The sequence below is a fragment of the Herbaspirillum sp. AP02 genome (assembly GCF_015767275.1).
Classification (GTDB): domain Bacteria; phylum Pseudomonadota; class Gammaproteobacteria; order Burkholderiales; family Burkholderiaceae_D; genus Herbaspirillum.
In genome coordinates this window covers 1-115,343 of the sequence record NZ_JADWMY010000001.1, presented here as the reverse complement: position 1 = coordinate 115,343, position 115,343 = coordinate 1, and the positions used below count along the sequence as shown (strand labels likewise).

At 63.4% G+C, this 115,343-nt stretch carries 94 protein-coding genes and 3 tRNA genes; 41 read left to right on the top strand and 56 right to left on the bottom strand.

The window, feature by feature from the left end; genetic code table 11:
- The first annotated feature begins 243 nt into the window (after positions 1-243).
- From I5R65_RS00485 to I5R65_RS00470, 4 genes are read left to right on the top strand one after another with little or no spacing between them, the layout of a single operon-like run.
- Positions 244-852 carry a hypothetical protein gene (locus I5R65_RS00485; RefSeq protein WP_180670941.1) on the top strand — a complete coding sequence of 203 codons (609 nt, stop codon included), beginning with the start codon at positions 244-246 and terminating at the stop codon, positions 850-852.
- A complete protein-coding gene (locus I5R65_RS00480) occupies positions 849-1,079 on the top strand; it encodes a hypothetical protein (RefSeq protein ID WP_196871802.1) in 231 nt (76 codons plus the stop codon). Before I5R65_RS00485 ends, I5R65_RS00480 begins: the two co-directional genes overlap by 4 nt.
- Positions 1,076-1,681, top strand: coding sequence for a hypothetical protein (locus I5R65_RS00475; RefSeq protein WP_180670940.1), 606 nt, complete (start codon positions 1,076-1,078; stop codon positions 1,679-1,681). The genes I5R65_RS00480 and I5R65_RS00475 overlap by 4 nt, the downstream gene beginning before the upstream one ends.
- Positions 1,678-6,198 carry a calcium-binding protein gene (locus tag I5R65_RS00470; RefSeq protein ID WP_180670939.1) on the top strand — a complete coding sequence of 1,507 codons (4,521 nt, stop codon included), beginning with the start codon at positions 1,678-1,680 and terminating at the stop codon, positions 6,196-6,198. Before I5R65_RS00475 ends, I5R65_RS00470 begins: the two co-directional genes overlap by 4 nt.
- A gap of 105 nt (positions 6,199-6,303) precedes the next feature.
- Here I5R65_RS00470 and treY read toward each other — a convergent pair whose 3' ends face one another.
- From treY to glgA, 6 genes are all read right to left on the bottom strand, one after another.
- Positions 6,304-9,267, bottom strand: coding sequence for a malto-oligosyltrehalose synthase (treY, locus tag I5R65_RS00465; RefSeq protein ID WP_180670938.1), 2,964 nt, complete (start codon positions 9,265-9,267; stop codon positions 6,304-6,306).
- Complete coding sequence (gene malQ, locus I5R65_RS00460) at positions 9,267-11,543, bottom strand: 4-alpha-glucanotransferase (protein WP_180670937.1); 2,277 nt, start codon at positions 11,541-11,543, stop codon at positions 9,267-9,269. Before malQ ends, treY begins: the two co-directional genes overlap by 1 nt.
- The gene (treZ, locus tag I5R65_RS00455; RefSeq protein ID WP_180670936.1) at positions 11,540-13,444 is read right to left on the bottom strand and encodes a malto-oligosyltrehalose trehalohydrolase; all 1,905 of its coding nucleotides are present in this window, start codon (positions 13,442-13,444) and stop codon (positions 11,540-11,542) included. Before treZ ends, malQ begins: the two co-directional genes overlap by 4 nt.
- Positions 13,441-15,702 carry a glycogen debranching protein GlgX gene (gene glgX / locus I5R65_RS00450; protein WP_180670935.1) on the bottom strand — a complete coding sequence of 754 codons (2,262 nt, stop codon included), beginning with the start codon at positions 15,700-15,702 and terminating at the stop codon, positions 13,441-13,443. Before glgX ends, treZ begins: the two co-directional genes overlap by 4 nt.
- 1 nt (position 15,703) lies before the next feature.
- Positions 15,704-18,127: a 1,4-alpha-glucan branching protein GlgB gene (gene glgB / locus I5R65_RS00445; RefSeq protein ID WP_180670934.1), complete on the bottom strand. Its 2,424-nt coding sequence runs from the start codon at positions 18,125-18,127 to the stop codon at positions 15,704-15,706.
- A 155-nt stretch (positions 18,128-18,282) separates the two neighbouring features.
- Positions 18,283-19,902 carry a glycogen synthase GlgA gene (gene glgA / locus I5R65_RS00440; RefSeq protein WP_180670933.1) on the bottom strand — a complete coding sequence of 540 codons (1,620 nt, stop codon included), beginning with the start codon at positions 19,900-19,902 and terminating at the stop codon, positions 18,283-18,285.
- A 278-nt stretch (positions 19,903-20,180) separates the two neighbouring features.
- On the opposite strand from glgA, the gene I5R65_RS00435 reads away from it, so the two are divergent.
- Positions 20,181-20,393 (top strand): hypothetical protein, encoded by a 213-nt coding sequence (locus tag I5R65_RS00435; protein ID WP_180670932.1) that lies wholly within the window; start codon positions 20,181-20,183, stop codon positions 20,391-20,393.
- 101 nt (positions 20,394-20,494) lie between these two features.
- Here the strand turns inward: I5R65_RS00435 and I5R65_RS00430 are convergent, their stop codons facing one another.
- On the bottom strand, positions 20,495-20,722 hold the full coding sequence (locus I5R65_RS00430; RefSeq protein WP_180670931.1) for a dodecin: 228 nt from the start codon (positions 20,720-20,722) through the stop codon (positions 20,495-20,497).
- Positions 20,723-21,157: 435 nt separating this feature from the next.
- On the opposite strand from I5R65_RS00430, the gene I5R65_RS00425 reads away from it, so the two are divergent.
- Complete coding sequence (locus tag I5R65_RS00425; protein WP_039875641.1) at positions 21,158-21,340, top strand: hypothetical protein; 183 nt, start codon at positions 21,158-21,160, stop codon at positions 21,338-21,340.
- Between the two features lie 150 nt (positions 21,341-21,490).
- On the opposite strand, the gene norR is transcribed toward I5R65_RS00425, so the two are convergent.
- Positions 21,491-23,092 (bottom strand): nitric oxide reductase transcriptional regulator NorR, encoded by a 1,602-nt coding sequence (norR, locus tag I5R65_RS00420; protein ID WP_180670930.1) that lies wholly within the window; start codon positions 23,090-23,092, stop codon positions 21,491-21,493.
- Between the two features lie 167 nt (positions 23,093-23,259).
- On the opposite strand from norR, the gene hmpA reads away from it, so the two are divergent.
- The 3 genes from hmpA to I5R65_RS00405 all read left to right on the top strand — a co-directional run bounded on the left by hmpA (position 23,260) and on the right by I5R65_RS00405 (position 25,481).
- On the top strand, positions 23,260-24,453 hold the full coding sequence (gene hmpA / locus I5R65_RS00415; protein WP_180670929.1) for an NO-inducible flavohemoprotein: 1,194 nt from the start codon (positions 23,260-23,262) through the stop codon (positions 24,451-24,453).
- A 52-nt stretch (positions 24,454-24,505) separates the two neighbouring features.
- Complete coding sequence (locus I5R65_RS00410; RefSeq protein ID WP_180670928.1) at positions 24,506-24,913, top strand: hemerythrin domain-containing protein; 408 nt, start codon at positions 24,506-24,508, stop codon at positions 24,911-24,913.
- A 211-nt stretch (positions 24,914-25,124) separates the two neighbouring features.
- Positions 25,125-25,481, top strand: a complete 357-nt coding sequence (locus I5R65_RS00405; RefSeq protein WP_180670927.1) for a hypothetical protein — start codon at positions 25,125-25,127, stop codon at positions 25,479-25,481.
- Here I5R65_RS00405 and I5R65_RS00400 read toward each other — a convergent pair whose 3' ends face one another.
- Positions 25,482-26,480, bottom strand: coding sequence for a 2-hydroxyacid dehydrogenase (locus I5R65_RS00400; protein WP_180670926.1), 999 nt, complete (start codon positions 26,478-26,480; stop codon positions 25,482-25,484).
- A 363-nt stretch (positions 26,481-26,843) separates the two neighbouring features.
- Between I5R65_RS00400 and I5R65_RS00395 the strand changes: the two genes are divergently transcribed.
- A complete protein-coding gene (locus I5R65_RS00395) occupies positions 26,844-28,130 on the top strand; it encodes an MFS transporter (protein WP_180670925.1) in 1,287 nt (428 codons plus the stop codon).
- An 87-nt stretch (positions 28,131-28,217) separates the two neighbouring features.
- On the opposite strand, the gene I5R65_RS00390 is transcribed toward I5R65_RS00395, so the two are convergent.
- Positions 28,218-28,712 carry a GNAT family N-acetyltransferase gene (locus I5R65_RS00390; protein ID WP_180670924.1) on the bottom strand — a complete coding sequence of 165 codons (495 nt, stop codon included), beginning with the start codon at positions 28,710-28,712 and terminating at the stop codon, positions 28,218-28,220.
- Entirely contained in the window at positions 28,709-28,990 is a 282-nt protein-coding gene (locus I5R65_RS00385) for a DUF1778 domain-containing protein (protein ID WP_180670923.1), read from the bottom strand. The genes I5R65_RS00390 and I5R65_RS00385 overlap by 4 nt, the downstream gene beginning before the upstream one ends.
- Before the next feature lie 366 nt (positions 28,991-29,356).
- Between I5R65_RS00385 and I5R65_RS00380 the strand changes: the two genes are divergently transcribed.
- On the top strand, positions 29,357-31,585 hold the full coding sequence (locus I5R65_RS00380; protein WP_180670922.1) for an NADP-dependent isocitrate dehydrogenase: 2,229 nt from the start codon (positions 29,357-29,359) through the stop codon (positions 31,583-31,585).
- Positions 31,586-31,661: 76 nt separating this feature from the next.
- Here the strand turns inward: I5R65_RS00380 and eutC are convergent, their stop codons facing one another.
- The 4 genes from eutC to eat form a co-directional block, all read right to left on the bottom strand.
- Positions 31,662-32,531 (bottom strand): ethanolamine ammonia-lyase subunit EutC, encoded by an 870-nt coding sequence (gene eutC, locus I5R65_RS00375; protein ID WP_180670921.1) that lies wholly within the window; start codon positions 32,529-32,531, stop codon positions 31,662-31,664.
- On the bottom strand, positions 32,528-33,934 hold the full coding sequence (locus I5R65_RS00370) for an ethanolamine ammonia-lyase subunit EutB (protein ID WP_180670920.1): 1,407 nt from the start codon (positions 33,932-33,934) through the stop codon (positions 32,528-32,530). The genes eutC and I5R65_RS00370 overlap by 4 nt, the downstream gene beginning before the upstream one ends.
- Positions 33,935-34,016: 82 nt before the next feature.
- Complete coding sequence (locus tag I5R65_RS00365; RefSeq protein WP_180670919.1) at positions 34,017-35,339, bottom strand: HAD family hydrolase; 1,323 nt, start codon at positions 35,337-35,339, stop codon at positions 34,017-34,019.
- A gap of 49 nt (positions 35,340-35,388) precedes the next feature.
- Positions 35,389-36,771 (bottom strand): ethanolamine permease, encoded by a 1,383-nt coding sequence (eat, locus tag I5R65_RS00360; RefSeq protein ID WP_180670918.1) that lies wholly within the window; start codon positions 36,769-36,771, stop codon positions 35,389-35,391.
- Between the two features lie 219 nt (positions 36,772-36,990).
- Between eat and I5R65_RS00355 the strand changes: the two genes are divergently transcribed.
- From I5R65_RS00355 to I5R65_RS00345, 3 genes are all read left to right on the top strand, one after another.
- Positions 36,991-37,986 (top strand): helix-turn-helix domain-containing protein, encoded by a 996-nt coding sequence (locus I5R65_RS00355; protein WP_180670917.1) that lies wholly within the window; start codon positions 36,991-36,993, stop codon positions 37,984-37,986.
- Positions 37,987-38,053: 67 nt separating this feature from the next.
- Positions 38,054-38,425, top strand: a complete 372-nt coding sequence (locus I5R65_RS00350; protein WP_231395014.1) for a hypothetical protein — start codon at positions 38,054-38,056, stop codon at positions 38,423-38,425.
- A 44-nt stretch (positions 38,426-38,469) separates the two neighbouring features.
- Complete coding sequence (locus I5R65_RS00345) at positions 38,470-40,359, top strand: peptide transporter (RefSeq protein WP_180670916.1); 1,890 nt, start codon at positions 38,470-38,472, stop codon at positions 40,357-40,359.
- 81 nt (positions 40,360-40,440) lie between these two features.
- Here I5R65_RS00345 and I5R65_RS00340 read toward each other — a convergent pair whose 3' ends face one another.
- The 3 genes from I5R65_RS00340 to I5R65_RS00330 form a co-directional block, all read right to left on the bottom strand.
- Positions 40,441-41,457 (bottom strand): ABC transporter substrate-binding protein, encoded by a 1,017-nt coding sequence (locus tag I5R65_RS00340; protein WP_180670915.1) that lies wholly within the window; start codon positions 41,455-41,457, stop codon positions 40,441-40,443.
- A gap of 79 nt (positions 41,458-41,536) precedes the next feature.
- A complete protein-coding gene (locus I5R65_RS00335; RefSeq protein ID WP_180670914.1) occupies positions 41,537-42,406 on the bottom strand; it encodes an ABC transporter permease in 870 nt (289 codons plus the stop codon).
- A gap of 22 nt (positions 42,407-42,428) precedes the next feature.
- Complete coding sequence (locus I5R65_RS00330) at positions 42,429-43,220, bottom strand: ABC transporter ATP-binding protein (RefSeq protein WP_180670913.1); 792 nt, start codon at positions 43,218-43,220, stop codon at positions 42,429-42,431.
- A 181-nt stretch (positions 43,221-43,401) separates the two neighbouring features.
- On the opposite strand from I5R65_RS00330, the gene I5R65_RS00325 reads away from it, so the two are divergent.
- Together I5R65_RS00325 and I5R65_RS00320 are read left to right on the top strand one after the other, a co-directional pair.
- Positions 43,402-44,085 carry a response regulator transcription factor gene (locus tag I5R65_RS00325; RefSeq protein ID WP_180670912.1) on the top strand — a complete coding sequence of 228 codons (684 nt, stop codon included), beginning with the start codon at positions 43,402-43,404 and terminating at the stop codon, positions 44,083-44,085.
- On the top strand, positions 44,085-45,482 hold the full coding sequence (locus tag I5R65_RS00320; protein ID WP_180670911.1) for a sensor histidine kinase: 1,398 nt from the start codon (positions 44,085-44,087) through the stop codon (positions 45,480-45,482). The genes I5R65_RS00325 and I5R65_RS00320 overlap by 1 nt, the downstream gene beginning before the upstream one ends.
- Positions 45,483-45,506: 24 nt before the next feature.
- On the opposite strand, the gene I5R65_RS00315 is transcribed toward I5R65_RS00320, so the two are convergent.
- Positions 45,507-45,944, bottom strand: a complete 438-nt coding sequence (locus I5R65_RS00315; RefSeq protein WP_180670910.1) for a hypothetical protein — start codon at positions 45,942-45,944, stop codon at positions 45,507-45,509.
- Between the two features lie 35 nt (positions 45,945-45,979).
- Positions 45,980-47,152: a class I SAM-dependent methyltransferase gene (locus I5R65_RS00310; protein ID WP_180670909.1), complete on the bottom strand. Its 1,173-nt coding sequence runs from the start codon at positions 47,150-47,152 to the stop codon at positions 45,980-45,982.
- Positions 47,153-47,365: 213 nt separating this feature from the next.
- Between I5R65_RS00310 and I5R65_RS00305 the strand changes: the two genes are divergently transcribed.
- Entirely contained in the window at positions 47,366-47,653 is a 288-nt protein-coding gene (locus I5R65_RS00305; protein ID WP_180670908.1) for a hypothetical protein, read from the top strand.
- 105 nt (positions 47,654-47,758) lie between these two features.
- On the opposite strand, the gene I5R65_RS00300 is transcribed toward I5R65_RS00305, so the two are convergent.
- The 3 genes from I5R65_RS00300 to I5R65_RS00290 all read right to left on the bottom strand — a co-directional run bounded on the left by I5R65_RS00300 (position 47,759) and on the right by I5R65_RS00290 (position 50,081).
- Positions 47,759-48,637, bottom strand: coding sequence for a pirin family protein (locus tag I5R65_RS00300; RefSeq protein WP_180670907.1), 879 nt, complete (start codon positions 48,635-48,637; stop codon positions 47,759-47,761).
- A gap of 95 nt (positions 48,638-48,732) precedes the next feature.
- Complete coding sequence (locus I5R65_RS00295) at positions 48,733-49,593, bottom strand: pirin family protein (protein ID WP_180670906.1); 861 nt, start codon at positions 49,591-49,593, stop codon at positions 48,733-48,735.
- A 92-nt stretch (positions 49,594-49,685) separates the two neighbouring features.
- Entirely contained in the window at positions 49,686-50,081 is a 396-nt protein-coding gene (locus I5R65_RS00290; protein WP_180670905.1) for a DoxX family protein, read from the bottom strand.
- A 260-nt stretch (positions 50,082-50,341) separates the two neighbouring features.
- Between I5R65_RS00290 and I5R65_RS00285 the strand changes: the two genes are divergently transcribed.
- Positions 50,342-51,274 (top strand): LysR family transcriptional regulator, encoded by a 933-nt coding sequence (locus I5R65_RS00285; RefSeq protein WP_180670904.1) that lies wholly within the window; start codon positions 50,342-50,344, stop codon positions 51,272-51,274.
- Here the strand turns inward: I5R65_RS00285 and I5R65_RS00280 are convergent.
- Complete coding sequence (locus tag I5R65_RS00280; RefSeq protein WP_180670903.1) at positions 51,271-52,278, bottom strand: GlxA family transcriptional regulator; 1,008 nt, start codon at positions 52,276-52,278, stop codon at positions 51,271-51,273. The genes I5R65_RS00285 and I5R65_RS00280 overlap by 4 nt on opposite strands.
- Positions 52,279-52,315: 37 nt before the next feature.
- A complete protein-coding gene (locus tag I5R65_RS00275) occupies positions 52,316-53,554 on the bottom strand; it encodes an MFS transporter (protein WP_180670902.1) in 1,239 nt (412 codons plus the stop codon).
- 126 nt (positions 53,555-53,680) lie between these two features.
- Here I5R65_RS00275 and I5R65_RS00270 point away from each other — a divergent pair, with 126 nt between their 5' ends.
- The 5 genes from I5R65_RS00270 (at position 53,681) to I5R65_RS00250 (ending at position 57,922) form a co-directional block, all read left to right on the top strand.
- Entirely contained in the window at positions 53,681-54,211 is a 531-nt protein-coding gene (locus I5R65_RS00270) for an isochorismatase family protein (protein WP_180670901.1), read from the top strand.
- A 263-nt stretch (positions 54,212-54,474) separates the two neighbouring features.
- Positions 54,475-55,242 (top strand): fumarate/nitrate reduction transcriptional regulator Fnr, encoded by a 768-nt coding sequence (gene fnr / locus I5R65_RS00265; protein WP_180670900.1) that lies wholly within the window; start codon positions 54,475-54,477, stop codon positions 55,240-55,242.
- A 38-nt stretch (positions 55,243-55,280) separates the two neighbouring features.
- Positions 55,281-56,051 carry a phosphatase PAP2 family protein gene (locus I5R65_RS00260; RefSeq protein WP_180670899.1) on the top strand — a complete coding sequence of 257 codons (771 nt, stop codon included), beginning with the start codon at positions 55,281-55,283 and terminating at the stop codon, positions 56,049-56,051.
- A gap of 24 nt (positions 56,052-56,075) precedes the next feature.
- On the top strand, positions 56,076-57,089 hold the full coding sequence (locus tag I5R65_RS00255) for a diacylglycerol kinase family protein (protein ID WP_180670898.1): 1,014 nt from the start codon (positions 56,076-56,078) through the stop codon (positions 57,087-57,089).
- Positions 57,089-57,922, top strand: a complete 834-nt coding sequence (locus tag I5R65_RS00250; RefSeq protein WP_180670897.1) for a metallophosphoesterase — start codon at positions 57,089-57,091, stop codon at positions 57,920-57,922. The genes I5R65_RS00255 and I5R65_RS00250 overlap by 1 nt, the downstream gene beginning before the upstream one ends.
- A 163-nt stretch (positions 57,923-58,085) precedes the next feature.
- Here I5R65_RS00250 and I5R65_RS00245 read toward each other — a convergent pair whose 3' ends face one another.
- Positions 58,086-58,310 carry a hypothetical protein gene (locus I5R65_RS00245; RefSeq protein WP_180670896.1) on the bottom strand — a complete coding sequence of 75 codons (225 nt, stop codon included), beginning with the start codon at positions 58,308-58,310 and terminating at the stop codon, positions 58,086-58,088.
- Between the two features lie 210 nt (positions 58,311-58,520).
- Between I5R65_RS00245 and zigA the strand changes: the two genes are divergently transcribed.
- The 3 genes from zigA to I5R65_RS00230 all read left to right on the top strand — a co-directional run bounded on the left by zigA (position 58,521) and on the right by I5R65_RS00230 (position 61,744).
- Positions 58,521-59,735, top strand: a complete 1,215-nt coding sequence (gene zigA / locus I5R65_RS00240) for a zinc metallochaperone GTPase ZigA (protein WP_180670895.1) — start codon at positions 58,521-58,523, stop codon at positions 59,733-59,735.
- 13 nt (positions 59,736-59,748) lie between these two features.
- Positions 59,749-60,669, top strand: coding sequence for a GTP cyclohydrolase FolE2 (gene folE2, locus I5R65_RS00235; RefSeq protein WP_180670894.1), 921 nt, complete (start codon positions 59,749-59,751; stop codon positions 60,667-60,669).
- A gap of 109 nt (positions 60,670-60,778) precedes the next feature.
- Positions 60,779-61,744, top strand: coding sequence for a succinylglutamate desuccinylase/aspartoacylase family protein (locus I5R65_RS00230; protein WP_180670957.1), 966 nt, complete (start codon positions 60,779-60,781; stop codon positions 61,742-61,744).
- 4 nt (positions 61,745-61,748) lie between these two features.
- On the opposite strand, the gene I5R65_RS00225 is transcribed toward I5R65_RS00230, so the two are convergent.
- The 5 genes from I5R65_RS00225 to I5R65_RS00205 form a co-directional block, all read right to left on the bottom strand.
- Positions 61,749-62,237 carry a GNAT family N-acetyltransferase gene (locus I5R65_RS00225; protein WP_180670893.1) on the bottom strand — a complete coding sequence of 163 codons (489 nt, stop codon included), beginning with the start codon at positions 62,235-62,237 and terminating at the stop codon, positions 61,749-61,751.
- A gap of 54 nt (positions 62,238-62,291) precedes the next feature.
- Positions 62,292-62,705, bottom strand: coding sequence for a GNAT family N-acetyltransferase (locus I5R65_RS00220; protein ID WP_180670892.1), 414 nt, complete (start codon positions 62,703-62,705; stop codon positions 62,292-62,294).
- Positions 62,706-62,877: 172 nt separating this feature from the next.
- A complete protein-coding gene (locus I5R65_RS00215) occupies positions 62,878-63,660 on the bottom strand; it encodes an enoyl-CoA hydratase (protein WP_180670891.1) in 783 nt (260 codons plus the stop codon).
- 18 nt (positions 63,661-63,678) lie between these two features.
- Entirely contained in the window at positions 63,679-64,839 is a 1,161-nt protein-coding gene (locus I5R65_RS00210; RefSeq protein WP_180670890.1) for an acyl-CoA dehydrogenase family protein, read from the bottom strand.
- Positions 64,840-64,968: 129 nt separating this feature from the next.
- On the bottom strand, positions 64,969-68,511 hold the full coding sequence (locus tag I5R65_RS00205; RefSeq protein ID WP_180670889.1) for an indolepyruvate ferredoxin oxidoreductase family protein: 3,543 nt from the start codon (positions 68,509-68,511) through the stop codon (positions 64,969-64,971).
- A 636-nt stretch (positions 68,512-69,147) separates the two neighbouring features.
- Between I5R65_RS00205 and I5R65_RS00200 the strand changes: the two genes are divergently transcribed.
- On the top strand, positions 69,148-70,068 hold the full coding sequence (locus I5R65_RS00200; RefSeq protein WP_006463890.1) for a sensor domain-containing diguanylate cyclase: 921 nt from the start codon (positions 69,148-69,150) through the stop codon (positions 70,066-70,068).
- 69 nt (positions 70,069-70,137) lie between these two features.
- Positions 70,138-71,028: a PhzF family phenazine biosynthesis protein gene (locus tag I5R65_RS00195; RefSeq protein WP_180670888.1), complete on the top strand. Its 891-nt coding sequence runs from the start codon at positions 70,138-70,140 to the stop codon at positions 71,026-71,028.
- Positions 71,029-71,064: 36 nt separating this feature from the next.
- On the opposite strand, the gene I5R65_RS00190 is transcribed toward I5R65_RS00195, so the two are convergent.
- Entirely contained in the window at positions 71,065-71,988 is a 924-nt protein-coding gene (locus I5R65_RS00190) for a LysR family transcriptional regulator (protein WP_180670887.1), read from the bottom strand.
- Between the two features lie 131 nt (positions 71,989-72,119).
- Here I5R65_RS00190 and I5R65_RS00185 point away from each other — a divergent pair, with 131 nt between their 5' ends.
- The 6 genes from I5R65_RS00185 (at position 72,120) to I5R65_RS00160 (ending at position 79,368) form a co-directional block, all read left to right on the top strand.
- Entirely contained in the window at positions 72,120-72,902 is a 783-nt protein-coding gene (locus tag I5R65_RS00185) for an SDR family NAD(P)-dependent oxidoreductase (RefSeq protein ID WP_180670886.1), read from the top strand.
- A 412-nt stretch (positions 72,903-73,314) separates the two neighbouring features.
- Complete coding sequence (locus I5R65_RS00180) at positions 73,315-74,094, top strand: ABC transporter substrate-binding protein (protein WP_180670885.1); 780 nt, start codon at positions 73,315-73,317, stop codon at positions 74,092-74,094.
- A complete protein-coding gene (locus I5R65_RS00175; protein WP_180670884.1) occupies positions 74,091-77,192 on the top strand; it encodes an EAL domain-containing protein in 3,102 nt (1,033 codons plus the stop codon). The genes I5R65_RS00180 and I5R65_RS00175 overlap by 4 nt, the downstream gene beginning before the upstream one ends.
- Before the next feature lie 10 nt (positions 77,193-77,202).
- Positions 77,203-77,910, top strand: coding sequence for a glutathione S-transferase N-terminal domain-containing protein (locus tag I5R65_RS00170; RefSeq protein WP_180670883.1), 708 nt, complete (start codon positions 77,203-77,205; stop codon positions 77,908-77,910).
- A gap of 144 nt (positions 77,911-78,054) precedes the next feature.
- Positions 78,055-79,149: a PHB depolymerase family esterase gene (locus I5R65_RS00165; RefSeq protein ID WP_231395012.1), complete on the top strand. Its 1,095-nt coding sequence runs from the start codon at positions 78,055-78,057 to the stop codon at positions 79,147-79,149.
- 63 nt (positions 79,150-79,212) lie between these two features.
- Positions 79,213-79,368, top strand: a complete 156-nt coding sequence (locus tag I5R65_RS00160; protein ID WP_166757930.1) for a hypothetical protein — start codon at positions 79,213-79,215, stop codon at positions 79,366-79,368.
- Positions 79,369-79,464: 96 nt separating this feature from the next.
- Here the strand turns inward: I5R65_RS00160 and I5R65_RS00155 are convergent, their stop codons facing one another.
- From I5R65_RS00155 to I5R65_RS00115, 9 genes are all read right to left on the bottom strand, one after another.
- Positions 79,465-79,896, bottom strand: coding sequence for a YXWGXW repeat-containing protein (locus I5R65_RS00155; RefSeq protein WP_370461016.1), 432 nt, complete (start codon positions 79,894-79,896; stop codon positions 79,465-79,467).
- Positions 79,897-79,982: 86 nt separating this feature from the next.
- A complete protein-coding gene (gene alaC / locus I5R65_RS00150) occupies positions 79,983-81,257 on the bottom strand; it encodes an alanine transaminase (protein ID WP_180670881.1) in 1,275 nt (424 codons plus the stop codon).
- Positions 81,258-81,389: 132 nt separating this feature from the next.
- Positions 81,390-82,661 (bottom strand): phenylacetate--CoA ligase family protein, encoded by a 1,272-nt coding sequence (locus I5R65_RS00145; protein WP_180670880.1) that lies wholly within the window; start codon positions 82,659-82,661, stop codon positions 81,390-81,392.
- A gap of 11 nt (positions 82,662-82,672) precedes the next feature.
- Positions 82,673-83,536 (bottom strand): ABC transporter ATP-binding protein, encoded by an 864-nt coding sequence (locus I5R65_RS00140; RefSeq protein WP_180670879.1) that lies wholly within the window; start codon positions 83,534-83,536, stop codon positions 82,673-82,675.
- A 67-nt stretch (positions 83,537-83,603) separates the two neighbouring features.
- A complete protein-coding gene (locus I5R65_RS00135; RefSeq protein WP_180670878.1) occupies positions 83,604-84,935 on the bottom strand; it encodes an ABC transporter substrate-binding protein in 1,332 nt (443 codons plus the stop codon).
- A 99-nt stretch (positions 84,936-85,034) separates the two neighbouring features.
- Positions 85,035-86,111, bottom strand: coding sequence for a branched-chain amino acid ABC transporter permease (locus I5R65_RS00130; protein WP_180670877.1), 1,077 nt, complete (start codon positions 86,109-86,111; stop codon positions 85,035-85,037).
- Between the two features lie 58 nt (positions 86,112-86,169).
- Positions 86,170-87,084, bottom strand: a complete 915-nt coding sequence (locus tag I5R65_RS00125; protein WP_006463904.1) for a branched-chain amino acid ABC transporter permease — start codon at positions 87,082-87,084, stop codon at positions 86,170-86,172.
- Positions 87,085-87,159: 75 nt separating this feature from the next.
- Positions 87,160-88,041: an ABC transporter ATP-binding protein gene (locus I5R65_RS00120; RefSeq protein WP_077238110.1), complete on the bottom strand. Its 882-nt coding sequence runs from the start codon at positions 88,039-88,041 to the stop codon at positions 87,160-87,162.
- A gap of 75 nt (positions 88,042-88,116) precedes the next feature.
- Positions 88,117-90,078, bottom strand: a complete 1,962-nt coding sequence (locus I5R65_RS00115; RefSeq protein ID WP_180670876.1) for a long-chain fatty acid--CoA ligase — start codon at positions 90,076-90,078, stop codon at positions 88,117-88,119.
- Between the two features lie 265 nt (positions 90,079-90,343).
- Between I5R65_RS00115 and I5R65_RS00110 the strand changes: the two genes are divergently transcribed.
- Positions 90,344-91,021, top strand: coding sequence for a Crp/Fnr family transcriptional regulator (locus I5R65_RS00110; RefSeq protein ID WP_180670875.1), 678 nt, complete (start codon positions 90,344-90,346; stop codon positions 91,019-91,021).
- A gap of 123 nt (positions 91,022-91,144) precedes the next feature.
- On the opposite strand, the gene I5R65_RS00105 is transcribed toward I5R65_RS00110, so the two are convergent.
- The 4 genes from I5R65_RS00105 to I5R65_RS00090 form a co-directional block, all read right to left on the bottom strand.
- Entirely contained in the window at positions 91,145-91,618 is a 474-nt protein-coding gene (locus I5R65_RS00105; protein WP_180670955.1) for a response regulator, read from the bottom strand.
- 231 nt (positions 91,619-91,849) lie between these two features.
- A complete protein-coding gene (locus I5R65_RS00100) occupies positions 91,850-92,500 on the bottom strand; it encodes a response regulator transcription factor (protein WP_039875663.1) in 651 nt (216 codons plus the stop codon).
- Entirely contained in the window at positions 92,500-93,963 is a 1,464-nt protein-coding gene (locus I5R65_RS00095; protein WP_180670874.1) for an ATP-binding protein, read from the bottom strand. Before I5R65_RS00095 ends, I5R65_RS00100 begins: the two co-directional genes overlap by 1 nt.
- A gap of 97 nt (positions 93,964-94,060) precedes the next feature.
- On the bottom strand, positions 94,061-95,845 hold the full coding sequence (locus tag I5R65_RS00090; protein ID WP_180670873.1) for a CHASE3 domain-containing protein: 1,785 nt from the start codon (positions 95,843-95,845) through the stop codon (positions 94,061-94,063).
- A gap of 418 nt (positions 95,846-96,263) precedes the next feature.
- Here I5R65_RS00090 and I5R65_RS00085 point away from each other — a divergent pair, with 418 nt between their 5' ends.
- The 5 genes from I5R65_RS00085 to I5R65_RS00065 all read left to right on the top strand — a co-directional run bounded on the left by I5R65_RS00085 (position 96,264) and on the right by I5R65_RS00065 (position 101,290).
- Positions 96,264-96,752 (top strand): spore coat U domain-containing protein, encoded by a 489-nt coding sequence (locus I5R65_RS00085; RefSeq protein WP_231395011.1) that lies wholly within the window; start codon positions 96,264-96,266, stop codon positions 96,750-96,752.
- A 307-nt stretch (positions 96,753-97,059) separates the two neighbouring features.
- Positions 97,060-97,776: a molecular chaperone gene (locus I5R65_RS00080; RefSeq protein WP_231395010.1), complete on the top strand. Its 717-nt coding sequence runs from the start codon at positions 97,060-97,062 to the stop codon at positions 97,774-97,776.
- Complete coding sequence (locus I5R65_RS00075; RefSeq protein ID WP_180670871.1) at positions 97,773-100,073, top strand: fimbria/pilus outer membrane usher protein; 2,301 nt, start codon at positions 97,773-97,775, stop codon at positions 100,071-100,073. The genes I5R65_RS00080 and I5R65_RS00075 overlap by 4 nt, the downstream gene beginning before the upstream one ends.
- A 26-nt stretch (positions 100,074-100,099) precedes the next feature.
- The gene (locus I5R65_RS00070) at positions 100,100-100,582 is read left to right on the top strand and encodes a spore coat U domain-containing protein (RefSeq protein ID WP_180670870.1); all 483 of its coding nucleotides are present in this window, start codon (positions 100,100-100,102) and stop codon (positions 100,580-100,582) included.
- Positions 100,583-100,789: 207 nt separating this feature from the next.
- Positions 100,790-101,290: a spore coat U domain-containing protein gene (locus I5R65_RS00065; RefSeq protein WP_180670869.1), complete on the top strand. Its 501-nt coding sequence runs from the start codon at positions 100,790-100,792 to the stop codon at positions 101,288-101,290.
- A gap of 242 nt (positions 101,291-101,532) precedes the next feature.
- Here I5R65_RS00065 and I5R65_RS00060 read toward each other — a convergent pair whose 3' ends face one another.
- From I5R65_RS00060 to I5R65_RS00010, 11 genes are all read right to left on the bottom strand, one after another.
- Positions 101,533-104,136: a 2-oxoglutarate dehydrogenase E1 component gene (locus I5R65_RS00060; RefSeq protein WP_180670868.1), complete on the bottom strand. Its 2,604-nt coding sequence runs from the start codon at positions 104,134-104,136 to the stop codon at positions 101,533-101,535.
- Between the two features lie 246 nt (positions 104,137-104,382).
- Positions 104,383-106,017, bottom strand: coding sequence for a methyl-accepting chemotaxis protein (locus tag I5R65_RS00055; RefSeq protein ID WP_180670867.1), 1,635 nt, complete (start codon positions 106,015-106,017; stop codon positions 104,383-104,385).
- 445 nt (positions 106,018-106,462) lie between these two features.
- Positions 106,463-106,539: transfer RNA gene (locus I5R65_RS00050), tRNA-Asp, on the bottom strand.
- Positions 106,540-106,564: 25 nt separating this feature from the next.
- Positions 106,565-106,640 (bottom strand) — tRNA-Val (locus I5R65_RS00045).
- A 49-nt stretch (positions 106,641-106,689) separates the two neighbouring features.
- Positions 106,690-106,962, bottom strand: coding sequence for an HU family DNA-binding protein (locus tag I5R65_RS00040; RefSeq protein ID WP_102663817.1), 273 nt, complete (start codon positions 106,960-106,962; stop codon positions 106,690-106,692).
- A gap of 309 nt (positions 106,963-107,271) precedes the next feature.
- Positions 107,272-109,680: an endopeptidase La gene (lon, locus tag I5R65_RS00035; protein WP_180670866.1), complete on the bottom strand. Its 2,409-nt coding sequence runs from the start codon at positions 109,678-109,680 to the stop codon at positions 107,272-107,274.
- A gap of 291 nt (positions 109,681-109,971) precedes the next feature.
- The gene (gene clpX / locus I5R65_RS00030) at positions 109,972-111,237 is read right to left on the bottom strand and encodes an ATP-dependent Clp protease ATP-binding subunit ClpX (protein ID WP_180670865.1); all 1,266 of its coding nucleotides are present in this window, start codon (positions 111,235-111,237) and stop codon (positions 109,972-109,974) included.
- 260 nt (positions 111,238-111,497) lie between these two features.
- Positions 111,498-112,124, bottom strand: coding sequence for an ATP-dependent Clp endopeptidase proteolytic subunit ClpP (gene clpP, locus I5R65_RS00025; protein WP_006463922.1), 627 nt, complete (start codon positions 112,122-112,124; stop codon positions 111,498-111,500).
- A 51-nt stretch (positions 112,125-112,175) separates the two neighbouring features.
- Positions 112,176-113,525 (bottom strand): trigger factor, encoded by a 1,350-nt coding sequence (tig, locus tag I5R65_RS00020; protein ID WP_180670864.1) that lies wholly within the window; start codon positions 113,523-113,525, stop codon positions 112,176-112,178.
- Positions 113,526-113,800: 275 nt separating this feature from the next.
- Positions 113,801-114,304, bottom strand: coding sequence for a CreA family protein (locus tag I5R65_RS00015; protein ID WP_102663815.1), 504 nt, complete (start codon positions 114,302-114,304; stop codon positions 113,801-113,803).
- A gap of 132 nt (positions 114,305-114,436) precedes the next feature.
- The gene (locus tag I5R65_RS00010) at positions 114,437-114,631 is read right to left on the bottom strand and encodes a DUF1653 domain-containing protein (protein ID WP_006463925.1); all 195 of its coding nucleotides are present in this window, start codon (positions 114,629-114,631) and stop codon (positions 114,437-114,439) included.
- 204 nt (positions 114,632-114,835) lie between these two features.
- On the opposite strand from I5R65_RS00010, the gene I5R65_RS00005 reads away from it, so the two are divergent.
- Positions 114,836-114,922, top strand: a tRNA-Leu gene (locus tag I5R65_RS00005).
- Positions 114,923-115,343: the final 421 nt, after the last annotated feature.

Here is a 115,343-nt window from a genome sequence, read left to right as displayed (position 1 = left end):
AATTCTTCTGTTTCTCCAACACCTAACGGAGAAAAAATCAGGCGCTATGCGGGATCGATACCTCCGATGGATCTGCTTTCTGGCAATGACCACTAGAAAATTTTCAATCGGACTTTCACCCCATAGATAGGTCAACCTGATGAATACTGAAAGAACTCTTCATGTCTCTCCTCCTGCCCCATCGGCCCCTTCCTTCCAGTCTCTGGATATCCAGCTGACATCCGTGTTGGGAGGGTCGTTCGCATGAACATGAATCCTCCTCCAGGCCGGTGGCAAGCACTCATCGATAAACTCTCCGGCCCACCGCCCAATGAAGCGGTACTGGCCACACGGAAGGGCAAGCCATTCTGGCGCCGTCATCGCATTTTTCTGGTGGGGATGCTCACTTCCCTGACCTTGGTGATCGCGCCGGAAGTGGTCAATCAACTCAATCGTGTCCCTGATCCCTCCACACTGCAAACGCTGGAGGTCCGCATTGTGCGCACCGAGCTGACCGGACCACACCTCTTTGTCGAGCTACCCGATGGACAGCGACGGAGTATGGAGTGGCCGGCTGAGCTCGGCTTGAGCAGACCCCTGCCATCCCGCGCCTGGACCGATGCCCAGCGCGAGAGCCTGCCAGGATGCCTGGCCACCGTACAAGGTGCGCCATTGATGCTGACTCCCACGGATCGGTTCCGGATATGGACACTTGATTGCGCTGAAAAAAATATCAGCATCAATTTCGACGCCACCAGCAAGCGCTACGCCCAAGACCTGAATGAAAGACTGTTGATTTCGCTGGGTGTCTTGTTCGCGTGCAGCCTGATGAATGTGCTCGTTTTTCTTCGTGAGAAAAGAGGTCATCTATGAACACTAAAAATTTCGCACTATTGATTCTTGCAAGTAGCTTTGACGGGCCTCCGAATGCGGTAGATCTAGGCGTAGGCGAGAAAGAAGCTGATCTTAGCTCAATGCATCCGGCCAGCTTGATGCATGACGGCACAACTTATCCTTCGCGCCTCACCGGAACATCTGACTTCCTATTCTGGCTCGCGAATATGGAATTGAAATCCGTCCTGCGAGGGACTTTCGCGTGACCACGAATCGTCCTCCCGGTCGATGGCGGCGACTGATAGAAACACTGTCCGGGCCGCCCAATGAAGCGGTACTGGCCACGCGCAGGGGTAAGCCATTCTGGCGTCGATACCCTCAGTTTTCCTGGGGGATGATTATTTCCTTAGTGTTGTTCATCGCCCCCGAGTTCGTCAATCAATGGAACCGCGTGCCCGATCCGTCCACGCTGCAAACACTTCAGGTACGCATTCTGCACACCCAGCTAACGGAACCCCACCTCTTCGTCGAGCTGCCAAACGGAGAGCGACGTCAGATGGAGTGGCCGGTCGATATCAGCGCAGGTGGCAGATTTCGGACTCACGTCTGGACCGACGCTCAGCGAAAGAGCCTGCCTGGATGCATGGCCACGGTACAAGGTGCGCCGTTAAAGCTGACGCTCACTGATCGCTTCCGGATATGGGCACTCGATTGTCCCGAACAACATATCAGTATCACTTTCCACGCCACAAGCAAGAGCCAACCCAACCGGCTGACCGCCAGTCTGGTGATATGGCTAATTTTTTTGATCCCGTATTACCTGTTTTATGTATTCATTTTTCTTCGTGAGAAAAGAGGTCAACTATGAGCACTAACAATATCGCGCTACTGATTCTGACCGGTGGCTTTGGGAAAGCCCTCAATGCTATGAATGTTGCAGTCGGCACAAAAAACCCCGACGACAGCTTCAACACGTCCGGTACGATAATTGGCATTGGACAGACCGCACATTCGATGGTGGAATTTGCCACTATCGGCAGCAGCGTGGCGAAATACATGCCGAAAGCTGGACTAGGATTAGGCGTGCTGGCCGCAGTGGACAGCGGCCGCAAGATTTATCTGGCCAAAGAACTGGGCACTCCCGTCCAACAATCTGACATCGCAGGCGTAATTGGCGGCGTGGCATCGGTGATCGGCGCAGGCGCAGCACTCATCACCATGAGTGGAGCGGTCATTCCCCTAGTTGTGACCGTTGGCAGCATTGCAACGGTGGTCGGCGTAGGCGCAAGCGCCTATCAGTTGGTCGCCGGTGCGGCTGGTTGGAAAATCGATGCCGACCGCAATGTCATCTCGCTGCCGGTCACGGATGACGGTGGACGGAGCATCGTAAAGAGTGGAGACCCCGCCACTGACCAGGTCATCAAGAGCGTGGCCAAGGCCATCGACACCCTGACCAAAGCGGGGATGGAAAACGACACCATTGCAGAGATCATTGGTCAAGCCATCGCCCAACACACGAGTGAACTCGGCATACCCCTGGAACTGGGCAAGCACCTCGATGACACGATGAACCAGACCTATGATCGCTGGGCCACCAGCAGCAATATTATTCCCAGACGCGACCCGCTTATTCTCGATCTCGACGGCGATGGGATCGAAACCATCGCACGCAGTGCCAACGTCCATTTCGACCATGATCTGAGCGGCTTTGCCGAACAGAGCGGCTGGGTTGGACGCGACGACGCCCTGCTGGTCCGGGACCTCGACGGCGACGGCAAGATCACCAGCGGTGCCGAACTCTTTGGCGACCATACCCGGCTTGGCAGTGGCGCATTCGCGGCCAATGGATTCGCCGCACTCGCAGATCTGGACGCCAACCAAGACGGCGTGCTTGACGTCAATGACGAGGCATTTGCCAGTCTCAGGCTCTGGCAGGACCGCAATGGCAACGGCATCACGGACGCCGGCGAGCTGCTTGAGCTGAACGCCGCTGGTGTCAAGACGCTCAATGTGCGTTTTTCCGATGTCAACAAGACCGATGCCGCTGGCAACGCCTTGCGCCAACTGGGCAGTTATGTCGCGGCCGATGGCAGCACCCGCAGTCTGGGCGATGTCTGGTTTTCCAGCAACACCATGCGCAGCGTGGCGCTGACCGAGGTAACGCTAAGCGCAGCCATTGCGAAGCTGCCCGAACTCCCCGGCATGGGCAATACCCTGGGCCTGCGACAAGCCATTGCGCAAGATGCCAGCGGCCTCTTGCAACGCCGGGTGGAATCGATCATGAGCATGACCGATCCGACTGCCCGGCGCGCTGCCTTCGACGACCTGCTATTGAGCTGGAGCGGCGCCGATCGGCGGGCCACCAACAGTCGCGGTAACTTTATCAACGGGCGCATCCTCTACGCGCTCGAAGGCTTGACAGGCTTGGCCTGGCCGGGCGGAGGCAATCCTGTCAATGAAGCCACGGCGCTAAGTATCCTGGCGATCTGGCGTGACCTGGGTGATCGGCTCTTCCTGCACTGGGAAGTTGAGGCGACCTACAAGGAAGATATCAGCCAGTTTGGTCTGGCATGGAACATGTCGAGCAAAAGCTTCGTGCCGGATGCCACGCCTCTGGTCGCATCGTTGAAAGAGGCCATGCAGAGCGGGCCGGACATGACCAGCATGCGTCTGCTTGGCCTGGGCGAAACCTTACGTCAACTGGGAGATAGTGGACTGCGCTATCTAGACGCATTGCATCGCGCAGGCCAACACGATGAAACTGAATTAGGCAAGCTGTTGGCTGCTACAGGCAAGGCGGGTGCACTTCTGCGCGGCACTAGCGGGGACGACACACTCAATGGAGATGGAAACAACAATTACATGATGGGCGGCGACGGTAGCGACACGCTTTCCGGCCATGCCGGCAACGACACCATTGTCGGGGGCAAGGGCAATGACTACCTGAACGGTGGTCTCGGCGATGATATTTATGTCTTCAATCAAGGTGATGGCATCGACACCATCAACGACTATGACTACACTGCCGGCAACATCGATACCCTGCGGCTCGGCAAAGGCATCAATGCGGCCGACACGGCCGTAGCGCGATCCGGTAACCATATGACCCTGACTTGGGGTGCCGACGCCATCACCATCGAAAATTATTTCCTGGGAGAGTATTACCGCATCGAGAAGATCGCCTTCGATGATGGCACGACCTGGGCCTATTCCGATCTAGCCTCAAGGCTGACCCAAACCGGCACTTCCGAAAATGAATACTGGACCGGACTCGGTGGCGCAAGCAATCGAATGGTCGGCATGGCGGGAAATGACTCGCTGTCAGGTGGCCAATTCGCCGACACCATCGACGGCGGTGATGGCAATGACAACCTGTTGGGCTATGGTGGCAACGATACCCTCATCGGCGGCAATGGCGATGACGGACTCGATGGCGGCTACGGCAACGACACCTATGTCTTCAATCAGGGCGATGGAGTCGATACCATCAGCGACTATGACTACAATACCAGCAACATCGACACCCTGCGGCTCGGCAAAGGCATCAATGCGGTGGACACGGTCGTAGCGCGATCCCGCAGTCATCTCACTCTGACTTGGGGTACCGATGCCATCACCATCGAGAATTATTTCTCAGACAGCAGCTACTACATCGAGAAGATCGCCTTCGATGATGGCACGACCTGGGCCTATTCCGATCTAGCCTCAAGGCTGACCCAAACCGGCACTTCCGAAAATGAATACTGGACCGGACTCGGTGACCGGAGTAATCGCATGGTCGGTATGGGCGGAAATGATTCGCTCAACGGTGGCCAATTCGCCGACACCATCGACGGCGGTGATGGCAATGACAACCTGTTGGGCTATGGCGGTAACGACACCCTCATCGGCGGCAATGGCGATGACGGACTCGATGGCGGCGGTGGTGACGATACCCTGTCCGGTGGCAAAGGCATTGACAGGCTCAATGGCGGTTACGGCAACGACACCTATGTCTTCAATCAAGGCGATGGCACCGATACCATCAGCGACTATGACTACAATACCAGCAACATCGACACTCTGCGGTTCGGCAAAGGCATCAATGCGGCCGACACGGCCGTAGCGCGATCCGGTAACCATATGACCCTGACTTGGGGTGCCGACGCCATCACCATCGAAAATTATTTCCTGGGAGAGTATTACCGCATCGAGAAGATCGCCTTCGATGATGGCACGACCTGGGGCTATTCCGATCTAGCCTCAAGGCTGACCCAAACCGGCACTTCCGAAAATGAATACTGGACCGGACTCGGTGGCGCAAGCAATCGTATGACCGGCATGGCAGGAAATGACTTGCTGTCAGGTGGCCAATTCGCCGACACCATCGACGGCGGTGATGGCAATGACAACCTGTTGGGCTATGGCGGTAACGACACCCTCATCGGCGGTAACGGCGATGACGGGCTCGATGGCGGCAGTGGTGACGATACCCTGTCCGGTGGCAAAGGCATTGACAGGCTCAATGGCGGTTACGGCAACGACACCTATGTCTTCAATCAGGGCGATGGAGTCGATACCATCAGCGACTATGACTATACTGGCGGCAACATCGACACTCTACGGCTTGGCAAAGGCATCAATGCGGTGGACACGGTCGTAGCGCGATCTGGCAATCATCTGACCCTGACTTGGGGTACCGACGCCATCACCATCGAGAATTATTTCTCAGACAGCAGCTACTACATCGAGAAGTTCGCCTTCGATGATGGCACGACCTGGGCCTATTCCGATCTAGCCTCGAGGCTGACCCAAACCGGCACTTCCGAAAATGAATACTGGACCGGATTCGGTGGCGCAAGCAATCGCATGGCCGGCATGGCAGGAAATGACTTGCTGTCAGGTGGCCAATTCGCCGACACCATCGATGGCGGTGATGGTAATGACAACCTGTCGGGCTATGGCGGCAACGACATTCTCATCGGCGGCAATGGTAATGACAACCTCTATGGCAGCGACGGTGACGATGCGCTGTCCGGCGATAAAGGTAATGATTACCTGATCGGTGGCACAGGCAACGACATCTATGCCTTCAATCAAGGCGATGGAATCGACACCATCAGCGATTACGCTAGCAGCGCCAACACCGACACGCTCAAGTTCGGCACCGGCATCACCAGTGATCGCTTAAGGTTCAGTCACATCGGCAACAATCTAGAGATCTCTGTGAGCGGAACCGATGACAAGGCGATCATCGAGAACTGGTATCTCGGTAGTGCCTACCAGATCGAACGGATCAGTACCGCCGACAGCGTCACTGTCATCAATACGACTCTGGAACGACTGATTCATCCCATGACCAGTTTCGCTGCCCTCCCCTTGAGCACGACAGTGATGCTAGCGTAGTGCGCTGCGCCGCCTGCCATGCGAGGCTAAGGCGCTTAGCATGGCGGCACGCCCGAAGCGGTTGACCCTGGCGTACTTTCAGGCAGGGCGTGCCACCAGCTTCCCTCAACCGAGATGCAACTCCAGCATCTCCACCGGCAAACTCCCCAGAATCTCCGCCACGGCGATGCTGCCACCGCGTTCGCCGTCGGGCATGGCGCATTCCTCCAGCGGGCCCTGGCCGCTGGTGAGCACGCTGCGCCAGAGTCGCATGCCTTGCCCCGCCACATGCGACAGCGACTGCGGGAGGGCCACGCTAGTATCGCCCCAGGCCTGGGCCGAGATCAACGGCAATGCTTCTTCACGACGACCTTCGAAGGACAGCAGATGGCCCGCCAGGCGGGTACAGATGACCACCACCGCCTGCAGGCCTTGTGCTTCATCGCCCGGCTCCACCGGCAACAATCTGGCGAAGGCGATGACATGGCGCGCCAGCTTGCCATGCGTGCTCAAGGGGAGGTATCCACCTTCGGCAAAGAGCGGTGCATGCCGGCGCCGATACTGCAGCACCGCATGGATCAACTGCTGCTTGGCGGCGCCGCTCTGCCATTCGCGCAAGGAGACCGGGCGGCTGGTCGCCTCATCCAGGCGACGTGCGCGCAGGGCGAAGTCGACCGGCCGGCGGTTGTCGGGGTCGACCATGCTCAGGTCCCAGAGCTCGCTGCCCTGGTAGAAGTCCGGCACCCCTGGGCTGGCCAGCTTGAGCATGATCTGAGACAGGCTGTTGATGGCGCCCAGCGGCCCCAGCCGACGTACGAAGTCTTCCAGTTCGGTAAGGAAGGGATGATGACGCGGGTCCAGTCCGGGGTCGCACAGCAAGGCGCGAGTGAAGCGCTCGCAGGCGGCTTCATAGTCCTGCTGGGGCGCCACCCAGTCGCTGCGCCGCTTGGCTTCGCGCAGGGCCTTGCGCTGCCATTCGATGACGCGTTCGGCCAGTTGACCCAGGGCACTCAAGTCATCGTCGCCGGCACGCATGCCATCGGGCCAGGCACCCACCAGGGTCTGGTAGAGCATGCTTTCATCGACGGCGTCGATACCGCCCTGCGGGCCGGCTGTAGCCGCCACGATGGGCGCATTGAGTTGATGCCAGTGGCGCAGCACGGTGGCCCATTCCTCGGCGATCTCGGAGAGCGCGGCCAGGCGCATGCGGGCGTCCTCGCCGCGCTTGTGGTCGTGCGTACCGGTGGCCAGCAGGCTGTGGGGCATCTGCGCGGCGCGGCGCGCAGCGAGTTGGTGGAAGTGCGCCACGGAGAGCGAGAGGTGCGCCGGTTCGGCGCCTACTTCATTGCGCGACAGCAGTCGGCCATAGCGATAGAAGGCGGTGTCTTCCATGGACTTGGCCGTCAGCGGCGGCGTCAGTTGCTGGAAGCGGGCAATGGCGCGCAGCTGCAATGCGCGCCGGCGGGCGTCGCTGGTATTGAGCAGCAGGTCGCCACCCAGCCAGCCTTCCACCACATGCAGGGTCGGATGATCGGCGGCGTGCAGGGTCGCGGCTGCCGTGCGGGCGGTGCGCGCCAGCAGTTCACGGTCCAGCGCCGGCATGCCTTCGGCATTGGCGTAGGTGCGATAGACCGGGAAATGCTCCAGCAACTCGGCCACGCAGCGCCGGATCGACATCAGTGTCAGGTCGCGGGTCTGGGTCGCACTGCGGGCGAGCCGATGCAGGCAGTTCGTGAGCGCATTGAATTCTGCAGCGAAATTGCGGACCAGAAAACTGCGGCGCGCCTGCTGCACGATGGTCGGAAAATGGCTGAGCTCGCCCGCCGCATGCCCCTGCATATGATCCACCACCGGGGCGACTTCGCCGATGATGTCGCGCCACAGTTCGTCCAGCACCGGTTCGCCTTCGCCGTCATGCAAGACAGCGGCGCACTGGTCCATGAACTCATAGCCGGTAGTGCCATCGAGCGTCCAGCCGGCCGGCAACATCTCGTCGCCGGCCAGGATTTTTTCGGCGATCAGATAGGGTTGGTGGTCCGCTCGCAGGCTGCACAGGCGCGCCCGCAGGCGCTGGCAATAGGCGGCCGGGTCGGTCAGGCCGTCGATGTGGTCCAGGCGCAGGCCGTCGATGAGGCCTTCGCCATAGAGGCGGAAGATGTCGGCGTGCATGGCCTCGAATACGTCATCGCGTTCGACCCGCATGCCGACCAGCTCGCTGACTTCGAAGAAGCGGCGCCAGTTGATTTCGTCAGCCGCATTGCGCCAGTAGGCCAGGCGGTAATGCTGGCGTTCCAGCAGTTCGTGCATGGCGCTGCGGCCATGCGGCTGGAGCGCGGAGAAGGCGGCCAGGGCGGCGTCGATGTCGGCCAGCGCATCGGGGTCGGCGGCCAGACTGCGCATCCGGCTGCAGGCATCGGCCGCCTGGCGATATTGCTCGGGGTGACCGGGCTCGATTGCCTGGAAGGCGCTGATGAGCTCCGCCAGGCGCGGGCTGCCGGCTGTTTCCAGCACCACGGCATGGTCCTGCAAGGCCAGGGGGAAGACGTTGTCGTGGTGCGCCACGTAGAACTCGCCCTGTTCGGTATCGAAGCGCAGCACCAGCTCGCCGGCCTCCAGCGCCTCGGCATAGGGCTGGCCGAGGAACGGCAGCAGGAGCTTGCCGTCCAGGGCCGGGTCGGCGCTGTCCCACTCGATGTCGAACCAGTCGGCGTGGCGGCTGTGGCGGCCCCAGCGCAGCACATCCTGCCACCATGCATTGTGCCGGCCAACGGCCATGTGGTTGGGGACGATGTCGACGATTACGCCCATCTCCTGTGCATGCAGCCGTTGGCACAGCTGGCGCAGGCCTTCCTCGCCGCCAAGTTCGGGGTTGATGCGGGTGGCGTCCACCACGTCGTAACCATGGGTGGAACCGGGACGGGCCACCAGGATGGGCGACAGGTAGTAATGGCTCACGCCCAGGCGCTGGTAATAATCCACCACCTCGGCGGCATGCTCGAAGCGAAAATCGCGGTGCAGTTGCAGACGTGCCGTGGCGCGTGGGATACCACTGCGGCTACCGTGCAGATGGGGTGCTGTCAGGGCGGGCATCAGGTCTCCTTGGGGCCGCAGCCGCGCACGCGGCGCAGGCGTTCCAGCCTGGCCCGGGCGGCATAGGCGGCAAACAGCTGTGGCGTATCGACCGGCAGGCGGCGGCGCCAGTTGGGGTGGGGGTCGGTCAGACCCGGCAGGTTGGGCTGCTGGGCCAGGCCGAGAATGTCTTCCACCGGCACCACGGCCAGCGGCGCAGGGGTGGAGGCCACCATGTCCAGCGCGGCGTCCACGGCGATGGCGCAGTCTTCGAGCGTGGTGGGGTGCTGCTCTTCCGACACCGCCTCGACCACCGCCTGTGCCACTTCAGGCAAGGGGCCGCTGGCCCGTCCCTGCACTACCAGGCTGTCCCACAGTTGGCGGCGGTCCTGGCTGCGCTGATCCTGCGCAGCGGCCACGCCTTCATCGAGATGGCCCAGGCGGTCGCGCCAGGCGAGGTCGGCGCCGGACCACCATCCGGCCACGGTGGGCAGGTCGTGCGTGGTCGTCACGGCAATGGCCTGATCCGACCAGTCGGCCGGCGGCAGAAAGCCTTTCTTGTCACGCTGGAACCACAGCACGCGGATGCCGGCGACGCCGGCCTTGTCCAATGCCTGGTCGAAGCCGGGCGGCACGGTGCCCAGGTCTTCGCCAATGACCACGGCGCGGTGGCGCCAGGATTCCAGCGCGATCAGGCGCAGCAGGTCCTGCTGCGGATAGCTGACGTAGGCGCCGGCATCGGCATCCAGCCCCTGCGGTACCAGCCAGAGGCGGTTCAGTCCCAGCACGTGATCGATGCGCACCCCACCACCCTGGGCGAAAGAAGCGCGCAACATCGCCAGGTAGCCTTGATAGCCGGTACGGCGCAGGGCCAGTGGCGAGAACGCGCCCAGCCCCCAGTTCTGGCCTTGCGGCGCCAGGCGGTCCGGCGGCGCGCCCACGGTCAGGCCGGCGGCGATCTCGGCCTGATGGCTCCAGGCCTGGCTGCCGCCATTGTCGGCACCAACAGCGAGGTCGGCGATCAGGCCGATGGGCATGCCGGCATCGCGGGCGGCCTGCTGGGCCTGGCCCAGCTGATGCGCGGCCTGCCATTGCAGGAACAGGTGGAAGTCGATCTCGCCGGCATGCTGCTCGGCGAAGGCGCGCATCTCGGGGGTCTCCGGATGCAAGCCGGCCTGGCCCCATTGGCGCCAGTCGCAACTGCCGGCCACGCCTTGTACGGCCAGGTGGTGGCTATAGGCCTCATACAGGGCATGCGCATGCAGGGCCGCACCCCCGGCACTCTGGAAAGCCTTGAAGGCGGCCTGATGGTGTGCGTGCTGTCCCTGCCCCGCCTGTTCGGTACGGAACAAGGCGTACAGGCGGCGCAGCAACGTCAGGCGATGCGCACCAGCGCGCTGCCAGTCGATCAGGCTGGCCTGCTGCAGGCGTTCATGGGCGGCGATCATTTCCGAGCCGCCCTCGGCCAGCACCTGGGCCTGGGCCTCTTCGCCGAGGATGCCGGCGGGGTCGATCAGGAAGGGATTGAGGAACAGCCGGCTGGAAGGTGAATAGGGGCTGCTGCGACCGGGGTCGGCGGCAAACATGGCGTGCAGCGGCGACATCGCCAGCGCTGCCGCGCCGTACTCGGCTGCCATCGGTGCCAGCGCCTTGAGCGCGCCGAAATGCCCGATGCCGCCGTCGCCGTAGATCGTGCGGGCCGGGTTCAGGCTTTCGCTGCGCAGACCATAGACCTGGGCCGCCAGTGCCCAGCCGCGCTCGCTGCCGCGCTCGGCCAGGGCATCGGCAATGGTGTAGCAGCGCGCCGGGGCGATGGCCAGCGTCAGGATATGGCCGGCCACCAGCAGGCGGTGATAACCGGGGACCTCGATGGGGGGCAGCATCGGCGGGCGGTTCAGGTCGGATGAAATCAGCAGCATCAGGCGCGCGCCGTTTTCCAGCTCCACGCGGCAGGACAGGCCGTGCAGGCGCGAATACATGGGCAGGGCCACCGGCTGGTGCAGCACCCCGGTCAGCAGCGGCGGCAGGTAGCCGACCGCCTGCTGACGATCCAGTTCGGCCAGGCTGTCGCGACAGTCGTCGGGGGTGGCGCAGGGCAATCCGAGTGCCGCCAGGATGGCACGCAGCGCGTCTTCCTGCACCACCTGCGGCTGGTCGTAGGCGTCGGTCCATTGCACGGCGATGCCGGCCTGGCGCGCCAGGCGATAGAGGTCGCTTTCCTGGGTGGCCGGTGCCGGGCGTGGCGCGGGGGCTGACATTCGGGATGGCGCGGCTTCGCGCAGGAGAGTGCTGCTCATGTCGGTCTCCCGATCGGCTGGGTCGACATCGTGTCCGAGGTCGGCTCGCGCAGGGCCAGGATGGCGTGCGGCGGGAAGCTACCCTCGGCCAGGGTTTCCAGCACGGCACCACTGTCGAAGAGCACATCGGCGCCGGCCGGATGGGCCAGTTGTTCCAGCGATTCCTGCAGCGGCTGCTCATCCAGGTTGACCGTGATGTTGAGCACGCTGCCGTCGGACAGGCGCCAGCGCGCCTGCACCGCCTTGGGACCGATGGCACGGGCCTCCAGCGCGCGCGCGCCGCGCAGGTAGGGCGCGATATGCAGCTTGCGGATATGCAGCAGCTCGGCCACGCGGCGCAGGCATGCCGCCGAACCCGGTGCCGGACCCGGCTCGGGAATGGAGGAGACGAAGCTGGCGAAGCTGTTGGGATCGGGAATCTGTTCCAGCAATTGCGGATCGGCGAACTGCGGGAAGCGGGAAAACTCGCGTCGCCGCCCTTCCCGCACGGCCGTGGCCAGGGCCTCGTCCTGATGGCTGGTGAAGTAGAGGAAGGGCTGCACGGCGCAGAATTCCTCGCCCATGAACAGCATCGGCACTTGCGGCGCCAGCAGGATCAGGGCCTGCGCGGCATGCAGGGCCAGCGGATGGGCCAGTACGGTGAGCCGTTCACCGAAGGCGCGGTTGCCGATCTGGTCGTGGTTCTGCAGGAAGTTGACGAAGGCCGTAGGCGGGAGCTCGGCGCTGGGTTCGCCGCGGGGCTCACCGGAGTACGGTGAGACCTCGCCCTGGTAGACGAAGCCCTGCTGCAGGCAGCGCGCCAGTTTCTCGGCCGGCTGTTCGGCGTAGGCGCTGTAGTAGCCGCCGTCTTCGCCGGTCAACAGCACATGCAGGACATGGTGTGCGTCGTCGTTCCATTGTGCATCGTAGACATGGCTGGTGCGCGGCCGCACTTCGCCCTGATCGGGATCGGCGACCTGTTCGCCCTGGCCACCATAGCCCAGCAGATGGGCGGCATTACCGTCGTGTTCCAGCACCAGGTGGACATGACGTTCGGTGCCGATCTCCTGGCGGATACGGTGACCCAGGCTGACCAGCCAGTCCGGCTCGCAGATGGCATGCACGGCATCCAGGCGCAGGCCGTCGAAGCGGTATTCCTGCAGCCAGTAGAGGGCATTGAGAGTGAAGAAATCGGCCACCTCGGGGCGGCGGAAGTCGATGGTCGCGCCCCACAGGGTGTTGCTGTCGTGCCGGAAGAATTCCGGCGCATAGCTGTTGAGGTAGTTGCCGGCCGGGCCGAAGTGGTTGTACACCACATCCAGGAACACCATCATCCCCAGGCCATGCGCGGTATCGATCAGGGCCTTGAGTTGTTCGGGCGTGCCATAGCTGGCGTCCGGGGCGAAGGGCAGCACGCCGTCATACCCCCAGTTGTGGGCGCCGGGGAATTCGGCCACCGGCATGAGCTCGATGGCGGTGATGCCCAGCTCGGCCAGTTCCACCAGGCGCTGCTGGATGCCGGCAAAGCCGCCCATGGCGCCGGGGTGGAGCTCGTAGAGCACCGTTTCTTCCCAGGGTCGGCCTTGCCAGTGCGGGTATTGCCACTGGTAGGCATGGGCATCCACCACCACGCTGGGATCGAAGACATCCCCGGCCTGCCCGCGCGAGGCCGGATCGGGGACGGTGACTTCGCCCTCCACCTTTGAATGCAGGACGTAGCGATAGAGGGTGCCGGGTTCGCAGGCGGTGTCCAGCAGGTACCAACCCGGCGCTGCGGAATCGGGTGACATCGGCAGGCGGCCGCGTCCGGTGATCTCCACCGCAGCCGCATCGGCGCCGGGTGCCCAGATGCGAAAACGCACCTGGCCAGGTGCCGTGACCTGGGCGCCAAAAGGCAGCGGCAGCGAAAAGCGGGCCGTCATGCGCGTTCTCCCCATTCGTTGCGGGCAATCCATTCATTGGCCGCCAGTGGATAGATGGCCGATGACAGGTGCAGCGGCCGGTTGGCGAAGACCTGCAGGCTGTGGGCCTGCACCTGCACCGTGGCGCTGCCCTGCACCCTGGCAGCTGCGCCCGCGCCTTCCGGCATGCCGGTGGGCTGGGCGCTGTCCAGCAGCAGGCAGTATTCGCCTTCGGTGCGCGGAAAGTGGAACGCGATCGGCTCATGGCCGGCATTGACGAAGATCATCAGCATGTCCGGTATGGCTTCCGGGAGGTCGCCGGGGGTGTCGGTGTTGGCGGCATCCTGGATGCGCGAACTCAGTTGCTTGTGCGCTTCCTGGCGCTTGCCGGCCAGTTGCAGGGTGATGGCGCGGGCCACCGGGTTGTTCCAGTCTTCGCTGGAGACCGGGCGCGCCGCCTCGTCGAACCAGGCCACGTCCGGCAAGCCATCGGCCACCCTCTGGGCGCCGTGCAGGAAGTAGCTGGCGCGCAGCACCTCGAAATCGCGGCGGATGGCGGTGACGCGACCCACGAAGGCGGTCAGCGCGGCGCCCTCGGGCGAACGCGCCTGCTCCCAGTTGATCCAGGAGATCTGGTTGTCCTGGCAGTAGGCGTTGTTGTTGCCGCCCTGGCTGCGGTTGAATTCGTCGCCGGCCAGCAGCATCGGCGTGCCTTGCGCCAGCAGGGTTGAGGCCAGCATGGAGCGTTGTACATTGGCGCGGGTGGCCTGGATGGCGGCATCGTCGGTCTCGCCTTCGGCACCCCAGTTGTAGCTGGCGTTGTCGTTGTGGCCGTCGTTGTTGTTCTCGCCATTGGCCTCGTTGTGCTTGCCGTTGTAGCTGACCAGGTCGCGCAGGGTGAAGCCGTCATGCGAGGCGATGAAGTTGATGCTGGCCCAGGGCTTGCGGCGATGGTGCTCGAACAGCTCGGCCGAACCCAACATGCGCTGGGCGAAGCCGCCACGCATGGCCTCGTCGCCCTTCCAGAACTTGCGCATGTCGTCGCGGAACTTGTCGTTCCATTCGCCGAAACGGGCCGGATGGTTGCCCAGCTGGTAGCCACCGGGGCCAATGTCCCAGGGCTCGGAAATGAGCTTCAGACGTGACAGCACGGGGTCCTGCAGCAGCGCGTCGAAGAAGCCCGAACCGGGGTCGAAGCCATGGGGCTCGCGCCCCAGGGTGGAACCGAGGTCGAAGCGGAAACCGTCGATATGGAAGGATTGCGCCCAGTAGCGCAGCGAATCCAGCACCATCTGCAGTACGCGGGGATGCGACAGGTTCAGGGTGTTGCCGCAGCCGGTGTCGTTGATGTGATACCGCTCCTGACCGGGCATCAGACGGAAGTAGCTGGCATTGTCCAGGCCCCGGAAGGACAGCGTGGGGCCCAGTTCGCTACCGCAGCTGGTGTGGTTGTAGACCACGTCGAGGATGACCTCGATGCCAGCGCTGTGCAGGCGCCGCACGGCCATGCGCAGCTCGTTGGGGTCGCCCATGGACATGTAGGACGGCTCGGGCGCGAAATACGAGAGTGTGCTGTAGCCCCAGTAGTTACTGAGGCCGCGTTCGACCAGGAAGCTGTCCTGCAGGAAGGCATGCACTGGCATCAGTTCCAGCGTGGTCACGCCCAGCCGCAGCAGGTGGTCGATGAAGGCCGGATCGGACAGCGCGGCGAAGGTGCCGCGTTCGTGCGGCAGCAGATCTTCGCGCATCCTGGAGATGCCCCTGACATGGGCCTCGTAGATCACCGTCTTGTTCCACGGCACCTGCGGCAGGCGGTCATGCTCCCAGACGAAGGCGTCTTCGGTGACCATGGCCTTGGGCATGGCGGCGGCGCTGTCGCGGCGGTCGAAGGAGAGGTCGGCGCGGGCCGAATGCAGGCGGTAGCCATAGAGCGCATCGGTCCAGCGCACCTGCCCCACGAGGCGTTTGGCATAGGGGTCCAGCAGCAGCTTGTTGGGGTTGAAGCGATGGCCCTTGCTGGGTTCGTACGGACCGTGGGCGCGGAAGCCATAGACCAGGCCGGGGGCGGCACCCGGCAGGTAGCCGTGCCACACCTCGTCGGTGCATTCGGGGAGCTGGATGCGCTTGAGTTCACGCTTGCCGGAAGGGTCGAACAGACAGAGGTCCATGCGGGTTGCGTTGGCCGAGAAGACGGCGAAATTCACCCCCAGGCCATCGGAGCTCGCGCCCAGGGGGTAAGGCAGGCCTGGCATCAGGCGATCAGGAAAGGCGACGCTCATTTCAGGACTCTCTACGCAGGATCAGGGTGGACAGCGGCGGCAGGTTCAGTTCGATGGAGTTGGGGTGGCCATGCCAGCCCATCTCCTGCACCTCGACCCGGCCCAGGTTGCCGCTGTTGCTGCCGCCATAGACGGCGGCATCGGTGTTGAGCACTTCGCGCCAGACACCGGGCTGGCCCGGTGCGATGGGTGGCACGCCGAGGCGGTAGTGGGTGCGCGGCACCGGGGTCAGATTGACCACGATGAGCACCGGCGGCCCCTCGTCGGCATAGCGGAAATAGGCCAGCACGCTGTTGACGCTGTCGTCGCCGACTGCCCAGGAGAAGCCGTCGGCACGGCAATCGCGCTGGTGCAATGCCGGTTCGCTGCGATAGAGATGGTTCAGGTCGCTGACCAGCTGGCGCAATTGGCGATGGCCGGCCGGGTGGCCGTCATGCTCGTCCAGCAGGTGCCAGTAAGGCGACTTGTCATGATCGAATTCATCGGGCTGGCCGAATTCGCTGCCCATGAAGAGCAGCTTCTTGCCCGGGTGCGTCCACATGAAACCATAGTAGGCGCGCACGTTGGCGAAGCGGCGCCATTGGTCGCCCGGCATCTTGTTGAGCAAGGCGCGCTTGCCGTGTACCACTTCGTCATGCGAGATCGGCAGGATGAAGTTTTCCGAGAAGCCGTAGAGCAGACCGAAGGTCATGTCGTGGTGGTGATAGCGCCGGAACAGCGGGTCATGCTGCATGTAGCGCAGGGTATCGTTCATCCAGCCCATGTTCCACTTGTAGTGGAAGCCCAGGCCGTGATGGTCGGTCTCGTCCTTGACCTCGGCGGTCACGCCAGGCCAGGAGGTGGATTCCTCGGCGATCATCAGCGCGCCCGGGCAACGCTGCGTCACCACGGTATTGAGTTCGCGCAGGAAGGCCACGGCTTCCAGGTTTTCGCGGCCGCCATGGACGTTGGGCACCCACTCGCCGGACTTGCGGCTGTAGTCGCGGTAGAGCATGGAGGCCACGGCATCCACGCGCAGGCCATCGACGTGGAAGTGTTCCAGCCACTCCAGGGCACTGGCGATCAGGAAGCCGCGCACCTCGTTGCGGCCGAGGTTGAAGATCAGGGTGTTCCAGTCCTGGTGGAAGCCTTCGCGGGGGTCAGCGTGTTCATACAGCGCGGTGCCGTCGAACTGCGCCAGGCCATGCTGGTCGCTGGGGAAATGCGCCGGCACCCAGTCCAGCAAGACGCCGATGCCGGCCTGGTGGCAACGGTCGACGAAGGCGGCGAAGCGCTCCGGTTTGCCGAAGCGGGCGCTGGGCGCGAACATGCTGATCGGCTGGTAGCCCCAGGAGCCGCCGAAGGGGTGTTCCATCACCGGCATGAGTTCGATATGGGTAAAGCCCATGCCGACCACGTAGGGGATCAGTTCGTCGGCCAGCTCGTCCCAGGTGAGATTGCGATGCGCCTGCTCGGGGATGCGACGCCAGGAGGCTGGATGGACCTCGTAGATGGACATGGGTGCCGAGCGCGACTGGCGCTGGGCACGTTCGGCCATCCACTGCTGGTCTTGCCAGACATAGGGCCGGGGATCGGCCACGACCGAGGCAGTGGCCGGCGGCGCTTCGGTGGCGCGGGCGACCGGATCGGCCTTGAGCGGCAGCAGCACGCCATCACGCCCGAGGATTTCATATTTGTAGACGTCGCCGGGGCCGATGCGGGGGATGAACAGTTCCCAGACGCCGGACTCATGACGCAGGCGCATCACGTGGCGGCGACCATCCCACTGATTGAAGTCACCCACCACCGAGACCCGCTCGGCATTGGGCGCCCAGACCGCAAAGCGGGTACCGGGGACGCCGTCGATTTCCATCGGCCGCGCACCCAGACAGTCGGCCAGTTGGCGATGACGCCCTTCCTGCAGCAGGTGCAAGTCGAGTTCGCCCAGCAGCAGACCGAAGGCGTACGGGTCTTCGGTGGTCTGCACGCTGCGGTTGCCGTCGGGAATATGCCAATCCACTTCCAGCACGTAGGGGACCTGATGGCGACGCTGGTCCAGGCCGGTGACGACACCGCTGAAAAAGCCGCTGGGCAAGCCATCGATCGGATATTGCTGCAATTCCCCCAACAGGGCGCCGCTATGCCGGCAGCGCACGCGCACCACCTCCGCACCAGGGTGGAAGCAGCGGATGGCGCTCACGCCGCTGACCTGGCTGGCATAGCGTGGACCGAGCAGGCAGAAAGGCTGGTTCAGGCGCCCGGCCAGCAGGGCCTGCAGCAGGCCCTGCTCTTCCAGGGTCAAGGACAGCGCGGTTTCTTCAGAGGGAGATACGGACCGCCCCGGGCCGGAGCCGGAGGCGTGGGTGGGGGGCGCCGAGCTGGCGTCGGAAGAAGCGTCGGCGGAGTCCGCAGATTCCCTATACGCCATGACAGACATGCCGGACATGCACACTCCTGTTGTTGTTATCTGGGTTGATCGAAACATCGATAATCAGGCGCCGGCTTACCGCGTGGCGGCGCGCCGGCAAACACCGCCCCTGCCGCGTCCATGCCGGACGCGGTCGGGCCAGAAAGGAAAGACCGCTACCGCCGGCTGCGGGATCAGGCAGCGGCCACGGCCGACGGCCCGGCGACCACACCCGCCAGCGCCGCCGCGATCGCCGCCGCGGGGCTGACGATGCCGGCGACCCGCTCATGGGCAGCAGCGACGTGGGCAACCTGTGCGGCCGGCCGCTCCACGGGCAAGGGACGCGGGGCAAACAGCGGCCGCACGGCCATGTCCGCCACGTGGGCATAGGCGTCGATGTAGGCACGCGTGGGGCCGGCCCAGTCGCAATCGATGCTCATGGCGTTGCGCTGGATGGTCTGCCAGCGCTCGTTGTCGCTGTAGAGCGCAAAGGCGCGTGCGACGGCATGCTGCATGTCTTCGACGGTCTCGCCTTCGAACAGCACACCGGTGGCGCGTTGCGGATCGAGATCGGCATCGCAGACGGTATCGACCAGACCACCCACGCGAGAGCCGATGGGGATGGCGCCATAGCGCATGGCGTACAACGGGGTCAGGCCGAAGGGTTCGAAGCGGGTCGGGTGCAACAGCATGTCGCTGCCGGCATGCAGCGCGTGGGCGCGGCGTTCGTCGTAACCGATATGCACGGCGATGCGGCCCGGATATTGGCGGGTCAGTGCCAGGAAGGCGTCTTCGTAGTCATGGTCGCCGCAGCCCAGGACCACCACCTGCAGGCGTGGATGACGTTGCAGGATGCCCGGCAGTGCCTCGATGACGACATCGGCCATCTTCTGGTGCGAAATGCGGCTACCCAGGCCCATCACGGGCGCAAAGGGATCCACCGGCAGGCCGAACAGCTTTTGCAGGTCGCGCTTGCAGGCGGACTTGCCCTTCATGTTGCCGATGCTGAAATGGCGGGCGATCAGCGGATCGTTGGCCGGATTCCACAGTTCGGCGTCGATGGCATTGGGGATGGCACGCAGGTCCAGCTTGCGGAAGGACAGGATGCCGTCCATGCCGCAGCCGAAGCGCGGGGTCATGATTTCTTCAGCGTAGTTGCGGCTGACGGTGGAGACGCAGTCGGAGAAGCGGATACCGGCCTTGAGGAAGGACAGCTTGCCCCAGTATTCGACGCCATCGCCGGTCAGCAGGTGTTGCGGGATGCCGATCTGCTCGGCCGAGGCCAGCGCGAAATTGCCCTGGAAGGCCAGGTTGTGGATGGTCAGCATGGTGCCGATATGATCCAGCCCGCGCAGCTTCAGCAGGCAGGGAATCAGGCCGGCGTGCCAGTCATTGGCGTGCACCACGTGCGGTGCCGGCAGGCTGGTCTCGCCGGCGCAGATGGCCACGGCGGCGTGCGACAGATCGGCGAAGCACAGCGCGTTGTCGCTGAACTCCAGGCCATCGGCATCGAGATAGGGATTGGCACCGCGCTGGCGGAAACGCGCCGTATCCAGCAGCAGCGCCGGCACGTCGGTGCCGGGGACGGTACCGCGCAGCAGCCGCCCAGCGCCGCCGGGCAAACCGTGCTTGAGACCGATCTGTACTGTCTCACCGAGGTTGCGCACCGCCTCCGGATAGGCGGGCATGAGGATGCTGGCGTCGATGCCGACTTTGCGCAGCGCTACCGCCAGGGCGGTGATGACGTCGGCCAGGCCACCGGTCTTGGCGAGCGGCACGGCCTCCGAGCTGACTAACAGAACTCGAGCTTGCAAGATGGACCCCTAATGTGTGAAAGCACCTGAGATGGAAAGCACCCTTGGCTCGTCGCATCGCATTACCTCTGCGCCGCGGCCGGGCTTGATCCGGTGGCCGGGCGAAGACATGTCCTTGTTGTTGTGTTGGCCTGGACAAACTTTTGAGCGCCGATGATTACGTTATACGGATCAGGATCAGCGCTCACTATCGGACAGCGGCGTGAGATGGCGTAGGATGAATCCTACTGTTGCAGCGCGGCGAAAAAACCGGAGCGGCACGCAGGGCGCAAATCCGTATGGTGGACGAGGCCTGCTACCGCACTGCACGAAAACGCAACAACCGGGCGGGTCACGAAGCTCAGGCCGCAGGAAGACGAAATGACGATGAAGGTGGCGCAGTTCCAGCGATTCAGGTGGCGGTGCTGGCGCGGATGCCGTGGCGCCTTTCGCCGCTGCGCAAGATGTTGAACCATCACTTTAGCCAAAGGCGGTCGAACGCCGCCAATTGAACCTCGCTATAGGGGGACCAGCCCGATGGCAGCCCTGTATCCCTCATCCGTGGGAAGGGCCGCCCAAGCTCTGCCGTGCAGTCCACGGCGCGCTGGCTGGATCAGGCCTCGACCCGGAAGCCGACCTTCAGACCGACCTGGAAATGGCCGATGCTGCCATTCTCGACATGGCCACGGCATTGGGTGACCTCGAACCAGTCCACGTGCTTGACGGTCTTGACCACGTCGGCCAGGGCGTTGCGGATGGCCTCGTCGCTGCTGTTGGGCGAACTGCCCACGACTTCGATGATCTTGTAGGTGTTGGAATTGTCGTGCTTGCGCTCGTTCATTGGGACTCCTTGCATGAGGGGGTGGACGATTCAGCAAGGCTAGCCGCTCGTACCGGCAACCGACATCGGCCAATGCCAGCAGTTGGCGTAGGAATCGATGCGCAAGGATGGGCGGACTCGAGTACCAAAGGGGGCCGATGCATCGACGCCCCGCAATCCGCCTTGCATTGCTGCGCAGCAAATTTGAAGGGAATGACAGGTGGTTATCCTTGCCTCACCCCAACATTTCTCGACTTCCTACAAAAATTTAGGTCCCCGAACACCTGTTGCAGCGCAGCTAAACCGGCTAATATGCATTCATCTGGCTTGCCAAAACGTTCACCTATCCGCCGCGATGTTTCCTCGCTGGCCCCATGCGGACAGGATTTGGCAGCCCTGCCCGCCGGCCTTGCCGGCCGCGGGTCTGCACAAGATTTTCATCCCTTGGAGAACATCATGTCGCAACTCAACCCTGGCATTCCAGGCAGCCCGCAGCAAGGGGCTCCTGTCAAAGCGATCAGCGCACCGCCGGAAGACCTGCAACACGTCAACGACGATGCCGCCGCCGCCCGCCACCTGACCGCCCTCCGCATTCGCGGGCAACTGGCGGAACTGGACAGCGAACGGCCACAAGCCTGAACTTCCCGGCGTAGTTGGTAAGATGCCGCGGCCAGTGCTCACGGGTGTTTACCCGGCGAGCACTGGCCGATTTTTTTGGGGCTTGCCGACTGCTGTGCCTGCGCTGTCAGGCGCCCTGCACCAGGGCCTGTTCCTCTATTGCTGAACCCATCAACGCAGACCCAGTCTCCGGGCCAGTCGGCTCAGGTTGGCCCGGTCCAGTCCCAGCTCGCGTGCCGCAGCGGCCAGGTTGCCCTGGTGTCGCTCCAGGCTCGCACCGACCAGCTCGCGCTCGTAGCGCTCCACCGCGTCGCGCAGTGGCAAAGAAAGCAGCTCCGACGTGGCGCCGGTCGGATTGACTCCGGTGACAGCATTCCCCATTGCCGCGCTTGCATCGGTTGCGAGCGCCAGCGGCGTGCGCAGGTCCAGCGATTCGGCGTCCAGCGTGAGGATGGACGGACGCTGCGGCTGTGCTGCCAGGGCGCGCAAGGCGCTGCGGCCGACCAGATGTTCCAGCTCCCGGATGTTGCCCGGCCAGGGATAGTCCAGCAGGGCGCGCTGGGCATCGGGTGACAGTCGCAGGCTGGTCAAGCCCAGCCGCGCCCGGTTCTGCTCCAGAAAATAACCCGCCAGCAGCAGCACATCGCGCCCGCGCTCGCGCAGCGGCGGCACGCGGATCGGGAAAACCGACAGGCGGTGATAGAAATCGGCCCGGAAATTACCGCGCTTGACCTCCTCGGCCAGATCGCGATTGGTGGCGGCGATCAGGCGCACATCCACCCGATGTTCACGGTCCGACCCCACCCGCTGCAACTGCCCGCTCTGCAGGACCCGCAGCAGCTTGGCCTGTACCAGCAGCGGCAATTCGCCGACCTCGTCGAGGAACAGGGTGCCACCATCGGCCATCTCGAACTTGCCGCGCCGGTCGGCCACTGCACCCGAGAAGGCGCCACGCACGTGGCCGAACAGTTCGCTCTCCACCAGGGTATCGGGCAAGGCGGCGCAGTTCAGGCTGATCATGGGCTTGTGGGCGCGAGGCGAGGCGGCATGCAGGGCATGTGCCACCAGCTCCTTGCCGGTACCGGTTTCGCCGCTGACCAGCACCGTCATGTCACTGGGCGCGGCCATGCGTATCTCTTCCATCAGCTGGCGCTGGGCCGGACTCTGGCCGATCAGCTCGCGCTTGCCCTGGCTTTCCTCCAGCCCCAGTCGATAGGCTTCCGCCCGCTGGCGCGCCTGCTCCCCGGCTTGCGACAGGTCATTGATACGCTCGGCCACGTTCACGGTGGCCGCCGCCAGCGCAGCAAACGCCTGCAGCGAGGCCATGTCGACCCTGTCAAAGCGCCCTGCTCCCAACGCATCCAGCGTCACCAGTCCCCACGGACGGCCGTTGACGGTCAGCGCGCAGCCCATGCAATCGTGCACTTCCAGTTGGCCGGAATGGGCGTCGTTGAGTCCGTCGACCAGACCATCATAGGGGTCGGGCAAGCTGGAATCGGCCGGGAAGCGCGTGGGCGCCACATTGGCCAGCAGCACGCCGAAGCGCGGGTGATCCGCCACCCGGAAGCGCCGCCCGAGGGTGTCGCCAGAAAGACCGTCGATGGCCAGCGGCACCAGCACCTCGCCCTCCAGCCGCAGCAGCGCGGCCGCGTCGCAGGGAAAGAGCGTGCGCAAGGTCTGCAGCAGGCGCCGGTAGCGCTCCCTGTCATCGATCTCACGGGAGAGGTCGGCCACCAGCGGCAACAGGGCATCCAGCAAGGCCTTAGAAGTCATATTGACTACCAATAAAGTGAATTAAAGTCATTATGACACAGGTAAAAATCACACGAATATTTCCTAAGTCATTGATTTTATTAGGACAGGATGGTGGCACGGCTTTTGTAATACATCAGGGCAGACCGGTGATCCGGCTCCTCCACTCCACCACTGAAAGGCCCAACATGCTGACCGAAGCCCAACTCGCCATCGTCAAATCGACCGTTCCCCTGCTCGAATCCGGCGGCGAGGCCTTGACCACCCATTTCTACCAGATGCTCATGCGTGACTATCCGCAAGTGCGCCCCCTGTTCAACCGGACCCACCAGGCCAGCGGCGACCAGCCGCGGGCGCTGGCCAATGGCGTGCTGATGTATGCCCGCCACATCGACCGCCTGGAAGAACTGGGGCCCCTGGCCGCGCAGATCATCAACAAGCACGTGGCCGTGCAGGTCATGCCCGAGCACTACCCCATGGTGGGCGATTGCCTGCTGCGCGCCATTGGCGAGGTGCTGGGGGCCGAGATTGCGACCGACGCCGTCATCGACGCCTGGGGCGCGGCCTACGGCCAGTTGGCCGACATCCTCATCGGTGCCGAGCGCCAGCAGTACGACAGCAAGGCCGAGGCACCAGGCGGCTGGCGCGGTGGCCGCAATTTCGTGGTGACACGCAAGGTGGCCGAGAGCGAGGAAATCACTTCCTTCTACTTGGTGCCGCAGGATGGCGGCAGCCTGCTGGACTTCGAGCCGGGCCAGTACATCGGCCTGCGCATGATGGTCGATGGCGAGGAGCAACGTCGCCAGTATTCGCTATCGGCCCCGCTGCGCCAGGACGGGCAACCGGCGCAATATCGCATCAGCGTCAAGCGCGAAGCCAACGGCAAGGTCTCGCTCCAGTTGCATGACCAGATCCATGTGGGGTCGGTAGTGGAACTGTTCCCGCCGGCTGGCGAGTTCACCTTGACGGCCAGCGCCAGGCCACTGGTGCTCATCAGTGGCGGTGTCGGCATCACGCCGATGATGAGCATGCTGAGCGCCGCCCTGCCCAGCGGCCGGCCGGTGCATTTCATCCATGCCGCCCGTCACGCGGGAGTGCACGCCTTCCGTGGCGCGCTGGAAGAACTGGCCGCCCGCCATCCCCAGCTGCACGTGCGCTTCTGCTACGAGAACCAGCGTGCCGGCGATGTGGCGCCGCATGCGCACGGATTCATCGATGCCGCGCTGTTGCAGCAGTGGCTGCCGACCGAGCGCGACGTCGATGCCTACTTTGTCGGCCCCAAGCCCTTCATGAAGGCCATCAGGCAGGCGCTGGGCGAACTGGGCGTACCGGCGACGCAGGCGCGTTACGAATTCTTCGGTCCGGCGGCCGCGCTGCAATAAAGCCCAGGGCCTGCACAGGTGCAGGCCCCCCATCAACAATGAGCAAAACACTATGAATCTGGACAAATACCGCCGCGAACACGCCGACATCATCGGTCACGTACAACAACTCAAGGCACTGTGCACGCAAGGCATCGCCGAGCAGGCCGCCGCCATCGCCCGCGAAGTGATCGCGATGAGCTCGGTCATCAAGCTGCACCTGTCGGTGGAAGACCGCTATCTCTACCCCGCCCTGCAGCAGGCGTCGGCGACGCTGGCCGCCAAGGCGAAGCAGTATCAGGAGGAAATGCAGGAGATCTCGGCCCAGTACGGCCAGTTCTCGCGCCAGTGGAACGACGCCCAGCGCATCGCGGAACAACCCGAACTGTTCCGTGCCGACGCCAACCGGGTATTGAAGCTGCTGTTCGACCGCATCGGCCGCGAGAACCGCGACTTCTATCCCATGGTGGAAGCGGCGTAAGCCGCATTGCCCGCAGCGGGGCGGCACGGGAGGCGATCCTGCGCCTTGGCAGGCCGCGCTGCCCCGCAACAAAAATACCCGCATTACAGGGTAAATTTGTACAACATGCCACTGACGAGACTTGTCCATCAAGACCGGATTGATCTTCGACAATTTTTCGCGGCGCAACAAATGCTAAGCTGGAGGCTCCCTCCTCCTCCGAAAGATCGTCATGTCCGAAAAACTCAGCGCCCAGCGCCACACCCCTGATGAGCTGACCCAGGAGCTGGAAGCCCTGGACCTGGAAATCGTGCGCTTTGCCGTGATCTGCCAGGTGCGCCTGTTCGACCCCGGCGTGCTCAACCAGGTCATGGACAACAATGAACAGATCTGCGGACAGTCGCACCCGACTGCTTTCCAGAGCCTGCGCGGCCTGCTCTACCTGCACTTCGACATGCATCGACAACTGGCCCAGACCTATGGCACGGCGGACGCCGAGGAAATCATCCATCGCGTGCGCGAGCACCTGCGTCCGCGCATCGGCGAGCAGTTGGGTTCGCTGTTCAATACCCGCAGCGCGGCGGGCTGATCAGGCTACCAGGCGCTCCCCCAGGCTGGCGCCGGCGGCGAAATCACTCAGGTTATCGATGGTGGTCTGCATGATCTGGCCGATGGCTTCCTCGGTGAAGAAGGCCTGATGACCGGTCACGATCACGTTGGGAAACGACACCAGGCGCTGGATTACATCGTCGGTGATGATGGTCGAGGACAGGTCCTGGAAGAACAGGCTGGCCTCCTGCTCGTAGACATCGATGGCCAGGCCGCGCAATTGGCCGCTCTTGAGGGCGGCGATGGCGGCCTCGGTGTCCACCAGCGCGCCGCGGCTGGTATTGACCAGGATGCAGCCGGGCTTGGTGGCCGCCAGCGTCTGCGCATTGACCAGGTAGCGTGTGGCCTCGGTGAGCGGGCAATGCAACGAGATCACGTCACTGGCGGCGAACAGGGCCTCGCGTTCCACGTAACGACCTCCCAACGCTTCGAAATCCGGATTGCGATGCACGTCGCTGCCCAGCACGGTACAACCGAAGCCCGCCATGATGCGGGCAAACAGCGCACCGATCTTGCCGGTGCCGATCACGCCCACGGTCTTGCCATGCAGGTCGAAGCCCATCAAGCCATCCAGTTCGAAATTGCCCTCGCGCGTGCGCATGCTGGCGCGGGCGATCTTGCGGTTGACCGCCAGCAGCAAGCCGACCGCAAACTCGGCCACCGAATACGGTGAATAGTCCGCCACCCGCGCCACCGTGATGCCGAGCCGGCCAGCCGCCTGGATATCGATGTGGTTGAAGCCAGTGGAACGAGTGGTCACGAAGCGCACGCCCTGTGCCGCCAGGCGCTCCAGCACGGGCGCGCCGAGATCGTCGTTGACGAAGGCTGCCACCGCCTCGCAGCCGGCGCATAGTTGTGCCGTATCGCTGTCGAGCCGATCCTGCAGGAAGACCAGTTCGTGGCCGGCACCGGACTGGGCATTGGCGCGCAGGAGCAGGGTCTGGTCATAGCGGCGGGCGCTGTAGACGGCGGTTTTCATGAAGACCTTTCGAGACGGGTGGAAATCGGAGGCGGCTAGACCGTTGCGGGGTGCCGCACAAGCACGATGCGGCATTGCACCATATTTATGACCAGCTTGCCTTGACGCAGTGCAGGATGACGCCGGAAAGCCCTGTTTTTGACCAGATTGGCTGCCTAAGCTTTCATCCAGCTATCGAAAAAACCGATATTTGCTTCCACCAGGGTTGGGCGTGGTCCATCGCCGGGATTTCGGGCATAGAATCGGCGGCGCAATAGCTGTCCCCACAAAAAAGATCCTGACACAACCTGCCGCATGGCGGGACGAGACAGGCGCAAGACCGGAAGCAACACGGTCCGCCCAACAGATAACGAGGCACATATCATGACGACATCCACTTCTTCGCCGTCGAAGTTTTCCACGGTGCTGCGCGTAACCAGCGGCAATTTCATGGAAATGTTCGATTTCTTCCTGTTCGGTTTCTACGCGACGCACATCTCCAAGGCCTTCTTCCCGGGCGACAACGAGTTCGCGTCCCTGATGCTGACCTTCATGACCTTTGGCGCCGGTTTCCTGATGCGTCCGCTGGGCGCCATCATCCTCGGCGCCTACGTCGACCGCGTCGGCCGTCGCCAGGGCCTGATCGTGACCCTGGCCCTGATGGCCCTGGGCACCATGCTGATCGCCTTCGTCCCCTCCTACGCCACCATCGGCGCGCTGGCACCGTTGCTGGTGCTGGTCGGCCGCCTGCTGCAAGGCTTCTCGGCCGGCGTGGAACTGGGCGGCGTGTCGGTCTACCTGTCTGAAATGGCCACGCCCGGCAAGAAGGGCTTCTATGTGAGCTGGCAGTCGGCCAGCCAGCAGGTGGCCATCATCGTGGCAGCCGCCATCGGCTACGCACTCTCGACCACCCTCACCCCGGCCCAGGTCGGCGACTGGGGCTGGCGCATTCCCTTCTTCATCGGCTGCCTGATCGTGCCGGTGCTGTTCGTGATCCGCCGCTCGCTGCAGGAAACCGAAGAGTTCATGCGCCGCAAGCATCGTCCGAGCACCGGCCAGATCTTCCGCTCCATGATCGAGAACTGGAAGCTGGTGATTGCCGGCATGATGCTGGTGTCGATGACGACGGTGTCGTTCTACCTCATCACGGTCTACACCCCGACCTTCGGCAAGAACGTCCTGAAGCTGTCCACCGAGGCCAGCCTGATCGTCACCTTCTGCGTGGGCCTGTCCAACTTCATCTGGCTGCCCATCATGGGCGCGCTGTCGGACCGCATCGGCCGTCGCCCCATCCTGGTGGCCTTTACCGTGCTGACCATCCTGACCGCCTACCCGGCCGTGAACTGGCTGGTGCATGACGCCACCTTCAGCAAGATGCTGATCGTCGAACTGTGGCTGTCCTTCCTCTACGCCAGCTACAACGGCGCCATGGTGGTGGCACTGACCGAAGTGATGCCGGCCGACGTGCGTACCGCAGGTTTCTCGCTGGCCTACAGCCTGGCCACCGCAGTCTTCGGCGGCTTCACTCCGGCCATCGCCACCGGCCTGATCCAGGCCACCGGCGACAAGGCAGCGCCAGGCATCTGGATGAGCGCAGCTGCGGTGTGCGGCCTGATCGCTACCCTGATCCTCTACCGCAACAAGACGGCACAGCAGGTGGCTGCGGCCTGATAAGCGTTTTTGCAATAGCTATTGGAATGGGCCGCTGAAGCTAAGCGGCCCTTTTTTTATGCGCGCAAGCAACGGCGCGCCATAGGTTCAGCGCAGGCTGGACAGGGGCAGGAACAGGGTGAGCGGTGCATCCCGCAGATCGATGAACCCGTGATGACGGTAAAAAGCGGCTGCCTGCGGGTCCTTCGCCTCGACCACCATGACCGCGCCGGGAATCTCGGCTGCCACCGCCCGGCGCATGGCATTGACCAGCAGCGCGCCACCGAGGCCGCGCCCCTTGAACTCCCTGTCCACGGCAAGGCGGCCCATGCGGATGGCCGGGATGGAGCCATAACGCGGCAGCTTGCGTCGCAGATCATCCGGCAGTCCGGTCAGCGGCACGCTGGCACTGGCCAGGGTGTAATAGGCGGCGATGCGCTGGCTGTCATCGAGGGCGACAAAGCAGGCGGCCACGCGACGACGGATGTCCTGCGAGACCTGCTCCCGCAGGTAGCGGTTTAGTGCAGGTACGCCGCAGTCGAAGCGGCTACGATCATGCGTCCCGGTCTCCAGCGCCGTCACCAGGAACGGCGGGCGCGTCATTCTTCAGTGCGCAGGAGCTTGTCATGACGCGCCATGGCGCGCTTGAGGGCGGGCGATGGCGACGGGGGCGCCAGCAAGGCGTCCGCGAAACGCTGCTGGTCCTGAAGTGAAAGGCGGATCACATCGGCCTGCTCGATGGTCTTTTGCGCAGCCTCCTGCACGGCGCTCACGACGAAATCGGTCAGCGTACGACCTTCGATCTCGGCGGCACGCTTGAGCAATTGCTGCAATTCAGGACTGATCCGGGCTTCGAGCCGGGCGGTTGAGACGGCGGGCATGATGTTTTCCTCCGGAAGTCATTGTACGGCAAATTGCCGGACATATTCAAAAGTTCAGGCTGAGACACTAACCCGGTTTGGCGAAGAACACCGCAAGCGGGAAAGCAATCCAGGGAAATACAAAAATTTCTTCAACTCTTATATAAGAGTTGAAGCATTTCCGCCCGCTTAGGAGTAAACTACCGCTGTTTTTTGCCGCGGCCGTCCGGTAGCAGGACGCCCGAACGCCGCCCCGGGAGACGAGTTTCCACGCAGCAAGCCGACAAGGAGATGGCACCAGTCCAGGCCGACAGAGCAAGGACGGTCCATCCGGCGCTGCGGGGATCGCACCAACGCACATCAACACACCAACGCAAGGACATCATCGTGACTACTGGCAACCCGACCATCATCTATACGCTGACCGACGAGGCACCCTATCTGGCGACCCATTCGCTCTTGCCCATCGTCAAGAAGTTCACCGCTCCGGCTGGCATCGACGTCGTCGAAAGCGATATTTCGGTGGCTGCGCGTCTCCTGGCTGAATTCCCCGAGTACCTCACCGATGAGCAGAAAGTCCCCGACAACCTGGCCACGCTGGGCGCACTGACCCAAAGCCCGGACGCCAACATCATCAAGCTGCCCAACATCAGCGCCTCCATCCTGCAACTGCAAGCGGCCATCCGCGAACTGCAGGCACGCGGCTACAAGCTGCCCGACTATCCGGAAAACCCGTCCACCGACGAAGAGAAGGCCCTGCAAAAGCGCTACGCCAAGATCACCGGCAGCGCCGTGAACCCGGTCCTGCGCGAAGGCAACTCCGACCGTCGCGCACCCAACGCGGTCAAGAACTACGCCCGCAAGCACCCGCACTCGATGTCCAAGTGGTCCATGGCTTCGCGTACCCACGTGGCGCACATGCACGGCGGCGACTTCTACGCCGGTGAAAAGAGCCTGACCCTGGACAAGGCTGTCGACGTCAAGATGGATCTGGTCACCAAGTCCGGCGAAACCATCGTCCTGAAGTCCAAGGTCTCGCTGCAGGCCGGCGAAATCATCGACAGCATGTTCATGAGCAAGAAGGCCCTGTGCGCCTACTACGAAGAACAGATGCAGGATGCCTTCGATACCGACCTGCTGCTGTCGGTCCACGTCAAGGCCACCATGATGAAGGTCTCGCACCCCATCGTCTTCGGCCACGCCGTGCGTACCTACTACAAGGACACTTTCGCCAAGCATGCTGCCCTGTTCGCCGAGATCGGCGTGAACCCGAACAACGGCATGTCGGGCGTCTACGAAAAGATCAACACCCTGCCTGAAGCCAAGAAGGCCGAAGTGCTGGCCGACCTGAAGGCCGACGAAGCCAAGCGTCCGCGCCTGGCCATGGTGGACTCCGCCAAGGGCATCACCAACCTGCACGCGCCCAACGACGTGATCGTCGATGCTTCCATGCCGGCCATGATCCGCGCGGGTGGCAAGATGTGGAACGCCGCCGGCAAGACCGAAGACACCAAGGCCCTGCTGCCGGAATCGACCTTCGCCCGTATCTACCAGGAGATGATCAACTTCTGCAAGACCAACGGTGCCTTCGACCCGACCACCATGGGTACCGTCCCCAACGTCGGCCTGATGGCCCAGAAGGCCGAGGAATACGGTTCGCACGACAAGACCTTCGAAATCGCCCAGGCCGGCGTGGCCCGCATCGTCACCCTGGATGGCCAGGTGCTGCTGGAGCAGAACGTGGAAGAAGGCGACATCTGGCGCATGTGCCAGGTCAAGGACCCGGCCGTGCGTGACTGGGTCAAGCTGGCCGTCACCCGCGCCCGCCTGTCGGGCATGCCGGCCGTCTTCTGGCTGGACCCGTACCGTCCGCACGAAGCCGAACTGATCAAGAAGGTCAACACCTACCTGAAGGATCACGACCTGACCGGCGCCGACATCCAGATCATGTCGCAAGTGCGCGCCATGCGTTACACCCTGGAGCGCGTCATCCGCGGCCAGGACACCATCTCGGTGACCGGCAACATCCTGCGCGACTACCTGACCGACCTGTTCCCCATCATGGAACTGGGCACCTCGGCCAAGATGCTGTCGATCGTCCCGCTGATGGCCGGCGGCGGCATGTTCGAAACCGGCGCTGGTGGCTCGGCCCCCAAGCACGTGCAACAGCTGGTCGGTGAGAACCACCTGCGCTGGGATTCGCTGGGTGAATTCCTGGCCCTGGCCGTGTCGATCGAAGACGTGGGCATCAAGACCGGCAACAACCGCGCCAAGATCCTGGCCAAGACCCTGGACGCCGCCACCGGCAAGCTGCTGGACAACAACAAGTCGCCCTCGCCCAAGACCGGTGAACTGGACAACCGTGGCAGCCACTTCTACCTGGCCATGTACTGGGCCCAGGAACTGGCCGCGCAGAAGGACGACGCCGAGCTGGCCAAGCAGTTCGCGCCGCTGGCCAAGGCACTGACCGAGAACGAGCAGAAGATCGTGGAAGAGCTCAATGCGGTACAGGGCAAGGAAGTGGACATCGGTGGCTACTACCTGCCGGATCGCGAAAAGACCTTCGCCGTGATGCGTCCGAGCGCCACGCTGAACAAGGCGCTGGAATCGCTGTAATCGCCCTCCCGGTAGCAAGATGAAAAGGCCGCGAACGCAAGTTCGCGGCCTTTCTCATTGGCGCCTTCGCTGGATGCTAATCACCATCCAGCAGGAAATTGCGGCGCACCTCCAGCGCCGGCCCCTCGCCGGCCGTCTCATCCTTCAAGGCCACGCCCGACAGGCTGCGCTGGTGTGCCTGGGCCATCAGGTAGTGCAGCTTGTAGGCCGCTTCCGGATAGGGCAGACCTTCCGGGCGTACATTGGAAATGCAGTTGCGGCTGGCATCGGTCAGTCCGCGTGCCGGCATCCAGGTGAGATACAAGCCCATGCTGTCGGGCGAACTGAGGCCCGGGCGCTCGCCGATCAGGATCACCACCAGCTTCACGCCCAGCAATTCCCCGATCTCGTCGGCCACCGCCACCCGGCCCTGCTGCACGATCACCGGCGGTGCCATGGTCCAGCCTTGCGGCGCGATGCGCCGCATCACCTCGCCCAGGAAAGGCGCGGCATTGCGCACGATGGCCAGGGCCGAGAGGCCATCGGCGATGACGAAACCGACATCGTAGGTGCGTTGCGCCTGGCTGCCGAAACGCGCCAGCAACTGCTGGCGCGATGTCTCCGAGAGCTTGCGTCCGAAATCTGGGCGCTGCAGATAGACCAGGCGATCCGCCGCCGCGCTCTGTACCTGCAGTACCTCTTCGGCAGCGCAGATGCCCTGCGCCTGCAACTGTGCCGTCAAGCCAGCCACATCCAGTGGCAGATGCACGGCATCCCGCGCCTGTGCATGCGCCAGCTGGAACGCCAGTTGCGGCGCGGTCGGCAGACTGACGCCGCTGCGCCCCAGGGCGATGCGCGCCGCGGTGAAACGGCGCAAGGCCTCCCATGGATTTGGCGTGACCGATTCCGCACCGGGGCTGGTGTTTTCTGCACCTGAAGGAGCAATGGGCTGGTCGTCCATGGTCATGGCAGCCGCAGCAAGGTATCGCGAAAACCCGGTGCCATGTCGGCATGCAGGCGGAAGGCCGCTTCGTCGCTGCCCTGGTTGAAGATCTGCATCCGGTGCAGCCAGGCCTCGAACTCGGGCGCAGGGCGCGAACCCAGCACCCGACGTGCATACAGGGCATCGTGGAAGGACGTGGTCTGGTAGTTCAGCATGATGTCGTCCGAGCCGGGGATGCCCATCACGAAGGTACAGCCGGCCACGCCCAGCAGGGTCAGCAGCACGTCCATGTCGTTCTGGTCGGCCTCGGCGTGGTTGGTGTAGCAGACATCGCAGCCCATGGGCAAGCCCAGCAGCTTGGCGCAGAAGTGGTCTTCCAGGCCAGCGCGGATGATCTGCTTGCCGTCGTAGAGATATTCGGGACCGATGAAGCCGACCACGGTGTTCACCAGCAGCGGCTTGAACGCCCGCGCCACCGCATAGGCGCGGGCCTCACAGGTCTGCTGGTCGATGCCATGATGGGCATTGGCCGAGAGCGCACTGCCCTGCCCGGTCTCGAAATACATGACGTTGTCGCCCACGGTACCGCGCTTGAGCGACAAGGCGGCTTCGCGGGCCTCGCCCAGGAGAGAGAGGTCGATGCCGAAGCTGCGATTGGCGGCCTCGGTGCCGGCAATCGACTGGAATACCAGGTCCACCGGCGCACCGCGCTCGATGGCGGCAATCGTGTTGGTGACGTGGGTCAGCACGCAGGATTGCGTAGGGATGTCATAGCGCGCGATGACGTCGGCCATCATGCCGACCAGCTTGACCACCTGCGGCACGTTGTCGGTGGCAGGGTTGATGCCGATGACGGCATCGCCGTTGCCGTACATCAGGCCATCGAGCATGCTGGCGGCGATGCCGCTGGCGTCGTCGGTCGGATGATTGGGCTGCAGGCGGGTCGAGAGCCGACCCGGCAGGCCGAGGGTATTGCGAAAGGCCGTCACGACGCTGCACTTCTTGGCGACCAGGATCAGGTCCTGATTGCGCATGATCTTGCTGACGGCCGCGGCCATCTCCGGGGTGATGCCAGGTGCCACCGCCGCCAGCACGGCGCTGTCGGTCTCGTCGGCCAGCAACCAGTTGCGCAGGTCGCCCACGGTGAGATGGGCGATGGGCGCAAAGGCAGCGCGGTCATGACTGTCGAGGATGAGGCGGGTGATCTCGTCCTCTTCATAGGGGACCAAGGGCTCTTCCAGGAAGAGCTTCAGCGGCAGGTCGGCCAGCGCCATCTGCGCAATCGCCCGTTCTTCGGCGCTGGCCGCCGCCACCCCGGCCAGCAGGTCGCCCGAGCGCGCCGGACTGGCCTTGGCCATCAGGTCCTTGAGATCGCGAAACACGTAGCTGGCGCTACCTGCGCTATGCCGGAAACGGTGTTCGGCCATGATGCTGCTCCTCCTTGATCGCCGGAACCGGGGTCAGGGCCGCCACGGATGACGGCACCGGCCCGGTCTGGCACCCTGCCGCTCAGCTGGTGAGCAGTTGCGGTGCGGTCTTGCCGTATTTGATGCTGGTTTCGGCCGGCACCCAGTTGCCGGTCGATTCCTGGCGGCCCTGCAACAGGAAGCGCGGCTTGTCGGTGCTGATCTGGTCGGCCGCCAGCTTGGACAGCTCGCCGATCTTGCCGTTCTTCATGCGGTTGACGATGAGCCCGAAGCGGGTCTCGGGGAAGTCCCGCAGCATATCGTAATCGCCATCGCTGTCGCCTGCCACGAACAGCGGCCCATAGCCCTTCTGCGCCACCAGCACCTGCTTGATGGCCACCGTCTTGCCCGGCCCCCAGGTCAGCGGCCAGTCCTTCAGGTAGGCATTGCGGAAGGCCTGGCCATTGCGCTCCAGGCGCAGGCCGATGACGTTTTCCCGCGTGACGTGGTAACCGTACTTGGCGTGGGTCGCGAACACGGCCACCACATCCTCCAGCGAAGCGGTACAGACATAGACGTCGATGCCGTTGCGACGCAGGCTGTCCATCAGGGTGGCGATCTCGGTACACAGGCGGATGCCATGGAAGTGCGACACGCTCACCACCCCGGCCTTGCCGGGACGGTCGGCCGGGCTGGTGTACTTGACCTTGGCGAGCGCCGCGCCCAGGGCGGCATCGTTGGAGGCCTCGGCCAGGGCACTGACCTCGGCCACGCTCATGTTGGCGAAGAAATAGATCACCCAGGGATAACCGACGTTCACGCCATGGGTGTCGTTGACCGCTTCATAGAGGTAGTACAGCTTGGCACGGAAGTCCTGAAACTCGGTGGTGGCGGTCACTTCTTCCAGCGACTTGCTGCCGGCCATGCCCTTGTAGTTGGCATGCAGGAAGGCATAGTCGGCATCCAGGTCGGCGCAGATGGAGTCGAGGTCGACGATCTGGCCGGCGGCATTCTTGAAGTCCTTGCTGAAGGGACCCGGCGGCACGTTCTGGCGCGTGATGGCGGCGAACTCGGCCGGGTTCATCTTGAAGGACAGCGTATTGATCTGGTACATCAGCAGCGCTTCCTCGCAGTCATTCATGATGCTGGTGTTGTCCCAGTCGAAGACCGCGTAGGGGCGCTTGGTGGACTGGTAGCCCGGCGCCAGCTTGCCGTGTTCGGCGATCATCTGCGCCACCATGTCGTGATTGCGCATGGCCCATTTGGCGCGGTCCAGCGCCACCTCGGCGCGGCTGGCTGCACTGGCCGGGCTGGCGAGGGTCGCCAGCGTGCCGCCGGCGGCAGCGGCCAGCAGGCCGCCCAGGAAACCGCGGCGCTGCAGCGCGGGCGGATGGGAGTCGGTCGTCGGTTTGTGCTTGTTGTTCATGATGGCCTTGAGGAAGTAAAAAGTGTAGATCGATTGAAAATCATGCCGCTCAGGATTTCGCCATCGTCGCCGCGCCCTCCGCCCGGTGCCGTGCCGTCGCCAGGAACCAGGCATAGCCCAGGGCCAGCAGGCCGACGAAGATGCCGAAGATCAGCGGGTTGTAATAGATCATGGTGGCCATGCACACCAGCGCGCCGAACAGCGCGAAGGCCGGGAAGTACGGGTACAGCGGCGCCCGGAAGGGACGCTCCAGGCCGGCCTCGTCGCGGCGCAGACGGAACAGCGAGAGCATCGACAGGATGTACATCAGGATCGCGCCGAACACCGACATGGTGACGATGTTGGCGGTCAGGGTCTGGCCGCCGATCTTGATCAGTTCATCGCTGTAGATGGCGGCAATGCCTACCACGCCGCCGGCCAGGATGGCCCGGTGCGGTGTCTTGAAACGCGGATGGACACGGGCGAAATAGGTCGGCAGGTAACCCTCCCGGGCCAGGGCGAAGATCTGCCGCGAATAGCCCAGGATGATGCCGTGGAAGGACGCCACCAGCCCAAACAGGCCCAGCCACACCAGCATGTGCAGCCAGTTGCTGTTATCGCCCACGATCAGCTTCATGGCCTGCGGCAACGGGTCGTTGATGTTGGCCAGCTTGGTCCAGTCACCCACGCCACCGGCGAAGAGCATCACGCCGATGGCCAGCACCACCAGCGTCAGGATGCCGGTGATGTAGGCGATGGGGATGGAGCGACGCGGGTCCTTGGCTTCCTCGGCGGCCATGGCCACGCCCTCGATGGCCAGGAAGAACCAGATCGCAAACGGGATCGCCGCAAACATCCCCGGCACCGCCGCCAGGCTGAAGCCATCGCTGCCCGACCAGCCACCCTTGGTGAAGTTGGCCATCGAGAAGCCCGGTGCCACCACGCCCATGAAGACCAGCAGTTCGAAGATCGCCAGCAGGGTCACGCACAGCTCGAAGGTGGCCGCGATCTGCACCCCCACGATATTGAGCGTCATGAAGACCAGATAGGCGCCCAGCGCCGCCAGCTTGGGATCGAGCCCGGGAAACTGCACATTCAGATAGGCCCCGATAGCCAACGCGATGGCCGGTGGCGCAAAGACGAACTCGATCAGCGTGGCCGCGCCCGCCAGATAGCCGCCCACTGGCCCGAAAGCGCGCTTGCTGTAGGCAAACGGCCCGCCGGCATGGGGGATGGACGTGGTCAATTCGGTGAAGCTGAAGATGAAGGTGGCGTACATGGCTGCGATGAACAGCGCCGTCACCGTGAAGCCCAGCGTGCCGGCGCTGGCCCAGCCGTAGCTCCAGCCGAAATATTCGCCGGAGATCACCAGCCCGACCGCAATGGCCCAGAGCTGCAGGGTGGACAGGACGGGCTTGAGCGTATGCCCCTGCCCTGAAGAGCTTGCATTCATCGGATTCTCCTGTTGGCGCGAGAGGTGGGCCTCATCGTGGCGGCCGCCGTGGGTGGCGAAAGTGCCTTCTTGCGGGCATGCGGCTTGCTTGATTTTGATCAAGACGCTGCCCTAGCGACGCAATATAGCAACGGCCAAACGGGCGGCGTTATCGAAATTCGGCAAAGCTGCGCCGCCTGCGGGTGCGCTGTCGATGCCACTCATCTATGGAGTCGTCCCATGTCCTCTCTTGCACTGTCCCAGCCTGACACAGTGGCAACGCACAGCCGCCGGGCATTGCGCACCGCCGTTGCGCGTGACGTGGACGAACATGCCCATAACCTCACCGACTGGGAGCAGCGCTACGACCAGTTGGCCTGCGGCAGTTTCGAGGGCATACTGCAGGAGTGGCAGAGCGAGGGCCTGCAGATCTTCCGCGAGGCCGGCAGCCGGGCCGTGCGCCAGTCCTGTCAGGTCTGGCCGGAGGCCTACTGGTTCGGCATCGAGGTGCGCACCATGGGCATGCGCATCAATGGCCGCCAGGTGCCGCAGGACGTGGTGATGACCCGCCCCGGCGGCTGCGAATTCGAACTGGTCACGCCGGACCAGCATGAGATATTCGGTATCGTGGTCCAGCGCGACGCCCTGCAGACCAGTGCCGCCCGGCTCGGCTGCCGGCCCGACTGGCGCCGGCTGGGTCAGGCCGAACTGCTCAAGGTGGACGCCAGCGGCCTGGACGATTGCCGCCACCAGATCGGCGCCCTGCTCGCGCTGGCCGGCCAGGCCGGCGGCGAGGCTGCCCATGGCGCCCTGCAACTGCGCCAGGAAGCCGTGCTGGTCTCGCTGCTGGCCCTGCTGGACGCAGGCGATATCGAAGCCGAAGCCGGCGCCAGCCTGCTGCGCCGGCGCCGCATCGTCAACGACGCCCGCGATCTGGCCCTGGCCCATCAGGAAAGCCCGGTCACCGTACCCATGCTGTGCGAGGCCCTGCATGTGAGCCGACGTACGCTGCAATACTGTTTCGAGGATGTGCTGGGTCTGAGCCCGATGAGCTACCTGCGCCTGCTGCGCCTGAACGGCGTGCGCCGCGCCCTGGCCCAGGGCGATGGCAGGCAGGCCATCGGTGACATCGCCGCCGCCTGGGGCTTCAGCAATTTCAGCCAGTTCTCGTGCGACTACAAGAAGCTGTTCGGACAGTCGCCCTCGGCCATGCTGCAGGCTCGCACGCGGCACTGAGCGGGCAGCGCATTTGCCGGCTATCGTGGCAGGCCAATGCACCCACAGGCTCGCCGCACCTGAGACCATGGCCCGACCACCCGCCTACCTGCCGCCACCGCAGCTGGACGGACGCCAGCTGTTTGCCCGCTATGCCGCCCGGGACGTGCGCTACATGGTGGGTGCTCGCGACACTGATCCGCAGCACCGCTACCTCGACCATGCCTGCGGCGCGGCGATGCAAGGCCAGACCCGGGTGGCGCGACAACTGGCCTATGTCGGCAGCGAACACGACCTGTCGCAGCGCTGGCAGATTCCGGTCGATCATCCGCAACGGCAGATCCCCGGCGCCGCCCATGGCGCGGTGCAGCTGTTCGGGGCGCCGGAGGCGGTGCAGTGGATCTTCCCCACGCCGTCCGGCACGGCACGACATGAAAGCGCTGGCAGTCGTCTGCCATAGACGGCACAATGCCGGCTGCCTCCATTTGATGACGAGATCCCGCCATGACGGCCAGCCCCGACGAGATTTTCTCCCTGGAAAAATTCGAGTACCTGTGCTACTCGCGTCAGCATGAGCCAGCCGCCCGCGAACTGGTGCGCCTGCTGTTGCTGATCGATCGCCAGTACGGGCAGCTGGCCGACAAGTTTTCGCTGCAGGTGTCGGCCGCTGTCACCGCCGGCGAGCTGGAGCAGCACATGCTGACCCGCGTCACCAGTGCCATTTCAGCCTTGTTCTCGGACCCCGCCTTTCACATCAGCCCGGACGGCTTCGGCCAGTTGATCAATTTCCAGCGCTGGCTGGCGGCGCTGTTCAGCGCCAGCCATTTCATCAATGCCGACCACATCCTGGCCTCGCTCAAGCTGGGCGGCCCGCAGGCCGAGGTGTTCGAAATCAAGCCGCTGGACCTGGTGAAATTCTGCATCCTCTATTCGCCCGAATCGGAACTGCCGCTGGACGTGGAGATGCTGTGGGCGCAGAACAAGCCGCTGGCGGCCGCCCTGTTCCTGGCCTTGATGTCGCCACGCTTTCTCGGTACGCCGGCGGCGCACTCCAAGCGCGAGGCCTTGCTGGGCTGGCTGCCGGACCGGCTGCAGCAGCTGGATTCGCTGGACGGCCTGCCGGTGGCGGTGCTGCATGACGTCTACATGCACTGCAGCTATGCCGACCTGCCGCAGCGCCACCGCATCAAGGGCGCCATCAACCAGTTGATCGTCAAGAAGCTGCGCGCCGAGGGTCTGGTCGACCTGGATCACGACGGCGCTGGCCGGGTCGATGGCAAACCGGTCATGCTGGTGCTGCTGGAATGGTTTTCCGGTGGTCACTCCATCTACCGCACCCACTCCAAGACGCTGGAGGCGGCGCGGCGCCACTTCCATGTCGTAGCCATGGGCTACGAGGCCAATACCGACGATCTGGGACGGGCGGTCTTCGACGAATTCGTCATCCTGAAGCAACCTTCGGACCTGATGGGTTGCATGCGCCAGATCGCTGAACAGGCCCGCACCCGGCAGCCGCAGGTGTTCTACATGCCCAGCGTAGGCATGTTCCCGATCACCATGTTTGCCGCCAACCTGCGCGTGGCACCGCTGCAGGTGGCGGCACTGGGCCACCCGGCCACCACGCATTCACCGCGCATCGACTACATCAGCGTGGAAGATGACTTCGTCGGCGACCCGGACTGCTTCAGCGAAAAGCTGCTGCGCCTGCCGGCCGACGGCCAGCCCTATCGTCCTTCCGCCATCCCCTTTGCCGTGCCGCGTCTGGAGCGACGCGACCAAGCTCACGTCAACATCGCCATCGCTGCCACCACGATGAAGCTCAATCCGCGCTTCCTGATGGCCTGCCAGAAGATCGTGGAATTGTCCGCCCAGCCGCCCGCCGGTGGTAGCGGCAAGCAGGTGCAACTGCACTTCCTGGTGGGGCAGGCGCAGGGCCTGCTGTATCCGCAACTGCAGCGCCTGATCCTGCGCTACGTGCCGGGCGCACAGGTCTATCCGCATCAGCCTTACCAGCAGTACCTGTCCATCTTCAACCAGTGCGACATGTTCCTGTCGCCCCTGCCCTTCGGCAATACCAACGGCATCATCGATGCCTTCACGGTCGGCCTGCCGGGGGTCTGCAAGACCGGGCCGGAAGTCTTCGAGCACATCGACGAGGGCCTGTTCCGCCGGGTCGGCCTGCCCGACTGGACCATTGCGGCCACCCTGGACGACTACATCCTGGCGGCCGTGCGCATGGCGACCGATTACCCGGCGCGCCAGGCGCTGTATGCGCATCTGGCCGATCCGCAGGCCTTGCAGCGCCTGTTCGAAGGGCGGCCGGAATCGCTGGGAGATGCACTGGTGGAGCTGGTGGCACAGCGTTGCGACCGGATCAACGCGCAAGAAAAATGACACAGCCGGGGGCAGCGTCTGCCGCCCCCGGCTGTGTCATGTCATGGCAAGACAGCGCCACGCAACTTCCCTGCACTTCCCTCAACTCCCCTTGCGGTCCTTGAAGGCCGGCACGAACATCTCGTTCCACACCGCCGGCTTGGTCTTGATGGTGCCGGCTTTGCTCATGAAGAGCACGTATTGCATGATGTCCACCGGCGTGGTCGAGAACTCGGTACCGGGGTCGGCCAGCATCTGTTCCACTTCGTCCTGCGGCAGCTTGAGCTTGGAGACACGCAGGAAGGTTTCAGCCGCGCCCTTGCGGTTCTTGACGATATAGGCGTTCGCTTCTTCCTGCGCCGCCATAAAGGCTTGCGTCAGCTTGGGGTTCTTGTCGGTGAAGGACTTCAGGGCGAACACCACGTCGATGGTGAGGTGGCCCAGCACGTCGGTGGAGTTCAGCACGCGGGTGATGCCGGGGGCCTTGGATTCCTGGTAGGAGAACGGCGGCGAGGTGAAGTGGGCGGTGATCTCGGTCTTGCCGGAGACCAGCGAGGCCATCGCCTCCGGGTGCGACAGGCTCACCGTCAGCGGGTCCAGCTTGGCGTAATTCTCGGCACCGAAGGTCTTGGCGGCGGCCATCTGCAACAGCACCGCCGACAGCGAGGTCTTGATGCCAGGGATGGCGATCTTGTCCTTGGGCGTGAAGTCCTTCAGGGACTTGACGTTGGGGTTGTTGGTGTTGAGCCAGAGCGGCGAGGTCGACAGTGCGCCCAGGCCCACCACTTCCGAACGCGGGATGCCGTGGGCCTTGGACCACAGGGTCACGAAGCCCGGGGCGCCGGTACCGGCGATGTCAAGGTTACCGGCCAGCATGGCGTCGTTGATGACGTTGCCGCCGTCCAGCAGCACCCACTTGGCCTTCACATCGCCCAGGCCCATGGCCTTGGCATGTTTTTCCAGCAGGCCCTGGTCGCGGATCACCATCAGCGGCAGGTACAGCAGGCCGTAGCCGTGGGAGATGCGCACTTCCGGCGCTTCGGCGCGGGCGGCACCGGCGGCGCCGGACAGCGCCAGGGTCGCGGCGATCATCATGCTGCTAAAGGTACGACGTTTCATGGGTTGTCTCCTGTAGGTTCTCAGTTTATCGGTCTTGTCACGGACGGTCTTGTCGTGGTGGGTCTTGTTGCGGTCAGTCTCAGTGCTGCATGCCCCAGCGGCGGATGGTGCGCTTCTCGATCTGGGCGAAGATCAGGTTCTCGACCACCAGGCCGATGATGATCACGAAGAACAGGCCCGAGAAGACGTTGGCGGTTTCCAGCTGGTTGCGGTTTTCGAAGATGTACCAGCCCAGGCCGCCGGCGCCGGAGGAGACGCCGAACACCAGTTCAGCCGCGATCAGGGTGCGCCAGGCGAAGGCCCAGCCCACCTTCAGGCCCGTGAGGATGCTCGGGAAGGCGGCCGGAATCAGGATCGATTTCACCAGCGAGAAGCGGCGCAGGCCATAGTTCTGGCCCACCATGCGCAGGGTGTTGGACACCGCCCGGAAACCGCCGTGGGTATTCAGAGCCACCGCCCACAGCACCGAATGCACCAGTACGAAGATGATGCTGCCGGTGCCCAGGCCGAACCAGATCAGCGCCAGCGGCAAGAGCGCGATGGCCGGCAGCGGGTTGAACATGGAGGTCAGGGTTTCCAGCAGGTCATTGCCGATGCGCGAGCTGATGGCCACCGTGGTCAACAGCCCGGCCAGCAGGATGCCCAGGCCGTAACCCACCAGCAGGGTCTGCATGGACACGGCGGCACGCTCCAGCAGCACGCCGCTGCCGATGCCGGAGAGGAAGGCCTGCAGCGTCTCGCTGAAGCTGGGGAAGAGCAGCGCATTGTCCAGCCAGCGGCCATAGACTTCCCAGATCAGCGCCAGAACCAGCAGGATCACGGTCTTGCGCAGCCAGCCCATGCGGTACAGCGATTCGAAGGCCGACAACGGGCGCTGGACCTCGGCGGCGGCATTGGGGTTCGGTTCCACCACGATTTCGGGGCGGACGTAGGGCAGATTGGTTTGCATGATTCTTGTCTCCTGGCGCGGCTCAGTGATGCGCGAACAGCATGTCGTTGATGCGGGTTTCCAGCTCGGCCTGGGCGGCGGTTCCCAGCTGGCTGGGGTCGATGCTGTTGAGTTCGGCGCGCACCTGGCCCGGGTGCGGGGTCAGCAGGAGGATGCGGGTGCCGACGCGGATGGCTTCCTCGATGGAGTGGGTCACGAAGAGCACCGTGAACTGGGTGTCGTCCCACAGGCGCAGCAGCTCGTCCTGCATCTTGCGGCGGGTCAGCGCGTCCAGTGCGGCGAAGGGTTCGTCCATCAGCAGCACGTCCGGCTCCATGGCCATGCCACGGGCGATCGAGACGCGCTGCTTCATGCCCCCCGAGAGCATGTGCGGATAGCAGTCGATGAACTTGGCCAGACCCACCTTGCTGATGTAGTACTCGGCGCGCTCGGCGGCGGCGCGGCCCTGCAGGCGACCACTGGCGTGCAACGCGAATTCGACGTTCTGGCGCACCGTCTTCCAGGGCAGCAGCTGGTCGAATTCCTGGAACACCATCATGCGGTCCGGCCCCGGCTCATGCACCTCGCGACCCTTGAGACGGATCGCGCCGGAGGTCGGTTGCAGGTAGCCGCCGATGGCCTTCAACAGGGTGGACTTGCCGCAACCGGAGGGACCCAGCAGGATGTAGCGATCGCCCGGATGGACGTTGAAGCTCACGCTCTGGGTAGCCGTCACCAGCGAATCGGTGGTCTTGTATTGCAGGGTGACGCGGTCGATCTCCAGCAGCGGACGCGATGGATCGATGGCAGATGCGCCATGGGCATTGTCGCTCATGCAAGTCTCCAAATGATTTATAGGATTTATGTTGGAACGGATGCTAGGCCGTGAAGCTGTAACGAATCTGACTAAAAGCTGACGGCTGTTTTTCCCTACGCGTTCGGGCATACAATGGCGCCCTGCAACACGCCCAAGCAGCGCCCACAGCTGCGGCACCGCCATCACACTGGAGATCCCCATGCGCATCCTGCTGGTCGAAGACACCGCCGACGTGGCCGAGGCCATCGTCTCCCACCTCACCCGCATCGGCCATACCGTGGAATGGGAGAGCCAGGGCCTGGCCGCCAGCCGCCGCCTGGGCGAGGCCTTCGACCTCTTGATCCTGGATGTGATGCTGCCGCAGCTGGACGGCTTCACCCTGCTGGAACAATTGCGCACGCGCGGCCAGCACACCCCGGTGCTGATGCTGACCGCCTGCGGCGAGATCGAGGAACGGGTGCGCGCCCTGGACCTGGGCGCGGATGACTACCTGGTCAAGCCCTTCGATTTCCGCGAACTGGAGGCCCGCATCCGCGTCCTGCTGCGCCGTAGCGGTGGTGAATCCACCAACCTGCTGCACTGCGCCAACCTGTGCATCGACCGCAAGAGCCGCAGCGCCACGCTGGACGGCCAGCCCATCGACCTGACCCGGCGCGAGGTGACCCTGCTGGAAATCATCGCCGCCCGTCCGGGCCGCATCTTCAACAAGGATGAGCTGATGGATCGGCTCTTCACTGTCGATGACACGCCCAACGCCAACACGGTGGAGCAATACGTGGCGCGCCTGCGCAAGAAGCTGGCCGGTGCCGCCTTCGAGATCCGTACCCTGCGCGGTCTGGGCTACCAGCTGGTGCTGCAGGCCCCGGTCGAGGCACTGCCCTGATGCAGGGCCGCACGCAAGATGTGGTAGCCGGGCGCTCGCTCTATACCCGGCTGGTGGTGCGGGTGGGGGCGGTACTGCTGGTCAGCGCGGCGGTACTGTTGATCGCCATCTGGATTTCCACCCAGCTGGCCGCCAAGGACGCCTACGACCGCATCCTCGCCGGCAGCGCCCTGCAGATCGCCGAAAACACCTGGTACGACCATGGCGAGGTCAGTGTCGATGTGCCCCTGGCGGCGCTGTCGATGCTGGGCACCGGCGACCATGCCATCTATGCCGTCTTCGATCCGCGTGGCCGGGTGATCGCCGGCGACGCCGAATTCCGCCCAGAGATTCCCTGGAACGAACTGGAACAGGGCCCGCTGCTGCGCGACGGCCAATACCTGGGCACGCCGGTGCGCATGGCCATCATCGGTCGCCGCATGCCGGTCGACAGCCCGCATCCCTGGGCGGTCATCGTGCTGGCGCAGACCAACAATGCCCGCATGTCCTTCGCCCACAGCCTGGGCAGCAAGGCGCTGGTGGTGATCGTGGTGATGAGCGTGCTGACGCTGGTGGCCGCCATGTTCACGCTGTACCAGGCACTGGCGCCGTTAAAACGCATCGAGGCGGCCATCCGCGAACGTGATCTGAATGACCTGTCGCCCCTGGCCCTGACGGTGCCGGCGGAAACCCACGCCCTGGTCTCGGCCATCAATGCCTTCATGCAGCGCCTGTCAGTGCACCGGGCCACCATGCGGCGCGTGATCGGCGACGCCGCGCACCAGCTGCGCACACCGGTGACTGCGCTGGTGGCGCAGATGGAACTACTCGCCAGCGAGAACAACGAGGAGAAACGCCAACGCCACCTGAGCCTGCTGCGCGAACGCACGCGCAGCCTGGGCGCGCTGGTGAACCAGCTGATCAACCATGCGATGGTGCAGCATCGCAACGACAGCCGCCTGCAGGAACCCATCGACCTGGCCGCGCTGGTGCGCTCACAGATGACCGAGGTGCTGTCCAACCGGGCGCGCACGCCGCATGACCTGGCGCTGGATGTGCCGCCCCTGCCCTGCCTGATCCTGGGCGATGCCATTGCGCTGGGCGAGGCGATCAAGAACATCCTCGACAACGCTCTGCAATATGGGGCGCCAGGATTGCTGCATGTGCGGGTGGATAGCGATGCTCAATACCATCAGTTGCGCTTCATCGATGACGGACCGGGCATCCCGGCCGGGGACTGGGAGCGCCTGCGCAAGCCCTTTGCGCCGCGTGGCGCTGATCGCATGGGCGCCAGCCTGGGCTTGTCCATCGTCGAAGAGGTGATGCGTGCCCACGGCGGCGAGATGCAGTTTGCCTATCTGGCGGACGGCCATTTTGCAGTCATCCTGCAGTTCCCGGCCTGGCAGGCGCCAGGCTGAGCCACCGGCGCTATCTCTACCCGATCATTTCCACTCGATGATGGCGTTGCGGCGGTCCAGCCAGTGCACCTTCACGCCCGCCGGGGCCACCTTGCGCCCGGCGCAGGCACTGGCGGCCAGGGCGAACGGCGCATCGTAGTAACGGCCGCTGGCAGAGGAACGCAGCGGCGTCTGGGCGGCATGACTGGCGATCCAGTCGGCCGCATTGGTGCGCAGGAAGATCATGCAGGCGCTACCACTGGTGGGCGCCACCTGGCAGCTGCAACTGTTGCCAGAGGTGGTGATGGGCTCGGCCAGCACGCCATTGCCGTTCAGGTTGTCCGGCACGGGGACCGGCACCGGGATCGGCACCGCCTGCTGGTGTGGGCCATAGTGGCCGCCCAGGTCGCGCGTGGTGACCTGGGCCAGGGCGGGCATGGTCGCTGCGCACAGCAGCCAGGCCAGGATGCGTGGAAATGTCATGATCAAGGCTCTCCCAGGATGGCTATCGCGATGGACTAGCCCCGGGCGCGCAGGCGCCACAGGGTGGTGGTTTCCTTGCTGCGGGCGGCGAACAGCGGGTCATCACGGTCGACGGCCTTGCCGTGGCGCGGCTTGATGTCGTGCCGTGCCACCACCTCCAGGCCCGCTTGCGCAATGGCTTGCGCCAGCATGCCCGGTGCGCGCAGGCCGAGATGCTCGGCGAAATCGGAGAGGATCAGCCAACCCTCGCCCTGGGCACTCAGGTGCGCCGCCAGCCCATTGAGGAAACCCAGCAGCATGCGGCTGTCGGGGTCATAGACGGCATGTTCGATGGCGGAGCTGGGTCGTGCCGGCAGCCACGGTGGATTGCACACCACCAGTGGCGCCCGGCCGGGCGGGAACAGGTCGGCCTGCTGCAGTTCGACCTGCTTGCGCAGCCCCAGGGTCCGCAGGTTTTCATCTGCGCAGGCCAGGGCGCGCGGGTCCATGTCGGTGCCGACGATCTTGCGAACGCCGCGTTTGGCCAGCACCGCCGAGAGCACGCCGCTGCCCACGCCGATGTCGAAGGCCAGCTCGGTGGACGGCAGTGGCGCCTGCGCCACCAGGTCCACATACTCGCCCCGCACCGGCGAAAACACCCCGTAGTAGGGATGGATGCGCCCATCCAGTGCGGCAATCTCGACGCCCTTCTTGCGCCATTCATGGGCACCGATCAGGCCCTGCAGTTCGCGCAACGAGACCGCAAAGGGCTCGGCCGCCAGCGCCGCATCGTAGGCCTCGCTGCAGGCCTTCTGCACATCCGGTGCGCGCCGCAGCGGCACCACGAAACCGGGTTCCACGGGGATGAGCAGCATGCCCAGGATGCGGGCCCGCTGGGCCTGCATCTGGCGATGCTGGTGGAAGGCCTGGGCCGGGCTCTCGCCGGTGGCGGGCTTGTCGCGGCTCTTGGCCAGGGCACGCTCGCGCCCCTTGTCGACCCGGCGCCCCAATGCCTGCAGCAGCTGCCGCGCATTCTGGAAGTCGCCCCGCCAGAGCAGGCCGGTCCCTTCGCAGGCCAGCCGGTAGGCGGTATCGGCGGCGAGCTGGTCGTCCGCCTCCTGTACCCGTTTGGGAGGCGGATTACCGGCCTCGGAATGCCAGCGCAGCTGATGTTGGAGCGCGCCGGACTGCCAGATGAGCTGCGGCGGGAAATCGTCTTGTGAAGTCATGAATCAGGATAGGCAATGGCGGCGCAGGACGCGCCGCACGCAAAAACAGCCGCCAGTGTAGCAAAGCATGCGGGTGACGCCTTACCGGAACTTCGTCTGGCCATTGACGACCAAACAGCAGAACTTGACGCCGGGCAAACCCCGGCGGCTTTTTTCGCCGGCCCTGCGGCAATGCGCCTATCATGGAGCCGGTCAATCACCGAAGGAGAATTCATGAGCGAGCAAATGCAAACCCCGGGTTTCGATCACCAGCGCCTGCTGGACATGGTCGGCCAGTTCGAGGCGGAACTGCAGAAACTGCCCGCCGGCAGTACCGAAGCCGACCAGCTGCGCGACGATATCGCCCGCCTGCGGCAACACCTGAGCGCGCCGCAACCCCATGCCGGCGAGGTCAGCGATACCTGGCAATCGCTGCGCCGCGCCGCCGACAGCCTGGAAAACCAGGTCTTGAAGGACAGCCCCTACATCACCGAGATGGGCCGCATCATCGGACTGCTCTGAGGTCCGCCCCACCGGCCGACGCCGGTAAAAAAACCGCCAGTCGCAATGCATGCAATGCATACGACTGGCGGTTTTCTTTTCAGCACCGTGGATCCGGGATGCGGCTCAATGGGCTGGCAGCGGAATCCACTCGGTTTCGCCCGGGATGTCCGGGAACACCTGCTTGTCACGGCCATTCCAGGCCTCCTTGGCGGCGTCGATCTTGTCACGCGAGGTGGACACGAAATTCCACCACACGAAACGCGGACCATCCAGCGGCGCGCCGCCCAGGATCATGAAGACCGCCTCGCCCAGCGCCTTGAGGGCCACCACCGCGCCCGGCGCCAGGATGGCCAGGGTACCGGCCGGCATGCTTTCGCCATCCAGCGTCACATCACCACGGACCACATAGACGGCACGCTCCTGCACCTCGGCGCTGATCTCCAGCTCGGCGCCCTCGGTGGTACTGCCGGCCACGTACAGGGTGGGGCTGGCGGTCTGCACCGGCGAGGTCACGCCGAAGGCCGAACCGGCCAGCACGTGCAGCCTGGCACCGCCCACCTCGGTCTGCGGCATGTCTTCCGACGCATAGTGATGGAAGCTCGGCGCACCGTCTTCCTGGTCGGCCGGCAACGCTACCCACATCTGCAGACCGTGCACCGGCACCTTCTGCTCGCGGATGTCATCGGGAATGCGCTCGGAGTGCACGATGCCGCGGCCCGAGGCCATCCAGTTGACCGCGCCCGGGGTGATGCGCTGGACCACGCCCAGGCTGTCGCGGTGCATCATCGCGCCGGAGAACAGGTAGGTGACGGTGGCCAGACCGATATGCGGGTGTGGACGGACATCGCCTTCGGTAGTGCCGGCGTCGAATTCCACCGGACCCATGTGATCGAAGAAGACGAAGGGGCCGACGGTACGGGCGGCAGCAGCGGGCAGCAGACGGCGCACGGGGAAACCGATGTCGCGGGTCAGGCCCTGGATCTTGTGAAGGATGTTGCTCATGGTGCTCTCCTGTTAGGGTGCGGACGTCCCGGACGCCCGTTTTTTTCGTTCAGTTTGCTGGCGATGAAGTGCAATCAGTTTCGGTGCAGACGTACTCAAAAACGTCCGGCGCGGAAATCATCGATGGCGGTCTCGACCTGCTCGCGGGTGTTCATCACGAACGGTCCCCATTGGGCAATAGGCTCATTCAGTGGCTTGCCCGCGATCAGCAGGAAACGGCTACCCTGCTCGGCCCGCACCTTCACCCCGGTGGCACCGACCGGATTGGTCAGCACGGCCATGCGACCGGCTTCGGCCGGACGGGTCTCGGCGCCTTCGCCACCTACCGCCAAGCGGCCCTGATAGACGTAGAGGAAGGCATTGTGGGTAGCCGGAATCGGCAGTTCCACGGTCACGCCAGCTTCCAGGTCCAGATCCAGGTACAGCGGCTCGGTGGTCTCGCGGCGGATGGCGCCATCGGTACCGAAGGCGCTACCGGCCAGCACGCGTACCTTCACGCCGGGTTGCGGGGAGCTTTCGGGAATGCCGGCCGAGGGGATGTCCTGGTAGCCGGGATCGGTCATCTTGTCCTTGCCGGCCAGGTTGACCCACAGCTGGAAGCCGCTCATGAGGCCGTTTTCCTGCTCCGGCAATTCGGAATGCACCAGGCCACGACCGGCGGTCATCCATTGCATGCCACCCGGTTCCAGCAGACCTTCGTTGCCGGCATTGTCGCGGTGGCGCATGCGGCCGGCCAGCATATAGGTCACGGTCTCGAAACCGCGGTGCGGATGGTCGGGGAAACCGGCCAGGTAATCGCTGGGTTCGTCGGAGTGGAAGGCGTCCAGCATCAGGAACGGGTCCAGGCGGCGTTGCAGGTCATGGGTCAGCACGCGGGTGAGGCTGACGCCGGCGCCATCCTGGGTAGGGATGCCGTTGACCAGGCGTTCGATCTGGCGGGTATAGGGGGTAGTCATGGTCGATCTCCTTGAATGCGCCCGCACCTCTTGGGTGCGGGCCGGTATGGCGTTGACGGTACGGGTGCAGTGCAGATCAGTCGATCATTAGATCAACGGGCTTCTTCGGGCTGGGCGTTGGTATCGATGGACGACACCAGCAGCAAGGCGCCGATCAGGGCCACGTTCTTCAGGAAGTGAATCATCTGACCCTGGGCGGCGGCACCTTCCATGGTCCAGAAATGGTGGGCCGACAGGGTGGCGCCGACGGTGAAGAGTGCAATCACCAGCGACACCGGACGCACGCCGCGACCGCTCATGAGCAGCAGGCCGCCGCCGACTTCGACCAGGATGGTGACCAGCACGGCCAGGGTCGGGACCGGCAGGCCCAGGCTGGTGAAGTAGCCGACGGTACCGGCGAAGCCGACGATCTTGAAGATCCCGGAGATGACGAACAGCGACGCCAGCAGGACGCGGCCGATACGGAAGGTGGTGAAGTTGGTGATCATGGTAAGCCTCTCTGATATTGGGTATGGGTGAACTACGGGTTGTTTGAATTGTGATGCCGTGTTGCCTGATTGCATTTTTCTACGTGATCTTCTTGCTACTGCTGACAAAGCCCGGCTTTGCGCTGTTCGCTCTCGGCGTTCGCTGCAGCCAGTGATGACAGAATAGGCAAGTTCGTCTCCCGAAAAAACTGATTATCTTTTTATAATCAATATCGAAATACTAGATATAGTTGGCTTTTTGCTTTTTCCCGGGGAATCGCATGAACATCGAACGTCTGTCGCTGGATCAACTGCGTGTATTTGTCCAGGTTGCCGACAGTGGCAGTTTCCTGGCAGCCGCACGCAAGCTGGCGCGGGCGCAATCGGCGGTGAGCTATGCCATCGCCACGCTGGAAGATCAGCTGGGGGTGCTGCTGTTCGACCGTAGCGGCTATCGGCCACAGCTGACCCGTCCCGGCGTGGCGCTGCTGGCCGATGCGCGGCAGGTGCTGGACCATGTGGATTCGTTGCAGGTGCGCGCCAATTCCTATGCGCGCGGGCAGGAACTGGAGATGTCGCTGGCGGTGGACGTGTTCTTCCCCACCGATTGTCTGGTGGACCTGCTGCGGCGCTTTCGTGACGCCTTCCCCGCCGTGACAGTGCGGCTGGAGGTGGAAGCGCTGGGGGCGGTGGCCGAGCGGGTCATCGATGGCCGCTCCATGCTGGGCATCCTGGGCACGCTGCCCACCACGCCGCCCAACCTGCTGCGCATTACCTTACCCAGCGTGCAACTTGTGGCGGTGGTGGCGCCCGGGCACCCGCTGGCCCAGGTCAAGGGACGGGTGACGGAAAAGATGCTGCAGCAGCAGACCCAGCTGGTGCTGAGCGACCGCAGCGAGCTCACCGCACGGCAGGACTTTTCGGTGCACTCGCGCCTGACCTGGCGCATGAGCGACCTGGGTACCAAGCACGCCTTGCTGCGTGCCGGCATGGGCTGGGGCAATATGCCCCTGCACGTGGTCAAGGATGACCTGGCAGCGGGACGGCTGATCAGCATCAGCACCATCCACCACTCGCCCCAGGGCGAGGAGCTGCCGATCCAGTGCGTCTACAAGCCCGACCACCCGGCCGGACCGGCGCTGTCATGGTGGCTGGATTCCCTGGCCGGGTTGAAGTCGCTGGAGCCCTTGCCGGACACCAGTGCCGCGAGCTAGGCGCTGACCTGCGCCACCGCCGGCGTTGCGAAACGCTCGCGGTACTGCCCCGGACTGACCCCGAGCTGGCGCAGGAATACGCGCCGCAGGTTCTGCTCTTCCCCGTAGCCGGCCTGACTGGCAATGCGCTTGAGCGGCAGGCGGGTCTCTTCCAGCGCACGGCGCGCCGCTTCCAGCCGCATCAGTTCGACGGCACGGGCCGGCGTGCGTCCGGTTTCGGCCACGTAGAGCCGGGCAAAGGTGCGCGGGCTCATATTGGCCTGGCGCGCCAGGTTTTCCACCCGCAGGTCGGCTTCCAGATGGGCGGCGATCCAGGCGTGCAGTTCGGCAAAACGCCCTGCCCCGGTCGCCTGGGACGCCAGCGGGGTGCTGAACTGCGACTGCCCGCCCGGGCGCTTGACGAATACCACCAACTGGCGCGCCGTGGCGATGGCGCAGGCGTGGCCCAGGTCCTGCTCCACCAGTGCCAGTGCCAGGTCGATGCCGGCGGTGACGCCTGCGGACGTCCAGATGCGGCCCTGGCGGATATAGATCGGGTCGCCATCGACCTCCAGTGCCGGATAGCGGCGCTGCAACTGCTCGGCCGAGTCCCAGTGCGTGGTCACCCGCAGGCCGTCCAGCACGCCAGCCTCGGCCAGGTGGAAGGCGCCAGTACAGACCGAACAGACGCGCTGTGCACGCGGCGCCATCCTGCGTATCCATGCCACCAGTGCCAGGTCCAGACTGAAGGGCTCGCCCAGGCTGCCGCCGGGCGAGATCAGCGTGTGCAACTCCTGCCCGGCCAGCAACGCATCCAAGGCCGCCAGTGACTGCGTCATCACCGGCAGGCCAGCGCTGGTGACGATGGCGCCACCCTGCGCCGACGCCACATGCAGGCGATACGCTTCACGCCCTTGTAGGCGGTTGGTGGTGGCCAGCACCTGCAGGGGACCGGACAGGTCGAGCAGGTTCATGCCCTCATAAGCCAGGATGACGACCTGGCGCGGCGCGTGCTTGGATTCCATGCGATATCTGAGTCTTGGGGTGAAGGTCCGTGCGATCTTAGCGCAGCCCGGCTGCCAGCGTCGCCCGTCCGGCGCGCTGGGCCAGCATCCAGCGCCCGGTGACCAATGCCGACAGCAGCAGCACCGGCAGGATGGCGGCGTTGAGGGTTTCCCAGCCGAAACGCGCCAGCAAAGGACCGGCCCCAAGTGTCGCCAAGGCGGTGGCGCCGTAACGCATCAGCTCGGCCAGGCCCTGGGTCTTGGCGCGTTCGGACGGGGTATAGGACTGTGCCAGCAAGGTGGTGCCGCCGACGAACATGAAGTTCCAGCCCACGCCCAGCAGCAGCAAGGCCACATAGAAAGCCGGCAAGGTGGTCGAGAGCATGGCGATGAGCGCGCAGCCCAGGTTCATGGCCAGCCCGGCCAGCAGCACGCTGCCCAGGCCGAAGCGCTGGATCAGGCGCCCGGCGAAGAAGGATGGCGCATACATGCCCATCAGGTGCCACTGGATGATGGCCGCACCGTCGTCGATACCGTGGTGACAGGCCACGGCCGCCAGCGGGGCTGCGGTCATGATGAACATCATCACCATCGACCCGGCCACGTTGTTGGCCACCGAGGCCATGAACACCGGGGTGCGGGCAATGACCGACAACGGACGCGCCGGCTCCAGTTCCGCGCCCGTGACCGCGGTGGCAGAAAGGTGATCGGTCTGGTCGCGATAGAACAGCACCAGCACCAGCACCGACAGCAGGCCCATGGCGGCCACCACCAGATAGGCCCCGGCAAAGAGCGCGGTCGGGAACCAGTCCTTGCTCCACGCCGCCAGTGCCGGACCCACCAGCGCCGCGATCACGCCGCCGGCCAGCACAGTGGAGATGGCACGGCTCTTGGCCGCTTCACTGACGGCATCGGCTGCCGCCAGACGGTAATACTGGGCAAAGGCCTGGAACACCCCGACCAGGGCGGTGCCGGCGCAGAAAGTCCAGAACTGGGCATGGAACACCGACCACACCGACACCAGGCCACCCACGCAGCAACTGGCGGCACCCAGCACGAAGGACCAGCGCCGCCCGAGGCGCTGGATCAGGAAGGCCGCGAACCAGGTCACCACCGCTCCGGCCACCGTGATGAGGGCAAACGGCAGCGTCGCCAGGGCCTTGTCCGGCGCCAGTTGCCAGCCGGTCAGCGCGGTCAGGGTCAGGTCGATCGAGATGGCGCAGGTAAACAGGCCCTGGCACAGGGCCAGCACGGCGGCGTTGCGGCCACCGGCAGGGGCGGCGGAAGGTAGGCTCATAGGATTTGCTCAGTTGGGTCATTGATGGAAAAATTGTCGGATCGACGGCACTTTGGCGTCAATGACACAAAACCTTCAATTTCTGCCAACCATCCCTCAAGGAGAACGCGATATGGACATCGCCCCATGCTGATCCAGGCCCATGAATCCGCCCTGCTGGTCGTCGACCCGCAGGAAAGGCTGTTGCCCGCCATCCATGACGGCCAGGCCGTGCTGGCGCAAACGGTGCGCATGGCCACCATCGCCGGTCTGCTGGGGGTGCCCGTGATCGGGACCGAACAGATGCCCGACAAGCTCGGCCCCAACCACCCCGATATCCGCCGTCTGTGCGACAAGACCCTCTCCAAGCAGCACTTCGATGCCTGTGCCGAGGGTTTGCCGGCAGCACTGCCGAGTTCGGTGCGGCAGATCGTCGTCGCCGGCTGCGAGGCGCATATCTGCGTGCTGCAGACGGCGTTGTCCCTGCTGCAACGGGGCTATCACGTCCTGCCGCTGCTGGAGGCCTGCGGTTCGCGCCGCGCCCTGGACCGCGACGCCGCCTTTGAGCGCATGCGCCAGGCCGGCGCCATTCCGGTGACCCTGGAAATGGTGGCCTATGAATGGCTGCGGGAGAGCGCGCATCCGCAGTTCCGCACGGTCTTGAAGCTGATCAAGTAGGACCGGCGGCGCATTCCCGTTGCGCGGGGCCACTCCGCCCATAGTCGAGAAACGTGGCTTGACTTAACTGGAATGCACGTTATGGATTGAAGTGATGAAAGTTTCAGTTATCACCTACCCAGATGCATTCGGCAGGCAATAACTGTGGTAAAAGTATCGAAAAAATAGCTGCGTAGCCGCATGACAATGTGCCGCATCACATATCATCCCGCCAAGCCCTGGCCAGCCGACGCCGCCACAACATAGAGGAACTCCACACGCTTATGTCCAGCCTACCCGCCCCCATGTCCGCCCATTCGCCGCCACCGCTCACATTGCATACCCTGCGCGCCAGTTGCTCGGCCTGCAGCATGCACCAGCTATGCCTGCCGATGGGGCTGGACCAGGGCGACATGCAGCGGCTGGAACAGGTCATCAACCGCCGCCGCAAGGTCAAGCGCGACGAAACCCTGTACCGCCTCAACGACAAGTTCGACATGCTCTATGCCATCCGGCTGGGGCATTTCAAGACCTTCCAGAGCAATACCAACGGCGGCCAGCAGATCACCGGCTTCCAGATGGCCGGCGAACTGCTGGGCATGGATGCCATCGGCGCCGGCCACCACCTGTGCGAAGCGGTGGCACTGGAAGACAGCGAAGTCTGTGAAATCCCCTTCTCGCGGCTGGAAGACCTGTTCCGCGACATGCCGACCCTGCTGCGCCAGTTCCATCGCATGATGAGCCTGGAGATTTCCCGCGAACAGCGCGTCATGCTGACCCTGGGCAGCATGACCGCCCAGCAGAAGATGGCGGCCTTCCTGCTGAACCTGTCGTCGCGTTACGCCAGCCGTGGCTACTCGACCACCCGCTTCCAGTTGCGCATGACGCGCGAGGAAATCGGCAACTACCTGGGCCTGGCGGTGGAAAGCGTGAGCCGCCTGCTGACCAACTTCAAGAAGACCGGTGTCATCGAGGTCAACCACCGCGACGTCGAACTGAGCGACCTGCCGACCCTGCGTGCCATTGCCCTGGGCAACGACCCCTGCGCCTGAGCTGCCGGCACCCGCCTGCGAGAGGTTAGAATGGCCGGATGACAACACCCCGGCTCCCTCCCTCTTCCCCGTCCTCCCTGAAAAACTTCCTGCGCGCCCGTCTGGCGCGCGATCACCACCTCGGCCTGCCGCTGACCACCGGCCTCATGGCGGTGCTGTCCACTGCACTGCTGTTTGCCCTGATCGCCTATGAAGTCGCCACCAAGGGCGCGCTTACGCGCCTGGATCAGCAACTGGCGGACTGGTTCAACCAGCGCGCCTTCTCACCCCTGACCGAGCTGGTGCTGGGCTACACCCACCTGCACGGCACCCTCGGCGTGCTGGTGATGGGCGCACTGCTGCTGCGGCACATGGTGCGGGCGCGACAATGGGCCTGGGCGGCCGACCTGGCACTGGCATTGCCGGGCGGCATGCTCTTCAACTACACGCTCAAGCATGTCTTCGCCCGCATGCGGCCCAGCTTCGAGGATCCCATCCTGGTGCTGCACAGCTACAGCTTCCCCAGCGGACACACCATCGGCGCCACCTTGCTCTACGCCGTGCTGGCGGCCTACCTGCTGAACCAGCCGGCCCTGCTCGCGACCCTCGGCGCACGCTTGCGCTTGGGCCCTGCCGGCGTACAGCGGGTCGTGGTGGGCGCGGCACTGCTGCTGGTCGGACTGACCGCGTTCAGCCGCGTCTATCTCGGCGCCCACTTCCTGAGCGATGTGCTGGGGGCGATGCTGGTGGGAACGGCCTGGTTCGCACTGTGGACCACGGCGGTTTTCACGATACAACGGCACTATTGGGCGATGTCGCGTTCCAACTGACTTTCCAACATCCCCTCGTTGCGAATGCCAGAACAACAAGCCCTCCAGAATTTACCCGACAGCAAGTCCGGAACCGGCCGCCCCGACGTGGTCGCCACCATCAATGCCAAGGCCGGTGGCGGTCACGCCGAAGCGCTGGCCGCCCATATCACCGACGAATTCGCCCGCCACGGCCTGCACGCCGTGGTGCACCTGGCGCACAGCGGCGAAGACATGCTGCAGGCTGCACGCCAGGCGGTGCGCGACCAGGTCCCGGTGGTGGCCGTGGGCGGCGGCGACGGCAGCGTCAATGCCGTGGCATCCACCCTGCTGGCCGACGGCCAGTGCCGCAGTGCGCTGGGCGTGCTGCCGCTGGGCACGCTGAACCACTTCGCCAAGGACCTCGGCATCCCGTTGGCCTTGGAAGAGGCCATCGCCAACATCGCCACCGGGCGCCGCCTGCGGGTCGACAGTGGCGAGGTCAATGGCCAGCCCTTCATCAATAATTCCAGCCTGGGCCTGTATCCGGACATCGTGCGCGAGCGCGAGAAACAGCAGGCCCGCCTGGGGCGCGGCAAGTGGCTGGCCTTCACCTGGGCAGCCATGGGCGCGCTGCGGCGCTACCCTTTCCTGCGCGTGCGCCTCTCCATCGATGGCCAGGAACACTGGCGCCGCACGCCCTTCGTCTTCATCGGCAACAACGAATATCTGATGAGCGGCCTGGACATCGGCAAGCGTTCCACCCTTACCGATGGCCGCCTGAGCCTGTACGTCTGTCATCGCACCGGACGCTGGGGCCTGCTGCGGCTGGCCTTGCATGCGCTGTTCGGGCGCCTGCAGGCAGCGCAGGACTTCGACGTGCTGACCGCCACCGAGATCCACATCGAAACCCACAAGAAGCGCATGCGTGTGGCCACCGATGGTGAGGTCAACCTGATGCAGACGCCGCTGCACTACCGCATCCGCCCCGCCTCGCTGGAGGTGATCGTGCCGCAGGAAGCGAGCGAGGATGCCGGCAAGGAAGCCGGCGTGCTGGACACACTGTGGGGGGACCGCTGATGCGCACCCTGATCCATCTGTCGGACCTGCATTTCGGCCGCATCGACGCCGCCATCATCGAACCGCTGATCGCCCAGATCCACGAGCTGCGCCCCGATCTGGTGGTGGTCTCGGGCGACCTCACCCAGCGCGCGCGCAGCAGCCAGTTCAAAGAGGCGCGCCAGTTCCTGGACGCCCTGCCCAAGCCGCAACTGGTTGTACCGGGCAACCACGACGTGCCGCTCTTCAATGTCGCCGCGCGCCTGCTGCAGCCGCTGCGCAAGTACAAGCGCCACATCACCCAGGATCTGCAGCCCTCCTACGTGGACGATGAGATTGCCGTCGTCGGCATCAACACCGCCCGCTCGCTGACCATCCAGGACGGGCGCGTCAACGACCGCCAGATCGAACTGGCGCGGCGCGAACTGGCGGCGGTGGACGACCATCTGGTCAAGATCATCGTCACCCACCACCCCTTCGACCTGCCACCGGGGCCGCAGCATCATGGCCTGGTCGGCCAGGCGGTGCCCGCCATGCGCGCCTTTGCCCTGTGCGGCGCCGACCTGCTGCTGGCTGGCCATGTGCATACCAGCTCCGCCGTCAGCAGCGCCGGACGCTATCACATCCCCGGCTATTCGGCGCTGGTGGTACAGGCCGGCACAGCCACCTCCACCCGGGGCCGTGGCGAGAGCAATTCATTCAACGTGCTGCAGGTACAGCCGCACGAGATCGTGGTACACCGCCTGGCCTGGCAACCCGAGGCGCGCTCCTTCGCGCTGGAGGCCACGCAGACTTTCGTACAGCGTGGCAGTGAATGGTTCGAGCAGACGGCCGGCGGCCAGTTGGGCAACTAGCCAGGATCGAATCAAACAGTCCGGATCAACAGCGTACAGACGAAAAAAGAGCCGCAGGGAAAAAACCATGCGGCTCTTTTTTCATGTGATCGTGACCGGCGCTGCCTGAGTATCCTGGGGACCTTGATGCCCCGCTACCTCTGCTGACCGCACCTGCGCGGACTCACATCGGGTTTTCGTCGATCCAGTCGCCCGAGAAATCGAGGATGTAGGCAATCGCCTCGTCTTCGGAGTCGAATTCATTGGTGGGCGCCTTGCGCTGGTAGCGCAGCTTGCCGCTGCCATCCTTGCCCTCGTGAATCACGAAGCAAGCCATGAATTTACCGTTATCAAGCTTCTTGACCTCTGGAATGACGGCATTTCCCCTGTACGGGAAGATCTGGGACATGTGATGAAACCTCCTTGTTGCGAGGCGCCATGCTAGCACAAGCGGCCTGTCTCCACAGGGCAGGGGCCGGGCGGCATCCGCGCTCGCCAGGGCGTGAGAATGCGCAGATGCGGAAATGGGCGGGCTGCCCATAATTTGCAACATTGTTGCATTTGTGAGATATTCGCAACTCAGTTGCATTTACATCTCCATTACCTCCTCCCGTTTCCCATGACCACCACACAACGCCAGCCGCGCGACACCCGGCTTCCCGTCACGGTGCTTTCCGGCTTCCTCGGTGCCGGCAAGACCACCCTGCTCAACCACATCCTGAACAACCGCGAGGGGCGCCGCGTGGCGGTGATCGTCAACGACATGTCGGAGGTGAACATCGATGCGGCCCTGGTGCGCGACGGCGGCGCCGATCTCTCGCGCACCGAGGAAAAACTGGTCGAGATGAGCAATGGCTGCATCTGCTGCACCCTGCGGGAAGACCTGCTGATGGAAGTGCGCAAGCTGGCCCGGGAGCGCCGCTTCGACCAGCTGGTGATCGAATCGACCGGCATTTCCGAACCACTGCCGGTAGCCGAGACCTTTACCTTCACCGATGAAGATGGCGCCTGCCTGTCCGACGTGGCGCGCCTGGATACCATGGTCACGGTGGTGGATGCCTTCAACTTCCTCAAGGATTACAGTTCCCAGGACAGCCTGCAGGAACGCGGCGAATCGATGGGCGAGGAAGACAGCCGCACCGTGGTCGACCTGCTGATCGAGCAGATCGAATTCTGCGACGTGATCGTACTCAACAAGCTGGACCTGGTCTCGACGCCCGACCTGGAACGCCTGCACGCCATCCTGCAGCGGCTCAACCCGCGTGCCCGCATCGTCAGCGCCGAGTTCGGCAAGGTGGCGCTGGATCAGGTGCTCAACACGGGACTGTTCGATTTCGAGCAGGCCAGCCAGGCGCCGGGCTGGTTGCAGGAATTGCGCGGCGAGCACGTCCCCGAGACCGAACAGTACGGCATCACCAGCTTCGCCTGGCGTGCGCGCCGTCCGATGCATCCGCAGCGCTTCTTCGCCCTGGTCAATAGCGAGTGGCCGGGCGTGGTGCGCTCCAAGGGCTTCTTCTGGCTGGCCACGCGACCAGCCCACGCAGGCTCGTGGTCGCAGGCCGGGGCGGTGTGCCGTCACGGACTGGCCGGCAAATGGTGGGCCGCGGTCGCCCGCGAACAATGGCCGCAGGAACAGGAGTCCATCGATTTCATCATGGAACAATGGGACGACAACGTCGGCGACGCCCGCCAGGAACTGGTGTTGATCGGCATCGATCTCGACCAGGAAGCCCTGCGCGCCAGGCTGGAAGCCTGCCTGCTGTCGGATGCCGAGATGGCCCAGGGGCCGCTGGGTTGGGCCCGCATGCCGGATCCTTTCCCGGTCTGGGAATGAGGAAGCCGATACCATGAGCTTCCCCAGCGCCCTGCCCGACGTCGCCCGCGAACAACGCGCCACCATCGCCCTGCCGCTGCAATGGGTGGGCATGCGCGGCATCGCCCTGCCCCTGCATCTGCAGGACGGGGCTGCCCCCATCCCCGCCACCGCCGAAGTGGCGGTCGATCTGCCGGACCCGCAGGCCAAGGGTATCCATATGTCGCGCCTGTATCTGCTGCTGGAGCAATTCACCGCCCGCGCGGCATTGACGCCGCCGTTGATCCACGCCCTGCTGCGCCAGATGCGCGAGAGCCACGCCGATTGCCACTCACGCGGGGCCGCCTTGCGCCTGGATTTCGCCCTGTTGCAGCCACGCCCGGCGCTGGTCACGCCCGGTCTGTCGGGCTGGAAGAGCTACCCCGTCACCCTGGTCGCCGAACTGCAGGACCAGCAGGTACAACTGAACCTGCGGGTGCGGGTGGCCTATTCCTCCACCTGCCCCTGTTCGGCCGCGCTGTCGCGCAAGGCCTTGCAGGATGCCTTCGCCAGTCACTTCGCGGCCAACGCCGCCATCCCGCGTGAAGCTGCGCTGGACTGGCTGGCCCTGCATGCCAGCCTGGCCACGCCGCACAGCCAGCGTAGCGAGGCCGAACTGAGCATCAGCGTCGCCGCCGACAGCGCCCGGTTACCGCTACTGGCCCTGATCGATACTGCCGAAGCGGCACTGGGGACGGCCGTGCAGACCGCCGTGCGACGTGCCGACGAACAGGCCTTTGCACTGGCCAACGGCGCCAACCTGATGTACGTGGAAGATGCGGCGCGGCGCTTGCGCCAGGCGCTGGAAGCGGCCTTCGGCAGCTGTTCGGTACGGGTCAGTCATTACGAGAGCCTGCATGCCCATGATGCCGTGGCCACTACTGCAAGCCCCGGCTGGCGCGAGCAGATCCGCTGATGGTGGCACGGTGGCACGGCGGTACGGTGACCGCCGGCCCCGGGCCGCTGCCTGGCAAGATGAGCAAAAGCGGGGTATCGTTGCCGCTCCTGCGTAAAAGATTTCCATGATGTCCGACCACTTCGCCGCCTTCCTGCAACGCCACCAGTATGCCGCCCTTGAGCCCGGTCCTCGCCTGCTGGTGCTGGGCGCCGTGCACGGCAATGAGACCTGCGGCACGCTGGCCATCGCCCGCCTGCGCGAGCAACTCGACAGCGGCCAGCTGCGTCTGCAACGCGGCCTGTTGACGCTGGTGCCGATCACCAATCCGCTGGCCTACCAGAAGCGCCAGCGCCAGGGCGACCGTAACCTCAACCGCAACCTGCGCCCGCATCCGGCCCCCGCCAACTTCGAGGACCGGCTCTGCAATGTGCTGTGCCCCTGGATCGATGAACATGAGGTGCTGCTGGACCTGCACTCCTTCCACACCGGCGGCGTCCCCTTCGCCATGCTGGGGCCGCTGGACAACCAGGATGCGGTCGAACCCTTCGCCCATGCGGCGGCCGAGCAGCGCATGGTGGCCCACCTGGGCTGCAAACGGGTGGTGGAAGGATGGATGACCGCTTACGTGCGCGGCGTGGACCGCCGCCGCCAGCAGGGCCATGCGGTATCACCGGACCTGCTGGACCGGCACTATGGCGTGGGCACCACCGAATATGCACGCGGCCGCGGCCTGTACGGCGTCACGCTGGAATGCGGCCAGCATGACGATCCCCAGGCCCCCGAGGTCGCCTATCAGGCCATCCTGCAGACCCTGGCCTTGCACGGCATGATCGATCGCCCCCTGCAGCCGCCGGCGGATGACATCCAGATCATCCGCCTGGTCGACGTGATCGACATGGCCCATCCCGATGATCGCTTTGTCCGCGAATGGGCCAGCTTCGACCGGCTGCGTGCCGGTGAAGTGATCGGCCATCGCCACGACGGCCGCCCGGTCACCGCACCGGAAGACGGCTACATCGTCTTCCCCAACCCGCGCGCCCTGCCGGGCAACGAGTGGTTCTATCTGGGCGTAGACAGCCCGCGCAGCCTGTAAGGCGTCAGGCCGCGCAATCCAGCGCGTAGAAGCGGGTATCGACCACCATCACCGGGAAGGCCGGCGGCAGTTCGGCCTGCTCGATCTGGCGGAAGCCGTTCTTTTCATAGAAACGATGCGCCGCCAGGAACTTGGCGGTGGTACCCAGGAAGATCTGGCGCACCCCCTGCTGCCTGGCCCAGTCCACCGCCCCCTGCAACAAGCGTGCAGCCGTACCGTGCTCCTTGCCGCGATGGCTGGCGGCCACGAACATCTTGCGCAGCGCCACCTGATCATTGCCAATGTCCAGCAGGGAGATGGTGCCGACCACCTTGCTGCCCTCCAGCGCCACCCAGAAATTGCCCTTGCCCTTCTGGTAGAAGCCGGGGATGTCCTTCAGGTCGGGCTGACCTTCCAGGGTGATGGGGATGCCGAACTCCTCTTGCTGGATCGGCAGGATGACGTCCACCACGCCACTGGCGTGGTCGGGCGAGAAAGCTTGAATCTGGATCATGGGGTGCAGACGAAAAGAATGGATGAGGGGGATCGGCTTGCGGCGTAAAGCGGATTACGTGAGTTCGTGACCCGGCGTGAGCTCCCAGCAGCGCGGGCTGTGGGCGAAGCCGATATGGCCGTAGTAGTCGGCGGCATCGGGTGCGGCCAGCAGGCGCAGACGGCAGCGCGGCCCCAGCAGGCTGCGGGCATGGCGGATCAATTCCTTGCCGATGCCCTGGCGCTGGTATTGCTCGTCCACGGCCAGTTCCGACAGGTAGCAGGCATAGGCGAAATCGGTCACACCGCGCGCCACGCCAACGATCAGTTCGCCATCCCAGGCGGTGGCGATCAGGTTGCCATGCTCGACCATGGCCTGCATGCAGTCACGGTCGTCGAGTGGGCGGCGTGGTCCCAGCGAAGTGCGGGAGAGGATATCGATGAACTGATCCACCGTGAGGCGGACGTCGGTACGGTAGACGATGGGCATGCGCGGGCTCGCTGACAGTCGAAGCCGCCCACGTTAACACAAAATGCCGGGCGGCATGCGCCGTCACGGCCAGCGCCGCTCCGGCCTGGCCCCGGATGCGAACGCCGCGCCGGCGCAACTAGCGCGCCGGGCGGCGTCCGTGGCAGCTCAGGGCAAGCGCCTCAAGCGAAGCTCAAGCGTTCTTCCATTGCGGGCTGCGCTTGTCGAGGAAGGCCTGGACGCCCTCCTGCTGGTCCTGGGTATCGAACAGGTCGACGAAGAGCTCGCGCTCGGTCTGCAGGAGCGTCCCCAGCGGATTGTGGCGCGCCCCCTGGATCAGTTGCTTGCTGGCCGCGACCGAGGACGGACTCTGCTTTTCCGCCTGCAGGGCCAGCGCCAGTGCGCGCTCGCGGGCCTGGCCCTTGGGCACCACTTCTTCCACCAGGCCGATGCGCAGCGCGGTGTCGGCATTGACGCGCTCGCCGCACAGGATCATGCGCTTGGCCCAGCCCTCGCCCACCAGCCAGGGCAGGTTCTGCGTGCCACCGGCGCAGGGCAAGAGGCCGACTGCGGCTTCCGGCAGCGCCATCTGCGCCTGTTCCTCGGCAATGCGGATATCGCAGGCCAGCGCGCATTCCAGGCCGCCGCCCATGGCATAGCCGTTGATGGCGGCAATCGATACACCACGGAAGGCGGACAAGGTCTCGAAGGCTTGGCCGAAGCGACGCGCCATTTCGCGCGCCATGGCCTTGTCGCCATCGGCGAAGAGCTTCAGGTCGGCGCCGGCGGAGAAGAATTTTTCTCCCTCGCCGGTGACCACCAGCGTGTAGACGTTGCGGTCGGCATTGAGGTCCCGGACCAGTTGCGTCAGGTCGGCCAGGGCTTCACGGGTCCAGGTGTTGGCGGGCGGATTGGACAGCGTCAGTACGGCGGTGTGGCCGGTGATGTCCAGTTTCAGGTTGGTGTAGGTGCGCATGCTCGTCCTTGTGTCGGGTCAGCGGATGTCGTCCAGGTTGTCGCGTTCCAGCAGCTTGCGCGAAATGATGACCCGCATGATTTCATTGGTGCCTTCCAGGATCTGGTGTACCCGCACGTCGCGGAAATAGCGCTCCAGCGGGTATTCGCGGATATAGCCATAGCCGCCATGCAATTGCAGCGCCTCGTTGCAGATGCGGAAACCGAGGTCGGTCGCCAGTCGCTTGGCCATGGCGCAATAGGTGGTGGCCTCGGGCGAACCGGCGTCCAGCTTGGTGGCCGCCAGGCGCACCATCTGGCGTGCCGCCACCAGCTCGGTCTGCATGTCGGCCAGCTTGAATTGCAGGGCCTGGAAATCGGCGATGGGGCGGCCGAACTGTTTGCGTTCCTTCATGTAGGCATGGGCCGCGTCCAGTGCCCCCTGGGCCGCGCCCACCGAGCAGGTGGCGATGTTGATGCGGCCACCGTCCAGCCCCTTCATGGCGAACACGAAGCCCTCGCCCTCCTCGCCCAGCAGGTGGTCCACCGGGACCTTGACGTTATCGAAACTGATGGTGCGGGTGGGCTGACTGTTCCAGCCCATCTTGCTTTCCTTCTTGCCATAGCTGATGCCGGGGGTATCACCCGGCACCACAATGGCCGACACCCCGCGTGCGCCGGGGCCGCCGGTGCGTGCCATCACCACCAGCAGGTCGGTGCTACCGGCCCCCGAGATGAAAGCCTTGGAACCGTTGATGAGGTAGAAGTCGTCGACCCGGCGCGCGGTGGTCTTGAGCGAGGCCGCGTCCGAGCCGGAACCGGGCTCGGTCAGGCAATAGGAACCGATCTTCTGCCCGGCTGCCAGTTGCTCGCACCATTGCTCCTTCAGCGAAGCCTGGCCCCAGGTGGCCACCATCCAGCTGACCATGTTGTGGATGGTGAGATAGGCGGCGGTGGAGGTACAGGCCCGCGCCAGTTCCTCGAAGACCACGGTGGCATCCAGCCGGGTCAGGCCCAGACCGCCCTCGGCCTCGGGTGTGTAGAGTCCGCAGAAACCCAGTTCACCGGCCTTGGCGATCACGTCCAGCGGGAAATGGGCCTCTTCATCCCACTTGGCCGCAAAGGGCGCCATCTCGCCGGCCGCAAAGTCGCGTGCACTTTGCTGGAAGGCCAACTGGTCCTGATTGAGTTCAAAATCCATGCCTGTCTCCTGTTCGTTGTTTTTCCTGGCCGTGCGGGCGCAGGGCATGCCGCCAGTGGCAGTTAGCTTAATGGAAATCGCGTCGGGCAGTTGTCACCGGCGCGACAGTGCGGACCTCGGCTACGGCGATCAGGCCGCCGCTTCCAGCGCAGCCTTGCCATCGTTGGCAAAGGCCGCCAGCAGGCTGGCCTGGCGCACCCGCATGGCTTCCACTGCCTTGAGCTTGACATGACCGAAGCCGCGCACCTGCTCCGGCAGCTGTGCCAATTCGATGGCCAGTGCCAGATTAGCGGCCGTCAGCCGTGGCAACAGGCCCAGCACCAGCGCACGATACTCGGCGATCAGGGCACGCTCCATGCGACGTTCCTCGGTGCGGCCGAAGACATCCAGCATGCCGCCGCGCAGGCCCTTCATGCGTGCCAGCAACTTGAAGGCCTGCATCATCCAGCTGCCGTAGCGGGCCTTCTGCAGATGCCCCTGCCCATCCTTGCGGGCCAGGATGGGCGGCGCCAGGTTGAAACTGAGCGTGAAGTCGCCCTCGAACTGCTGCGCCAGTTCCTTCTGGAACTGACCGTCGGTGTAGAGCCGCGCCACCTCGTACTCATCCTTGTAGGCCATCAGCCGGGACAGATTGCGGGCCACCGCCCTACTCAGTCTTTCGCTGCCCAGCGGCGCCTCGGCGGCGCGCACGGCTTCCACCACCTCGGCATACTGGCCGGCGTAGCGGGCGTCCTGATAATCCGTGAGCAGGGCCACGCGACGCTTGATCAACTGGTCCAGCGACTGCGGCATCTGCAACACCACCGGCTGGGCCGGTACGGCAATGCGCTCCACCTTCAGCAGATCGACCGCGGCCCGGCGGCCCCAGCGGAAGGCGGTCTGGTTGGCCTGCACGGCCACGCCATTGAGTTCGATGGCGCGCAGCAGCGAGGCTTCGCTCAGCGGCAGTTCGCCGCGTTGCCAGGCATACCCCAGCATGAACAGGTTGGTGGCGATGGAGTCGCCCATGAGCGCCGTGGCCAGGCGGGTGGCATCGATGAAATCGGCCTGCTGGCCGACCGACTCGACGATCAGCGCCTTGACCTCCTCGAAGGGGAACTGCCAGTCCGGGTTGCGGGCAAACTGCCCCGGCGGTTGCTGGTGCAGGTTGACCACCGCACGCGTGCGGCCCGGACGCATCTTGGAGATGGCATCGAAAGCGCCGGCCGTCAGCATGTCGCAACCCAGCACCAGATCGGCTTCGCCGGTGGCGATGCGCTGGGCGCGGATGGCATCGCGCCGCGCGGCAATGCGCACGTGCGAGGTCACCGAGCCGTTCTTTTGCGACATGCCCGTCATGTCGAGCACCGAGGCGCCCTTGCCTTCCAGGTGCGCGGCCATGCCCATCAGGGCGCCAATGGTGATCACGCCGGTGCCGCCGATGCCGTTGATGAGGATGTTGAACGGCGTCTCGCAGGAAGGCAGGACCGGTTGCGGTAGCACGCCGAAATCATCCACCGCGTCTTTCTTCGTCACCCCGGTGCGCGACTTCTTGAGCTTGCCGCCGGTGACCGTGACGAAGCTGGGACAGAAGCCCTTCACGCAGGAATAATCCTTGTTGCAGGACGATTGGTCGATGGCACGCTTGCGACCCAGGTCGGTTTCCAGCGGCAGCAGGGAGGTGCAATTGGATTGCACGCCGCAATCACCGCAACCTTCGCAGACGGCTGAATTGATGAAGAGCCGTTCATTGGGGTCGGGGTATTCGCCCTTCTTGCGGCGCCGACGCTTCTCGGCAGCGCAGGTCTGGTCATAGATGATGACGCTCACGCCGGCGATCTCGCGCAGTTCGCGCTGCACGGCATCCATCTCCTTGCGGTCGTGTACGGTCACGGCGGCCGGCAGATTGGAACGGTCGGCATAACGGCCGATGTCCTCGGACACCAGCGCGATGCGCTGCACGCCCTCGGCCGCCATCTGCTGGGCGATCATCGGCACCGACACCGTGCCGTCCACCGGCTGTCCACCGGTCATGGCCACGGCATCGTTATAGAGGATCTTGTAGGTCATGTTGACCCGGGCCGCGACGGCAGCGCGGATGGCCAGGTAACCGGAATGGAAGTAGGTGCCATCGCCCAGGTTGGCGAACACGTGCGGCACCTTCGAGAACGGTGCCTGCCCGATCCACGGTGCGCCCTCGCCGCCCATGTGCGTGGTCAGCTTGTTGAATTCGGGATAGATGGCCGTGGCCATCACGTGGCAACCGATGCCGGCCAGCGCGAAGCTGCCTTCGGGCACGCGGGTGGAGGTATTGTGTGGGCAGCCCGAGCAGTAGTAGGCCGGGCGCGGCGGCGTATTGACCGCCTTGGACAGCACCGCATCCTTGGCATCGAGGAAGGCCAGGCGCGCCTTGATCAGGTCGCTGGTATGGAAGCGCGCGATGCGCGCCGCGATCACGCGGGCGATCTGTGCCACCGAGAAATCGGCCTTGGAGGTCAGCAGCCATTCGCCGCGTGGCGCCACCCACTCGCCCTTCTCGTCGAACTTGCCGATCACCCGTGGACGGACATCGTCGCGCCAGTTATAGAGCTGTTCCTTCAACTGGTACTCGACCATCTGGCGCTTTTCTTCCACCACCAGGATTTCATCCAGCCCTTGCGCGAACTCGCGTACCCCATCCGGCTCCAGCGGCCAGGGCATGGAGACCTTGAACAGACGCAGGCCGATCTCGGCGGCGAAGGCTTCGTCGATGCCCAGTTCGGACAGGGCTTCCAGCACGTCCAGATAGGACTTGCCGGAGGCGATGATGCCCAGCCGCGCACGGGGGCTGTCGATCATCACGCGGTTGAGGCGGTTGGCGCGGGCGTAGGCCAGGGCGGCGTAGATCTTGTAGTCCTGCATCAGCGCTTCCTGCTTGCGCGCCTGCACACCCAGCGTGTCGGTCGACAGACGGGCATTGAGGCCGCCCTCGGGCATGACGAAGTCGCCCGGCAGCCTGATCTGCACGCGGAAGGGATCGGCATCCACCGAGGCGCTCGATTCGACCGTATCGGCCAGGGCCTTGAAGCCCACCACACAACCGGAATAGCGCGACATGGCCCAGCCATGCAGGCCCAGGTCCAGATATTCCTGCACATTGCAGGGATAGAGCATCGGGATCATCGATGCCGAGAAGATGTGGTCGGACTGGTGCGGCAGCGTCGAGGAATAGGCGCCGTGGTCATCGCCGGCCACCAGCAGCACGCCGCCATGGGCGGAGGTACCGGCGTGGTTCATGTGCTTCAGCACATCGCCGCAGCGGTCCACGCCGGGGCCCTTGCCGTACCACATGGCGTAGACGCCGTCATAGTCGGACGGGCCAATCAGCTTGACCTGCTGCGTGCCCCAGACGGCGGTGGCGGCCATGTCCTCGTTCACGCCCGGCTGGAACTTGACGCGATGTGCGGCCAGGTGCGGCTGAGCATGCCACAGGGCTTCGTCCAGCCCGCCCAGGGGGGAGCCGCGATAACCGGAAATGAAACCGGCCGTATTGAGCCCGGTGGCGCGGTCACGGATCTGCTGCAGCAGCGGCAGGCGCACCAGGGCCTGGATGCCGGACAGGTAGATCGCGCCGGAGGTGGCGGTGTATTTGTCGTCCAGGCTGACCGGGGCCAGCGGGACAGCATCGGTGGGGGTGGCAACAACGGTGTGCACGCCGTCTGTCGCGGGGTTGCCGGTTTTCCCTTGCGGGACCGGCGAGTGAGCGCTCACTTGGGTCGCAGCCTGTGCGCAGTCGCCAGTGCCTTCTACGGTCGGCACGGTCGCTGCGGCAGGCTCAGCTGCCGAACGGATCTGCATTGCTTGTCTCCAAAATTTTGATTCAGATAGCGTCTGCCATTACTGCGCCGGGTACGGTGCATCACTGCCAGACACTTCGACCGTGGTAGCGGTCAACACAACAATCTCCGTCTCGAAAACTGCTGTGACTGAAGTCTATCCGCAGGCCCGCAGGAAGCGGAAATACCGAATGAGGATAGGGGTATAAGGAAAAACGATACCCCTGGGATGGGGTCGCAGGGTGCCGCATTCGTGCCTGCCTTCGTACTTGCATTCATGCCAGCACAGACCGGCCAGACAAAGACCGGGGTGCATGCATTTTTTGCTGCCGAATGGAAAGATGCGGCAAGACGCGTTATGCTTGCGCGCGAAAACGCCGACTGGCGCGCACTGGAACGTTTCCTGCTTGCCGCATGGCAAGTGCGCAGCGATCAGCGCCCGCGAAAAATTTCCCGACCACAAGATTGCATTGGACAGCCACGACTCGCCATGACCCACCCCACACAAGAACAAATGGAACCCGATAGCACGGTCTACAAGACCTTGCTGGAATCGACCAAGGCGATTCCGTGGAAGATCGACTGGAGCAGCATGCAGTTCACCTACATCGGCCCACAGATCGAACAGTTGCTGGGCTGGGCGCCGGAGAGCTGGAAGAGCGCCGACGACTGGGCCATGCGCATCCATGCCGAAGACCGCGAGGCAGTGGTCAACTTCTGCATCTCGCAATCCAAGGCCGGCGCCGATCACGAGGCCGATTATCGTGCCCTCACCCGCGATGGCGAACACATCTGGATCCGTGACGTGGTGCACGTGGTGCGCAATGAAGACGGCAGCCCCAATGCGCTGATCGGCTTCATGTTCGACATCACCGAGCGCAAGAAGACCGAGGCCCGCCTGATCGAATTGCAGAAGGAGCTGGAGGCACTGTCCTATCGCGACGGCCTGACCAATGTGGCCAACCGCCGCATGTTCGATTCGGCGCTGGAAGTGGAATGGGCCAATGCGGTGAGCTCGCGCGCGCCGCTGTCGCTGATCATGCTCGACATCGATTACTTCAAGCAGTACAACGACCGCTACGGCCACATCCGCGGCGACGAATGCCTGAAGCAGGTGGCGCGCATCCTCAGCGAGACCGCCACCCGCAGTCGCGATTTCTTCGCCCGCTATGGCGGCGAGGAATTCGTGCTGATCCTGCCCGAATGCGACGAAAAGGCCGCCCTCCAGGTGGCCCAGCGCTGCCGCAACCTGATCATCGATGCGGCCATCCCGCATGCCAGCTCGCAGGTGGCCGAGACCGTGACCATCTCCCAGGGCGTGGCCACCATCGTGCCCTCGCCCATGGATCAGCGCATCGAGTTCCTGGAACTGGCTGACCGTCGCCTGTACCGCGCCAAACAGTTGGGCCGTAACTGTATCGCCGTCGACGAGTGAACTGTACCTGTCTCGTGGCAAGGGGCGTCGCTACAATCGGCGACCTGACCACCCTGCCGCGAGACCTTCATGCCCGCTACCTACGCTTACCGCCTGCTCAACGTCTTCGCCGAATCGACCTTCGGCGGCAATCCCCTGTGCGTGTTCGAAGATGCACGTGGCCTGGATGAGGCCACCATGCTGGCGCTGGCACTGCAGTTCAACCTTTCCGAAACCACTTTCATCCTGCCCTCGACGGTAGCCGATGCCCGCGTGCGCATCTTCACCACCGGCTACGAGATGCCCTTCGCCGGGCATCCCACGCTGGGAACGGCGCAGGTGGTGCGCGCGCTGCTCGGCAAGGGCGATGCCCTGACACTGGAATTCAAGGCCGGCGTGGTACCGGTGACCGCCCAGGGCGATGTCTGGACCTTCACTGCGCCCTGCCCCGGCGGGCCGAAGACGGCGCCCTCGCCCTTGTCGCGGGCCGAGGTGGCCGCCCTGCTGGCGCTGGACGAAAGCGACCTGGCCGGAGATCCGATCTGGGTCGATACCGGGGCCGACCAGTTCCTGATCCCGCTGGTCTCGCCCGAGGCGGTGCGCCGCGCCCAGCCCGACAGCGCGCAGCTGCAGCGCTGGCCGGTCAGCAGCCTGGGACGCAAGACCGCCTATGTCTTTGCCTTCGACGCGACACAGCCTGGCCAGGTGCTGGCGCGCTATTTCTTTACCAAGCAAGGGGGCGGCGTGGCCGAAGATCCGGGCACCGGTTCGGCCTGCGCCAACCTGGGCGGCTGGCTCAGCGCCACCGGCCACGTGCTGCCGGCGCACTTCGCCATCGACCAGGGCGCGGCAGTGGATCGTCCTTCGCGGCTGTACCTGGACGTTGCCGCCGATGGCGCGATCCAGGTCGGTGGCCGGGTCATCGAGATCGGGCGGGGTACGGTCACCATCGATCCGGTCGGCCAGACCATGCTGGCCTGATAGCGCGGGCAAGCCCGCTGCACTCAGCAGCTCGGCTCAGCGGGTCAGGCCACCCTCCTGCGTGAGCGGGAAGATCAGCGCATGCAGCCAGTCCATGAACTCCGCCAGCCGCGCCGGCACATGGCGGCGGCTGGCATACATCAGGTTCACCGGCATCGGCGCGGGCCGGTATTGCGGCAATACCTCGACCAGCTTGCCGCCATCGAGCATCTTGCGCTTCTGCGCCCCCACCAGCGGCAACTGGATCAGGCCCAGCCCGGCCTGGCAGGCGGCATAGTAGGTCTCGGTGTTGTTGACGGTGACGCTGCCGGCCATGGGCTGGGTATGCGTCTGGCGGCCGTCGAACCATTCCCAGCCGGGTGAACGCGCCCCCAGCACCTGGCGGTAATGCACCAGCTGGTGCTGCGCCAGGTCTTCCAGCGTGCGCGGTACGCCGTGGCGCTTGAGATAGGCGGCGCTGGCGCAATTGATCTGCACCAGATGACCGATGCAGCGTGCCACCAGCGAGGAATCGTCCAGGGTACCGGTGCGCAGCACGCAATCGAAACCCTCGGCCACCAGGTCGACCCGGCGGTCACTGGCCGAGAGTTCGATCTCCAGTTGCGGATGCTGCGCCAGGAAGGACGGCAGCGCCGGCAGCACCACCTCGCGTGCCATCGCGCTGGACATGTCCACCCGCAGCTTGCCGGTGAGCGGCTGGCCGCCGGCACGGAACATCCCCCGCAGCGATTCGAACTCATCCAGCAAGTCCTTGCTGCGCTGGTAGAAGGATTCGCCATCGGGCGTCAGTTGCACGCGCCGCGTGGTGCGCTGGAGCAGGCGCGTGCCCAGCATCTGCTCCAGTTGCTGGATGGCCAGCGACACGCTGGCATTGGGCAGGCCCAGCTGGCGCGCCGCGCCGCTGAAGCTGGCCAGTTCGGCCACGCGCTGGAAGATCTTGAGGGTGTCCATCTGGTGCATGTCGCGCCCCGATTATTATCAAATATTGAAAAGTCTAATAGTAAATCAGAAATTTATTAGCAAAAACCTTCTCAATATACTGGGCTCCGTCGTACAGCAATCACCCCGACTTTCCCACCAAGGAACCCGACATGAGCAACATCACCACTTCCACTACCCCGGCGCGCATCGCCGTCATCACCGGCGGCAGCCGTGGTCTGGGCAAGAATGCCGCCCTGCACCTGGCCCGCGAAGGCGTGGGCATCATCCTCACCTACGTCGGCAACCGCGACGCCGCCCAGGCCACGGTGACCGAGATCGAAGCGCTCGGCGCCAAGGCCGTGGCGCTGCAGCTGGACCTGGCCGACAGCACCAGCTTCCCGGCCTTTGCCGCATCGGTGAAGAGCGCACTCCAGCAGCACTGGCAGGTCCAGCACTTCAGCTACCTGGTCAACAACGGCGGCATGGGCATGCATGCCAGCATCGAAGAGACCACCGAGGCGGTCTTCGACGAACTCTTCAAGGTCCACCTCAAGGGCGTGTTCTTCCTGACCCAGGCGCTGTTGCCGCTGCTGGCGCAGGGCGGTCGCATCATCAATATCTCCAGCGGCCTGGCGCGCTTCTCCCTGCCCGGCTATGCCGCCTATGCCGCCATGAAGGGTGGCGTGGAAGTGATGACCCGCTACATGGCCAAGGAATTCGGTGCGCGTGGCATCGCCGTCAACACCGTCGCGCCGGGCGCCATCGAGACCGACTTCGGCGGCGGACGGGTGCGTGACAACGCCGAACTCAATGCCTTCGTGGCCGGCCAGACCGCGCTGGGACGCGTCGGCCTGCCGGACGACATCGGTGCTGCCATCGCCTCGCTGCTGCGCCCGGACAACGGCTGGATCAATGCCCAGCGGGTGGAAGTTTCCGGCGGCATGTTCATCTGACATCAGTGGCGACGCCGGCCCGGCGTCGCGCCGGTTTTCCCGGGCCTGCCCCCTTCCCAAGAGCCAATTGCAAAGCCTGTCGTACTGTGTTGCGCATTGTGTTGCGCATTGGAATGTGCTCGGGTAACATCCCCCGTCATCTGGTGAGCCACCAGCCCTGCAGCGCCATGGCGTTTTGACTGCAGGCGCCGGTGATCATGCCACGGCCCGTCTGGGCCTGGAAACATAACAAGCAGATGGATAGCGTCGCCCCAGCGCGACGATTCAGGGAAGGACGACCAACAGGCAAAGGCGACGATCCGCCAGGTCCCTGCTGACGCGTCCTCGTGGTGGAGTACAAACAGGGGGCGGTATTTTCAGTCACATCTTTGGCAAACGCGCAGTAGCGGCCTGTGCAGGCGCGACAGCGCTCATGACGGCACTCCTCACCCCCGGTACCGCCAGCCTCGCCGCCAGCCCCACCGGACCGGATTGTTCGCGACCCTACACCCTGGCCCTGCATGACCACGGCCTGCTCTACTCGGCCGCCACCGATACCGGCATCGACAAGGACTTCGCCGACGAACTGATCCGCCGCAGCGGTTGCAAGGTCAACGTCAGCCTGATGTCACGCGCACGCATCTGGCAACTGATCGAATCGGGCGCGCTGGACTTCAGCCTCTCGGGTATCACCAACCAGGAGCGCGACCGGTACGCCGCCTTCGCCTGGTACTTCAGCAACAAGTATTACCTGCTGGTGCGCAAGGATGCCGGCATCACGCAACTGGCCGACGTGGCCCGCAGCGAACGCTTCCAGCTGGGCGTGATCCGCGGCTTTCGCTACAGCACCAATGCCAACCGCATGGTCGACAAGCTGAGCGCGGCCAATCGCGTCTCCCTTGCCGGTGGCCTGGAACCCCTCTACGAGGCGCTACTGCAGAACCGCATCCAGGGCATGATCATGGAGCCCTTCGACTATCCGGTCGTGGAAGAAAAACGCATTCGGGACGCCACCTCCGTCATCAGCTTCGAGGATCCTTCGATCCCGCATGGACTGATCATGTCGAAGAAGGCGCTGGCGCCGTCCGAGCAGGATAAATGGCGCGCCCTGGTCGATGGCATGCTGGCCGACGGCACCGTGCTGGGCATCTTCCGCAAATACTTCAACCCGGAACTGGCGGCGGCCATGGTCCAATTCCAGAACAAGCCGTGAACTGGCTGCGCCTGATCCCGCTCCCTCTGCTGATCCTGATGACGGGATTGGGCGTGACCTGGACCGCCTGGGACCACGAGCGCGAAGCCGCCAGCAAGGAACTGCATACCCAGTTCTCCTCCGTGCTGCGCGAGACCGTCAGCCGCATCGAACAGCGCATGGCCTCCTACGAACAGATGCTGCACGGCGTGCAGGGCCTGGTGGGAGCCACCGGCAGCATCGACCGCAACCAGTTCCGCGATTACGTGGAGGCCCTGAACCTGGACGCCAACTTCTCCGGCATCCAGGTCATCTCGATCGAGGAATGGGTGCCGGCTGCCAGTGTGGATGCGCATCTGGCACGCATGGCGCGCCAGGGCCTGACCGACTACAGGATTCGCCCGCCCGGCCCCCGCGAGGCCTATGCCCCCACCGTGCTGCGCGAGCCCTACGTGGGCCGCAATCGTTTCCCCTTCGGCAATGACCAGTGGTCCGATCCGGTGCGGCGCACGGCCATGGAAAAGGCACGCGACTCCGGCATGGCGACCATCTCCGGCAAGCTGGAACTGGCCCAGGAAGGACCGGCCATGCCGGCCTTCATGATGTACCTGCCACTGTATGAGCGCGGCAAACCGCAAGGCACCATCGAACAACGTCGCGCCAGCCTGATCGGCTGGGTGCATGCGGTCTTCCGCATGAGCGACGTGATCGCCAGCCTCTACGGCGAAAACACCCGCACCATCGGCTTTTCACTGTACGACGGCGTGACCCAGGAGCCCGCAGCGCTGATGTACCGCTCCACGGTCGCCGGCCAAGCGCTGCCGGCCCGCCTGAAGGCCGACGAATACCTGGTCGTGGGCAATCACAACTGGACGCTGTCGATGAACACCACCGACGCCTTCACCGCCCAGTTCGGACGCAATGCCGAACAGTTGATCGCCGCCACCGGCATCGGCATGAGCATCACCCTGGCGCTGCTGGCCTGGCTCATGATGTCCAGCCGCGTGCGTGCGGTACGACTGGCGCAGAAGATGACGGTCGAGCTGCGTACCAGCGAAGAGCAGTTCCGTGCCATCGCCGATTGCACCGTCAACTGGGAAGTCTGGTGGGGTCTGGATGGTCGTCCGCGCTGGATCAACCATGCCGTACACGACTACACCGGCTACAGCGTCGAAGAATGCCTGGCCATGCCAGACTTCATCGGCTGCATCGTGCACCCCGATGACGAGCGGCGCATCCGCGCCGAACTGGCGCGCTGCATGGACGGCCAGAAGCGTGAAGACGTCGAGTTCCGCTGCGTGCGCAAGGATGGCACGGTGTTCTGGCTGGCCCTGTCGTCGGCCCCGATTGCCGATGTGCAGGGCAACTTCACGGGCTTTCGTACCAGCAGCCGCGACATCACCGATCGCAAGCAGATCGAAGCCGAGCTGCGTATCTCGGCGGTGGCCTTCGATTCACGCGAAGGCATGCTCATCACCGACGCCAACAGCAAGATCCTGCGCGTGAACAAGGCCTTCACCGAAATCACCGGCTACACCGCCGAGGAAATCGTGGGCAAGCATCCCAACCTGTTGCGCTCGGATCGCCACGGCCCGGCCTTCTTCCAGGAAATGCGCGAGAGCATCCGGCGCTTCGGCAAATGGCAGGGCGAAATCTGGGATCGCCGCAAGAATGGCGAGGTCTACCCCGAATGGCTGACCATCTCGGCGGTCAAGAACCGGGACAACCAGATCACCCATTACGTCAGCACTCACCACGACATCAGCGACCGCAAGCTGGCCGAGGAGCGTATCCGCGAGCTGGCCTTCTTCGATGCCCTGACCCGCCTGCCCAACCGGACCCTGCTGCTGGATCGCCTCAAGCAGGCCATCGCCCTGTCGCTGCGCACCCGTACCTGCGGTGCGCTGCTGTTCATCGACCTGGATCACTTCAAGACCTTGAACGATACCGTCGGTCATGAAAAGGGCGACACCCTGCTCAAGCAGGTGGCCCAGCGTCTGGTGGCCAACGTGCGCGAAAACGATACCGTGGCCCGGGTCGGCGGCGATGAATTCGTGGTGGTGCTGGAAGGCCTCAACGAGCTGCAGCAGGAAGCCGCCACCCAGACCCGCGCCATCGGCGAGAAGATCCTGGCGGCACTGGGCTCGACCTTCCAGCTCGACGACGTCGAATACCGCGCCACCGCCAGCATCGGCGCCACGGTCTTCCTGGGGCGCGCCGCCTCGGTGGACGAACTGATGAAACAGGCTGACCTGGCCATGTACAAGGCCAAGGAAACCGGCCGCAATGCCCTGCGCTTCTTCGACCCGGCAATGCAGACCGCCGTGCTGGAGCGCGCTACCCTGGAGGCCGGCCTGCGCAAGGCCATCGACAGCGACCAGTTGCTGCTGCACTACCAGCCGCAGGTGGTCGAAGGCGGCCGCGTGACCGGTGCCGAAGTGCTGGTGCGCTGGCAGCATCCGCAGCGGGGCATGGTGCCGCCGGGCGACTTCATCCCGCTGGCCGAAGAGACCGGACTGATCCTCTCGCTGGGCAACTGGGTGCTGGAGACCGCCTGCAAGCAACTGGCCACCTGGGCCAAGCGGCCGGCCATGGCCGAGCTCTGCATCGCCGTCAACGTCAGCGCGCCGCAATTGCGCGAACCCGATTTCGTGCAGACGGTACTGGACACCATCGAACGCACCGGCGCCAACCCGCGCCGCCTGAAACTGGAACTGACCGAAAGCCTGCTGGTGGACAACGTCGAAGACATCATCCAGAAGATGTTCGCCCTCAAGGCCTACGGCGTGGAGTTTTCGCTGGACGATTTCGGTACCGGTTACTCCTCGCTGTCCTACCTCAAGCGGCTGCCGCTGAATCAGCTTAAAATCGACCAGTCTTTCGTACGCGACGTCCTGATCGATCCCAACGACGCCTCGATTGCCAAGACCATCGTCAACCTGGCCCAGAGCCTGGGTCTGGGTGTCATCGCCGAAGGCGTGGAAACCGACGCCCAGCGCTCCTTCCTGGCCGATGCCGGCTGCCATGCCTATCAGGGCTATTTCTTCTGCCGGCCGGTGACGGTCGAGGCTTTCGAGAAGTTCGCCCAGGACCGCGAGCCGCATATTTCCGCTGCCTAGGAGCCCCCTCATGAGCACTGCCTTATCGTCCTTCCCCATCGACCAGAAATGGCCGGCGCAACATCCCGAACGCATCCAGCTGTATTCGCTGCCCACGCCCAATGGCGTGAAGGTCTCGATCATGCTGGAAGAAACCGGCCTGCCCTACGAAGCCCATCTGGTGAGTTTCGAGACCAATGATCAGATGTCGCCGGCCTTCCTGTCGCTGAACCCGAACAACAAGATTCCGGCCATCATCGATCCCGACGGCCCGGGCGGCAAGCCGCTGCCACTGTTCGAATCCGGCGCCATCCTGCTGTACCTGGCCGAGAAGAGCGGCAAGTTCCTGCCGCAGGATGCGGCCGCACGCTACCAGGTGATCCAGTGGGTGATGTTCCAGATGGGCGGGGTCGGCCCGATGTTCGGCCAGTTGGGCTTCTTCCATCGCTTCGCCGGCAAGGAATATGAGGACAAGCGGCCACGCGACCGCTACGTCAACGAATCCAGGCGCCTGCTGGGCGTCATGGACAAGCAGCTGGCACAGCATCAATGGCTGGCCGGCGACGAATACTCCATCGCCGACATCGCCACCTTCCCCTGGATTCGCAACCTGATCGGTTTCTACGAAGCGGCCGAGCTGGTCGGTTTCAAGGATTTCCCGAACGTGGCGCGCGCGCTGGAAGCCTTCGTGGCGCGTCCGGCCGTGGTGCGAGGCCTGAACATCCCGGCCCGCGGCTGAGTCTGGCGGGCAGGTCCGGCCACCGGCGCGGGGTGTAAATCACTTTGCCTCGGTACGACAGGGGCATTACCATCATGGAAATGTCCACTATCGGCGACTGTCGTTGACCAGCCCTATTGGCCAACCCTGCCCGCCCATGCTTCCATGACGCGTCACCTCCCGAAACATCACCGTCCCTCACGCACACTGCACCGTGCCGTGCTGGCGGCCGTGTGCGGCCTGTCCCTGCTGACGGCCCTGCCCGGCCAGGCAGTTGACCTCTCCCTCAAGACCCTGCGCGTGGGCAATCTCGCCCGCGCCTACTTTTCCGAACGCAATGTGGTCGGCGAAGCGCAACCCTTGATCATCGCCCTGCACGCCAGCGGCTCCAGCGGCTCGCTGATGGCGCGTGCCACCGGCCTGACCGAGATTGCCGAAGCCGCCGGTTACATGGTCGTCTATCCCAACGGTACCGGCCTGGCCATCGATGCCCGCACCTGGAATTCCGGCGGTTGCTGCGGCTACGCGCAGATGCACAAGGTCGATGACGTGGCCTTCCTGCGCGCCCTGGTCGCCAAACTGGTGGCCGATGGCCTGGTCGATCGCCAGCGCGTCTACCTGGTGGGCGTGTCCAATGGTGGCATGATGGCCTATCGCATGGCCGCCGAAGCCCCCGAACTGTTCAAGGCGGTGGCAGTAGTCAGCGCGGTACTGGATGTGCCGCCGGAGACGGTCAAGGCGCCCATGCCTTTGCTGCACATCCACGGCAGCGACGACCCCTTCATCCCCTTCCTGGGCGGCATGGGCAAACAGGAAGTCTCGCAGGTGCCGCGCCTGTCGGTGGCACGCAGCATCGAAGCCTTCATCAAGGCCGACGGCGCCAATCCGCGCCCGGCGGTCAACGACATCCCCGACACCGCCGGCGACGGCACCACCATCCGCCAGTACACCTATGCCAGCAAGACCGATCCACAGGCGGTGGTGCTGTACGAGGTCAAGGGTGGCGGGCATGCCTGGCCGGGTGGCGTGGTGCCCATCATCAATGGTGGCAAGTCGTCGCAGAACCTGGATACCTCACGCACCGTGATCGGTTTCTTCAATGCTCACGGTGGAGGGCGCGCAAGCGAAGCGGAGGACGACCAGCTACCACCGGGGGCGACGCCGCTCAAGCCGGCTGCCAATGCTGCGCCCAATGTCCCCAACGCCGCATCCAAGGCACCGGCGGCGACGTCCCCGGCGGGTGGTGCAGCAGCACGCTGACGTCACCACGACGGCCAAATCGCACTATCATAGCGGCAGCGTTCAACCCACATCGCCATGACAATGAAAAGACTCCTGACCAGCATCCTGATCGCCATCGTCCTGTACTTCCTGCTGCCCTTCGTCGGCAAGCTCATCCCCCACTATCGGCTGGCCGTGATCTGCATCACGGCCGGTATTGTTTCCTTCGCCATCTCGGCCTTGATGGACAAGACCTGAGGTCGTTGCCCGCGCCATAAAAAATCGGCCGCGACGCTTTCACGTCGCGGCCGATTTTTCTTGGCTTGACCGGTCTCAGCCGTTCCTGCGGCTGGATCAGCACTCACCCTTGCGCGCATGCCCCGGCGGACAGCCCGGTCCGTGGCCCGGTCCGTCACCGGGACCACGATCGTCATGGCGGTCATGGCGGTCATGATCACGTGGCCCCCGACCCGGCGGCGGGCCGCCGCGCCAGCCGCCGCGCTGCAGCTCCCAGCCACGCGGACCTTGATGCCAGACCGGCGCGGCGTAGACGTAGCCGGGCCGCTCACGCATCCAATGGCCCTCGCGCCAGACATGGCGATGCCCGTCCCAGTCCCAGAAACCCGGTGCCCACACATAGCCATGACGCGGTGGTGGCAAGGGCTCGGCACGGGGCGGCGGCGGCGCGCCGATATTGATGTTGACCGACACCTGGGCCTGCGCCACCGGCAGGACGGCAGCGGAGGCTGCAAGCGCGAACAGAGTGGCGAATATTGTTTTTTTAATCATATTAATCATCAAAAAACTGAAGGTTCAGCTAAGACCTCAGCAAGGCGGCGCAGTTCCGGCGTCGCCTCGACTGTAACCTTGCCTCACGCCCCCTTGGCGTTCTTGAACATGGTCTTGATGCCGCGAATGGCCTGACGGATACGGGATTCGTTCTCGATCAGGGCGAAGCGCACATACTCATCACCATATTCGCCGAAGCCGATACCGGGCGAGACGCAGACCTTGGCCTGTTCCAGCAGGATGCGCGAGAACTCCAGCGAGCCGAACTGGCGATAGGGCTCCGGAATGCGCGCCCAGATGTACATCGAGGCCTTGGGTACATCGACCATCCAGCCGGCCTCGTGCAGGCCCTTGACCAGCACGTTGCGGCGCTTTTCGTAGTTGGCGCGGATTTCCTCCACGCAAGCCTGGTCGCCCTCCAGTGCCGCAATGGCCGCCACCTGCACCGGCGTGAAGCTGCCATAGTCGTGATAGCTCTTGATGCGCGCCAGGGCCGCCACCAGACGGGCATTGCCGACCATGAAGCCGATCCGCCAGCCGGCCATGTTGTAGCTCTTGGAGAGCGTGAAGAACTCCACCGCGACCTCGCGCGCGCCCGGCACCTGCATGATGGAGGGCGCTTTCCAGCCGTCGAAGGTGATGTCGGCGTAGGCCAGGTCATGCACCACCAGGATCTGGTGTTCCCGCGCCAGCTTGACCACCCGTTCGAAGAATTCCAGCTCCACGCACTGCGCGGTCGGGTTGGAGGGGAAGCCCAGGATCATCATCTTCGGCTTGGGATAGCTCTCGCGCACGGCGCGTTCCAGCTCATCGAAGAAGTCCACGTCCGGGCTCATGCGTACCGAGCGGATGTTGGCGCCGGCGATGACTGCGCCGTAGATGTGGATGGGGTAGCTGGGATTGGGCACCAATACCGTATCGCCCTTGTCCAGGGTGGCCAGCATCAGGTGCGCCAGACCTTCCTTGGAGCCGATGGTGACGATGGCCTCCCTATCGGGATCGAAGTCCACCTCGTAGCGGCTGCGGTACCAGTGCGCGATGGCGCGGCGCAGGCGCGGGATGCCCTTGGAGGACGAATAGCCATGGGTATCGGGACGCTGCGCCACCTCCACCAGCTTCTCGACGATGTGCGGTGGTGTCGGGCCGTCGGGATTGCCCATGGACATGTCGATGATGTCTTCGCCACGCCGGCGCGCCGCCATCTTCAGTTCGGCGGTGATGTTGAAGACGTAGGGCGGCAGGCGCTCGATGCGCGGGAAGCTGACCGGAAAGGCGTCGGCGGGTGCTACGGGGGAGGAAGAGGAAGAAGAAACGTCAGGCGTGCGCGAGGGATCGCGCGAATCGGCGGATTGCGTCATGGAAGACTTTCACGTAAGCGCCCGGAACCGTCCGAGCGACGTTGGAACACATGTTCCGCCGACGATTCTATGCGCGATCCTTCACCTTCACAAGCCGTGACCTAAACAATTTAACGCATCCCGTCCTTCGCGCTACTCATACTTGCGCGCATCCTCGATCACCTTGCCATCGTTGGGCAGGCTGCCCGGCGCCACCAGCAGAACCTCGCCGCGCAGCTTGGTCACATCACGCAGGCTGCCGGCCAGCGCCGTGACATCCACCGCCGGGTCGGCCGGATCACCCACTTCGCAATGCAGGGTCATGACGTCATTGGCCATCTCGCCCGAGACCACCAGCCGGGCGCGCAGCACGTCTCCATGCCGGCGCAACACATCGGCCACCTGCGAGGGATGGACGAACATGCCGCGGACCTTGGTGGTCTGGTCGGCGCGGCCCATCCAGCCCTTGATGCGGGTATTGGTGCGCCCGCAGGGAGAAACGCCCCGCACCACCGCCGACAGATCGCCGGTACCGAAACGGATCATCGGATAGTCCGGATTGAAGGAGGTCACCACCACCTCCCCCACCTCCCCCTCGGCCACCGGATCGCCGGTGCCGGGCCGCACGATCTCCAGGATCAGCGCTTCGTCCAGCACCATGCCGGGGTGCACGGCGCCGTCGCTCATGGTCTCGTAGGCGATATTGCCGATGTCGGCCGAGGCATACAGCTGCAGCACCTGCGGCACGCCGTGTTCATGGAACCAGTGGCGCAGCGACGGCGGCAGTGCTTCGGCGCTGACCAGGGCACGCTGCACGCTGGAGATGTCGGCGCCCATTTCCTGCGCCTTCTCGATGATGATCTTGAGGAAGGACGGCGTACCGACATAGGCATCCGGCTTCAGGGCCGTCATCGCATTGACCTGCAGTTCGGTCTGGCCGATGCCGGCCGGGATGACCGCGCAACCCAGGCGGGCCGCCGCGCCTTCCACCATGAAGGCAGCCGGCGTGAAATGGTAGGCAAAGCAGTTCTGCAGGATGTGGCCGGCCTGCAGGCCGAGTGCCTTCATCGGGCTGGCAAAGCGCCACCAGTCGGCAGCATGGCCTTCGGGATCGTAGATCGGGCCGGGCGAGACGAACAGCCGCCGCAATTGACGCGCGGGCGTGGTGTTGAGCCCGCCGAAGGGGCTCTCGCGGGTCTGCAGCTCCTTCAGGTCCGACTTGCGCGTGACCGGCAATTGCGCCAGGTCGGCCCGCGAACGGATGGTCGACGCGTCGATGCCCGCCAGGATGCGCGCCCAGCCCGGCGCGCTCTGCGCACGTGCCAGCAATGACGGCAAGGCCTGCATCAGTTGCGCTTCGCGCCGGGCCGGATCGCGTCGTTCCAGCGCATCCAGCTGCTGCATGAATTCGATGGGATCGGACATAGGCCCTCCCCTTACGCCAGCCAGCGCTTGCGGCGGCGGTAGAACTTCATGTCGCGGAAGTTCTTGCGCCCGGCGCCGGACACGCCCAGGTAGAACTCCTTGACGTCCTCGTTATCGGCCAGCTCGCCGGCCGCGCCCTCCATGACCACCCGGCCGTTTTCCAGGATGTAGCCGAAGTCGGCATAGCGCAGGGCCACCATGGTGTTCTGCTCGGCCAGCAGGAAGGAGACCTTTTCCTTGCTGTTCAGGTCCTTGACGATCTCGAAGATCTCTTCCACGATCTGCGGCGCCAGGCCCATGGAGGGCTCGTCCAGCAGGATCATCGAAGGCTTGGCCATCATGGCGCGGCCAATGGCTGTCATCTGCTGTTCGCCACCGGAGGTATAGCCGGACTGCGACTTGCGCCGCACCTTCAGGCGCGGGAAATAATCGTAGATCTTTTCCAGCTCGTGCTTCACCTCGGCATGACTGATGCCACGGGTGTAGGCCCCGGTGAGCAGGTTCTCTTCCACGGTGAGGTGACCGAAGCAATGGCGCCCTTCCATCACCTGGATCACGCCGCGCTTGACCAGGTCATTGGGCGTCATGCGGTCCACCCGCTCCCCACGGAACTCGATGCTGCCCTTGGTGACGTCGCCGCGCTCGGCATGCAGCAGGTTGGAGATGGCCTTGAGGGTGGTGCTCTTGCCGGCGCCATTGGCACCCAGCAGCGCCACGATCTTGCCTTCCGGCACGTCCAGCGAGACGCCCTTCAAGACCAGGATCACGTGGTCATAGATCACTTCGATATTGTTGATGGCCAATGCCTTGGCCACCGCCGGGGCGGCTGCGCTGTGGGCGGTGCTGGCACTGGTCGGAATCGGTGTGGCATTCATGGTCTGTCGCATTTCCAAAAAAGCGCCGGCGGCGGTGGGAGACGAGCAAGGCCGCCGGCGCAAGCGCCTACTTCATGCAGGCAGGAGTGATGCCTTTTTCTTTTGCATATTTCGCAGCGGACGCCTTGAACAGCGGGTGGATCAGGTTCTTGTTACCCTCGATCCAGTCCGACACCAGCACCCACTTGCTGCCGTCCCACTGCTGGATCTTCACCTTGCCCGACCCTTCGTGGTTTTCGCAGGAGGTCTTGATCTCCGGCAGCAGCCCGGTGGCGCCCAGGGCCTTCAGGCGGGCATCGGTGATGTTGAGGTTTTCAAAGCCCCAGCGCACCTGCTCGCCGCTCATGACCTTGCCTTTACCGTATTTGTCCTGGGCGGTGCGCACCGCTTCCACGGTGGCAATCGCGGCCGACACGCCACGGTTGTAGAGGATGGAACCGAGCTTGTTCTTGTCCTGCATGTTGCCCTTGCCTGCGCCATAGACCACCTTGTCGATATCGGCGATCACCGGGACATCCTTGCCGGCCACGTTCCAGGTCGCCGACAGATAGCCCTTGGCAGCTTCACCTGCCGGAATGGTGTCTTCTTCCGAACCGGCCCACCAGGAACCGACGATCTTGTCACGCGGATAGCCGACCTTCTGCGCCGCCTTCAGCGCGGTCTGGTTCATCACGCCCCAGCCCCAGAAGATGACGTAGTCCGGATTTTCCTGGCGGATGCGCAGCCACTGCGCGCCCTGTTCGTTGCCGGGGTGGGCCACCGGGATTTCCACCAGCTTGAACTTGCCGATGGAGGACTCGGCCTGCAGCGCCACGATGGGCTCCTTGCCATAGGCCGAATCGTGGTACAGGAAGACGATCTTCTTGCCGGCCAGCGAGCCATTGTTCTTGCCGGCCAGGTACTTGACGATGGCCGAGACCTGCATCTGGTAGGTCGTCACCAGCGGGAAGGCATACGGAAACACCGAGCCGTCCACCGCATCGGTACGGCCATAGCCGATCATCACCAGCGGCACCTTGTCTTCGGCGGTCTTGTCGATGAGGGCGTAGGAGATGCCGGTGGCCATGGGATTGATGGCCGTGCCGTGGGTCACCGTGTTCTTGTTCTTCATGCGCTCATAGCACTCCACGCCCTTGGCGTTGTTGTACTCGGTCTCGCACTCTTCCCAGGACAGCTTGACGCCGTTGACGCCGCCTTCCTTGAGGTTGACGTAGTTCAGGTAATCGACATAGCCGCCGTAGTAGGACTGGCCATTGGTCCCGTAGGGGCCGACGCGGTAGCTGGGGATGGCAATGAACTGGTCATTGGTCTGGGCCAGCGCCGGGGCCGCCGCCGACAGCAGGCTGGCGGCACAGGCGGTCGCCAGCACCAGTTGCCTGAGATGCTTCATGGTCTTCATGGTCTCGTCTCCTTTATGTTGTCGTTGCCGACTTTTATCGGGCGCCGGTGATCCGGTCCCCGCCTACCTTGATGCAGTGTTGCGTCACTCGGCTAACCCTCAGTGCGGGAACGGCCACAGGCGCAGTTTCTCCTTGGCGATCTGCCACAGCCGCGCCAGCCCATGCGGCTCGGCGATGAGGAAGAAGATGATCAGCGCGCCGAACACCATCATCTGGATGTGCGACACGGTGGCATTGGTGAACGGCAGGTGCAGCAGCGCGGCCAGCGGCGGCAGTGCGTTGTCGAGGAAGATCGGCAGCAGCAGGATGAAGGCCGAGCCGAGGAAGGAGCCCAGGATGCTACCCACGCCGCCGATGATGATCATGAACAGGATGCGGAAGGACAGGTCCAGCGAGAAGCCGTCCGGCTCCACCGAACCCAGGTAGCAGAAGGCATACAGCGCCCCGGCCACGCCGCAGTAGAAGGAGCTGACGGCAAAGGCGGTCAGCTTGGTGCGCATCAAGGGGATGCCGATCACCTCGGCGGCCACATCCATGTCGCGCACCGCCATCCAGGCACGTCCGGTGGAGGAGCGCACCAGGTTCTTGGCCACCAGCGCCAGCACGCTCACCACGGCCAGCACGAACAGATACTTGCGCACCGGGGAGTCGATGGCGATGCCGAAGAAGTCGATCTTGGGCGTGCTGATCACGCCCGAGGAACTGTTGTTGGAGAACCAGGGGAACTTGGTCAGCGCCCACACCACGAAGAACTGCGCCGCCAGCGTGGCCACGGCCAGGTAGAAGCCCTTGATGCGCAACGAAGGCAACCCGAAGAGCACGCCCACCAGCGCTGCGCAGCCCCCCGAAAGCAACAGCGTGGCGACGATGGGGATACCCTCCACCCGCAACTGAAAGTTGTAGGCCGCATAGGCCCCCACCGCCATGAAGGCCGCCGACCCCAGCGAGAGCTGGCCGGCATAGCCGGTCAGTACATTGAGGCCCAGTGCGGCCAGCGCAAAGACCAGGAACGGCACCAGGATGGCCGAGAACCAGTATTCGCTGCCCAACAGCGGCACGGCCACGAAGGCGAACACCATGAACAGCGTGAAGATGATGCGATCCTGACGGATCGGAAAGATCTGGCTGTCGGCGATGTAGCTTGTCTTGAATTGTCCTGCTTCACGGTACAGCATGGTCGTTCTCCTTGTCCTGTGCTCACTGCAGTCTGCTCAGATGCCGCTCACATGTCGCTCACACGCGATCGATGTGCCGCTCGCCGAACAGGCCTTCCGGCCGGACCAGCAGGAACAGCAGCGCGAACACATACGGGAACCAGCCTTCGATGCCGCCAAAGTTGCCGCCGAAGGCATCCTGCATCACCGGCGGGATATAGATTTCGGCCAGCTTTTCGGAGGCGCCGATGATGAGCCCGCCCACGATCGCCCCGGGAATCGAGGTGAAGCCACCCAGGATCAGTACCGGCAAGGCCTTCAGCGCCGTCATGGTCAGCGCGAACTGCACGCCGTTGCGCGAACCCCAGAGCAGGCCGGCGATCAGCGCCACGAAACCGGCCACGCCCCATACCACCGCCCAGATATGCTGCAGCGGGATGCCCAGCGACAGCGCGGCCTGATGGTCATCAGCCACGGCCCGCAACGCCCGGCCCACCTTGGTCTTCTGGAAGAACAGCGCCAGCGCCGCCACCAGCGCCACCACCATGCCGGAGGCAAAGAGGTCGAACTTGGAGAGGCCGATGCCGACACTGTCCATCACCGACTGGATCGGTTCGTCGACGATCCCCAGATCGATGGGACGCACTTCGCTGCCGAACAGCAAGGGCCCCAGGCCTTCGAGGAAGAAGGTCAGGCCGATGGTGGCCATGAAGAGCGTGATCGGCGGCTGGTTGACCAGCTTGCGCAGCACGAAGCGTTCGGTGGCCAGCCCCACCAGGATCATCACCACGAAGGCGCCGATGATGGCCGCCCACATCGGCATGCCCTTTTCCATCAGGCCCACCACTGCCAGCGCGGCGAAATAGACCATCGCCCCCTGCGCGAAATTGAACACGCCCGAGGCCTTGTAGATCAGCACGAAGCCCAGGGCCACCAGTGAATACATCAACCCGGAGAGCAGTCCGCTCAGGGTGACTTCGAGGAAGAATTGCATGTCGTCTCCTTGCTACCGCCTTCGATATTGTTTTTATTATTTATATTATTTATTGACTGCACGCCGATCCCGGACTCAGTGCGAGGTCCCCAGATAGGCCTTGATCACTTCCGGATTACTCATCACCTCGTCGGGCGTGCCGTCGCCGATCTTCTTGCCGTAGTCCAGCACCACCACGCGGTCGGAGATATCCATGACCACGCCCATGTCGTGTTCGATGAGCACGATGGTGGTGCCGAACTGGTCGTTCACATCCAGCACGAAGCGGCACATGTCCTGCTTTTCTTCCACGTTCATGCCGGCCATGGGTTCGTCCAGCAACAGCATGTGCGGTTCGGCCGCCAGCGCCCGCGCCAGCTCCACACGCTTTTGCAGGCCGTAGGGCAGGCGTCCCACCGGGGTCTTGCGGATGTGCTGGATTTCCAGGAAATCGATCACCTCCTCCACCTTGCGGCGATGCTCGATTTCCTCGTTGCGGGCCGCGCCCCACCACAGGGCGTTGGAGAACAGGCCCGAGCGCATCTTGGTATTGCGCCCGGTCATGATGTTGTCCAGCACCGTCATGCCCTTGAAGAGCGCGATGTTCTGGAAGGTGCGGGCAATGCCCTGGCGCGCGATGGCGCTGGGATGCATGCCCAGGCGCGGCTGGCCGCGATAGAGGATCTGACCCTTCTGCGGATGATAGACGCCGTTGATGACGTTGATCATCGAGCTCTTGCCGGCGCCGTTGGGGCCGATGATGGCGCGGATTTCATGCTCGCGCACATCGAAGGAAATGTCGGTCAGCGCCTTCACGCCACCGAAGGACAGCGAGATGTTCTGCAGGTCCAGGATGACCTCGCCGATGCGGCGCCCGTTGGCGGCCACGGCCGCTGCTTCTTCATCGGGGCTGGTCACGGGGGGCAGGCCCGAGGGCAGGATTTCGGAAGACAGGTGTCGTTTCATGGTGGTATTCATTCAGCGGTGGTCTGGTCGGGCTGCGCTGCTGGCCGGGCGCGCTTGCAAGGCGCCCGGGACGGTATTGCGTGCTGCTCAGGCGGCGCTTTGCAGCGTCTTGAAGGTCTTGGCCTCGGCGATCTTCAGGTCGGCCGCGATCATGCCCTGGCGGCCATCCTCGAACTTGACCTGGGTCTCGATGTATTGCGACGGGCGACCGTCGTAGAGCGCCTCGATCAGCACCGCGTACTTCTCTGCGATGAAGCCGCGCCGGACCTTGCGGGTGCGAGTCAGCTCTTCGTCGTCGGGATCCAGTTCCTTGTGCAGGATCAGGAAGCGATGGACCTGGGAATCGGCCAGCAGCGGGTCCGCCACCAGATCGGCATTGACCTTTTCCACGCATTCGCGCACCAGTTCGTACACCGCCGGATTGGCGGCCAGGTCGGTGTAGCCGCTGTAAGGCAGGTTGCGCCGTTCGGCCCAGTTGCCCACGGCATCCATGTCGATGTTGATGAAGGCCATGCACTGCTCGCGACCGTTGCCGAAGGTCACCGCCTCCTTGACGAAGGGGAAGAACTTCAGCTTGTTCTCGATGTACTTGGGCGCGAACATGCTGCCGCAGGCCATCTTGCCGACATCCTTGGCGCGGTCGATGATCTTGAGGTGGCCGTCGCTGTCGAAGAAGCCAGCGTCGCCGGTGTGGAAGTAGCCGTTGGCATCGATGGCCTCGGCGGTAGCCTCGGGACGCTTGAAGTATTCCTTCATCAGGCCGGGCGAACGCACCAGCACCTCACCGTTGTCATCGATGCGCACTTCCACGCCCTTCATGGGGCGGCCCACGCTATCGAGCTTGACGTCGCCGGAGGGCTGCATGCACACGGTCACGCAGGTCTCGGTCATGCCGTAGAGCTGCTTCAGGTTGATGCCCATGGAACGATAGAAGTCGAACAGGTCGGGGCCGATGGCCTCGCCGCCGGTATAGGCCACGCGCAGGCGGGACATGCCCAGCACATTCTTCAATGGCCCATAGACCAGCAGGTCGCCCAGCACATATTGCAGCCTGTCCATCAGCGACACGCCCGGCTTGCCATCCAGGATGCGCATGCCGACCCGGCGCGCCACCCGCATGAAGCCATGGAACATCTTGCGCTTGAGCCAGCCGGCATCCTCGATGCGGATCATGACCTGGGTCAGGATGTTTTCGTACACGCGCGGCGGGGCGAAGTAATAGGTCGGGCCGATCTCGCGCAGGTCGGTCATGACGGTATTGGGCGACTCCGGGCAGTTCAGGCAGAAACCGGCGACGTGCTGCTGCGCGAAGGAATACAGGAAGTCGCCCACCCAGGCCAGCGGCAGATAGCACAGGATGTCGTCGTCCTGGTCCAGGTGATCGAACTCCACCAGCGTGGTGGCGGTGGTGATCATGGCCCGGTGCGAATGGCACACGCCCTTGGGCTTGCCGGTGGTGCCGGAGGTATAGAGGATGATGGCGACGTCGTCCGGCGAACCTGCCGCGACTTCCTTTTCGAAGAAGTCGGGGTGGGCGTGTTCGTAGGCGCGACCCAGTTCCTGCACACGGGCAAAGGACAGCAGCTCGGGCTGGTGGTAGTTGCGCATGCCGCGCTCGTCGTCATAGATGACGTGGGCGATGCGGGGCAGGTTTTCCTTGATCTCGAAGACCTTGTCGACCTGCTCCTGGTCTTCGGCCATGACGAAGTCGACGTTGGCGTCGGCCAGCACATAGGCCATGTCGGCGGCCGGGGCGTCCTGGTACAGCGGTACCGGCATGCCACCCAGCGCCTGCGCGGCGCTCATGGCCCAGTACAGGCGTGGGCAGTTGTTGCCGATGATGGCCAGGCTCATGCCACGCTTGAAGCCCAACGCCGCCAGGCCGCAGGCAAAGCTGCGCACCTCGTCGGCCACCTGGCGCCAGCTCGTGCTCTGCCAGATGCCCAGGTCCTTCTCGCGGAAGGCAGCCCGTTCGGGGCGTTGGCGGGCATGCGCCAGCAACAGTCGCGGAAAGGTCGCGACTTCCTTGTCTTGTCTCGTCTCCACCATCTTCCCACCTTCTTGTGCAGGTTCGAAGATTCGCTCGTTCACTTTTCCGTGTATCGAGGCGAACCCGGTGTCGGATCAGTCTGTGCTGCCAGGCTTACGCTGCTCTTACTGCAGCAGTCATTGTGTCGGGCATGCCAGCTGTCCTGTCTCTATGCTTGGCCCAGATTAGTCCAGGCCTTTTTTGCGATGATAGTAGAGTGAGAGGTTGCCACTGGATGTCATCTCACCGACAATTGACAAACTTTCGATATTGCGACGCATCATCATGGAGACATCAATTCGACGCATGCTGTCCAAGAGCATCTGGGCGCAGGCGCTGACCGAAGAGCAACTGGCCCGGGTGGAATCCGAAGTGGTCAGCCGCAAGATTCCCGCCGGCGGCTATGTCTGCCGCAAGGGTGATCCGGTCGCGCACTGGATCGGCGTGCATGAAGGCCTGCTGAAGATGAGCAGCGTCTCGCCCGAGGGCAAGACCGTTTCCTTTGCCGGCATGGCCAATGGTGGCTGGCTGGGCGAAGGTTCGTTGCTCAAGGACGAGCCGCGCAAGTACGACGTGGTGGCACTGCGCGAGAGTGAATTGCTGTACATGCCCAAGGCCACCTACATCTGGCTGCTGGACAACAGCATTCCCTTCAACCGCTTCCTGGTGACGCAGTTGAACGAGCGCCTGGCGCTGTTCATCTCGCTGGTGGAATACGACCGCATGCTGGAGCCGGACGCCCGCGTCGCGCGCTGCCTGGCCGCCCTGTTCAATCCCTACCTGAACCCCGGCATCGGCCGCAACCTGCAGATTTCGCAGGAAGAAGTCGGCAATCTCTCCGGCACCTCGCGCCAGCGCGCCAACCAGGCCTTGCAGGTGCTGGAAAAGGCCGGCCTGCTGAAGGTGGATTACGGCAGCATCACCATCAACGACCTGGATGGCCTGCGGCAATTTCCGGGGTGAAAGGCCGAGCCGAGCCGAGCCGGGCGGCCCACCGCCCCACGACCCCACAGCCAGTCATGAAAAAAGCGCGGTCACAACCGCGCTTTTTCGTTGGGAGACCAGCCTGGCGACCGGTGGCTCCGCTCAGGAGGCTGCCGCCGGGGATGCCGAGGCATCTTCACCGTTGCGTGCCGGGCGGTTGCGATTGCGCCAGTAGATGCCGGTGTCGACCACGGTGCCCATGAATTCCTTGGGGTCGGTGGACTTGACGACGTAACCATTGGCGCCCAGTTCATAGCTCTGGTTGATGTCGCGCTGGTCGTCCGAGGAAGAGAACATCACCACCGGGATATGCGAGGTGGCGGCATTGGACTTGATGATCTTCAGGAAATCATGGCCGCTCATCAGCGGCAGGTTCAGATCGAGCAGGATCAGGTAGGGGTGCAGATCCTTGCGATGCGCGTATTGCCCCTGGAAAAAGAATTCCTCGGCCAGTTCGGCATCGGCAAACCAGGTCAGTTTGTCGGCCAGCTTGCGGCTGCCCAGCGCCAGGCGCGTCAATTCGGCCACTTCCGGGCTGTCGTCGACGAGGATGATGTCATATTGCTCGATATCCATGGATGGATCGCTTTCTTCAGTAGATTTCATGCTGGAACTATTCTTGTCGGCATGACCACCTCGGGCCACCCCTGAAAAGACCTCGGGACGACGGGGACTGCCCTCTGCCCTAGCTTCCAGCATCGGCGATTCGCTGGAACACCAGTACCGACGCCGATCCCGGTACTGTCAGGCGATTATTGCACAGCCGAATTCAAAAAAAATCAGATTTTTCCTTAACCCGGGCGACCGTCATTTGTCCGGCGTGGCAATCCCGGTACGGATGGCATACCGCACCAGACCCGGCACATCGCGGATATCCAGCCTATCCATCAACTGCGCCCGATGGGTCTCGATGGTCTTGGCGCTGACATTGAGCTGGTAGGCGATTTCCTTGGTGTTGTTGCCCTCGGCGATCAATTGCAGGATTTCGCGCTGACGCGGGGTCAGGACCTCCACCGGCGTACCGTTCTGGGCCACCCGCTTCATGTAGTTGTCCAGGGCCTCGCGCGAGATGTGCGAGTCGAGGTACTGGCGGCCGTGCTTGACCTCGTAGAGCGCCTTCTCCAGCTCGGTGGCGGCAGAATCCTTGAACAGGTAGCCGTTGGCACCGGCATTCAAGGCCTGCATCACGTATTCTTCGCTGCCGTACATGGACAGCATCAAAAAGCGGATGGTCGGGTATTCGCCGCGCAGGCGACGCAGCGCTTCCAGGCCGTTCATGCCCTTCATGGCGATGTCCAGCAGCACCAGGTCGGGTTTGAGCTGCGGGATCATCTCGATGACCTCGGCGCCATCGGACGCCTCGCCCACCACTTCCACACCGGGCATGGCGGTCAGCAATGCCTTGATGCCACTGCGCACCAGCGCGTGGTCGTCGGCCAGCATGATTCGTGTAAGCATTACAACCTCCTGACGATAGGGGCGACCGGCAGGTGCATGACGATTTCCGTCCCTGCGCCGGGCGCCGAAGTGATATCCATGGAACCGCCTACCAGCACGGCCCGCTCTTCCATGTTGAGCAGGCCGAAACTGGTGCCGGAAATGGCGTTGCTGCGGGCACGCTCGATGTCGAAACCGCGACCGTCATCGCGGATGCTGAGATAGACCTGGTCCTGCTGGCGATCGATCTTGACCCAGATGTTCTGGCACCTGGCGTGACGCAGGATATTGGTGACCGCTTCCTGCACGATGCGAAAGGCAGTGTTTTCGATGTCGTGGTGCAACTCGTCGTCGTGGCCACTGCTTTCGAACCAGCCGTTGACGTTGGCCAGCTTGGACTTCTGCTCCACGTAGGAACGCAGGGCGGCGATCAGGCCCAGGTTGTCCAGCTGCGGCGGGCGCAGGTCCAACGACAGGCTGCGCACCTGGGCCAGCACGGCGGTGACGATGTCGATGCCGTTCTGCAGCGAGGGGCCTTCCAGGGTACCGGTCTTCTTGATGGTTTCCAGGTTGATCTTGAGCGCCGTCAGCGATTGTCCCACGTCATCATGCAGGCCGCGCGCCAGATGCTGGCGCTCGCGCTCCTGTACTTCGATCACCCGCGACGACAGCAGTTGCTGGCGCTGGATCGCCAACTCCAGCTCGCGCCGCGACTGCTCGCGCTCGGTGACGTCGATGGCCAGCCCGGCCACCATGTCGCCCTTGCCCTCGCCGCTGATGTGAAAGCGCACCACGTCGAGGATGCGGGCATTGTGGTTGTGGTCGAAGATGGTTTCCTGCGTGTGCAGTTCGACCTTTTCATCGAGCACCTTGCGGTCGTACTCCTGCGAGGCCTGGGCCGCGCCGGTGCTCATCAGCTCGGCGTCGCTCATACCATCCATGTCATGCGGAGTCATGCCGAAGAAGGCCGACTGCGCCGGGTTGACGTAGCTGTAGCGCAGCTGCGAATCCTTGATCCAGGTCGGCATCGGCGCGGCATTCATGAAGGCGTTGAAGCGCGCCTGCATCTCGCGCAGGGCCTGGGCGCTGGCGCGCTGCTTGCGCCGCGCCTGGGCGTCGCGCAGTTCGCGGTCAACCGCGTGCGGCAGACGGGCGATGGCGCTTTTGAGGAAGTAATCCTGGGCGCCGGCCTTCATCACCTCCACCGCGGTCTGCTCGCCGATGACGCCGGAGACGATGATGAACGGCGTCTGGTCGTTGTCGGCCTTGACCAGTTTCAGGGCTTCCACGCCGCTGAACATGGGCATGGAGTAATCCGAGATGACGATGTCCCAGCGCTGCTCGTGCAGTGCCGCCAGCAGGGCCTGTTCGTCGTCGACCCGCTGCCAGGTCGGTTCGAAGCCGCCGCGCTTGAGTTCGCGCACCATCAGCACGGCATCTTCTTCCATGTCTTCGACGAACAGCACGCGTAGGGGAATGCTCATGGGGCAGGTCTCTCTCGGTCAGACTCTTTGTTCAGAATGCGGCTGGCATATCGGTCCATGCGATGCTCCTCTCTTGCCCGGCCTCGATCATGGCGCTTCAGCGCACATCACCCAGGCTGGGCATGACACCCTTGCGCGGCAGCGAAAAATAGAAACTCGCGCCCACCTTGGGGGTGCTCTCGGCCCAGACCCGGCCGGTGTGGCGGATCACGATGCGTTGCACCAGCGCCAGCCCGATGCCGGTGCCCGGATATTCTTCCTGGCGATGCAGGCGCTGGAAGGTGCCGAACAGCTTGTGCACATAGCGCATGTCGAAGCCCACGCCATTGTCATGCACGCCATAGATGTATTCCTCGGGGCCGACCTCCATGGTCACCCGCACCAGCGGCTGATCGTTCTTGCTGCTGAACTTGACGGCATTGGACAGCAGGTTTTCCCAGACCTGGGTGATCAGGCCGCGATTGGCCACGGCGCCTTCCAGCGGCGCGACCTCGAACTGCACGGTCGGGTTTTCCTGGCGCAGGCCGGCGATGACCTGGCCCACCACCTCTTCCATCGAAAAACGCTGCAAGGTCAGTTCACCCGTGGTGGACTTGGCCAGCTTGAGCAGGTCGTTGATCAGTTCATCCATCTTGCGCACGTTGCGGCGAATCACCTGCAACTGTTCCCGGCCCTTTTCGTCGATCACGCTGGCGTAGTCTTCCTCCAGGATCATGGCGTAACCGGAAATGGCGCGCAGCGGAGCACGCAAGTCATGCGAGACGGAATAGGAGAAGCTTTCCAGTTCCTTGTTGACGCTATGCAGGTGCTGGGCCTGCCGCTCCAGGTCGGCATTGAGGGCCTCGATTTCGTCCTCGGCGCGCTTGCGCTCGGAAATGTCATAGATGACCGTGCGGCTGATCAGCTTGCTGTTGTCGCGGCTGGGGATGGCCGTGGCATTGACCAGGGCCGTGAATTCACTGCCATCGGCGCGGCGGAAGTCGAGGTCGATGCCGTTGATCTCACGCTTCAACAGGAATTGCGGATGCAGCTCGCGCTGGTAACGTTCGGCGCTGACCGGCGCCAGCAGATCGAGCTGGGTCATGCGGCCCACTACCTGCTCGCGGGTATAGCCCAGCCACTTGAGTTCGGTGTCGTTGATCTTGATGATGGTCTTGTCGCTCTCGTCGACCGAGTGGTAACCACAGGGGGCGTTGTTGTAGAGGTCTTCGATCTCGTCGGAATAGGCCTGGGCGCGCTGCTGCGCTTCCACCCGCCGGGTCATTTCGCGTCGCAGCTTGCTGTAGACCATCACCAGCAGGGCGATGCTGAGCAGGCTGCCGCTGACGACCATCATGATGGTCAGGCTGGCGCTGGCCGCCGTGTCGCGGGCACGCTTGGCCAGCAAGGCATTCTCGTTGCTCTTCATCTCCTCGAAACCGTTGCGGATGCGGTCGCTCAGGTCCTTGCCTTCCAGTACCCGCTGACGACCTTCATCGGGGCTCAGCTCCATCAGCCGGCGCGACTGGCTGATACGCTGGGCCACCAGGTCTTCGATACGGGCGAGCAATTGCAACTGCTGCTGGTTGTCGCCCAGCAGGCTGCGCAGGTCGCGCAGCAGCGTATCTACCTGCCTTACCCCGGCTTCGAAGCTGGCCTGGTATTCCCGGTTGCCGGACAACGCGTAACCACGCGAGCTGCTGACAGCGTCGCGCACGGTCGAATTGGCTTCTTCCAGCTTGTTGATGACGGTATGGCTATGCTGCAGCCGGACCGCGCGCTGCTCGAAATCGCGCACGCTGTAATAGGAAAACGCCGCCACGCCCAGCGACAGCAGCAGGGCCAGCAAGAAGAAGATGCCGGTACTGGCGCGCGCCAGCCCGCTTTGTCTAGTTATCGGCATGTATCACATGGTCACATCGGTTACTTTTCATTGGCTTACTGGTCACGTCGTGCGCTTGACAGGCGGTTACCTGCATGCCCAACCGAAACGAGCACTTGCAAAGCGGTGCACGCGTTCAGGCAGGGTCTTTTCACAGGTTCGCCGGTCCAGGCGCGCAGCGATGCGGCGCTCGACACCCCACAGCCCCTTCGGCAACAGGCTGCCTTGGGTAGGTCTCCTTGCTGTCTGCAGTGATGCCGGAATGTGACGATCTGGCATCAATTGTTTTCTTTCTGTCAGCAAATGGAAGCAAACTCTTCAAATTTGCAGAAAAACGTGTTGCTTGTCTGCACCTTTGACACTGCTTTATAAGTAAATATTCGAATTAATTCTATAATAGATTCCAGCTTTTACAGTCATTCGCCGGCATCGCATCATGATGAAAAAATCCACTGCCCTCTTCCTTGCAGCCGGCCTGCTGCCCGGCCTGAGTCTTGACGCGCTGGCCGTCTCCACCACAGGCCAGCTCGACATCAGTGCCATCGTCCCCACGCAATGCGTGGTGCAGAGCGCCGCCCTGCCCTTTGGCGTGTATTCGTCCGGAGCACTACAGCAGAATGCCCAGATCGGCGTCGCCTGTTCCGCCGGCACCAGCTACACCGTGAGCCTGGATGCCGGAACCGGTGCTGGTGGCAATGTCGCCAGCCGCAAGCTGTCCACTGCTGACGGTGCCAATTCGCTCAATTACGGCTTGTATCAGGATGCTGCGCGCACCCGGACCTGGGGCAACAGCAGTGGCAGCGAGACCGTGACCGGCGTGGGGACTGGTACGGCCCAGAACCTGCCGGTCTACGGCTACATTCCAGCCGGTCAGACCGTTCGCGCGGGCAGCTATAGCGACGTGGTTGCCATTACCCTGTCTTACTGAAGCCGCTCGCCCAATGGCCGTCGATACGATGGCCGTGGTCAATCAATTGCCTCTCACCGCAGCCGATGATGGCGCGACCTCTCCTTCGAGGTCGCGCCATTTTTTCATGATCTCCGTACGTCAACACGTACTTCTCCCGCCCAGACACTCAACTTACAGCAAAGAAATATTTAACTTTTAGTCAAATTTTGTGGCTGCGTCGCAACTTTTTGTTTTACCTCTCACGTTTTCGTTTTACTCTAGCAAAAAATTGACAAATACCTGACAACCAGAATGGAGATTTCGTAGCGTGACGAGATCAGAATCCATGTTGTGGCGGCTCGCACGTCTCTGTGCGCTGGGCTGCCTCATGACGGCCGGGGGATGGCAACAAGCACAGGCCTCCAATTTCGAGATCGCTCCGGTAGTGCTGGAGCTGTCCTCTTCACGCACGGCTGGCGTGATCAAGATCGTCAATAACGACAACCATAATGTGTCGTTGCAGATCCGCGCCTTCGACTGGAACCAGGTCGATAGCAAGGATGATCTCCAGCCGACGCAGAACCTGATCATCAGCCCGCCAGTATTCAACCTGGCACCGGGCGCATCCCAGGTGATCCGGGTGGTCTCCCGCCAGGCGGCGGGTGCCGGCGAGATCGCCTTCCGTTTGCTGATCGACGAAATCCCCTCGGCAGCCGAGGGGGCCACGATCAATTTCAAATTCCGGATTTCGATGCCGGTGTTCATCGCCCCGGTCACCCCGCCCAAGGTCCAACTTGACTATCAGTTACGTTCAGGCAAGCCGGCGCGCCTGGTGGTGCAGAATGTCGGCAACCGTCGCGCACGGCTGCTGGACCTGGCACTGACCCTGCCCAACGGCAAGAAGATCACCGCCCCGGCAGGCGGCAACCCCTACACCCTCACCGGCATCACGCGCCAATACCTGATCGACACCGAGACCCCGCTTGCCGTGGGCAGCAAAGTCAAGATGACTGCCAACAGCGACGCCGGGCCGATTGATACCGAACTCACCGTGGCGCCTTGAAACGGCTGCTGCGCTGGCTACTCCTGCTGATGCTGGCGCTGCTGGGCGCCACGGCGACCATGGCGCGAGCCGCGGCGGGTGACGACGTGCTGTTGCTGGAGGTTTCCATCAACGGACGCGGTACTGATCTGGTGGCGCAGTTCACGCGTCGTCAGCAGGCCCTGTACGCGACCGCCGCCGAACTGCGCAGTCTCAAGCTGCGCGTGGATGGTGCCGACGACGAACTGATCGCCCTGCGCGCCATCGCTACCGGTGTCGACCTCGACGAGGGCGCTGCCAAGATCAACCTCATGATTCCGGCCCGCTTCATGAACACGACCGATATCGACGCCACCAGCATCGCCAGCCGGGTTCCCTTGTCTGAGGGCGGGCGCGGCGTGGTCTTGAATTACGACCTGCTGGCCTCTTCCAGCCAGAGGCAGCATGCGTTGGGCGGCCTGTTCGATGCGCGCTGGTTCGCCGGCAGCGGCGTGCTCAGTTCGACCGGGCTGGGTTATACCGGCAACAGCGGCGGCGTGTCGGCGCGCCTGGAGACCACTTACACCTATTCCGAACCGGCCAGCCTGACACGTTATCGGCTAGGCGATGTCATCAATGGCAGCCTGGCCTGGAGCCGCTCGGTGCGATTGGGCGGCTTCCAGTACGCTTCGGACTTCAACCTGCGTCCGGACCTGGTGCGTTTCCCCACCCCGTCGCTGGGCGGGGAGACCGTCGTGCCGTCCACCGTGGATCTGTTCGTCAACGGCGTGCGCCAGCTCTCGCAACCGGTACCCCCGGGTCCCTTCGAGATCCGCCAGCCGCCCATTGCCAGCGGCGCCGGCCAGATCGCGGTGGCGGTCACCGACGAACTGGGACGGCAGACCCTGCGCACCATCAACTTCTATGCCACCGATCGCCTGTTGAAACCGGGTCTGTCGTCCTATTCGGTGGAGGGTGGCTGGGTGCGCCGCAATTATGGCTTGCGCAGCAATGACTACGGGCAGTTCGCCCTGTCCGGCACGGCCCGCCAGGGTCTGAGCGACAGCATCACGCTGGAGGGCCATGCCGAGGCCATGCGCAGCCTGAAACTGGCCGGCGGCGGCGCCGTCTTCAACCTGGGCAACCGCGCCGTGCTGGCCACCGCGCTGGCCGCCAGCAGCGGCGACAGCGGCTCGGGCCAGCAGGTTTCTCTGGCCGTTGAACGCAATGCCGATCCGGTGAGCGTGTCATTGACCCGCACCCAGTCCACCCGCCACTACCAGGACATCGGCGCCATCCAGGGAGCACCGGTCTCACGGGCCGCCACCATCGCCACCCTGGGTCTGAACCTGGGGAGCGGCGGCTCGCTGAGCATGGCCTATGCGCGCAGCAAGAGTCCGCTGCTCCTTACCGACACCGGCACCAGCGGCCTGGCCGACAGCGAAACGGTGACCGTGACCTGGTTCAAGTCGGTGGGCAGCAGCGCCAATATGTACCTGACCGGCTACCGCGACTTCCGCAACGGCGGCTACGGGGCCACCATCGGTCTGATCATCCCCTTCGGCGGGCGCGACGTGGCCGGTGCCAGCGTGAGCAACAACAACGGCCAGCGCACCGCCACCCTGCAGGCCAGCCGCTCGACGGTGGCCATCGGCGACTTCGGCTGGCAGCTGCAGGACACCGAAGGCAGCTACCAGCAGCGCATCGCCCAGCTCAACTACAAGAGCCGCTATGGCAGCCTGACCGCCGCCGCTTCGCAGGCGGCCAATGCCACCAGCCAGCGGCTGGGCGCGCGCGGCTCGGTGTCCTTCATGGACGGCGGCAGCTTCGCCTCGGACTGGATCGAGGACAGCTTTGCGGTGGTCAACGCCAGCGGCGTCAAGAACGTGGGCATCTATAACGAAAACCGGTATGCCGGCCGCACCGACGACAACGGCCAGTTGCTGCTGACCGACCTGCGTGCCTACGACGTCAACAAGATCTCGGTGGACGTGCTGGACCTGCCGCTGACGCTGCAACTGGACCAGCCGGACCAGTACATCCGGCCACGTGATCGCTCGGGTGTGGTGGTGCATTTCAATGCACGACGGGCCTCGGATGTCACCATCATCCTCAAGGATGAGACAGGACAGTTCATCCCGCTGGGGGCCAGCATCCGGGTACGCGAGACCGGCTTGCAGGCGCCGGTCGGCTATGACGGCGTGAGCTACCTGCAGGAACTGGCACCGGTCAATACGCTGGACGTCCTGCTGCCCTCAGGTGCGCAGTGTCACGCCACGCTGACGCCACCACCGCGCAGCGAAGGTGGCATGAGCAACGAAGTCGTGATCTGCCGTTGAAGGACGACCGGCATCATGGAGAATACATGAAATCGATCCATCTGCTCCACCCGGCCCTGGCCTGGGTCATCGCACTACTGGCAAGCGCACCCGTGCAGGCGCAACAGATCTGCTCGTCGGCGTCCAACCCGGTGGCCTTCGGGCTCTACGATCCGCAGTCCAGCGCGCATCTGGACAATACCGGCAATATTACCGTGACCTGCCAGGCCACCGTATCGCTGCTGATCGGCTATACGGTCAAGCTGAGCGCCGGCAGCAGCGGTGCCTATGCCTCGCGCAAGATGCTCAGCGGTGCCAACAGCCTGAATTACCAGGTCTATACCGACTCGGCACGGACCTCGGTATGGGGCGACGGCTCGTCCAGTACCGGCTTCATCGCCGATGGCTACCTGCTGCAAGTGCTGACACCGGTGGTGAAGAGCTACACCGTCTATGGCCGGGTGCCGGGCAGCCAGAACGCCAAGGCCGGCAGCTACCTGGATACGCTGACGGTGTTGATCACGTATTGACCCCGTATGGATCCCGTATGGATCCCGTATCGATGTCGTATCGATGTCATGGCGCTTCAGGTTTTCCCTGACGCCGATTGGCAGGGCCCTAGGGAATCGCCGGATGTCGCCAACGACGCCCGGCAATTAAAGTGTCTCCATACCAGCGCTGCACAGGGAAGTTCTTGCAAGGGGCAAGGACGGAGCGGCCAACACCGGAGAAACCAAATGTTTTTTGCCAAGAAGAACCGTTTCGTTGCTGCTTCCATCGCCGCCGTCGTCCTGGCCTCCAGCGCACCTGCTTCCTTCGCTGCCACCGCCAGCGGCACGCTGACCATCAGCGCCTCGGTGGTCGCCGCCTGCACCGTGGTCGGTTCGGCCATCGCCTTCGGCGCCTACACCCAGAGCGTGGTCAACCAGTCCGGCACCATCACCGTGCTCTGCACCAACGGCACGGCCTACAACGTCGGTCTGGATGCCGGCACCGGCACCGGCTCCACCGTCAGCAACCGCAAGATGAGCGCGGCCGGCGGCGGTACCCTGAACTATGCGCTGTACCGCGATGCGGCCCGCACCAACAACTGGGGCTCGACCATCGGCACCGATACCGCCACCGGTACCGGCTCGGGCCTGACCCAGACGCTGACCGTGTACGGCCAGATCGCCGCCGCCCAGACACCACTGGCCGGCGCCTACTCGGACACCGTGACGGTCACGCTGACCTACTGAGACAAGCACGCTGCAGGCGTCCGGCAACCGCATGCCGAAGCGCCTTTGACGCCGGGAATGAGCAGGTGCAGCATGAAACTTACTTGACTAAAGCTTAACTTGCGGACTACAACGTCAACACGACCAGATAACCGGGGAGACCGGAGGGGGTAAGCGGTGCACTTCGCGCAGAAGTGCACCGTTTTTTTTGCCTGCTGGAATCACGCTCTGATGTGGCGCCGATCTGGCCGTGTGTCGGTCGATCAGTCCTGCGCAAACACCGCCTGCATCAGGCTTGCCTGCTGGGCGTAATGACTGGCCTTGGAGGCAGTGGGCCCGGAGGCGGTATCCGGCCGATAGACCCCACGCAGGCGCACCGATCCGGGCAAGGCGGCCTCAATGGCATCGCGCACGCACAACCATGCGCCCTGATTGCGCTCTTCCTCTTGCACCCAGACCACTTCCTGCAGCTGCGGATAGCTGCGCAGGACTTCGCCCAGTTGTGCCGTCGGGAAGGGATAGAGTTGTTCCACCGACAGCAAGGCGGTGTTTCCATCCTGCGCCTTGGCACGCGCATCGTCGAGGTCGTAGCGCACCTTGCCACTGCAGAGCACGACGCGCCTGACCTGCTCCGGCTGCGCAGCGTCCTGGTCGGACAGCAAAGGCTGGAACGTGTCTTCCAGCAAGGCTGCCAGTGGCGAACTGGCACGCGGCTCCCCATGCAGTACCGACTTGGGCGTAAAGACCACTAGCGGTCGGTCCGCATGCAGGGCCTGGTCGCGCAGGAGATGGAACCACTGCGCCGAACTGGAGGGATAGGCCACCCGGATATTGTGATCCGCGCACAGCAGCAGCATGCGACTGAGATAACCGGTGGAGTGCTCCGGCCCCACCCCTTCGTAACCATGCGGCAGCAGCATCGTCAGTGCTGATGCATAGCCCCACTTGCCGCGTCCGGAGGTGACGTACTGGTCGATCATGATCTGGGCGCCGTTGACGAAGTCGCCGAACTGGGCTTCCCAGATCACCAGCGAGTCCGGGCGCGTCTGCACGCTGAAACCATATTCGAAACCGACCACCGCCTCTTCACTCAAGGGCGAGTCGATCACTTCCAGGCTTGCCCCGGGTGAGGCGACTTCGCGCAGTGGCCAGAAGGATTGCTGCTGCGCCTGTGCCTCATCGACTGCATGCCACACCGCATGGCGTTGCATGAAGGTGCCACGCTGCACATCCATGCCGGAAATGCGCACGCCATGACCAGCCCCCAGGAGCGAGGCATAGGCCATGTTTTCTGCGAAATTCCAGCTGCAGGGATGCTCCGGCGCGACCACGCTGTGCTGCCACTGCGCCACCAGCTTGACGATGGCCGGATGGGGGGTGAAACCCGCCGGCAGACGCGTCATCCGCTCCACCCATTGCCGCATCTGGTTCAGGGTCGGTGCTGCGTTTTCACTCGGGTGCAGCACCGCCGACGGCGCCGATGCGCGCGGGATGCCTGCTGCCCCTGCGGGCTCGGCACGACTGGCCCGGAAGGCTGCCAGCGTCTGTTGGGCGCTGGTTGCCAACAACGCTGCACCCTGGTCCGAACCTGGCCAGCCGGCCTGGGCATAAAGCTGGGTTACCGAGGGATGCTTCTCGATGAAGCCATGCAGCAACGGCTGGGTCACGGTGGCCGTATCCTGTTCGGCATGGCCCCAGCGACGATAGCCGACCAGGTCGATGATCACGTCGGCGTGGAATTGCATGCGGTAGTCAAAGGCGATGCGGGCAGCGCGCAGCACGGCCTCAGGCTGGTCGGCGTTGACGTGCAACACCGGCGCGCCGACGACGCGGGCGATATCAGTGCAATAACCGTGATTCTCCGGGTCCAGCGGGTTGGGCGTGGTAAAGCCGATCTGGTTGTTGACGATCACGTGGACCGTGCCACCCACGTCATAGCCAGGGTGCTGGGCCAGCTTGAGCGACTCCATCACCACGCCCTGGCCGCAGAAGGCGGCGTCGCCGTGGATGACTACCGAGGCAGGTGGTGCTGCCTGCGGGTGACTGGCGCGGTAGCCGCGGGCCATGCCCAGCAGGACCGGATAGGCGCTCTCCAGGTGCGAGGGGTTGTGCGCCAGGAACAGACCGACCTGGCCCAGCGCGGTCGGGCGCACGGTCTCGGCGCCCAGGTGGTAAGGCAGGTCCACCGCGCTGGCGGCCGCCAGGGTGGTACGGCTAGGGTCGAAGTAAGCCACGATCTCGGCCGCCGGCATCTGCATCAGGTTCACCAGCAGGTTCAGGCGCCCACGATGCGGCATGGCGAAGAACAGCTTGTCCAGCTGGTAGAAGCTGCAGCGCTCCACCAGGGTATCCATCAGCAACAGCAGGCTTTCGCAACCTTCCAGGGAAAAGCGCTTGGCCTGGGGATAGTCTTGCTGCAGATAGTGCTCCCACTGCTCGGCTGCCGCCAGGCGGGCCAGGACGGCTGCCCGTTCTGGCGCATCCGGCTCGGCACCGGGGTCGCGGGTACCAAGGCGCGCCAGCAGCCACTGGCGGCGGGGCTCGTCGCGCACGCCGCTGCAATCCATTGCCAGCGGGCCGCAAAACAGCCGGCTCAGGTGATGGGTCAGTTCCTTCACATTGGTCAGGCCCAGGCCTTCGAGGAAGCGGTGCTGCGCCAGGGCGATATCCTCGTCCTCCAGTGCGTGCGTCTGCGGCAGGAGGGCCGGAATGTCCGGCACCGAGATCGTGCCCAGCGGATCGATGTCGGCGATGCGATAGCCCTCGTTGCGGTAGGCATCGATGAAGGACTGGATGCGGGCGTGCGCCAGGGCCTGGCGCGCGGTAAGGGAAGTCTGGTCGAGCGAACTCGGGGAATGAAGTGTCATGGCGAACCTTTCTGGGCAAGTACGCAGACATGTCGCATCAAGATCGAGATCGAGATCGCCGACATGCCCTGGACGGAAAAGACGATGGCTGCGTCCGCACCCGCAGAACCGTTGCCGGGCCCTGGCGGGCGCGGCAATATCCCGGGATGGGACTGCTTGTTCTTGTCACGACCGGCCGTCAATGGCCGGCCGCGGTCTCCTCGCGGATCCTCTTACCACACTGCGTTCACACAAAAATGGGAAGCCCTAGCCCTGGATCAGGGACAGTTCGGGCTGGATGATCTTTTCGCGCACGCCGCCGCGTGCCGCACCGGCATAGCCACCATGGGCGATCAGTTCGCTCAGGCGGAAACGTCCCATCAGCGCCGAGAGTTGCTCCGCCTGGGCCTGCAAGGCCTTGGAGGCGGCGGCGTTCTGCTCCACCAGGGCGGAGTTTTCCTGGGTCATCTGATCCATCTGGCTGATGGCCTGGTTGATCTGCTCGATGCCTTCGCTCTGCTCCTTGCTGGAGGCGCTGATATCGGTGATCAGGTCGGTCGCATGCTTGATGCTGGCGATGACTTCATCGATGGTGGCCACGGTCTGTTCGACGATGGTGCTGCCGGCCTTGACGTGACTGACCGAACCTTCGATCAGGGACTTGATTTCCTTGGCAGCTACCGCGCTGCGTTGTGCCAGCCCGCGCACCTCGCTGGCCACCACCGCAAAGCCGCGACCATGTTCGCCAGCGCGGGCCGCTTCGACTGCCGCGTTCAGGGCCAGCAGATTGGTCTGGAAGGCGATGCCGTCGATCACGGCAATAATGTCGGCGATCTTGCCCGAGGAGGTGCTGATGGCGCTCATGATGTTGACCACCTGCTCCACCGAGGCGCCGCCGCGCACGGCCACGTCCGAGGCCGAGACAGCCAGCTGGCTGGCCTGCAGGGCATTGTCGGCATTCTGGCGCACCGCCGAGGTCAGCTGTTCCATGGCGGAGGCGGTTTCTTCCAGCGAGCTGGCCTGCTGCTCGGTGCGGTCCGACAGACTCAGGTTGCCCTGCGCCAGTTCGCGGGCAGCCATATCGATGGCCGAGGTACCGTTGCGCACGTTGGAGACGGTGTCATGGAGGTTATCGCTCATGTGCTGCAGCGCTTGCAGCAGGCGGCTGATCTCATCCTTGCCATTGGCCTGCAGACGGTAGGAAAGGTCACCCTGGGCCACGGTCTCGGCCAGCATCACTGCATGCCGTACCGGGGCGGTGATGGAACGCGTGATCAACAGACCGATCACCGACGCCAGCACCACAGCCACGGCCGACAGCACCAGCATCTGGATCACGGCCATCCGACCTTCGTCGGCGGCCTGGTTGGCATCAACCACCATTTCGCTGGCCAGCGAATTGACCATCTTGTCGACCATGACGAAGTAGTTCAGCTGGAGCTTGGACATATCGCCCTGATACAGCGTGGTGGCGGCGGCACGGTCTTCGCTCTTCATCAGTTCGAAGAACTTGCGCACTGCCACGCCATAGGCCGAGCGGGCGGTCGTCTGCTCCGCGTAGAGGGCCTTGGTCTTGTCGGTATCGAGCATGCCTTCGAGCTGCTTGTAGGCATCGGTATTGGCCTTGCGCAGACCGGCGTATTCGTCCATGTACCTGGCCGAGGCTTCCGGCGTGGCCGCCAGCAGGATGTTGCTCAGTACCGCGTTGGCCTTGTAGCCATTGTTCTTGATCTGGTTGCTCAAGGCGATGAGCTGGTACTTCTCGTTGACGATGCTGTTGATTTCAGCGTTGTTGGAAGACTGGTTCCTGATCCCGACCGTGGCGGTCACCACGATCAACAACAAGACCACTGCAAATGCGGCGCCCAAGCGGACGCCAATATTGAAATTGGCGAGCTTCATCGCTACCCCCTGTTTATCCCATTAGATGCCAAACGTGCGTCACCGCCGGAGAGCGACCATGGGGTCGCCGTCCTCTTGCTGTCACTGCACTTCATGCGAATCCGCTACTGCATCTCGGTGGGTTCTTCATACATCTTTGGGGAGCGGTTCAAGCCCTCTTCCTCGGCCTGTGTGACAGGCCGGGTTCCCTCAAAAACATTATTGCGCCCCGGTGTGTGCCGGTCTCCTGTTTTGAGAAACTGCAAATTCTGGCTTAGTGTAAGCATTTCCAGAGGGAAATAGTACGGGAAACTCAAATTTTTTCTAGCGTGTAGCGTAATCTTCCCAATCGGCAACTGTGTCTTTTCCAAATAGGGGTAGGCGTGCTAGAGATACGTCTCCTTGCCTCCACAATTTTTTGCGCAAAAACAAAAACGCCCCGTTCTTGCGAACGAGGCGTTTTATCTGGCGGAGCGGACGGGGCTCGAACCCGCGACCCCCGGCGTGACAGGCCGGTATTCTAACCAACTGAACTACCGCTCCTAAACTGGTGCCGACTGCAAGATGCTGGTGGGCGCTGAGAGGCTCGAACTCCCGACCTAAGCCTTGTAAGGGCTCCGCTCTACCAACTGAGCTAAGCGCCCGGCAACCTTGACAGTCTCGTTGCTGAGTTACCCCTGCAACGAAAGAACATTATTTTATAGCATCTTTTAATGCTTTGCCAGCTTTAAATTTGGGTACTTTCGATGCCTTGATCTTGATGGCAGCACCGGTCTGGGGATTGCGTCCAGTACGGGCCGCGCGCTTGCCGACGGCGAAGGTGCCGAAACCCACCAGGGTCACCGTGCCGTTCTTTTTCAGCGTGGTCTTGACTGCACCAATGAATGCGTCCACTGCACGTCCAGCCGCTGCCTTGGAAATATCCGCTGCACCGGCAATGTGTTCTATCAGTTCGCCTTTATTCACTTACGCCCCTCGAACAAGTATTTGATCTGTTTGATTTCAAACGACAGTGCCCGGCTCCGACCAATCTCGACCGAGCCCCGCTCACCGTCGATTGCCTTACGGAAAAATTCCGCAGCGGCTATTAAACAAGCCGCATCTTCAGGTGTCAAGCGGGTTTCCGGCGTTGACGCGATTTTCAGTGAGGATTTTTTACTTCATCCTGCCTGCCAAGAAAATGAATGATCCAGTCAGGCGAAAAAAAAAGCGCCTCGCGAGAGGCGCTTTGCGATCAGCTGTGCAGTGAACTACCGGCACAGATGGTCAGACATATCAGTGCTTGACCACGGGATCGGTCTTGTCTTCCTTGGCGGCCACGGCAGTGTCGACGATGGCCTCGTCTTCACTCAGTGGCACAGGCTGACGTTCCAGGGCAACTTCGAGCACCTTGTCGATCCAACGTACCGGGATGATCTCCAGCTTGTTCTTCACGTTGTCGGGAATCTCGGCCAGATCCTTCACATTCTGCTCGGGGATCAGCACGGTCTTGATGCCACCGCGATGCGCCGCCAGCAGCTTTTCCTTCAGACCGCCGATGGGCAGCACTTCGCCGCGCAAGGTGATCTCGCCCGTCATCGCCACGTCAGCACGTACCGGAATGCCGCTGAAGATCGACACCAGCGCCGTCGTCATCGCGATACCGGCGGACGGACCGTCCTTGGGTGTCGCGCCTTCCGGAACGTGGATGTGGATGTCGCTCTTCTCGAACACTTCGTTCTTGATACCAAGCTTGCGGGCACGGCTGCGCACCACCGTGCGAGCGGCTTCGATCGATTCCTTCATGACATCGCCCAGCGTACCGGTACGGATGATCTGCCCCTTGCCGGGCATGTTCACCGCTTCGATGGTCAACAAGTCGCCACCCACTTCCGTCCAGGCCAGGCCAACCACCTGGCCGATCTGGTTTTCCTTCTCGGCGATGCCGAAGTCGAAGCGACGCACACCCAGGAACTTGTCCAGATTGCGCGAGGTAACGGTGACCTTCTTCTCCTGCTTTTTCAGCAGCAGCATCTTCACGACCTTGCGGCAGATCTTGGAGACTTCGCGCTCCAGCGAACGCACGCCAGCCTCGCGGGTGTAGTAGCGAATGATGTCGCGGATGGCCGATTCGGCCACGCTGATCTCGCCTTCCTTCAGGCCGTTGTTCTTGATCTGCTTGGGCAACAGGTAGCGCTGCGCAATGCTGGTCTTTTCATCTTCGGTGTAACCCGACAGGCGAATCACTTCCATCCGGTCCAGCAATGCCGGCGGGATGTTGAAGGAGTTCGAGGTCGCCACGAACATCACATCCGACAGATCGAAATCGACTTCGATGTAGTGGTCGGAGAAAGTGTGGTTCTGCTCCGGGTCCAGCACCTCAAGCAGGGCCGACGAAGGATCACCACGGAAATCCATGCCCAGCTTGTCGATTTCGTCGAGCAGGAACAGAGGATTGCGCACACCGACCTTGGACAGGCTTTGCAGGATCTTGCCCGGCATGGAACCGATGTAGGTACGACGGTGACCGCGAATCTCGGCTTCGTCACGCACGCCACCCAGCGCCATGCGCACGAACTTGCGGTTCGTGGCGCGAGCGATGGACTGGCCCAGCGAGGTTTTACCAACGCCCGGGGGACCGACGAAGCACAGGATCGGCGCCTTCAGCTTGTCCACGCGCTGTTGCACGGCAAGATATTCAAGGATGCGTTCCTTGACCTTCTCAAGGCCGTAGTGATCGCCTTCCAGCACCTTCTCGGCATTGGTCAGGTCGTTGTTGACCTTGGACTTCTTCTTCCAGGGCAGCCCGACCAGCGTATCGATGTAATTGCGTACCACGGTAGCTTCGGCCGACATGGGCGACATCAGCTTGAGCTTCTTCAGCTCGGACTGGGCCTTTTCCAGGGCTTCCTTGGGCATCTTGGCGGCCAGGATCTTCTTTTCCAGCTCTTCCAGATCGGCGCCGTCTTCGCCTTCGCCCAGTTCCTTCTGGATGGCCTTGACCTGTTCGTTCAGGTAGTACTCACGCTGCGACTTTTCCATCTGGCGCTTGACGCGACCACGGATGCGCTTTTCCACCTGCAGGATGTCCAGTTCGCCTTCCAGCTGGCCGAGCAGATGCTCGTAGCGCTTGGCGACATTGAAGATTTCCAGGATGACCTGCTTCTGCTCCAGCTTCAACGGCAGGTGCGCGGCGATGGTGTCAGCCAGGCGGCCAGCATCATCGATACCGGACAGCGAAGTCAGGATTTCCGGCGGGATCTTCTTGTTCAGTTTCACATACTGGTCGAACTGCTGCACGATGGTGCGGCGCATGGCTTCGACTTCCGCGTCGTCACCCTGCTCGGACTCCACCGGGGTCAGGTCGGCGACGAAGTGGGTTTCCAGTTCGCTGATGTGATGGATGCGTGCGCGCTGCGCGCCTTCGACCAGCACCTTCACCGTGCCGTCCGGCAGCTTCAACATCTGCAGGATGTTGGCCACGCAACCGATTTCGTAGATGTCTTCGGCCGAAGGCTCATCCTTGGCAGCCGCCTTCTGGGCCGCCAGCATGATGCTCTTGCCTTGCTCCATGGCCGCTTCCAGCGCCTTGATCGACTTCGGGCGGCCGACGAAGAGCGGGATCACCATATGCGGGAAGACAACCACATCCCGTAAGGGCAACAGCGGCAATTGCGATTGTTCTGTGAGTATAGGAGTCGTCATGGCGGGCCTTATCAATAAGTACTGTGAATGATGTTGGCACGAGTGACCAAAACACAAGTCCGGCAGACCAAATATTCACCGGCAGTGCGTTGTCATGATCGCAACAAAATAAAAAAGCCACACACGAAGCTAGCTCCGGGTGGCTTTTCGATGGAAGCCAGGGTATGTGCGCCGGTTTATTTTACCGTGTTTGCGGTGACCGGACTTCGGGGTGGCTTCTTGCTACCGGGTGGCCTGACCTTGCGGACAGCACCACCCTTCTCTACTTCTGTCTGTTGCGAGGCCGGGCGATCAGCCGCCCGAGACCTTGGGCTGGTCGTGATAGATCAGCAGCGGCTTGGCACCGTTGGTGATGGTGTTCTCATCGACCACGACCTTGGCCACGTTCTGCTCGCTGGGCAGTTCATACATCACGTCCAGCAATGCGTGCTCCAGGATGGACCGCAGGCCGCGAGCACCGGTCTTGCGCGCCAACGCCTTCTTGGCGATGGCATGCATGGCGGCCGGACGGATCTCGAGTTCAGCGCCTTCCATCTGCAACAGCTTGGAATATTGCTTGATCAGGGCATTCTTGGGCTCGACGAGGATCTGGATCAGTGCGTCCTCATCCAGTTCGTTGAGCGTAGCGATCACGGGCAAACGGCCGACCAGTTCCGGGATCAGGCCGAACTTGACCAGATCTTCCGGCTCGGCGTTCAGGAGCACTTCCGAATTGCTCTTCTGGGTCTGGCTCTTCACGCTGGCCGAGAACCCGATGCCACCCTTTTCGGAGCGGTCGGAAATGATCCTGGCCAGGCCGTCGAAAGCACCGCCGCAGATGAACATGATATTGGTCGTGTCGATCTGCACGAAGTCCTGGTTCGGATGCTTGCGGCCACCTTGCGGCGGCACCGAGGCCATGGTGCCTTCGATCAGCTTCAGCAGTGCCTGCTGCACGCCTTCACCGGAAACATCGCGGGTAATCGACGGGTTATCCGACTTGCGGGAAATCTTGTCGATCTCGTCGATGTAGACGATGCCCTTCTGGGCTTTCTCGACTTCGTAATTGCAGTTCTGCAGCAACTTCTGAATGATGTTCTCGACGTCCTCGCCGACATAGCCGGCTTCGGTCAGCGTGGTCGCATCGGCGATCACGAAGGGGACGTTGAGCATGCGCGCCAGGGTCTGCGCCAGCAAGGTCTTGCCGGAGCCGGTGGGGCCGACCAGCAGGATGTTGCTCTTGGCCAGCTCGACATCATCCTTCTTGCCGAGGTGCTTCAGACGCTTGTAGTGGTTGTACACCGCCACGGACAGGATGCGCTTGGCAGTAGCCTGTCCGATCACATACTGGTCCAGCAGGTCGGTGATTTCCTGTGGCGTGGGCAGATCCGACTTCGCGCCGGTGACGCTTTCCACGCTGGCGGCTTCGTCACGGATGATGTCATTGCACAGGTCGATACATTCGTCACAGATGAAGACCGAAGGACCCGCGATGAGCTTCTTGACTTCATGCTGGCTCTTGCCGCAGAAGGAGCAGTAAAGCAGTTTTTCGCCGCTGGAGGATTTTTTCTCAGACATAGAGCTACTAGGATAGAAGTTACGACCCGATCATACCCGCGAAATCCGGATTCGTCACGGCTTGGTCATTTAGGCTGCCCCTTATTGCTTCACAGGACCGCCATATGACCGTTATATGTCAGCGAGAGTGCCATTTATCAAGCAAACAGAAGCAGAAAACCCTCTCTGTGCCAAATTCGTCAAAATTTGATAAAAAAATGCCCGAACATGTTCCGTTCGGGCATTTTTTATGGCTTTGCGCTGCAGCAGAAGGATGCAGTTCAAGCGCGTTCGGTCAGCACCTTATCGATCAGGCCATATTCCACGGCGGCGTCAGCCGACATGAAGTTGTCGCGATCGGTGTCCTTGCTGATCTGCTCGACGCTACGACCGGTCTTGTCAGCGAGGATGCTGTTGAGACGTTCGCGCAGGTACAGGATTTCACGCGCCTGGATCTCGATATCCGATGCCTGACCCTGGGCGCCGCCCAAAGGCTGGTGAATCATGATGCGAGAGTTCGGCAGCGAGAAACGCTTGCCCTTGGCGCCGGCGGCCAGCAGGAAAGCCCCCATGGAGGCAGCCAGACCCGTGCACAAGGTCGACACCTGCGGCTTGATGAACTGCATGGTGTCGAAGATCGCCATGCCGGCCGAAACCGAACCGCCAGGCGAATTGATGTACAGGGAAATGTCCTTGTCCGGATTTTCGCTTTCCAGGAACAGCAGCTGGGCGACGATCAGGTTGGCCATCGCATCATTGACCGGTCCGACCAGGAAAATGATGCGTTCCTTCAGCAGGCGCGAATAGATGTCGTAAGCACGTTCGCCACGACCACTCTGTTCGATCACCATCGGCACCATGCCGAGCATTTGCGTGTCCAGTGCAGATTGCTTCATCAGACCTGTCATGTATGCATCCTTAAGCGTAAGAGTTTTCTGATACTACTAGAGAAAACCGGATTACGCTTGCGCCTGATTACCCATCAGTTCGTCGAACGAAACCGGCTTTTCCGAGACCTTGGCCTTGCCGAGAACGTAGTTGACGACGTTTTCTTCCAAAACAAGGGCTTCGACTTCGGCCAGACGGCGACGGTCGGAGAAGTAGTACTTCAGCACTTGTTGCGGGTCTTCGTAGCTTTGGGCGAAGTCTTCGATCTGGGCCTTGACCTGTTCTTCGGTGGCTTCCAGCTTGTTCTGCTTGACCACTTCAGCCAGGATCAGACCCAGGCGCACACGACGCTCGGCCTGGGCGGTGAACAGTTCCTTGGGCAGTTGCATGACCTTCGGGTCCATGCCGCGCTGGGCCATGTCCTGACGTGCCATTTCGGACAGACGCTCGACGTCCTGGTCGATCAGAGCGGTCGGCACGTCCAGTTCGGAAGCCTTGATCAGGGCGTTCATCACGCTGTCCTTGGTCTTGGCCTTGGTGCGGGCAGTGACTTCGCGCTCCAGGTTCTTCTTGATGTCTTCGCGCATCTTGATCAGATCGCCGTCTTCGATGCCCAGGGATTGAGCGAAGACTGCATCGACTTCAGGCATGTGCGCCCATTCGATCTGCTTGACGGTGATGGTGAATTCGGCGGTCTTGCCGGCCACATCCTTGCCGTGGTAGTCCTCGGGGAAGGCCAGCGGGAAGGACTTGGATTCACCGACCTTCAGGCCGATGGTAGCGGCTTCGAATTCCGGCAGCATGCGGCCTTCGCCCAAGACGAACGGGAAAGCATCAGCCTTGCCGCCCTGGAATTCCACGCCGTCGATCTTGCCGACGAAGTCCACGGTCACGCGGTCGCCGTTCTGGGCCGACTGGTCGGCACCGCCGTCGCCGTGCGCGCCTTGCTCGCCCTTGACGTGGTAGTGCACGCGCTGCTTGCGCAGGATGTCGATGGTCTTGTCGATTTCGGCATCGGAGACCGCAGCGGTGGTCTTTTCGACTTCAGCGCCGGACAGGTCGCCCAGGGTCACTTCCGGATAGACTTCGAAGGTGGCGTCAAAGGCCAGCTTGCCTTCGCCGGCTTCTTCGCTGGTCTTGGGTTCGATACGCGGGAAACCGGCCACGCGCAGGTTGTTCTCGACGGCGGCATCGTTGAATGCGCGGCCAACCTTGTCGTTCAGGACTTCGGTTTCGACCTGGTAGCCGAACTGGGCGGCAACCATCTTCATCGGCACTTTACCCGGACGGAAACCCGGCGCCTTGGCGGTACGGGCGCGCACCTTCAGGCGCTTTTCCACTTCAGCCTGAACATCGGCCAGCGGGAAAGACAGGGTCATACGACGTTCGAGTTTGCTCAGGGTTTCGACTGCAGTTGCCATTTAAATCGTCCAAATGTTAAGAATTCCGTAAGCCGGAGCATTCCTGCTGTGTCCCAATCAAATGACTGCAGACGACAAGCGCCCTGCCCGGCCGCGCTAAAGCTCGCTATTTTATACGCAAAAAGCGCCGATAGTCCAAAAATGGGCTTGCCACGCTGCAAACAGAGGGAAAACCCGGGCAAAGCCCGTCCGACCAGCCTCCAGGCGGACTCCGGCGAAGCCCGCAGAGGCCGCAATGAGTACCCGGCCAGCCCATGTATAAAGAATTTAGCGAATTATTTCTGTTTCAGTGGAATCGGGGTCGAGGGAGACACCGGTACGGCCGTCACGGCGTTCATCGGACTGCCATCGATGAGCTTGTCGGAATAGGTCAGATAGACCAGCGTATTGCGCTTGGCATCGACCACCCGCACCACATGCAGACGCTTGAAGAGGATCGACATGCGCTCGCTGAAGACATCCTCCTGGACCGGCAGCTTGTCCTGGAACTGCACGCTGGGCGCCACCTGGCGGCAGGCGATGGAGGCCTCGGACTTGTCTTCCGCCAGTCCCACCGTTCCCTTCACGCCGCCGGTGCGGGCCCGGGACACGTAGCAGGTCACGCCGACCACCTTGGGATCGTCATAGGCCTCGATGACCACGCGGTCGTTCTTGCCCAGCCAGCGGAAAGCCGTGCTGACATCGGCCAGTTCTTCCGCCGAAGCCGGCGGCGCAACAGCAACAGCGAGAAGCGCCGCGGAAAAGGCCACACCGGCCCGCAGGCATACTTGAAGATTCATATGAAATGATGAAAAGCTGAATAAGTTAAGGGAAGGTTCTGCAAATAGACCGACAACGCCGAGCATTGTTCAGCTTCACCGCTCCGCGACACAGCTTTGCATCGCTTTTGCCATCCAGACGTCGGGCTTGCCTCATTCCTCGATCTTCTGAAAGCGCGGCACCTGCTTGCCCTCCACCTCCACCATCTCGAAGAACACCTCGCGCGGGCGCAGCCACAAGCGCCCATCCGCCGCACGATAAATGATCATGGGAGTCAGATCAGCTTCCAGAATGGCCTCATCGACATATTCGTAAATGCCGCCCTTGTAATGACGATAGCGTGTCATGCAACTCCCGGTCCGTGATAAGCCAGCCGGCATGGTACTACCGATGGATTCGCAGCAGAAAATGTCCGCGCAGAAAAACGCAGACAGCTGCAACGGCTTGCAGTACAATGGCGCGCTTTGACAAAATGCTACCTGCATCGGTAGCGGCAAATCTGCGGCAAACCTGCTTCCAGACTGCTATCGCGCCGATGCCCGACACCTTCAGCGAGGATGGCGAAATTGGTAGACGCACCAGGTTTAGGTCCTGACGCCAGCAATGGTGTGGGGGTTCGAGTCCCCCTCCTCGCACCAGACAAATCCTTTAAAATCAATAACTTAAAGATTTAGGATTGTCATTATTTTGGGTATTTTGGGGCTGTTTTGGCATTGTAATGCCGACATAATGACAGCCTAATCCCTCTCTCGTACGCCGATCATGCATTGGCGTTTTCACCGGAAATTTTGACAACCATCAAAACTATGGCCAAGCAAATGGGCCACAAGGGTTGGACATTGATTTCTAGCGGGAAACAAAGCTGCGGAGATGTTTTGGGTCGCTTATTAAATGCAAGCCATAATGAATTGTGCCCTCACCGATATGCTGGATGTTGAATTGCATCGAAAACTGACCCACTTAAGCCAGAAATTTGCATCCTAAGTTGACCCATGTTTAGACCACAATCCTGCTCAAGACAGCGAGCGGGAGAACGGAGTGATAAACGTGGCCCTACTT

Excerpts from the sequence above, each read along its gene's own strand:
- I5R65_RS00485 (WP_180670941.1), top strand. The coding sequence starts at position 244 with ATGAACATGAATCCTCCTCCAGGCCGGTGGCAAGCACTCATCGATAAA.
- I5R65_RS00480 (WP_196871802.1), top strand. The coding sequence starts at position 849 with ATGAACACTAAAAATTTCGCACTATTGATTCTTGCAAGTAGCTTTGAC.
- I5R65_RS00470 (WP_180670939.1), top strand. The coding sequence starts at position 1,678 with ATGAGCACTAACAATATCGCGCTACTGATTCTGACCGGTGGCTTTGGG.
- treY (WP_180670938.1), bottom strand. The coding sequence starts at position 9,267 with ATGCCCGCCCTGACAGCACCCCATCTGCACGGTAGCCGCAGTGGTATC.
- malQ (WP_180670937.1), bottom strand. The coding sequence starts at position 11,543 with ATGAGCAGCACTCTCCTGCGCGAAGCCGCGCCATCCCGAATGTCAGCC.
- treZ (WP_180670936.1), bottom strand. The coding sequence starts at position 13,444 with ATGACGGCCCGCTTTTCGCTGCCGCTGCCTTTTGGCGCCCAGGTCACG.
- glgX (WP_180670935.1), bottom strand. The coding sequence starts at position 15,702 with ATGAGCGTCGCCTTTCCTGATCGCCTGATGCCAGGCCTGCCTTACCCC.
- glgB (WP_180670934.1), bottom strand. The coding sequence starts at position 18,127 with ATGTCCGGCATGTCTGTCATGGCGTATAGGGAATCTGCGGACTCCGCC.
- I5R65_RS00435 (WP_180670932.1), top strand. The coding sequence starts at position 20,181 with ATGGTGGACGAGGCCTGCTACCGCACTGCACGAAAACGCAACAACCGG.
- I5R65_RS00430 (WP_180670931.1), bottom strand. The coding sequence starts at position 20,722 with ATGAACGAGCGCAAGCACGACAATTCCAACACCTACAAGATCATCGAA.
- I5R65_RS00425 (WP_039875641.1), top strand. The coding sequence starts at position 21,158 with ATGTCGCAACTCAACCCTGGCATTCCAGGCAGCCCGCAGCAAGGGGCT.
- norR (WP_180670930.1), bottom strand. The coding sequence starts at position 23,092 with ATGACTTCTAAGGCCTTGCTGGATGCCCTGTTGCCGCTGGTGGCCGAC.
- hmpA (WP_180670929.1), top strand. The coding sequence starts at position 23,260 with ATGCTGACCGAAGCCCAACTCGCCATCGTCAAATCGACCGTTCCCCTG.
- I5R65_RS00410 (WP_180670928.1), top strand. The coding sequence starts at position 24,506 with ATGAATCTGGACAAATACCGCCGCGAACACGCCGACATCATCGGTCAC.
- I5R65_RS00405 (WP_180670927.1), top strand. The coding sequence starts at position 25,125 with ATGTCCGAAAAACTCAGCGCCCAGCGCCACACCCCTGATGAGCTGACC.
- I5R65_RS00400 (WP_180670926.1), bottom strand. The coding sequence starts at position 26,480 with ATGAAAACCGCCGTCTACAGCGCCCGCCGCTATGACCAGACCCTGCTC.
- I5R65_RS00395 (WP_180670925.1), top strand. The coding sequence starts at position 26,844 with ATGACGACATCCACTTCTTCGCCGTCGAAGTTTTCCACGGTGCTGCGC.
- I5R65_RS00390 (WP_180670924.1), bottom strand. The coding sequence starts at position 28,712 with ATGACGCGCCCGCCGTTCCTGGTGACGGCGCTGGAGACCGGGACGCAT.
- I5R65_RS00385 (WP_180670923.1), bottom strand. The coding sequence starts at position 28,990 with ATGCCCGCCGTCTCAACCGCCCGGCTCGAAGCCCGGATCAGTCCTGAA.
- eutC (WP_180670921.1), bottom strand. The coding sequence starts at position 32,531 with ATGACCATGGACGACCAGCCCATTGCTCCTTCAGGTGCAGAAAACACC.
- I5R65_RS00370 (WP_180670920.1), bottom strand. The coding sequence starts at position 33,934 with ATGGCCGAACACCGTTTCCGGCATAGCGCAGGTAGCGCCAGCTACGTG.
- I5R65_RS00365 (WP_180670919.1), bottom strand. The coding sequence starts at position 35,339 with ATGAACAACAAGCACAAACCGACGACCGACTCCCATCCGCCCGCGCTG.
- eat (WP_180670918.1), bottom strand. The coding sequence starts at position 36,771 with ATGAATGCAAGCTCTTCAGGGCAGGGGCATACGCTCAAGCCCGTCCTG.
- I5R65_RS00355 (WP_180670917.1), top strand. The coding sequence starts at position 36,991 with ATGTCCTCTCTTGCACTGTCCCAGCCTGACACAGTGGCAACGCACAGC.
- I5R65_RS00350 (WP_231395014.1), top strand. The coding sequence starts at position 38,054 with ATGGCCCGACCACCCGCCTACCTGCCGCCACCGCAGCTGGACGGACGC.
- I5R65_RS00345 (WP_180670916.1), top strand. The coding sequence starts at position 38,470 with ATGACGGCCAGCCCCGACGAGATTTTCTCCCTGGAAAAATTCGAGTAC.
- I5R65_RS00340 (WP_180670915.1), bottom strand. The coding sequence starts at position 41,457 with ATGAAACGTCGTACCTTTAGCAGCATGATGATCGCCGCGACCCTGGCG.
- I5R65_RS00335 (WP_180670914.1), bottom strand. The coding sequence starts at position 42,406 with ATGCAAACCAATCTGCCCTACGTCCGCCCCGAAATCGTGGTGGAACCG.
- I5R65_RS00330 (WP_180670913.1), bottom strand. The coding sequence starts at position 43,220 with ATGAGCGACAATGCCCATGGCGCATCTGCCATCGATCCATCGCGTCCG.
- I5R65_RS00325 (WP_180670912.1), top strand. The coding sequence starts at position 43,402 with ATGCGCATCCTGCTGGTCGAAGACACCGCCGACGTGGCCGAGGCCATC.
- I5R65_RS00320 (WP_180670911.1), top strand. The coding sequence starts at position 44,085 with ATGCAGGGCCGCACGCAAGATGTGGTAGCCGGGCGCTCGCTCTATACC.
- I5R65_RS00315 (WP_180670910.1), bottom strand. The coding sequence starts at position 45,944 with ATGACATTTCCACGCATCCTGGCCTGGCTGCTGTGCGCAGCGACCATG.
- I5R65_RS00310 (WP_180670909.1), bottom strand. The coding sequence starts at position 47,152 with ATGACTTCACAAGACGATTTCCCGCCGCAGCTCATCTGGCAGTCCGGC.
- I5R65_RS00305 (WP_180670908.1), top strand. The coding sequence starts at position 47,366 with ATGAGCGAGCAAATGCAAACCCCGGGTTTCGATCACCAGCGCCTGCTG.
- I5R65_RS00300 (WP_180670907.1), bottom strand. The coding sequence starts at position 48,637 with ATGAGCAACATCCTTCACAAGATCCAGGGCCTGACCCGCGACATCGGT.
- I5R65_RS00295 (WP_180670906.1), bottom strand. The coding sequence starts at position 49,593 with ATGACTACCCCCTATACCCGCCAGATCGAACGCCTGGTCAACGGCATC.
- I5R65_RS00290 (WP_180670905.1), bottom strand. The coding sequence starts at position 50,081 with ATGATCACCAACTTCACCACCTTCCGTATCGGCCGCGTCCTGCTGGCG.
- I5R65_RS00285 (WP_180670904.1), top strand. The coding sequence starts at position 50,342 with ATGAACATCGAACGTCTGTCGCTGGATCAACTGCGTGTATTTGTCCAG.
- I5R65_RS00280 (WP_180670903.1), bottom strand. The coding sequence starts at position 52,278 with ATGGAATCCAAGCACGCGCCGCGCCAGGTCGTCATCCTGGCTTATGAG.
- I5R65_RS00275 (WP_180670902.1), bottom strand. The coding sequence starts at position 53,554 with ATGAGCCTACCTTCCGCCGCCCCTGCCGGTGGCCGCAACGCCGCCGTG.
- I5R65_RS00270 (WP_180670901.1), top strand. The coding sequence starts at position 53,681 with ATGCTGATCCAGGCCCATGAATCCGCCCTGCTGGTCGTCGACCCGCAG.
- fnr (WP_180670900.1), top strand. The coding sequence starts at position 54,475 with ATGTCCAGCCTACCCGCCCCCATGTCCGCCCATTCGCCGCCACCGCTC.
- I5R65_RS00260 (WP_180670899.1), top strand. The coding sequence starts at position 55,281 with ATGACAACACCCCGGCTCCCTCCCTCTTCCCCGTCCTCCCTGAAAAAC.
- I5R65_RS00255 (WP_180670898.1), top strand. The coding sequence starts at position 56,076 with ATGCCAGAACAACAAGCCCTCCAGAATTTACCCGACAGCAAGTCCGGA.
- I5R65_RS00250 (WP_180670897.1), top strand. The coding sequence starts at position 57,089 with ATGCGCACCCTGATCCATCTGTCGGACCTGCATTTCGGCCGCATCGAC.
- I5R65_RS00245 (WP_180670896.1), bottom strand. The coding sequence starts at position 58,310 with ATGTCCCAGATCTTCCCGTACAGGGGAAATGCCGTCATTCCAGAGGTC.
- zigA (WP_180670895.1), top strand. The coding sequence starts at position 58,521 with ATGACCACCACACAACGCCAGCCGCGCGACACCCGGCTTCCCGTCACG.
- folE2 (WP_180670894.1), top strand. The coding sequence starts at position 59,749 with ATGAGCTTCCCCAGCGCCCTGCCCGACGTCGCCCGCGAACAACGCGCC.
- I5R65_RS00230 (WP_180670957.1), top strand. The coding sequence starts at position 60,779 with ATGTCCGACCACTTCGCCGCCTTCCTGCAACGCCACCAGTATGCCGCC.
- I5R65_RS00225 (WP_180670893.1), bottom strand. The coding sequence starts at position 62,237 with ATGATCCAGATTCAAGCTTTCTCGCCCGACCACGCCAGTGGCGTGGTG.
- I5R65_RS00220 (WP_180670892.1), bottom strand. The coding sequence starts at position 62,705 with ATGCCCATCGTCTACCGTACCGACGTCCGCCTCACGGTGGATCAGTTC.
- I5R65_RS00215 (WP_180670891.1), bottom strand. The coding sequence starts at position 63,660 with ATGCGCACCTACACCAACCTGAAACTGGACATCACCGGCCACACCGCC.
- I5R65_RS00210 (WP_180670890.1), bottom strand. The coding sequence starts at position 64,839 with ATGGATTTTGAACTCAATCAGGACCAGTTGGCCTTCCAGCAAAGTGCA.
- I5R65_RS00200 (WP_006463890.1), top strand. The coding sequence starts at position 69,148 with ATGGAACCCGATAGCACGGTCTACAAGACCTTGCTGGAATCGACCAAG.
- I5R65_RS00195 (WP_180670888.1), top strand. The coding sequence starts at position 70,138 with ATGCCCGCTACCTACGCTTACCGCCTGCTCAACGTCTTCGCCGAATCG.
- I5R65_RS00190 (WP_180670887.1), bottom strand. The coding sequence starts at position 71,988 with ATGCACCAGATGGACACCCTCAAGATCTTCCAGCGCGTGGCCGAACTG.
- I5R65_RS00185 (WP_180670886.1), top strand. The coding sequence starts at position 72,120 with ATGAGCAACATCACCACTTCCACTACCCCGGCGCGCATCGCCGTCATC.
- I5R65_RS00180 (WP_180670885.1), top strand. The coding sequence starts at position 73,315 with ATGACGGCACTCCTCACCCCCGGTACCGCCAGCCTCGCCGCCAGCCCC.
- I5R65_RS00170 (WP_180670883.1), top strand. The coding sequence starts at position 77,203 with ATGAGCACTGCCTTATCGTCCTTCCCCATCGACCAGAAATGGCCGGCG.
- I5R65_RS00165 (WP_231395012.1), top strand. The coding sequence starts at position 78,055 with ATGACGCGTCACCTCCCGAAACATCACCGTCCCTCACGCACACTGCAC.
- I5R65_RS00160 (WP_166757930.1), top strand. The coding sequence starts at position 79,213 with ATGAAAAGACTCCTGACCAGCATCCTGATCGCCATCGTCCTGTACTTC.
- alaC (WP_180670881.1), bottom strand. The coding sequence starts at position 81,257 with ATGACGCAATCCGCCGATTCGCGCGATCCCTCGCGCACGCCTGACGTT.
- I5R65_RS00145 (WP_180670880.1), bottom strand. The coding sequence starts at position 82,661 with ATGTCCGATCCCATCGAATTCATGCAGCAGCTGGATGCGCTGGAACGA.
- I5R65_RS00140 (WP_180670879.1), bottom strand. The coding sequence starts at position 83,536 with ATGAATGCCACACCGATTCCGACCAGTGCCAGCACCGCCCACAGCGCA.
- I5R65_RS00135 (WP_180670878.1), bottom strand. The coding sequence starts at position 84,935 with ATGAAGACCATGAAGCATCTCAGGCAACTGGTGCTGGCGACCGCCTGT.
- I5R65_RS00130 (WP_180670877.1), bottom strand. The coding sequence starts at position 86,111 with ATGCTGTACCGTGAAGCAGGACAATTCAAGACAAGCTACATCGCCGAC.
- I5R65_RS00125 (WP_006463904.1), bottom strand. The coding sequence starts at position 87,084 with ATGCAATTCTTCCTCGAAGTCACCCTGAGCGGACTGCTCTCCGGGTTG.
- I5R65_RS00120 (WP_077238110.1), bottom strand. The coding sequence starts at position 88,041 with ATGAATACCACCATGAAACGACACCTGTCTTCCGAAATCCTGCCCTCG.
- I5R65_RS00115 (WP_180670876.1), bottom strand. The coding sequence starts at position 90,078 with ATGGTGGAGACGAGACAAGACAAGGAAGTCGCGACCTTTCCGCGACTG.
- I5R65_RS00110 (WP_180670875.1), top strand. The coding sequence starts at position 90,344 with ATGGAGACATCAATTCGACGCATGCTGTCCAAGAGCATCTGGGCGCAG.
- I5R65_RS00105 (WP_180670955.1), bottom strand. The coding sequence starts at position 91,618 with ATGGATATCGAGCAATATGACATCATCCTCGTCGACGACAGCCCGGAA.
- I5R65_RS00100 (WP_039875663.1), bottom strand. The coding sequence starts at position 92,500 with ATGCTTACACGAATCATGCTGGCCGACGACCACGCGCTGGTGCGCAGT.
- I5R65_RS00095 (WP_180670874.1), bottom strand. The coding sequence starts at position 93,963 with ATGAGCATTCCCCTACGCGTGCTGTTCGTCGAAGACATGGAAGAAGAT.
- I5R65_RS00090 (WP_180670873.1), bottom strand. The coding sequence starts at position 95,845 with ATGCCGATAACTAGACAAAGCGGGCTGGCGCGCGCCAGTACCGGCATC.
- I5R65_RS00085 (WP_231395011.1), top strand. The coding sequence starts at position 96,264 with ATGAAAAAATCCACTGCCCTCTTCCTTGCAGCCGGCCTGCTGCCCGGC.
- I5R65_RS00080 (WP_231395010.1), top strand. The coding sequence starts at position 97,060 with ATGTTGTGGCGGCTCGCACGTCTCTGTGCGCTGGGCTGCCTCATGACG.
- I5R65_RS00070 (WP_180670870.1), top strand. The coding sequence starts at position 100,100 with ATGAAATCGATCCATCTGCTCCACCCGGCCCTGGCCTGGGTCATCGCA.
- I5R65_RS00065 (WP_180670869.1), top strand. The coding sequence starts at position 100,790 with ATGTTTTTTGCCAAGAAGAACCGTTTCGTTGCTGCTTCCATCGCCGCC.
- I5R65_RS00060 (WP_180670868.1), bottom strand. The coding sequence starts at position 104,136 with ATGACACTTCATTCCCCGAGTTCGCTCGACCAGACTTCCCTTACCGCG.
- I5R65_RS00055 (WP_180670867.1), bottom strand. The coding sequence starts at position 106,017 with ATGAAGCTCGCCAATTTCAATATTGGCGTCCGCTTGGGCGCCGCATTT.
- lon (WP_180670866.1), bottom strand. The coding sequence starts at position 109,680 with ATGACGACTCCTATACTCACAGAACAATCGCAATTGCCGCTGTTGCCC.
- clpX (WP_180670865.1), bottom strand. The coding sequence starts at position 111,237 with ATGTCTGAGAAAAAATCCTCCAGCGGCGAAAAACTGCTTTACTGCTCC.
- clpP (WP_006463922.1), bottom strand. The coding sequence starts at position 112,124 with ATGACAGGTCTGATGAAGCAATCTGCACTGGACACGCAAATGCTCGGC.
- tig (WP_180670864.1), bottom strand. The coding sequence starts at position 113,525 with ATGGCAACTGCAGTCGAAACCCTGAGCAAACTCGAACGTCGTATGACC.
- I5R65_RS00015 (WP_102663815.1), bottom strand. The coding sequence starts at position 114,304 with ATGAATCTTCAAGTATGCCTGCGGGCCGGTGTGGCCTTTTCCGCGGCG.
- I5R65_RS00010 (WP_006463925.1), bottom strand. The coding sequence starts at position 114,631 with ATGACACGCTATCGTCATTACAAGGGCGGCATTTACGAATATGTCGAT.